This is a genomic window from Pseudomonas sp. NPDC089392 (genome assembly GCF_044749595.1).
Classification (GTDB): Bacteria; Pseudomonadota; Gammaproteobacteria; order Pseudomonadales; family Pseudomonadaceae; genus Aquipseudomonas.
On record NZ_JBIVIF010000026.1, the window covers coordinates 1 to 93495 of the forward strand.

80 protein-coding genes, 2 pseudogenes and 2 riboswitches are annotated in these 93495 nt (G+C 62.5%); of the genes and pseudogenes, 34 read left to right on the plus strand and 48 right to left on the minus strand.

Annotation, left to right across the window (positions count from 1 at the left end; genetic code table 11):
• Nucleotides 1–110: 110 nt before the first annotated feature.
• The gene (locus tag ACIP1G_RS20530) at nucleotides 111–338 is read right to left on the minus strand and encodes a hypothetical protein (protein ID WP_336335802.1); all 228 of its coding nucleotides are present in this window, start codon (nucleotides 336–338) and stop codon (nucleotides 111–113) included.
• Between the two features lie 536 nt (nucleotides 339–874).
• Here ACIP1G_RS20530 and speD point away from each other — a divergent pair.
• Genes speD through dinB form a run of 5 tightly spaced genes read left to right on the plus strand, consistent with a single transcriptional unit; the run spans nucleotide 875 to nucleotide 7014 of the window.
• Complete coding sequence (gene speD / locus ACIP1G_RS20535; protein ID WP_400740294.1) at nucleotides 875–1264, plus strand: adenosylmethionine decarboxylase; 390 nt, start codon at nucleotides 875–877, stop codon at nucleotides 1262–1264.
• Nucleotides 1248–2654, plus strand: a complete 1407-nt coding sequence (locus ACIP1G_RS20540) for a coproporphyrinogen-III oxidase family protein (RefSeq protein WP_400740296.1) — start codon at nucleotides 1248–1250, stop codon at nucleotides 2652–2654. Before speD ends, ACIP1G_RS20540 begins: the two co-directional genes overlap by 17 nt.
• Before the next feature lie 14 nt (nucleotides 2655–2668).
• Nucleotides 2669–3886 (plus strand): MFS transporter, encoded by a 1218-nt coding sequence (locus tag ACIP1G_RS20545; protein WP_400740297.1) that lies wholly within the window; start codon nucleotides 2669–2671, stop codon nucleotides 3884–3886.
• Nucleotides 3864–5912, plus strand: a complete 2049-nt coding sequence (locus ACIP1G_RS20550) for an ornithine decarboxylase (RefSeq protein WP_400740299.1) — start codon at nucleotides 3864–3866, stop codon at nucleotides 5910–5912. The genes ACIP1G_RS20545 and ACIP1G_RS20550 overlap by 23 nt, the downstream gene beginning before the upstream one ends.
• Nucleotides 5905–7014, plus strand: a complete 1110-nt coding sequence (dinB, locus tag ACIP1G_RS20555; protein WP_400740301.1) for a DNA polymerase IV — start codon at nucleotides 5905–5907, stop codon at nucleotides 7012–7014. The genes ACIP1G_RS20550 and dinB overlap by 8 nt, the downstream gene beginning before the upstream one ends.
• Here the strand turns inward: dinB and ACIP1G_RS20560 are convergent.
• From ACIP1G_RS20560 to ACIP1G_RS20590, 7 genes are all read right to left on the minus strand, one after another.
• Nucleotides 6962–7864, minus strand: a complete 903-nt coding sequence (locus ACIP1G_RS20560) for an AraC family ligand binding domain-containing protein (RefSeq protein ID WP_400740303.1) — start codon at nucleotides 7862–7864, stop codon at nucleotides 6962–6964. The two genes, dinB and ACIP1G_RS20560, sit on opposite strands and share 53 nt — an antisense overlap.
• On the minus strand, nucleotides 7861–8175 hold the full coding sequence (locus tag ACIP1G_RS20565; protein ID WP_400740305.1) for an AzlD domain-containing protein: 315 nt from the start codon (nucleotides 8173–8175) through the stop codon (nucleotides 7861–7863). The genes ACIP1G_RS20560 and ACIP1G_RS20565 overlap by 4 nt, the downstream gene beginning before the upstream one ends.
• Entirely contained in the window at nucleotides 8172–8864 is a 693-nt protein-coding gene (locus ACIP1G_RS20570) for an AzlC family ABC transporter permease (RefSeq protein ID WP_400740307.1), read from the minus strand. The genes ACIP1G_RS20565 and ACIP1G_RS20570 overlap by 4 nt, the downstream gene beginning before the upstream one ends.
• Before the next feature lie 195 nt (nucleotides 8865–9059).
• Complete coding sequence (locus ACIP1G_RS20575) at nucleotides 9060–9713, minus strand: sel1 repeat family protein (protein WP_400740426.1); 654 nt, start codon at nucleotides 9711–9713, stop codon at nucleotides 9060–9062.
• Nucleotides 9714–9893: 180 nt separating this feature from the next.
• Nucleotides 9894–10976: a hypothetical protein gene (locus tag ACIP1G_RS20580; protein WP_400740309.1), complete on the minus strand. Its 1083-nt coding sequence runs from the start codon at nucleotides 10974–10976 to the stop codon at nucleotides 9894–9896.
• 39 nt (nucleotides 10977–11015) lie between these two features.
• Nucleotides 11016–11642: a LysE family translocator gene (locus tag ACIP1G_RS20585; protein WP_400740311.1), complete on the minus strand. Its 627-nt coding sequence runs from the start codon at nucleotides 11640–11642 to the stop codon at nucleotides 11016–11018.
• A 2-nt stretch (nucleotides 11643–11644) separates the two neighbouring features.
• Entirely contained in the window at nucleotides 11645–12433 is a 789-nt protein-coding gene (locus ACIP1G_RS20590) for a YqcI/YcgG family protein (protein ID WP_400740313.1), read from the minus strand.
• A gap of 160 nt (nucleotides 12434–12593) precedes the next feature.
• Between ACIP1G_RS20590 and ACIP1G_RS20595 the strand changes: the two genes are divergently transcribed.
• Complete coding sequence (locus ACIP1G_RS20595) at nucleotides 12594–13514, plus strand: LysR substrate-binding domain-containing protein (RefSeq protein ID WP_400740314.1); 921 nt, start codon at nucleotides 12594–12596, stop codon at nucleotides 13512–13514.
• Here the strand turns inward: ACIP1G_RS20595 and ACIP1G_RS20600 are convergent.
• On the minus strand, nucleotides 13495–14391 hold the full coding sequence (locus ACIP1G_RS20600; RefSeq protein WP_400740428.1) for a LysR family transcriptional regulator: 897 nt from the start codon (nucleotides 14389–14391) through the stop codon (nucleotides 13495–13497). The two genes, ACIP1G_RS20595 and ACIP1G_RS20600, sit on opposite strands and share 20 nt — an antisense overlap.
• Before the next feature lie 117 nt (nucleotides 14392–14508).
• Here ACIP1G_RS20600 and ACIP1G_RS20605 point away from each other — a divergent pair, with 117 nt between their 5' ends.
• The 5 genes from ACIP1G_RS20605 to ACIP1G_RS20625 all read left to right on the plus strand — a co-directional run bounded on the left by ACIP1G_RS20605 (nucleotide 14509) and on the right by ACIP1G_RS20625 (nucleotide 28469).
• Nucleotides 14509–15705 carry an MFS transporter gene (locus tag ACIP1G_RS20605; protein WP_400740316.1) on the plus strand — a complete coding sequence of 399 codons (1197 nt, stop codon included), beginning with the start codon at nucleotides 14509–14511 and terminating at the stop codon, nucleotides 15703–15705.
• Between the two features lie 453 nt (nucleotides 15706–16158).
• Nucleotides 16159–18519 carry a DNA polymerase II gene (locus ACIP1G_RS20610; protein ID WP_400740317.1) on the plus strand — a complete coding sequence of 787 codons (2361 nt, stop codon included), beginning with the start codon at nucleotides 16159–16161 and terminating at the stop codon, nucleotides 18517–18519.
• Nucleotides 18520–18596: 77 nt separating this feature from the next.
• Nucleotides 18597–23069, plus strand: coding sequence for an NEL-type E3 ubiquitin ligase domain-containing protein (locus ACIP1G_RS20615; protein ID WP_400740319.1), 4473 nt, complete (start codon nucleotides 18597–18599; stop codon nucleotides 23067–23069).
• Nucleotides 23070–23171: 102 nt separating this feature from the next.
• A complete protein-coding gene (locus ACIP1G_RS20620) occupies nucleotides 23172–27677 on the plus strand; it encodes an NEL-type E3 ubiquitin ligase domain-containing protein (RefSeq protein WP_400740321.1) in 4506 nt (1501 codons plus the stop codon).
• Between the two features lie 228 nt (nucleotides 27678–27905).
• Nucleotides 27906–28469, plus strand: coding sequence for a DUF4174 domain-containing protein (locus ACIP1G_RS20625; RefSeq protein WP_400740322.1), 564 nt, complete (start codon nucleotides 27906–27908; stop codon nucleotides 28467–28469).
• A gap of 151 nt (nucleotides 28470–28620) precedes the next feature.
• On the opposite strand, the gene ACIP1G_RS20630 is transcribed toward ACIP1G_RS20625, so the two are convergent.
• The 4 genes from ACIP1G_RS20630 to ACIP1G_RS20645 form a co-directional block, all read right to left on the minus strand.
• The gene (locus ACIP1G_RS20630) at nucleotides 28621–29109 is read right to left on the minus strand and encodes a DoxX family protein (protein WP_400740324.1); all 489 of its coding nucleotides are present in this window, start codon (nucleotides 29107–29109) and stop codon (nucleotides 28621–28623) included.
• A gap of 29 nt (nucleotides 29110–29138) precedes the next feature.
• Nucleotides 29139–29756 carry a ferric reductase-like transmembrane domain-containing protein gene (locus tag ACIP1G_RS20635; RefSeq protein WP_400740326.1) on the minus strand — a complete coding sequence of 206 codons (618 nt, stop codon included), beginning with the start codon at nucleotides 29754–29756 and terminating at the stop codon, nucleotides 29139–29141.
• A 249-nt stretch (nucleotides 29757–30005) separates the two neighbouring features.
• Nucleotides 30006–31292, minus strand: coding sequence for a sensor histidine kinase (locus tag ACIP1G_RS20640; protein ID WP_400740328.1), 1287 nt, complete (start codon nucleotides 31290–31292; stop codon nucleotides 30006–30008).
• Nucleotides 31289–32029, minus strand: a complete 741-nt coding sequence (locus ACIP1G_RS20645) for a response regulator (RefSeq protein ID WP_346644106.1) — start codon at nucleotides 32027–32029, stop codon at nucleotides 31289–31291. Before ACIP1G_RS20645 ends, ACIP1G_RS20640 begins: the two co-directional genes overlap by 4 nt.
• 221 nt (nucleotides 32030–32250) lie before the next feature.
• On the opposite strand from ACIP1G_RS20645, the gene ACIP1G_RS20650 reads away from it, so the two are divergent.
• Nucleotides 32251–32526: a DUF2790 domain-containing protein gene (locus tag ACIP1G_RS20650; RefSeq protein WP_400740330.1), complete on the plus strand. Its 276-nt coding sequence runs from the start codon at nucleotides 32251–32253 to the stop codon at nucleotides 32524–32526.
• Entirely contained in the window at nucleotides 32516–33052 is a 537-nt protein-coding gene (locus ACIP1G_RS20655) for a thioredoxin family protein (protein WP_400740332.1), read from the plus strand. The genes ACIP1G_RS20650 and ACIP1G_RS20655 overlap by 11 nt, the downstream gene beginning before the upstream one ends.
• A 117-nt stretch (nucleotides 33053–33169) precedes the next feature.
• Here ACIP1G_RS20655 and ACIP1G_RS20660 read toward each other — a convergent pair whose 3' ends face one another.
• The gene (locus ACIP1G_RS20660; RefSeq protein WP_400740333.1) at nucleotides 33170–34018 is read right to left on the minus strand and encodes a shikimate dehydrogenase; all 849 of its coding nucleotides are present in this window, start codon (nucleotides 34016–34018) and stop codon (nucleotides 33170–33172) included.
• Complete coding sequence (gene aroQ / locus ACIP1G_RS20665; RefSeq protein ID WP_400740335.1) at nucleotides 34015–34464, minus strand: type II 3-dehydroquinate dehydratase; 450 nt, start codon at nucleotides 34462–34464, stop codon at nucleotides 34015–34017. The genes ACIP1G_RS20660 and aroQ overlap by 4 nt, the downstream gene beginning before the upstream one ends.
• 298 nt (nucleotides 34465–34762) lie before the next feature.
• On the opposite strand from aroQ, the gene ACIP1G_RS20670 reads away from it, so the two are divergent.
• Genes ACIP1G_RS20670 through ACIP1G_RS20680 form a run of 3 tightly spaced genes read left to right on the plus strand, consistent with a single transcriptional unit; the run spans nucleotide 34763 to nucleotide 40386 of the window.
• Nucleotides 34763–36016 (plus strand): TolC family protein, encoded by a 1254-nt coding sequence (locus ACIP1G_RS20670; protein WP_400740337.1) that lies wholly within the window; start codon nucleotides 34763–34765, stop codon nucleotides 36014–36016.
• The gene (locus tag ACIP1G_RS20675) at nucleotides 36009–37223 is read left to right on the plus strand and encodes an efflux RND transporter periplasmic adaptor subunit (protein ID WP_400740339.1); all 1215 of its coding nucleotides are present in this window, start codon (nucleotides 36009–36011) and stop codon (nucleotides 37221–37223) included. The genes ACIP1G_RS20670 and ACIP1G_RS20675 overlap by 8 nt, the downstream gene beginning before the upstream one ends.
• A 16-nt stretch (nucleotides 37224–37239) precedes the next feature.
• A complete protein-coding gene (locus ACIP1G_RS20680) occupies nucleotides 37240–40386 on the plus strand; it encodes an efflux RND transporter permease subunit (RefSeq protein ID WP_400740341.1) in 3147 nt (1048 codons plus the stop codon).
• 132 nt (nucleotides 40387–40518) lie between these two features.
• Here ACIP1G_RS20680 and ACIP1G_RS20685 read toward each other — a convergent pair whose 3' ends face one another.
• From ACIP1G_RS20685 to ACIP1G_RS20715, 7 genes are all read right to left on the minus strand, one after another.
• Nucleotides 40519–41856: an MFS transporter gene (locus ACIP1G_RS20685; RefSeq protein ID WP_400740342.1), complete on the minus strand. Its 1338-nt coding sequence runs from the start codon at nucleotides 41854–41856 to the stop codon at nucleotides 40519–40521.
• Between the two features lie 151 nt (nucleotides 41857–42007).
• The gene (locus ACIP1G_RS20690; protein ID WP_400740344.1) at nucleotides 42008–42649 is read right to left on the minus strand and encodes a hypothetical protein; all 642 of its coding nucleotides are present in this window, start codon (nucleotides 42647–42649) and stop codon (nucleotides 42008–42010) included.
• Between the two features lie 418 nt (nucleotides 42650–43067).
• The gene (locus tag ACIP1G_RS20695) at nucleotides 43068–45218 is read right to left on the minus strand and encodes a TonB-dependent receptor (protein WP_400740346.1); all 2151 of its coding nucleotides are present in this window, start codon (nucleotides 45216–45218) and stop codon (nucleotides 43068–43070) included.
• Nucleotides 45219–45286: 68 nt separating this feature from the next.
• On the minus strand, nucleotides 45287–45697 hold the full coding sequence (locus ACIP1G_RS20700) for a DUF2946 family protein (protein ID WP_400740348.1): 411 nt from the start codon (nucleotides 45695–45697) through the stop codon (nucleotides 45287–45289).
• Between the two features lie 217 nt (nucleotides 45698–45914).
• The gene (locus tag ACIP1G_RS20705) at nucleotides 45915–46691 is read right to left on the minus strand and encodes a ParA family protein (protein ID WP_400740350.1); all 777 of its coding nucleotides are present in this window, start codon (nucleotides 46689–46691) and stop codon (nucleotides 45915–45917) included.
• 246 nt (nucleotides 46692–46937) lie between these two features.
• Nucleotides 46938–48509: a diguanylate cyclase gene (locus tag ACIP1G_RS20710; protein WP_400740352.1), complete on the minus strand. Its 1572-nt coding sequence runs from the start codon at nucleotides 48507–48509 to the stop codon at nucleotides 46938–46940.
• 59 nt (nucleotides 48510–48568) lie between these two features.
• Nucleotides 48569–49048, minus strand: coding sequence for a hypothetical protein (locus ACIP1G_RS20715; RefSeq protein WP_400740354.1), 480 nt, complete (start codon nucleotides 49046–49048; stop codon nucleotides 48569–48571).
• Nucleotides 49049–49179: 131 nt separating this feature from the next.
• Between ACIP1G_RS20715 and ACIP1G_RS20720 the strand changes: the two genes are divergently transcribed.
• Together ACIP1G_RS20720 and ACIP1G_RS20725 are read left to right on the plus strand one after the other, a co-directional pair.
• Entirely contained in the window at nucleotides 49180–49677 is a 498-nt protein-coding gene (locus tag ACIP1G_RS20720) for a GNAT family N-acetyltransferase (RefSeq protein ID WP_400740356.1), read from the plus strand.
• Between the two features lie 121 nt (nucleotides 49678–49798).
• A complete protein-coding gene (locus ACIP1G_RS20725; RefSeq protein WP_400740358.1) occupies nucleotides 49799–50122 on the plus strand; it encodes a hypothetical protein in 324 nt (107 codons plus the stop codon).
• Nucleotides 50123–50260: 138 nt separating this feature from the next.
• Here the strand turns inward: ACIP1G_RS20725 and ACIP1G_RS20730 are convergent, their stop codons facing one another.
• From ACIP1G_RS20730 to lpxO, 9 genes are all read right to left on the minus strand, one after another.
• Nucleotides 50261–51604: an OprD family porin gene (locus ACIP1G_RS20730; protein ID WP_400740359.1), complete on the minus strand. Its 1344-nt coding sequence runs from the start codon at nucleotides 51602–51604 to the stop codon at nucleotides 50261–50263.
• 17 nt (nucleotides 51605–51621) lie between these two features.
• Nucleotides 51622–52410 carry an ABC transporter ATP-binding protein gene (locus ACIP1G_RS20735; RefSeq protein ID WP_400740361.1) on the minus strand — a complete coding sequence of 263 codons (789 nt, stop codon included), beginning with the start codon at nucleotides 52408–52410 and terminating at the stop codon, nucleotides 51622–51624.
• Nucleotides 52407–53423 (minus strand): FecCD family ABC transporter permease, encoded by a 1017-nt coding sequence (locus tag ACIP1G_RS20740; protein ID WP_400740363.1) that lies wholly within the window; start codon nucleotides 53421–53423, stop codon nucleotides 52407–52409. The genes ACIP1G_RS20735 and ACIP1G_RS20740 overlap by 4 nt, the downstream gene beginning before the upstream one ends.
• Nucleotides 53423–54433 (minus strand): ABC transporter substrate-binding protein, encoded by a 1011-nt coding sequence (locus tag ACIP1G_RS20745; RefSeq protein WP_400740365.1) that lies wholly within the window; start codon nucleotides 54431–54433, stop codon nucleotides 53423–53425. Before ACIP1G_RS20745 ends, ACIP1G_RS20740 begins: the two co-directional genes overlap by 1 nt.
• A gap of 110 nt (nucleotides 54434–54543) precedes the next feature.
• A riboswitch (cobalamin riboswitch) is annotated at nucleotides 54544–54743 on the minus strand.
• A 28-nt stretch (nucleotides 54744–54771) separates the two neighbouring features.
• Complete coding sequence (locus ACIP1G_RS20750; RefSeq protein ID WP_400740367.1) at nucleotides 54772–55938, minus strand: DUF1624 domain-containing protein; 1167 nt, start codon at nucleotides 55936–55938, stop codon at nucleotides 54772–54774.
• Between the two features lie 208 nt (nucleotides 55939–56146).
• A complete protein-coding gene (locus ACIP1G_RS20755) occupies nucleotides 56147–58273 on the minus strand; it encodes a TonB-dependent receptor (protein ID WP_400740368.1) in 2127 nt (708 codons plus the stop codon).
• Nucleotides 58274–58384: 111 nt separating this feature from the next.
• A riboswitch (cobalamin riboswitch) is annotated at nucleotides 58385–58593 on the minus strand.
• A gap of 159 nt (nucleotides 58594–58752) precedes the next feature.
• Nucleotides 58753–59322 (minus strand): GNAT family N-acetyltransferase, encoded by a 570-nt coding sequence (locus ACIP1G_RS20760; RefSeq protein ID WP_400740370.1) that lies wholly within the window; start codon nucleotides 59320–59322, stop codon nucleotides 58753–58755.
• Between the two features lie 78 nt (nucleotides 59323–59400).
• On the minus strand, nucleotides 59401–59745 hold the full coding sequence (locus ACIP1G_RS20765) for a carboxymuconolactone decarboxylase family protein (RefSeq protein WP_013973174.1): 345 nt from the start codon (nucleotides 59743–59745) through the stop codon (nucleotides 59401–59403).
• Between the two features lie 237 nt (nucleotides 59746–59982).
• Entirely contained in the window at nucleotides 59983–60882 is a 900-nt protein-coding gene (gene lpxO, locus ACIP1G_RS20770; RefSeq protein ID WP_346646535.1) for a lipid A hydroxylase LpxO, read from the minus strand.
• Nucleotides 60883–61040: 158 nt separating this feature from the next.
• On the opposite strand from lpxO, the gene thpR reads away from it, so the two are divergent.
• Nucleotides 61041–61586 (plus strand): RNA 2',3'-cyclic phosphodiesterase, encoded by a 546-nt coding sequence (thpR, locus tag ACIP1G_RS20775; RefSeq protein WP_400740371.1) that lies wholly within the window; start codon nucleotides 61041–61043, stop codon nucleotides 61584–61586.
• A 128-nt stretch (nucleotides 61587–61714) separates the two neighbouring features.
• Here the strand turns inward: thpR and ACIP1G_RS20780 are convergent, their stop codons facing one another.
• Complete coding sequence (locus ACIP1G_RS20780; protein ID WP_400740373.1) at nucleotides 61715–62620, minus strand: AraC family transcriptional regulator N-terminal domain-containing protein; 906 nt, start codon at nucleotides 62618–62620, stop codon at nucleotides 61715–61717.
• Nucleotides 62621–62802: 182 nt separating this feature from the next.
• Between ACIP1G_RS20780 and calA the strand changes: the two genes are divergently transcribed.
• Nucleotides 62803–63855, plus strand: a complete 1053-nt coding sequence (calA, locus tag ACIP1G_RS20785; protein WP_400740375.1) for a vanillin reductase — start codon at nucleotides 62803–62805, stop codon at nucleotides 63853–63855.
• Between the two features lie 142 nt (nucleotides 63856–63997).
• Here calA and ACIP1G_RS20790 read toward each other — a convergent pair whose 3' ends face one another.
• Nucleotides 63998–65314, minus strand: coding sequence for a hypothetical protein (locus tag ACIP1G_RS20790; protein ID WP_400740377.1), 1317 nt, complete (start codon nucleotides 65312–65314; stop codon nucleotides 63998–64000).
• 205 nt (nucleotides 65315–65519) lie between these two features.
• Here ACIP1G_RS20790 and ACIP1G_RS20795 point away from each other — a divergent pair, with 205 nt between their 5' ends.
• Nucleotides 65520–66719: a sugar transporter gene (locus ACIP1G_RS20795; protein WP_400740379.1), complete on the plus strand. Its 1200-nt coding sequence runs from the start codon at nucleotides 65520–65522 to the stop codon at nucleotides 66717–66719.
• A 138-nt stretch (nucleotides 66720–66857) separates the two neighbouring features.
• Here the strand turns inward: ACIP1G_RS20795 and ACIP1G_RS20800 are convergent, their stop codons facing one another.
• From ACIP1G_RS20800 to ACIP1G_RS20810, 3 genes are read right to left on the minus strand one after another with little or no spacing between them, the layout of a single operon-like run.
• Entirely contained in the window at nucleotides 66858–67442 is a 585-nt protein-coding gene (locus ACIP1G_RS20800) for a LysE family translocator (protein ID WP_400740381.1), read from the minus strand.
• A 47-nt stretch (nucleotides 67443–67489) separates the two neighbouring features.
• Entirely contained in the window at nucleotides 67490–68323 is an 834-nt protein-coding gene (locus ACIP1G_RS20805; RefSeq protein ID WP_400740382.1) for an AraC family ligand binding domain-containing protein, read from the minus strand.
• A gap of 47 nt (nucleotides 68324–68370) precedes the next feature.
• Complete coding sequence (locus ACIP1G_RS20810) at nucleotides 68371–69294, minus strand: LysR family transcriptional regulator (protein ID WP_400740384.1); 924 nt, start codon at nucleotides 69292–69294, stop codon at nucleotides 68371–68373.
• A 104-nt stretch (nucleotides 69295–69398) separates the two neighbouring features.
• Between ACIP1G_RS20810 and nfsB the strand changes: the two genes are divergently transcribed.
• The 3 genes from nfsB (at nucleotide 69399) to ACIP1G_RS20825 (ending at nucleotide 71095) form a co-directional block, all read left to right on the plus strand.
• The gene (gene nfsB / locus ACIP1G_RS20815; protein WP_400740386.1) at nucleotides 69399–70052 is read left to right on the plus strand and encodes an oxygen-insensitive NAD(P)H nitroreductase; all 654 of its coding nucleotides are present in this window, start codon (nucleotides 69399–69401) and stop codon (nucleotides 70050–70052) included.
• Between the two features lie 159 nt (nucleotides 70053–70211).
• Nucleotides 70212–70661 (plus strand): antitoxin Xre/MbcA/ParS toxin-binding domain-containing protein, encoded by a 450-nt coding sequence (locus ACIP1G_RS20820; protein ID WP_400740388.1) that lies wholly within the window; start codon nucleotides 70212–70214, stop codon nucleotides 70659–70661.
• Nucleotides 70658–71095: an RES family NAD+ phosphorylase gene (locus tag ACIP1G_RS20825; protein ID WP_400740390.1), complete on the plus strand. Its 438-nt coding sequence runs from the start codon at nucleotides 70658–70660 to the stop codon at nucleotides 71093–71095. Before ACIP1G_RS20820 ends, ACIP1G_RS20825 begins: the two co-directional genes overlap by 4 nt.
• A gap of 7 nt (nucleotides 71096–71102) precedes the next feature.
• On the opposite strand, the gene ACIP1G_RS20830 is transcribed toward ACIP1G_RS20825, so the two are convergent.
• Together ACIP1G_RS20830 and ACIP1G_RS20835 are read right to left on the minus strand one after the other, a co-directional pair.
• The gene (locus tag ACIP1G_RS20830; RefSeq protein ID WP_400740392.1) at nucleotides 71103–72257 is read right to left on the minus strand and encodes a cysteine desulfurase family protein; all 1155 of its coding nucleotides are present in this window, start codon (nucleotides 72255–72257) and stop codon (nucleotides 71103–71105) included.
• Nucleotides 72258–72450: 193 nt separating this feature from the next.
• A complete protein-coding gene (locus ACIP1G_RS20835) occupies nucleotides 72451–73377 on the minus strand; it encodes a LysR family transcriptional regulator (RefSeq protein ID WP_060497224.1) in 927 nt (308 codons plus the stop codon).
• A 141-nt stretch (nucleotides 73378–73518) separates the two neighbouring features.
• Between ACIP1G_RS20835 and ACIP1G_RS20840 the strand changes: the two genes are divergently transcribed.
• A complete protein-coding gene (locus tag ACIP1G_RS20840; protein WP_400740394.1) occupies nucleotides 73519–74748 on the plus strand; it encodes an acyl-CoA dehydrogenase in 1230 nt (409 codons plus the stop codon).
• Between the two features lie 120 nt (nucleotides 74749–74868).
• On the opposite strand, the gene ACIP1G_RS20845 is transcribed toward ACIP1G_RS20840, so the two are convergent.
• Nucleotides 74869–76221: an SPFH domain-containing protein gene (locus ACIP1G_RS20845; protein WP_400740396.1), complete on the minus strand. Its 1353-nt coding sequence runs from the start codon at nucleotides 76219–76221 to the stop codon at nucleotides 74869–74871.
• Nucleotides 76222–76461: 240 nt separating this feature from the next.
• Here ACIP1G_RS20845 and ACIP1G_RS20850 point away from each other — a divergent pair, with 240 nt between their 5' ends.
• From ACIP1G_RS20850 to ACIP1G_RS20870, 5 genes and pseudogenes are all read left to right on the plus strand, one after another.
• Entirely contained in the window at nucleotides 76462–77862 is a 1401-nt protein-coding gene (locus tag ACIP1G_RS20850; protein ID WP_400740398.1) for a PAAR domain-containing protein, read from the plus strand.
• Nucleotides 77843–78244, plus strand: a complete 402-nt coding sequence (locus ACIP1G_RS20855; protein ID WP_400740400.1) for a hypothetical protein — start codon at nucleotides 77843–77845, stop codon at nucleotides 78242–78244. The genes ACIP1G_RS20850 and ACIP1G_RS20855 overlap by 20 nt, the downstream gene beginning before the upstream one ends.
• A 162-nt stretch (nucleotides 78245–78406) precedes the next feature.
• Nucleotides 78407–78579 (plus strand): annotated as a pseudogene (locus tag ACIP1G_RS20860) (acyl-CoA dehydrogenase); the annotation flags it as partial.
• A 318-nt stretch (nucleotides 78580–78897) separates the two neighbouring features.
• Nucleotides 78898–79728 (plus strand): annotated as a pseudogene (locus ACIP1G_RS20865) (PAAR domain-containing protein); the annotation flags it as partial.
• A complete protein-coding gene (locus ACIP1G_RS20870) occupies nucleotides 79721–80122 on the plus strand; it encodes a hypothetical protein (RefSeq protein ID WP_400740402.1) in 402 nt (133 codons plus the stop codon). The pseudogene ACIP1G_RS20865 and the gene ACIP1G_RS20870, both read left to right, overlap by 8 nt.
• A 13-nt stretch (nucleotides 80123–80135) precedes the next feature.
• Here ACIP1G_RS20870 and ACIP1G_RS20875 read toward each other — a convergent pair whose 3' ends face one another.
• The 7 genes from ACIP1G_RS20875 to ribBA all read right to left on the minus strand — a co-directional run bounded on the left by ACIP1G_RS20875 (nucleotide 80136) and on the right by ribBA (nucleotide 88355).
• A complete protein-coding gene (locus tag ACIP1G_RS20875) occupies nucleotides 80136–81200 on the minus strand; it encodes a TerC family protein (protein ID WP_400740404.1) in 1065 nt (354 codons plus the stop codon).
• 323 nt (nucleotides 81201–81523) lie between these two features.
• On the minus strand, nucleotides 81524–82831 hold the full coding sequence (locus ACIP1G_RS20880; protein WP_400740406.1) for a substrate-binding domain-containing protein: 1308 nt from the start codon (nucleotides 82829–82831) through the stop codon (nucleotides 81524–81526).
• A 184-nt stretch (nucleotides 82832–83015) separates the two neighbouring features.
• Nucleotides 83016–84164, minus strand: coding sequence for an ABC transporter ATP-binding protein (locus ACIP1G_RS20885; RefSeq protein ID WP_400740408.1), 1149 nt, complete (start codon nucleotides 84162–84164; stop codon nucleotides 83016–83018).
• Between the two features lie 19 nt (nucleotides 84165–84183).
• A complete protein-coding gene (locus ACIP1G_RS20890) occupies nucleotides 84184–84990 on the minus strand; it encodes an ABC transporter permease (RefSeq protein ID WP_400740409.1) in 807 nt (268 codons plus the stop codon).
• Nucleotides 84991–84996: 6 nt separating this feature from the next.
• A complete protein-coding gene (locus ACIP1G_RS20895; RefSeq protein ID WP_201207091.1) occupies nucleotides 84997–85914 on the minus strand; it encodes an ABC transporter permease in 918 nt (305 codons plus the stop codon).
• Entirely contained in the window at nucleotides 85911–86936 is a 1026-nt protein-coding gene (locus ACIP1G_RS20900) for an ABC transporter substrate-binding protein (protein ID WP_400740411.1), read from the minus strand. Before ACIP1G_RS20900 ends, ACIP1G_RS20895 begins: the two co-directional genes overlap by 4 nt.
• A gap of 297 nt (nucleotides 86937–87233) precedes the next feature.
• On the minus strand, nucleotides 87234–88355 hold the full coding sequence (gene ribBA / locus ACIP1G_RS20905) for a bifunctional 3,4-dihydroxy-2-butanone-4-phosphate synthase/GTP cyclohydrolase II (RefSeq protein ID WP_400740413.1): 1122 nt from the start codon (nucleotides 88353–88355) through the stop codon (nucleotides 87234–87236).
• Between the two features lie 78 nt (nucleotides 88356–88433).
• Between ribBA and ACIP1G_RS20910 the strand changes: the two genes are divergently transcribed.
• Nucleotides 88434–88727: a DUF1330 domain-containing protein gene (locus ACIP1G_RS20910; protein ID WP_400740415.1), complete on the plus strand. Its 294-nt coding sequence runs from the start codon at nucleotides 88434–88436 to the stop codon at nucleotides 88725–88727.
• Between the two features lie 117 nt (nucleotides 88728–88844).
• Here ACIP1G_RS20910 and ACIP1G_RS20915 read toward each other — a convergent pair whose 3' ends face one another.
• On the minus strand, nucleotides 88845–89567 hold the full coding sequence (locus tag ACIP1G_RS20915) for a pirin family protein (RefSeq protein WP_400740417.1): 723 nt from the start codon (nucleotides 89565–89567) through the stop codon (nucleotides 88845–88847).
• A gap of 224 nt (nucleotides 89568–89791) precedes the next feature.
• Here ACIP1G_RS20915 and ACIP1G_RS20920 point away from each other — a divergent pair, with 224 nt between their 5' ends.
• Together ACIP1G_RS20920 and ACIP1G_RS20925 are read left to right on the plus strand one after the other, a co-directional pair.
• Nucleotides 89792–90856 (plus strand): polymorphic toxin type 44 domain-containing protein, encoded by a 1065-nt coding sequence (locus ACIP1G_RS20920; RefSeq protein ID WP_400740419.1) that lies wholly within the window; start codon nucleotides 89792–89794, stop codon nucleotides 90854–90856.
• On the plus strand, nucleotides 90837–91229 hold the full coding sequence (locus ACIP1G_RS20925; RefSeq protein WP_400740421.1) for a hypothetical protein: 393 nt from the start codon (nucleotides 90837–90839) through the stop codon (nucleotides 91227–91229). The genes ACIP1G_RS20920 and ACIP1G_RS20925 overlap by 20 nt, the downstream gene beginning before the upstream one ends.
• 40 nt (nucleotides 91230–91269) lie before the next feature.
• Here the strand turns inward: ACIP1G_RS20925 and ACIP1G_RS20930 are convergent, their stop codons facing one another.
• Nucleotides 91270–92289, minus strand: coding sequence for an alpha/beta hydrolase (locus ACIP1G_RS20930; RefSeq protein WP_400740422.1), 1020 nt, complete (start codon nucleotides 92287–92289; stop codon nucleotides 91270–91272).
• A gap of 146 nt (nucleotides 92290–92435) precedes the next feature.
• Here ACIP1G_RS20930 and ACIP1G_RS20935 point away from each other — a divergent pair, with 146 nt between their 5' ends.
• A complete protein-coding gene (locus ACIP1G_RS20935) occupies nucleotides 92436–93320 on the plus strand; it encodes a LysR family transcriptional regulator (protein ID WP_400740424.1) in 885 nt (294 codons plus the stop codon).
• The last annotated feature ends 175 nt before the right edge of the window (nucleotides 93321–93495 follow it).

The following is a 93495-nucleotide window of genomic DNA, read 5'->3' on the forward strand; positions in this document are numbered from 1 at the left end:
TATCCGAGGGTCGTCAAACCCAAGCCTGCCAAATATCCGAAAAAGAAACCTGGGGAGCTTAACTGACTGGCATTAGGGCATGCCCGCTCCCACAACGGCCCCAGTCTCAATCAGCTGCGAAACTTGGGCAGCGGCCTGTCGAGCGTCAGCGAGGTCAAGGTCTTGCGGACCTGGGCTTCGTCGGCCTCCAGGGCCTTGAGACTTGCGCGGATCTTGCCGGCGGCGGGCACATCGCCCTGCCGGTCGATCCAGTCGGCAATCTCCTTGCAGGCACTGCTCAGGCAGGCCTGGCGCTGGGTCATCAGCGACAGGAGGGTGGTGAGCTCTCTTTCGGACATGGCAGGATCCTCCATTCAGCCCTGTCAGTGTAGCAGAGGGTTAGCGCCGCACTGCTGCCTTTGCAGCAGGCGCAGGGGCAGCGACAAATGGCCGCTTCAGAGGCGCTGCAACAACTCGTTACTTATAAACAACGTGTTTAAAGTCGGTGCCGCTGCGATGTATGCGGTATGCCATTCGTAACTTGAAGGCGACGAGCTGAAGAGCTCTGTTTCGCAGGGTTGCACATTCCAAGATGTCTCGCCTCCACATTGTGTACTTGTAGGAATCTTCCTGGGTCGTGGTTCGAGCCACCTCGCAGGCTGTGCCGTTGTTACAACTTGGAAGTTGAGTGTGATGCTGGATTGGCCTTAGGTTGTAGTTGCCCAAGCGATGCAAGGGTAATTCAAAAAAACTTAAAGGAGTTCACACATGAAATCTGCAATCGAGCTGTTCAAGACCGATGTAACTGGCGTCACCACCAAAGGTGTGTGCATGTGGTAAGCAAGGGGGCGGCTTCGTGCCGCCCCTTTATTTTCCTTGAGCAGGAGCACGCTTTATGGACGATCGTGGCTACCACACCATTTGGGATATCACGGGTGCCAGCGCAAAGTTGCTGAGCAATGACAAGAGATTGCATCGCTTTTTTCTGACTGCGTTGCAGGCGTCCGGATTCAACATCATAAGCGATATGATCCACAAGTTTTCCTCAGGCGGCGAGGGTGTCACCGGGCTTTTTCTGTTATCGGAGTCTCACCTTTCCTACCATACCTACCCTGAGCGCGAATACATCAGTATCGATGTATATACGTGTGGAAAAAACAATCATTTGATCAATGATCGAATTTCGGAATTTTTTGGTGCGGGCGTACAGGTCAACAGACGAACGCTGCTGCGCGGCAGTGCAGTAACTGACCGACTGGGAGGGGAACATGCAGCTGCTCGATAGGGGGTTGTTGAAGTTTGATTATCAGTTTCCGCTGTATAATTTTTTCTATCCGACGCAAGCATGCAATGTTTACCAGCCGGCCCCGCATCAGTTCGCTGAGATGATGTCTGCTGCCAATCAGGCCTCGCGTTCTCGCGCCTTGTACTTTCACATCCCTTTTTGTGAGGCCATTTGTTCGTTCTGCCCGTTTACCCGGGGGCTGTACAAGAGTGCCAGCGACATAGACCGCTATACCCAGGCGCTGATCAGCGAAATCGAGTACAAGTCGCAAGCGATGGACTTGAAGGCAGTTCCGGTCAGGGCGATATTTTTTGGCGGTGGGACACCGTCACTGCTGTCACCGCGAAATATCCACGACATTGGCGAGGCGCTGCATCGTCATTTCGATATGCGTGATGTGCAAGAATTTTCATTCGAGTTCAGTATCACCAGTGTCACCGAGGAGCGCGTTCGCGCTCTGGCTGCCATGGGTGTGACCCATGCGCGATTCGGCTTGCAAACGACGGACCGTGAGTGGCGGCAACTGTTCAACCTTGACCCGGACATAGGCAAGATTGAGCGCGCTGCCGAGCTGTTGAACAACCAATTTGAGCATGTGCTTTGCGACATCCTTTATGGCATGAACGGCAGTAACGAACAGCAGACGCTCGTCGACATTGACAAGGCGGTGGCGATGGGGGTCAGCAATATCGACATCTATCCAATCAACAATGCTGCAACATCCGTCAAGTTACACAGGCAGATCAAGGCCCGCTTCGCTGACGTAATGCCTGCCATGCGCAAGCTCAATATGAAGTTCATGCTCGATGAGCACCTGCGCCATTATGGCTATGTTCCCTACAACGGCCATGGCTATGTGCACAGGCCGGGGGCTGGCAGTACGCTATTTGCCGAAGATTATTCCTTCATCTACCACGAGCACGTTTACGGCTATGCCGACCATGACCTGCTGGGTTTCGGTGTAGGGGCTATCTCGTCGGTGGCGGGGCACGTCATTACCAACATTTCATCTCGCGAGAAATACACCCGAGGCATGGCGCAAGGGGAACACTTGTGCCAAGTGAGCAGGCATGACCCGCTGCTGGATGTGGTCAAGCCGCTGGTAGTTCGCCTGGCCTATCACGGTTCAGTCGACAAGCGCCTGGTTGAACTGGGCCGCGTGCCTGAAGCGCTGATGCGGCGGCTTGATGCACTGATCCAGGCAGGTCTGGTGCTTGAGGACTCACAATCCTATCGGCTGACGCGGCTTGGTTGGCTCTGGTACAGCAACATCATGTTCTACCTGATGCCGGCAAGTGAACAGGACATTCTCAGGAAGCTGGTTTTCGAGCGGCTCGATGTGCCCGGGCGGGATATCACCGAGCACGAGTTGATCTATGCCGCTGGCTGAGGAGAGTATGAATTATGCAAGCGATGAATTTTAACTACGCAACGCGATCGCTGGCGTTTGGCTATGGATTTTCCAAATGTGGTGAATTTGCTTTTGAAGCCGCGTTTGCTGTGGCAATCGTGTCCCTCACCGATGCTGATCTGCTTTTGATCGGCATCGCCTATTTTTTTCGTTACTTGCCAAGCGTCGTATTTTCTCCTTTGGGTGGTTGGTTGGCAGATAACGCCGATAAAAAGAAAACCCTGTTGGCAGTCGAGGTTGCCAAGGGCCTTTTAGCACTTGCCTTCTTTGCCTTGTTCAGCCTGTTCACACCGACATTGCCCGTATTGGTTGGTCTTGCGATGGTCATGACGGCGCTCGAATGCCTCTACGTGCCGACATTTCGCGCGTACTTTCCGGACATCGTCGCCAGGGACCAGTTGGCCTCGGTCAACAGCGGTGTCCAGGTGGTAGAGGATGCTGCCTCGATTATCGGCCCGCTAGTCTTTTCGGTCTGCGTGATAGTGCTTTCTCGCGAAGCAACGTTCTTGTTTTTTGCGACATGTCTGGTGCTGTCGGCCATCTCCATCGCCACCTTGGGGCCAGGTAGGCAAAATGCCAGGCAGGCCTTCGATGGGCGTGCCATCGTCCGCGATGCTGCGCGCAGTGTAAGCCAGCTAAGGGGCAGCAATGCGCCGTTGTTTGCCGTTATTGGTTGCACCACGCTCTGCGCGATGTTTGCCACGTCGGTGATTCGCTTCATCCTTCCGGCTTCGGTGCTGGAGCATTTCGCTTCTGAAGCAGCGGTAGGTTACGTACTTTCATTGCTTGCAGCGGGCACTGTTCTGGGGGGCGTGCTCTACACACGTTTCAATCCTCGCACAACCGCACGATTGGTGTTGCGTTATTGGCTGCTATACGGCGCATTGTTTTTGGCTGCAGCAGTGGCGCTGCAGTTCAACAGCTGGCTGTTTCTGTCGGTCTTGTTTCTGGTCGGCTTTATCGGCGCATTTGTCGATATCGCTATCGTGACCAACATCCAGTGCTTGTCGAGTGAGCATGAGGTGGGCAGGAATTTTTCCCTTTATTACTTCACGGCCGTCATTGGTGATGCCGTTTCAGGCCTGGTTGCCAGTTTGGTGTTTGTGCTTGCGGGGCCGGCAACCTTCATCTGGATGACGCTGATGCTGTTCATCGCGCCTGTGCGCTGGAACCTGAAAGGAAATGCCGATGACACCGACAATCGTATTTAGCGTGGCGCTCGATGTTGACGCATGGGACGGCGTGCTAACTGCGCCGTTTCATTCGTCAGCTAGTCTCGCACTCGCTTCTGCCTTGTTCTTGACGCCGGAGGATGCGCAGCAATCGTTTGTACTTGAGGCGGTTACGCGCTGGCGTTTACCACTCTTCATTGCCTCGGAAGGTGTGAGTGGCCTGGCAGACGGCGATGAGCGAAGGCTGAGCGTGCCGCTGTCGGGGCCTGACAGGGCCCGGCTGATGGCGGCTGCACTCACCTTTGAACACCAGGTATTGCCTCCCTTCACACGTGCGGTTGCGTCTTTTGTCGACATGCGCCGGCCAACCTTTGCCTGCCCAGGTCACCAGGGAGGAGCCTGTTTGCAGCAGCACCCCGCCGGAGCCCGTTTCAGGCAGTTGCTGGGGCCTGAAGTGTTCCACGTGGATGTACCCCATGCAGCGCCTGAGCTGGGTGATGTATTAGGCCACGAAGGCCCGGTCCAGGAGGCCGAGCAATTGGCTGCAAGGGTTTTTGGTGCTGACGACACCTGGTTCGTGCTCAATGGCACGTCCACTGCCAACAAGGTCGTTGCCAGTGCGCTGTTGGCAGCTGGCGACCTGGTTCTGATGGATCGCAACAACCACAAGTCGGTGTTTCTCGGTGCCTTGGTCCAGTGCGGCGCTTTACCGGTGTACCTGGACAATGTGCGAGATGAGCGGGGGCTGCTGGGTGGCTACCGATCAGGTGCCCTGGATGAGGGCCACTTGCGCAGCCGGGTGGGGCAGATCTGTGAGCGCCGGGCGGGCGAACCCAGGCCCTTTCGTCTGGCGGTAATCCAGCAGGCGACTTGTGATGGGGTGGTGGTCGATGCTGCGGCAGTGTTGGCGCGAATTGGGCATCTATGTGAGTACGTGCTGTTCGATGGCGCCTGGGCTGGATATGAACCTTTCGTACCCGCACTGGCCGAGTTATCGCCGCTGAGCGTGCAATTGACTGGCAGCTCTCCCGGCATTGTTGTGACGCAATCGGTGCACAAGCAGATGTCAGGGCTTTCCCAGACTTCACAGATTCACAAGAAAGACCAGCATATCAGCCACCTGCGCCGTTATTGCACACGGCCAGTGTTCAACGCAGCATTCATGCAGCACGCTTCGACCAGCCCGTCGTATCCCTTGTTCATGTCGCTGGAAGTGAATGCTGCCATGCTCGCCGACGGTGAGGGTGAGCGCCACTGGCGGCAAGCGCTGGCCGCTGCGCAGGCGTTGCGCGATCAGGTCGTACAGCGTTGTCGGTTGATTCAGCCACTGATGCCGCCTGTTTCGCAGACTTCGCTCGAATACCAGGCGCAGGGTGTGTTGGCTATAGAGCCTGGCTTGCACTATGTCGACCCATGCAAAGCCATCTTCACCACCCGAGGGCAGTTAGAGATCCCGGCATGTATTGTTGCCCAGTATTTGCGAGATTGCGGATTCACTCCGGAGAAAACAGACTTCTTCACATTTACCCTGCTGATGACACCGTCCAGCGATAGTGCCACCTTGAGCAGGTTGGTGGACGCTCTGGAGGGTTTCGAAGCGCATTGGTTCAAGGGCACTGCGGTGCTGCAACTGCTGCCCTCGCTGCGTGCGGCTTCGGCACCCTATCAGGGCCTGTCCATCGCCGAGCTAGGGGAGTGCATAAAAACGGTCTATCGCACACATCAGGTTGAGCGGCGGCAGAGTGAGATTTTCAGTGCCATGGGCGCGGTACAGGCAAGTTGCTCCCCTTATCAGGCCAACCAACGGTTCGTGCGTGGAGAGGCCAGCTTGCAGAGGATCGGGGAGGTTGCAGGCAGGGTTGCGGCCGAAGGTGTTATTCCTTACCCACCCGGAATCATGTGCATCGCTCCCGGTGAGTGCTGGACAGCTACGTTGGTTGGCTACCTGCAAGCAGTGGAGGATCTGTCTGCGCAGTACCCCGAATTTGCGCCGCACATTCAGGGTGTGCACAGGATTAGCGATGCCGATGGTTCGGTCTCGTTCGGAGTGTTCGTGCTTGACTGAGCGCTCTCAACCACTGGGTGGCGCACTCACGCAACTGCAAGGTCAAGGACGTAAGTTCATTCACGTCGACATGGACTCCTACTTCGTCGCCGTCGAGCTGCTGGATGCCCCATGGCTGCGTGAGCGGCCGGTCGCTGTCGGTGGCAAGGCGATAGACAGGGGGGTGATCAGTACTTCCAATTATGTTGCCAGGCGGTTTGGTGTCAGAAGTGGAATGGCAACAGCCACCGCGCTACGACTATGCCCGGATTTGGTGCTATTGCCTGTGCGGTTCGAGCGCTATGAGGCAGTGACTCGCAGGCTGGACGATATTTTTCGGCGTTATACCCCAGGCGTCGAGTTTCTCTCGCTGGATGAGGCCACGCTGGATGTGACAGGGCAGATGCACTGCAACGGTTCGGCAACGCATATGGCAAGCCGCATCCGGGCTACGATCGAGCAGGAACTGCAGTTAACAGCCTCCGCGGGTGTCGCGCCTTTGAAATACCTGGCGAAAATGGCTTCGGAGGTGAACAAACCCAATGGCCAGTTTGTCATCGCGCCAGATCAGGTGCAGGCCTTTCTCGCCAATCTGGATGTTCGCAAGATCCCTGGGGTGGGGCCCCGGACATGGGCCGTGTTGCAGGCTTTGGGGTGTCTGAAATGTGCTGATGTTACTGACGACATGATACCGGCACTGTTACGGCACCTTGGTGCGCACGGTTTCTATGTGTGGGAGCGTTGCCGAGGCCTGGAAGGCTATGAAGGGAAGCCCGGAGGTGTCCAGTCCTTGGGTGTCGAGCATACGCTGCCCAGCGACTGTGATGACTTTGCCGGTTGTGCCAGAGAGCTGGATCTATTGCTGGCGGCTTTGACTACCCGTCTGGAAGCGCTTGGCCATACGCCGGCCATTGTCAGGAACCTAGTCAAACTCAAGTTTTCCGACTTTTCCATTGCCAGCGCCGAGGCACCTGCTCTGTCTTTGCAGCCGCAGGTTATGCAGGGGCTATGTCGCATGCTTTGGGATACCAAACGGCAAGGGCGAGCGGTACGTCTGGTAGGTGTTGCCGTCAGGATTCGAAGGAGTCTGCCGGACCCCTTGCAGCTTGAGCTGGCGTTTTGAGTCGTTTGGTTGGCACGATCGAATGAACACATGCTTGCCGATAGGCCCCCGGCGACACCCCGTAAGCCTGCTTGAACTGCCTGCTCAAATGGCTCTGGTCGGCAAAGCCCAGGTCGAATGCTACTTCTGACGCCACCAGGCCGCTCTTCAGCATTTCCCGCGCGCGGGCTAGACGGCGCTGCTTCAACCAGGCATGCGGCGGCAGGCCGGTGGCCTGGCGGAACACCCGGGCGAAGTGGAACGGCGACAGGTTGACCGCCGCCGCCAGGGTTTCGAGCGAGGGCGGGTCGGCCAGCTGGCTTTCCAGCAGTTCGCGAGCGCGGGCCACGGCCAGCGGTTCGTTGCCGGGGGCCGAGGGTTCGGCGCATTGCCCGTGCCGTTGCACCAGGGCCAGCACCGCCTGGCGCCAGGCGGTTTGTTGCTGCAGGGCGCTGGCGCCGGCTTCGGACAGCTGGTGCAGCTGGCTGAAGGCGATGGCCAGGGCCGGGTCGTGGATCACGCTGTCCTTGAAGCTGGGCATGCCGTGGCGGCCAAGCTCCAGTTCGTCGAGCACGCCGGTGACCCGCTCATGCTCAGGGTAGAAACCGCGGTAGCGCCAACCCGCTTCGTGGGCTGTGGCACCTGTGTGCAGCTCGTCGGGGTTGATCAGCACCATGCTGCCGACCGGCGCCAGGTGCTCGCTGCCGCGGTGCCAGAAACGCTGGGCCCCCGACTCGATCACGGTGAACACATAGCCTTCGTGCACATGCGGGGCAAAGCGCTGCTGGAAATAGCGCGCGTGCAGCATCTCGACGTCGCCCAGGGCCGGCGCCTGCCAGAGGTGTGTCTGCTCGCGAAGGGGCGTGCTCATGCCAGCCAGCTGCGCAGGAAAAAGAAGATCAACATGCTCCCCAGCATGCTCAGCAACACGCTGCGGGTCAACAGCACCAGGGCGATGGCCACCAGCGAACCCAGCAGGTAGGGGTTGAGCAAGCTGAGGTTGAGCTGGTGCTCGGGCATGAAAATGATCGGGCCACAGATAGCGGTGAGCATGCCCGGTACGGCAAAACCCAGGAACTGCCGGGCGTTGGAGCTCAGGCGCAAGGGCAGGCGCGGCTCCAGGAACGCATAGCGGTTGAGGAACACGATCGCGCCCATGGCGAAAATCAGGATCCAGGTCATGGGCGGGCTCCGGCGAATTTCTGGCAGACGAAACCGGCGCTCATGCCCAACAGTCCGGCGGCCACCAGGGCGGTTTCCCAGTGCCAGTGGCTGAACAGCACCGAGCAGAACAACGATACTGCCACGCACACCAGGGTGGCCAGGTTGCGCACCAGCGGTGCGATCAGGGCGACGAAGGTGGCGACGATGGAAAAGTCGAGGCCGTATTGGTCCAGGTGCGGAATGTTCTGCCCCAGCAGGATGCCGGCCAGGGTGAACAGGTTCCAGGCAACGTAGAAGGTCAGGCCCACGCCCAGGGCATACCAGCGGTTGAACTGCTGCTGGTCATACTGGCTGGTCAGGGCGAAGAACTCGTCGGTCAGCAGAAAGCCCAGGCCCAGCCGCCAGCGCAGCGGTTGGCTGGACAGTACCGGGCGCATCGACAGGCCGTACAGCAGGTGCTGTGAGGTCAGTAGCAGGGTAGTCAGCAGGATCGACGCCAGGTTGGCACCGCCCTTGATCATGCCAATCGCCACCAGTTGCGCAGCACCGGCAAAAACGATGGCCGACAGCCCTTGCCCCTGCCAGGCGCTGAGGTTGGCTTCGATGGCCATGGAACCGGCCAACAGGCCCCAGGGCGCGACGGCCAGGGATAACGGGAGAATGGCGATGGCGCCGTGGAGGAAGGCTTGGCGGGCTATGTGGGGCATGATGGCTGCAGTGCGTGACGTGGTAGGCCAGCATGCCAGACGGGGTGGGCAGATGGCTTGAACGATCTTGCTGGTTGACGCGGTTCCTTGTGGGAGCGGGCGCGCCCGCGAAGAATCCAACGCGGTGCATGGCACCGGCTTTGCCGGTGTTCGCGGCTAAAGCCGCTCCTGCAATGGACAGCGCCCGTTCAAGGGTCAGGGACGTCTGGTCAGATGCTGCTGCGCCGTTACACATCCATTGATGTCCACGGCCCGCTGCAGCAGGCTCTGGCGGTGCTGCGGGTCGAGGTCGCCGAGCAGGCGGAACACCTCGGCCTGGTAGTCACGCTGGCGACCCCACAGCATTTGCAGGCCTTGCGGCCGGCTGCGGCTGCAGGCCAGGCGGGTGGCCGGTTGCGGGTAGTAGGGGGCGTACACGGTGGCCATGTTGGGGATGGCTTCCAGCGCGGCGCGGTACTCGCTGCTTGCATTGTATGGCCGGCACCAGGTGGCGATGGCTGGCGCGGGGGCGGCAAAACCCTGCTTGAGGCTGGCTTCGAGCAACGGGCAGGCGGCATCGGGAATTTGCGCCGCAGGCAGGTAAGTCATGTAGTAAAGCGCCAGGCGGTACTGCGCGACAGGGTGGCCCAGCTCCACGGACTTTTTCAGCAAGGCGACCGCCGTCGGCAAGGTGTGGGCCATGGCCTGACCCTGGCGACTGAGCTCGGGGTCGCCGCCCACGGCGGTGCGCAGCGCGCCGCTATCGTCGTCCTGGCGATCAGCTTGTTCCAACAGGGGCAAGGCCTGGCGGTAGAGCAGGTCGGCATGCGGGTCGATGCGCACCTCCAGCGCGTGCACGGCCAGCGGCATCAGTGCGAGCAGCAGTGGGGGCAGGCGAAGCAGGCGGATCACTGGCAAACCCTACGGTATGCCAGGTAATGATGGACGGCTTCGATGTTCATGGCGGTCAAGCGTGCGCCTCGGGCATATCTGAACGACGACGTATTCTAGCCACCCAAGGGGGCTGGCCGGAAGACCATCCGATGATTGTCAGACGAGCTTGATAGGCGTGACCTTGCGCTGTGCGTGTTTTTCCTGAGCCAGGCCAAGCTTGGCCGTGATGACCTTGGCCAGGGCATTGTTGCCCAGATCGTTCAGGTGCAGGCGGTCGATGAACAGGTCGGCAGCGAACACCGGCGAGCTGCTGAGCATGCAGTTCATGTCGTAGCAGGGAACCGGATCGGCCTGGTTCTTGATACGGCGGAAAAAGGCCGAGTGCAGTTGGCTGTCGAAAGCGCCGTCCAGCAGCCGGTCGAAGTTGGCCGGTTGTTGCTCCAGCGCGGCCAGCATGGCCTGCTCGCCAGCAGGCAGGGTATCGCGGCACCAGGGCAGCAACGGCTGCAGGATGAAGGTGAGGGTAGCATGGCTGTTAGCTAGCAGGCGGTCCCATTGGCGCAGGGTACGGCCAATGTTATCGGCAGCGCGCGCCAGGCGCTTCTCGGGGGGCGATAGCGGCCAGGCCACAGGCGCCTCGACAGGAGGGCCGGCCAAGACCTGGCTGATGCGCCGCCACAGCGACTGCCGGCGAGGGGGCGCGGTAGGCTGCATGCCTTCGCTGAAACTGTTGAGAAAACCTTGGTAGGCCTGGGCGTGCTGCGGGTCGTGAGGGCTGGCGAGGACTTCGCAAAGGGCTTCGTGGGCCAGGCTGTTGAGGCCACTGAGCACAACCACATGGCCCAGCTGGCCAAGGCGGTGCTGGTGGGTCAGGAACATCAGCAGCTCCTGGCTGGCATTGAGCCCACAACCGGCCAGGCTCAGCCAGACTTCGCCGGTGAGCATGGACAGGTGCGATGCTACGGTGTGTTCGTCAGAGCTGGCGCCGATGCCCAGGGCGGTAGAGCCGCCGACCAGCAAATTGATGCGCGACGCACCGCCACGCTCGGCTGCGGAAAAGCGCTTGCCGGCGCAATGGCTGTAGCGCAGGCCGAGGGCATCGGTGTTGATGGTGCCGGAGCGGTAGCCGGTTTCGTGCACCTGTACGGTGTGCGGTGCACGGCGGCTGCCTAGCAGCAGAAAGCGCTGGTAATCCTGTTGCAACGGCGAAGGAGGCAGGCGCGTGTCAGTCGCTTTCATGGGCTGTCCTTCTGTTGCACTGGGCACTTCGCATCACATTCAGGCCGCCAGTTCTTTCAGGTTGTACAGCAGGCCGCCGGCCGCGATCAGCAGCAGGGCGACGCCCGAGGCCAGGCTGATCAGGCGGCTGCTGCGCTGCGAGGCGATCTTGCCGATGGCGAAGATGTACAGGCTGAGCACGGCGAAATCGATGGCCACCCACAGCAGCGACAGCACCACCATGCTTTTGCCGAATGACTCGGTGATCTGGATGAACTGCGGGAAGAAGGCGATGAAGAAGATGATGTCCTTGGGGTTGGAGATACCCACCATGAAGCCTTGCAACAGGCCTCCACGCGCAGGTTTGGCAGCCTCGCTCGCCGCCTCTGCCGCGGGCGCCTGCAAGGCGTCTTTCAGCGTACCGATGGCGATGTAGCCGATGAACATGCAGCCCATCAGGCTCATGGCGCTGAGCCAGGCCTTGTCGATGGCAGCGCTGGTGAGGATGATCCAGGCCGCAGCACCGATCAGTACCAGTGATGCCCAGTTGGTACCGACGGCGGTGAACATGGCCTTGCGCGAGCCGGAGGCGGCTGCGGTATTGACGATCAGTGCCACCACCGGGCCGGGGGTGGCGATCAGCAACAGGACGGTGAGGGCATAGGTAGCAGTGAGTGCAGTATTCACGGTCAGTTCTCGATCAATGTGTCTGGTGTTGCCTGCGGTACGGCATGGGCGTGGAACGGGCAGCGTGACGGATTGAGTGACCCTGCCTCCTGCAGTTGGTACTGCTTCCACTCATAGTTGTCGGCGTCGCCGAAGAAGCCCAGTGTGTCGGGCATGACACCGTCGTTGTAGTGGCGCACGCGCTCGCGAATGCGCTCGCGGATGCGTTGGCCACTTTCGGTGCTGGCGTTGGCCACTTCGTCGAAGTTTTCCCGCGGGTTGATGACGAAGGTGATGTGCTGCCCCAGGTTGCGGCTTTTCATTTGCTGGTGGCCAGGGAAGTTCATGTTGAAGAACAACGGCATGCCGGCATAGCAGAATGACCAGCCGTTGTCGTCGGGGTCGGTTGGAATGCCTTGCGGCCAGGGCTGAGGGTCGCGCGCATGTACGCCGCGCAATACCTTCCAGGCCAGGGCTTGTTGTTCGGCCAGGGTGCTGCCAGCTGCGGTTTCGAGAAACACCACCAGCGGGCTGCCGATACGCTGCTTGGGTTTGATCGGGGCCATGCTGCCCACATAGTCGGCAAGGCCCTGGGCGATATCATCGGCCAGTTGCTCGGCACGGGCGAAGAGAATGTGACAGGTTTCACCATTTACCGCTTTTCGCCCGAACAGGCAGGGGAAATCGGGGTTGGCGAGAACACTGCGAAAATGTTTTATGGTCTGATACGTCCAATGCTGTGAGTTAGCAACATGTTCAGCGGCCAGCTCTAGCGCGTCCAGGCGATAGCAATTTCCATAACCCGTAAACATGATTTCCCCAGGCGTTTAGTTAAAGTAACGTTCCAGTCATATGCAGGCAGGATCTTGGTTATGTTTATTGTTTACCTGCATTTTCTGAGACGGACTTCACGTTGTAAAACGCGTGGAACTATGACCTACTATTAGTCTTACTCATGCTCGGGGCGTCTACATGTCGGAACGGATTCAGGCCTTGCACGCCTTGCGTGCCTTTGAGGTGGCATCTCGCTATGGTTCATTCACCCGCGCGGCGGAGGAACTGGCGCTGACCCAGGGCGCCGTCAGCCACCACATCAAAACGCTTGAAGCCATGTTTGGCTGCGATCTTTTCGAACGTCGCGGCCCGAAACTGAGCCTGACCGAGCACGGCCGTTTGCTGTCACAAGAGCTCAAGGTTGGCTTCAAGATCATCGAAAATGCCTGTGCGTTGCTGCGCCAGGACCGCTACGGCCTGCGCCTGAAAGCGCCTTCCACGCTCACCATGCGCTGGCTGCTGCGAGCGCTGGATGCGTTCAAGAAGGACGACGACAACTGCAGTGTGCAGTTGTCCAGCGTGTGGATGGACATCGACACTGTGGACTTCTATTCCGAGCCCTACGATTGCGCCATCCTGTTGGCCAACGGGCGTTTCCCCGCCGATGTCGAAAGTTTCAAGCTGTTCGATGAATGGTTGATCCCGGTGTGCCACCCGGACTACATGGCGGCGCAGCAACCGGACCTGGCCGACCTGCGCCAATGCGAACTCTTGCACCCGTCCCCCGACCGTCGTGACTGGCGGCGCTGGCTGGCGCGCATGGACGCGCTGGACATCAGCCTCGACCAAGGCCAGGTGTTCGACACCCTCGACCAAGGCATCTCGGCCGCCCAGCAAGGCCTGGGTATTTCCGTGGTCGACCTGGTGCTGGCCACCGCCGACCTGGCGGCCGGGCGCCTGGTCACGCCGTTCAAGCACGCGGTGGCCACGGGTGACGGGTATTACATGACCTGGCTCAAGGCCAGCCCCAAGGCCCGGCAAATGCACAAGCTGCGCGACTTCTTGCTCGGCCAGGTACCGCCGCTGGCCTACAAGGACATCAACTACCTTTACGGTTGAACACGCGCTCTAGCATGAAGTCGATGAACACCCGCAATTTTGGCGGCATCTGCCGCCCGGACGGCCATAGCAGGTAGAAGCTGCCGCGCCGCTCCATGAAGTCGTCGAGCACGCTGACCAGTGAGCCGTTACCCAGTTCGCGACCCACGTTGAAGTCCGGCAGGCAGGTGATGCCGCGGTGGTTGACGGCGAAGCAGACGCGTGTCTCGACGTGATTGCAGACCATCGAGATGGGGATGTTGTAGCCCTGCTCAGGGTGCTCCTGACGCAGCGGCCAGGTTTCCAGCTTGCCATTGCTGGGGAACCGGTAATGCAGGCAGGTGTGTGCCGCCAGGTCGCGCGGGTGCAGGGGCGTACCGCGTTCGCGCAGGTACTCGGGGGAAGCCACCAGGCAGTGCTGGAAGTGCCCCAGGAACTTGGCATTGAGCCGTGAATCCACCGGCTGCCCGCCACGCATCACCACATCGAAGCCTTCGCCGACGATATCCACCATGCGGTCGGAAAAGTCCAGGTCCAGCTCCACCTGCGGGTACAGCGCCATGAACTCGGCCAGCGCCGGCATCACCAGCCCGGTGACCTGCGGCATGCTTACCCGCAGGCGGCCACGCGGGGTCTCGCTGGCCTGCGACAGTTCCTGTTCGGTGGCCTCGATCTCGGCCAGGATGCGCCGGCTGCGCTCAAGGAACAGCGTGCCCTCGGCGGTGAGGGTGATGCTGCGCGTGCTGCGGTGGAACAGGCGAACGCCCAGGCGGCTTTCCAGGCGTGCCACGCGTTTGCCCACGGCTGAAGCGCTGATACCCAGCGACTGGCCTGCGGCGACGAAACTGCGGGTTTCGGCCACTCGATTGAAAACCACGAAGCCACTGAGGCTGTCCATCTTGCATGCCTGATTACGGACATTGGTGTCCTGGGTGAGCGGCATTGTAAGCGTCTTTTTCCGTAATGCCCTTGCCTTGCAGACTGTCCGCCTCGTTTTCCTCTCAAGGCATTTGCAATGTCCCAGACATCCTCCGAAGCGCTGCAGACCGCCAGCGCCGAACGCTTGCCCTTCAGCGGGCTGCTGGCGCTGGCCATGACCGGCTTCATCGCCATCCTCAGTGAAACCCTGCCAGCCGGCCTGCTCGACCAGATCGCCAACGGCATGCACATCAGCCAGGCCATGGCTGGGCAGTGGGTCACGGCCTATGCCCTGGGCTCGTTGCTGACCGCCATCCCGCTGGTGACCTTGACCCAAGGCTGGTATCGCCGCCGGGCACTGTTGCTGGCGATCATCGGCTTTGTGTTGTTCAACGGGCTGACCGCCTTGTCGACCTCCAACAACCTGACCCTGGTGCTGCGTTTTCTCACCGGCGCTGCGGCCGGGCTTGCCTGGGGGCTGATTGCTGGCCATGCACGGCGCATGGTGCCAGTGGACCAGCAGGGCAGGGCCATGGCGCTGGCCATGCTGGGCCAACCGATTGCATTGTCGCTCGGCCTGCCGATTGCCACCTGGTTGGGCGCGGGGCTGGGCTGGCGGGCAACCTTCGTGGTGGTCACCCTGGTGGCGCTGTTGCTGGTGGTGTGGGTGTTGCGCGCGGTGCCGGACTACCCGGGGCACGCTGCCGGCAAGCGCCCGGCGGCAATGCAGGTGCTGCGTACGCCAGGGGTGTTGCTGGTGCTGCTGGTGATCCTCAGCTGGATCCTTGGCCACAACATTCTTTACACCTACATCGTGCCGTTGCTGGCGGCGGCCGGCATGGCGGCGGACATTGGCCCGGTGCTGATGGTGTTTGGCCTGTCGGCGCTGGCCGGGATCGGCCTGGTGGGGTTGCTGGTCGACCGCCACCTGCGCACGCTGGTGCTGTTGAGCCTGGCCGGTTTTGCCCTGGCGACGCTGGCATTGGGGCAGGCCTCGTCGTGGCTGATGTACCTGAGCATCGCCTTGTGGGGCGTGACCTACGGTGGCGCACCGGCCCTGTTGCAAACCGCCTGCGCCGATGCGGCGGGCGAGGGCGGTGACGTGGCGCAGTCGATGCTGGTGACGGTGTGGAACAGTGCCATTGCCCTGGGCGGGATCATTGGTGGGTTGTTGCTGAGCGGGGTTGGCGTGGAAGGGTTTGGTGGGGTTGTGCTAGGGCTGACGGCACTGGCCTGGCTGTTGGCCTGGGCCGGGAGGGGTAATGGTTTTGTGGCTGGGAGACGTTTGGCTTAGGGGCTCCAGCGCCTGTGAGATCGAGCGCCGAAGCGTTCGCCTTGACACATTCAGCGCCTGCGAGATCGAGCGCCGCCCGCGCGGCGCTTCGCGGCTAAAGCCGCTCCTACGTTTGTTTCTGGCCAGTTATGCCTGTGGCATTTGCGCGCGAACGCCTTGGCGCATGTCTTAATATCGCGTCGTACAAACAAGGCGGTCGCGCGCGCCTGGTACAGGATGGACTGGCCCGAAACAAACGTAGGAGCGGCTTTAGCCGCGAAGCGCCGCGCGGGCGGCGCTCGATCTCACAGGCGCTGAATGTGTCAAGGCGAACGCTGCGGCGCTCGTTCTCACCGGCGCTGAAAATGTTTCGGTGAACACCTGCGGCGCTCGATCTCGCAGGCGCTAAATCTCTCACGGCAGGCACTTCGAAGGTAGAATCTCCCCTGAACAGACGATTCAGAGGTCGACGCAGTGGAGTTGCAGCAGGGCTTTGTCCTGACCCGGCATTGGCATGACACGCCCGAAGGCACCTGCGTGGAGTTCTGGCTGGCTACCGACCAGGGGCCACGGCAGTTGCGCCTGGCACCACAGGAGTCGGTGGCCTTTATCCCGCAGGCGCAGGCCGAGCATGCCCGTGTGTTGCTGGCCAAGGAGCACGGGGTAAAGCTCAAGCCACTGCGCCTGAAGGATTTCGACCAGCGTCCGGTACTAGGCCTGTATTGCCGCCAGCATCGCCAGCTGATGCAACTGGAGCAACGCCTGCGCAGTGCCGGCATCGAGGTGTTCGAAGCCGATATCCGCCCGCCGGAGCGCTACCTGATGGAACGCTTCATCACTGCCCCGGTGCAATTCACCGGCAAACCCGATGCCCAGGGCGTGCTCTGCGACGCCCAGCTCAAGCCGTTCCCAGGTTATCGCCCACCCTTGCGCCTGGTATCGCTGGATATCGAAACCAGCGAACGCGGTGAGTTGTACAGCATTGCCCTGGAGGGTTGCGGCCAGCGCCAGGTCTACATGCTTGGCTCGCCCAACGGCAACCCTGCTGACGTCGACTTCGACCTGCACTATTGCGAAGACCGCGCCGAGATGCTGGCCTGCCTGAATCAGTGGATGGCCGTGCACGACCCGGACGCAATCATTGGCTGGAACCTGATCCAGTTCGACCTGCGCTTGCTGCATGAGCATGCCAAACAGTTGCAAGTGCCGTTGGCACTGGGCCGCAACGGTGCTCCCATGACCCTGCGTAGCCATGCCGGCGGCGGCCATGTGTTTGCCGATACCCCGGGGCGGCTGCTGATCGACGGTATCGAAGCGCTGCGCTCGGCAACCTGGAGCTTCCCATCGTTTAGCCTTGAGAGCGTCGCCCAGACCTTGCTCGGCGAAGGCAAGGCCATCGATACACCCTACCAGCGCATGGATGAAATCAACCGCCGCTTCGCCGAGGACAAACCGGCACTGGCGCGCTACAACCTAAAGGACTGCGAGCTGGTCACGCGCATTTTCGCGCATACCCGTCTGCTCGAATTCCTGCTGGAGCGGTCGTCGGTCACCGGCCTTGCCGTGGACCGCAGCGGGGGTTCGGTGGCCGCTTTCTGCCATTTGTACATTCCGCAGATGCACCGCCTGGGCTTTGTTGCCCCCAGCCTGGGCAGCCGCCCGGACGAAGCCAGCCCGGGTGGTTTCGTGATGGATTCGCGGCCTGGCCTGTACGACTCGGTGCTGGTGCTGGACTACAAAAGCCTGTACCCGTCGATCATTCGCACGTTCCTGATCGACCCGGTGGGGTTGGTCGAAGGCTTGCGCCTGCCTGATGATGAACACTCGGTGGAGGGGTTCCGGGGCGGTCGCTTTTCGCGTAGCCAGCATTGCCTGCCGGCAATTGTCGAGCGGGTGTGGCAGGGACGCGAAGCGGCCAAGCGCGAAGGCAACGCGCCGCTTTCGCAGGCCTTGAAGATCATCATGAATGCCTTCTACGGCGTGCTCGGTTCAAGCGGTTGCCGCTTCTTCGACCCGCGCCTGGCCTCGTCGATTACCATGCGCGGTCACCAGATCATGCGCCAGACCCGGGCGTTGATCGAAGCCGAAGGGTATGAGGTCATCTACGGGGATACCGACTCCACGTTCGTCTGGCTCAAGGGTGCCCATGGCGAGGAGGCCGCGGCGCGTATTGGCCGCATGCTGGTGGCCTTGGTCAACCAATGGTGGCGTGAGTACCTGCGCACGACCATGAACCTGGAAAGCGCGCTGGAACTGCAGTTCGAAGTGCATTACCGGCGTTTCCTGATGCCGACCATTCGCGGTACGGACGAGGGTAGCAAGAAGCGCTATGCCGGCCTGGTGCAGCGGGCCGATGGCAGTGAAGAGATGGTCTACAAGGGCCTGGAGTCGGTACGTACAGACTGGTCGCCGCTGGCCCGGCAGTTCCAGCAAGAGCTGTACGGGCGCATCTTCCGTGGCCAGCCGTACCGTGACTACGTACGCCAGTACGTGCAACAGACACTGGCTGGTGAACTCGATGAGCTGCTGGTGTACCGCAAGCGCCTGCGCCGGCCGCTGGCCGACTACCAGCGCAACGTACCGCCGCATGTGCGTGCCGCGCGCCTGGCGGATGACTACAATCGCCACATGGGCCGGCCTCAGCAGTACCAGCGAGGTGGCTGGATCAGCTACCTGATTACTACCGCCGGCCCCGAGCCGTTGGAAAACCTGCAGGCGCCGATCGACTATGAGCACTACCTGAGCCGCCAGTTGCAGCCCGTGGCCGATGCGATCCTGCCGTTCGTTGGCGATGACTTCTGTGCCCTCACAGACCGTCAGCTGATGTTGTTCTGAAACCGTGGTATCTATCTGGCACTTGCAGCCTGACGCGCAAGACTAGCTTCGCTCCTTTTGATTGATCAGGGGGCGAAATGCAACACAATGAAGGTCGAGTGCCTGCGGCCGACGCCGATCTGGCGGCCGAGCAAGGCTATCAGGACGGCATGATTGCCCGACGTTTGCCGGCATGGTTACGTAACCTGCGCGTCGCCGAAAGCCTGCCTGGGCGGGCTTTGCTGACGCGCGAGCAGCTGGGCAAAGTGCTGGAGGCGCTGAAACGCAGTTTTGCCTGCCGCCAGCGCCTGGACCGTGAGATGGGCCGTATCCAGGGCATTGAGCAGTATTGCAAGCCGCTGCTGCAACGAGCGTTGCAACAAGACTTGTATGCTTCACTGGATGTTGATGCGCTGTTTTTGCGCCATTTCTATTTCACCCTTTCGCCAGCGCCGGAGTTGGCCACAGGGCGCATGCCCCAGCAGGAAAAAAACAGCTACGACATACCCTTGCTCGATGCAGCGCTGGCCAACTTTACCGAGATCCAGGCGCACGCGGATGGCTTTCCACATGGTGATTGTGTGGTAGGGCATGATGGCAGCCAGTTTACCCAGATGTCTGCCACGGCGTTCGCCAAAGGTTGTCGACAACTGAACCTGGGCAAGCGTTACCAGGAACACCTTGCCTCGATACTCGACGCCCCAGCCAGTCCGGCGCTGGATGGCCATAGCGTCAAGTCCTCCCTGAAAGAGCTGCAGGTATCGTCGATGCTGCTCGACGCCTGCAAGGCCAGGAGTGAGGGTGTACTGACGGCGGATGAGCTGGCATTGGTCTTTGACCTTTGCCGTGCAGGAAGCCCCGGTACGTTGGAGGGCTGCCCAGTGGTCGCCAGACAGTTGACGGTATATGGCTGCAAGGTTGAGCAAGTGGTTGTGCTCGACCAGATCACGACGACCCTTGGAGTTACGTCGAGCAAGCGCGTGCTGGTGCATATACCTGGCGACCCGGTCAGCCCCTGGAGTGCCACCGCAGATCTGGATACGTTCATCCGGCGCACCTTGGGCAAGCGTCTGGGCGATGCGTCGTATCAGCGCTTTTTCGCCCGTTTCATTCGTCGCCGTGACAGCTCGGCATTCTTTACCCAGGTTGCCGATCAGCTGATGGATGTTGCCACATGGGCCTCGCGAGACATGGGCCAGCACACCGCGGCTTACCCGCTGCCGTTGTTCGATCATCTGGCGCAGGCGCGCATTGACCAGATCAAGGATGATGCAGCGGTTGTTGCGGTGCCTGTGCAGGCAATCGATGGCAAAGCCAGCAGTGAACGGCAAGATCGCTTGATCTCCGCTGCCTGGACGGTAGCCAACGTTGCAGGCCTGTTCGTGCCTGGCATTGGTGCCTTTCTGGGGGCCGTCATGGTTTGGGGCATGCTCAAGGATGTCTACCATGCCGTCGAGGACTGGGGCGAAGGCGATACCCAGGCGGCGCTTGACCACTTGATGAACATTGCCGAAACGGTGGCCATGGTCGGACTCACTGCGGCGGTGTTTGGCGCGGTGGCGCGGCAGTGGCATCTGGTCGACGAACTGGCGACCGCACGGCTTGAAGATGGCAGTGAAAAACTCTGGCGGTTCGACCTTGCGCCGTTTCGCAGTGCTTCACCGCCCCTGCAGGCCCAGGCCGATGCCGAAGGGGTTTACCGCTTGCAAGGCCGTAGCTGGGTCAAAATGGATGGCTACTTCTATGAAGTGATACAGCGTTCTGACGAGCAATGGCAAATCGTGCCAATGCAGGGGCATGGCCCGCAGCTGCGGCATAACGGGGCCGGTGCCTGGCGGGCCTGGTGCGAGCAGCCGATCGAATGGGATGAGCCGCGTAGCCTGTTTCGACGCCTTGGCAATGAATTCAGCCTGCTGGAAGATGAACAAGTTGACCAGGTGCTGGCCATTCATGGTCTGGATGCCAGTCATTTGCGGGGTCTGCATGTTTGCGGCCAGCCACCCGAGGCCTGCCTGATCGATACGGTCAGCCGCATTGTACTGGTCAACCGTATCCGGGCGTTGGTCAGTCAGTTGCGAGTGGGCGGTCAGGTGGTCGACATCGCGTTGTTTGCCCGGGTGCGGCAGTGGGGAGTTGCCGCGTCGATGACGCATGCCCGGCTGGCTGACCGGGTATGGCTCAGGCGCCGGTCTTTGCTGGGGCAGTTGTACTACGAAAAATACCCGGTAACAGCAGACACGCAAGTGCTGCAGCGTGACTTTGCGAGCCTGCATCGCCTGGCGGCCGAGGCACTGTTGAACAGCGCAGGTCAAGGTGACCTGAACCCGTCGGCAGCGGCGCTTGTCAGGCGTATTCGCTGTGTGCGGGTATACGAGGCACTGTTGTTCGACACGCCTCAGTGTCTGGACCTTGCCCGGGTCGCCCTCAAATTGCTTGAGCGCTTGCCGGGGGCTGCCAATGGTCCGTGCTGGCGCTTGTTCGACGGCGAATTGGCAGAACCATTATGGCGCGGCCAGGGCCTGGGCCGAGACTTGAACCTTCATTTCAAAGGTGGCGAGTTTTACCTCAGCGATGAGCGAGGGGCGGCCCTGGGTGGCCCAGGCGAGCTGTTCCAGCAGTTGGCAAAGGGGTATAGCCACGAACAACGTGAGACGCTGGGCATTGGCGAGCCATTTGCGTTGCATTTACGTTCGGACATGGCACGCCGAGTGGCGCAGCGGCGCCAGCTGATCGCCGAATTGCTCGACATCAGGCAGCCAGCTGATACTTTCAAGCCGCCACAACGCCTGGCCAACGGCCGAATTGGCTACCCCTTGAGTGGTTGGCGCCAGCGTGCTCAAGGCGGGGTGAGAAACCTGGCGGCGGAGCTGAGGGACCTGTACCCAGGCTTTGATGATGCAGAGGTCCACCATTGGTTGGCGCGGCTTCGTGCAGCGCAGCGTGACCCCGCAACTGAACTGCTTGTCCTGAAAGGACAGCTCAACGCCCTGCGCAAGTCGTTAGGGACCTGGAAAATCGCCACGGTCAAAGCCTGGCACTGGAAAGCGCGTCGCGAGTTCGCTCGGGGCCTGATCGACTGTTGGCGCTACCTGATACCCAAGCAATTGGGAGCCGTGGAGGAGGGCGCCGGGTTCCTGCTGAGTACCTACAACAGTGACCTCGATGAGTTGCCCGGCATTCCGGCAAATGTCAGTTTTTCCCACGTGTCGGAAATGGCGCTGCGATCATTGCAGATACGCCATGTACCGGAGCGCTTTCTTCGCGCATTTTCCACGCTGAGCACGTTGAGCATTACCAACTGCCGCCTGGGTAGTTTGCCACTGACGGCGGAAATCGCGCAGCGCCTGTGCGTGCTGGACGTATCGGGTAACCAGATTCGCCTGGAGGCCGGAGCGGCCAACCTGCTTGCCAGCTGCCGGCGCCTGATTTATCTGAACCTGTCGCATAACCCGCTGCAGCATGCGTTTTCGATTACCGAGATGCCTGGCCTGAATGCCTTGATGTTGCGTAATGCACAACTGACGGACGTGCCCGGTGGCATCCTGCATTCCAGTAGCCTGCATACGCTGGATATCAGTGAAAACGGTATCCGCACGTTGCCATTCGGATTCTATCGCTCGACCCTGTGGCGCACCGGCCGGGTCAGGCTTTCGGGTAATCCGCTGTTGGGGGCCAGGGATGTGTGGAACGAGGCGCTTGACGATCAGGTGCCGACCAAGCAGCGCTGGCTGGACCTTGTGGTGCAGGAACAGCGCGATCACATGGCCAATGTCTGGGGCAAGCTCTATGGCAACAGAGCCTCGAAAGACTTCTTCCATCTGCTGGATCGGCTCACCACTTCGGCGGACTTCCAGAATGAAATCCTGTCCCGTTATCTGGCGATGCGTGTACTGCGGATGCTGGACTACATGCACGAGCGACCAGCGCTGCAGCGCGAATTGTATGAACATGCACTGACTGAGCACTGCCAGGACAATGCCACGCTGCGCTTCAGTGATCTGGAAGTGCGTGCAAGGATATGGAAAGCCTTGAACCGCGATCTGCCGGGCGATCAGGAGCGAGCCTTGTTGCATCTGGGCGGGCAGTGCTGGCGTCTGGACGTGCTCGATGAGGTGGCAGGGTTGCATGCCATACGGGTGGGCAGGCCTGACGAGTCGCTTGAGTTTGCCTTGGCCTACCGCCTGCAACTTGCGGATATGCTTGACCTGCCGATCGAGCATGACGAGATGCTCAACGCGGGTGTAGCGAGTCTTTCGCGGGAAGACCTGCGTGCGGGTGAAAACTTCGTCAGGCATGCCCAGTCCAGGGATGCGTTGGTGGACTACCTGGCGACTACGCGCTTTTGGAAAGACTACCTGGCGCAGAAGTTTCCCGGCCGGCTTCGCGTTCCGCAATCCTTGCATGATGAACGGGAAGCACTGGAAGAGCGCGACGCCCCGGAAGCCGAATTCAATCGCTTGCAGGACCGTGTGCAACAGCGAGAGCTGAATGTGTACCGGCAGCTCACCCGGCAGGCACTGGATGGGCATTTGACGGCGGTGATGATCGCCCCCGCAACACCGTGGTATTGAGCCCCCCGTTTGGCCCAGGGGCAAAGGTAGTAGCCTGTTAGGCGCTGTTGCCTTTGGCCCGGCGCTAGCCTCGTGCGTTTCCGCACGCAAAGGCCCCAAGCCATGAGTAGAGCGCAGCATCCACACGAGCTGCTGGAGCAGGCAGCCCAGGACCAGATCATCGCCAGACGCTTGCCCGACTGGCTACAGTCGGGCAGCCCCGAACAGTTGGCTGTTTTGCGTCAGGCATTGAACGGCGGTTTGCACTGCCGCTACCGCATTGCCGAGTTGCTGGCGGGCATCGACAGTATCGAGCACTTTGCCGCAGTGGCCTTGCAGCAGGCGTTGCGCGAACGATTCAAGGTAAGCCAACCGCTCAGCCAACTGTGGTTCCGCGCAGCGTCTGAACGGCCGTTGAGCACCTATGCACCGATACGCGTACCCTTGAGCGAGACGGTGTACTACCAGACGCCATTGCTTGAAGCGGCGTTGCGAAACTTCACCGCTATACAAGCCCAGGCCAATGGCCAGGCACCCGGAAACGGGGTTCGTCACACCAATGACTCCGCGACTGGCCTGCCCAGTGCCGTACAGTTCGCCAGATTGGTGCGCGAACTGGACTTGGGCCAGCGATACCAACGCCATCTGGATGAGCAACTGAAAGCGCCGTACGCCCAGGCATTGCTGGCCGACGGCATACGCCATGGCATGCTGGTCGATGCGTTCAAGGCGCGTCATCAAGGTGTGCTGAGCAATGCCGAGCTGGAGTTGGTGATGGGGCTGTGGCGTCAAGGTTGGCTTCCCCCGCTCAACGACGCGCGGGTTGTGGGCAAGCGTCTGGAGCTGCTGGGCTGCCCGCTGCAGCAAATTGTGGTGTTCGATGTGCGTGATGAGACCTTCGCGCCTATCTATACCTCTACTCGGCGTGTGCTGGTCTATGTTCCCGGTGATCCGCATGGGCCCTGGAGTGCATACGACACTTTGCAGCAGTTCGCCCGCAAGGTCCTGGGCCAACGCTTGCGCAACGTCGAATATCGGCAGTTCTTCACGCGCTTCATACGCCATCGTGACCGCCAGACATTTTTTACCAAGGTAGTTGCTGGTTATGACGACCTGCCTATCTGGGCAAACATCGACCTGGGTGAGCACACGGTGCCGTTGGGTGGCTACCTGTTCAAGGATCTGGCCGCCATGCGCGCTGCCCAGGTCAAGGATGACGCGGCTGTGGTGGCCACGCCTGTGGCCAGGCTGGACCGCGAGCTTCAGCAGGCCCATGAGCGGCACCTGGCAACCTTGGGGCTGTCACTGCTCACTGCCGCCAGTCTCTACATGCCAGCCCTGGGCGTCGCATTGCTGGCCCTTAGTGCATGGCGGTGGCTGGGTGAAGTGTTTCTCGCCATCGAGGCCTGGCAGGAGGGCGATACCCGCGAAGCCCTGGAGCACGTCACCCAGGTTGCGACCGACCTTGCCGTGATCGCTGCCACCGCTGCAGGGGCCACGGCGGTACAGCGGTTGTGGAACCGATCGGTACTGGTAGATGGCCTGCAGACGGCGCACCTGGAGGACGGAAGCCAGCGCCTTTGGAATGGCGATCTTGCCGCGTTTCGCAGCACAACCCCGCCTGCCGAGGCCATATGCGATGAAGCCGGGGTTTGGCGACTCGATGAACAAGCCTGGATTGCCATGGAGGGTCATTACTACAAGGTGACCCAACGGGCTGTTGACGACCATTGGCAATTGCAACCGCGTGACGGTCATGGCCCATTGTTGATACACAATGGTGCAGGGGCCTGGCGGCTGTGGAGTGAGCAACCCACGCAGTGGCGTGGTAGTCGTTACCTGTGCAGACGCCTGGGTGGGCAGCTGGCCCAGCTCGATGACGAACAGCTCGATCAGTTGCTGGCCGTGCATGACGTGCACGAGGACCACTTGCGTGCGTTGCATGTCCTGGGGCGCGCTGCGGAACCTGGTTTGCTCGACAGTGCCCGGCGCGCACTGCTTGAGCGGCGGGTTCGTGTGCTGGTAGGCCAGTTGCGCTCGGAGCAGACGGTTGAAGACAGCGTGGCGCTTGAGCAGTTGCGCGGCCTGCCTGGTGCGCAGGGGCTTTCCGAACGGGCCTTGGCAGAACTGGGCTGGAAGCAGCGGCGGCTGTTGCAGCATCGCCTCTATACCTGGCTGGAGCCGCGGCCTGATGATGCACAGGCCGCATTGCAGCGTGCGTTTCCGTCACTGCACGGTCCGGCTGCCAAGGCGTTGCTGGCGCAGGCCAGTGTTGCGGATCGCGAGCGACTGCTGGCAACCGGACGGGTGCCGTTGCGCCTGGCCGAGCATGCAAGGCGCATGCTGTTGCCCATCCGCATGGCGCGTGTTTATGAGGCGTTGTACTGGGACACGCCGCAGGGCCTGGACCTGGCACGGGTTACGCTACGCATGCTCGGGTATTTGCCAGCGGCCCCCAGAGGCATACGCTGGCGATTGTTCAACGAGGCTGTCAGCGATTCGCCATTGCTAGTCATGGACACAGGTGCACAGGTATGTGACCTGGTTTACCAGGCGGGCGCTTTCCGGCGCTTTGATACGCAGGGCCGGCCTGCAGGCAACGCGGGTGAGTTGTTCGAGGTCATGGGGGCAGCGTATGACGCTGAACTGCAGACCGCCTATGAACTGGGGGAACCCTTTACCGAGCGGTTGCGAAGACAGGTCACCCTACTGGCCCAGGCCCGTCGCCAGGAGGTCGAACAGATACTGAGCCCTGTGCTACCCGGCACTGCGCGCTTGCCGGCACGGCTGGCCGATGGCCGAGTCGGCTACCCCTTGAGTGGCCGTGGTCCAAGGCATTGGTTGCTCGGTAATCGACCCGGCCCATTCATGCGTCGGGTGCGTTACTTGTACCCCTCGTTCACGGATGAGCAGGTATTTGCCTGGATAGAACAGGCTCGTGCCAGCGTTATTGGCCTGGAGGCTACACTGCGCCAGTACGAGCAGGCCTATACGGCGCTCAATACCGAGTTGCGTTCGTGGGTCTATGAGGGGGACACCCCAGAGGAGCGGGAGAACCGGCGCAGGTTGAGGCGGGCGCTGCGCAATTGCTGGCAGCAGCTGCTGGCAATCAGCGAAAACGGCGAGCCGTTGCAGGGTAACCACCGTTGGGAACTGGCCTACACGCGCACAAGCACCTTGCCTGAGCTTTCCAGCCAGGTGCAGTTTGAGCTTGTCAATGTGCTCACGTTGCAGAACATGCAGCTTGAGCACGTGCCAGACAGCTTCCTGCGCGCATTTCCGAACATCTTCGGCCTTGAGTTGCCACACAATCGCCTCACGCGTGTACCGCAATTACTCCTGAGCATGCCTAATCTCCGGTTCCTCAACCTGAGCAACAACCACATCAGCCTGGACTCAGGCCAGGCGACGATTCTTGCCAGTTGCCCAGGGCTGGTCTCGATCAACTTGTCTCACAACCCCCTGGGGCGACCGTTCTCGTTAAGCGGCCTGCCGGCTCTCAGGGAGCTGAGGCTCGCTGACGCAGGTTTACGGTACCTGCCCTACTACTTGATGCAGAGTCCATTACTGAGAACGCTTGACCTGCGTGACAACCTGCTTACAGGCGTTGCGCCGCGATTTTATGAGTCCCGCCTGTGGATCGAGGGCGATGTGCAACTGCAGGGTAACCCGTTCACCGCAGCTGAAGCGCTGCGCTTTCAAGAGGCTTTGCGTTCTGCTGTTCCCACCACAGAGGAGAACGCCACGCTGAGAGCGGCGCGCCTGCATTGGATGGACGCTGCTGGTGTCGAATTGCGCACTGAGCTCGGCGCGCACTGGCTGAGGCTACAGTCGCCGCCAGCTTCCGCAGAATTCTTCCACCTGCTTGAGCGGTTGATGGAAACCGCTGACTTCCAGAGCCATACCGGGGCACGCTACCTCGCCAGCCGGGTGCTGGAAATGTTGCGAGCCATGGCGACGTCGACAGAACTGTGTGAGTCGATGTTCAGCAATGCCGCACGGTTGACCTGCCAGGACAGCGTAGCGCTGCGTTTCAGTGACCTTGAGCTGCGCATGATGGTGTGGCGTGCTGAAACCGACGCTACGGCGGGTAATCAGGAGCCGGCCTTGTTACGTCTGGGGCGCCAGTTGTGGCGGCTGGATGAACTTGACAGGGTTGCGCTTCAGGATATCCAGGCGCGTCAGCTTGATGGCGGCGACCCGGATCAAGTGGAGGTTGCGCTGGCCTACCGCCTGGCGTTGCGTAACGACCTCGACCTGCCTGTGCGTACCAATGGCATGGCGTTTCGGCCCGTGGCGGGTGTTGATGCGGCACGTATCGCCCATGCCCGCCATCTGGTGTTGAGCAGCGAAAACGGTGAGCGGCTGGCCAGCTCACTGATCGAGCGGGACTTTTGGCAAACCCACCTGCGCAGCGCCCACCGTGAAAGTTTCGACGCCCTTGATGCCCCCTTCCACCAGCGCCTGGAGGCGTTGCAGGCGGACTCGAGGGCGCCTGAGGGAGAACGCCTGGTGGCAATCAACCGCGTCGCCAGCCAGCGCCGGCTCGCCGAGCGGGAGCTGATGCACGAGCTCACACTCAATGCATTGGATGTGCACAGCGAGCTGGATGTGATCTACCTGCGCTAAGTGGCCGCACGGCGGTCAGGCAGCCGTTATCTAGTCGCCAAGCGGCGGCCCCCTGATGGACTATGCTCTGGTTCGAGGGCGGCGTTATTGCGGGGGCCGTCCTGGGGCGGGACACGCCAAGTTACTTTTGTGCGCGCCATCCGCCCGGCGAGTTGGTTTAGGCTCGCACGTCGGATCTTTCTCCATGATCTGTAGTCTTTGGTTTATCGAGAGAATAAGGAGATACACATGCTCGTCCGGTCACTGACCCTCGCCACCTTGCTTGCTGTTGCTGGCCCCTTGTTAGCCGCAGACAGTGACGCGCCGTTGGCCAAGGAACTGGGCAAGGCCAGGCCATTGGTTGTGATTGCCCCGAGCAGCGCCGACCCGACCTTGCGCGGGCTGAACAAGGCCCTTGAGGACCCGGCCACCCAGGCGAAGTTCAAGGAGCGCAACCTGGTGCTGTACAGCGTGGCGCAAATGATGGGTAAGCGCGAGGACAAGAACCTTGAGCAGCAGACCACCATGGCCCTGATCCGTGAGCTGAAGCTGGGCGCGAGCAAGGGCACCAAGGTGATTCTGGTGGGCAAGGACGGTGAGCGGCATGTCCTCAAGGACGACGAAGACAACACTGCCCTCGATCCAGAGGTGATCTTCAAGGCTGTCGATGAACTCCCCGCCAGCGAAAAGGCGGTCATGGCACCTGAGCCTGTGGCGGCTGCGCCGGCAGCGGATGCCAAGGCCAAAACCAAGGACAGCAAACCGGCCAAGCCTGCCAAGCCGGCGGCACCTCCCAAGCCGCTGGAAGACTGAGCATCGGGCTCGCTTGTTCAGGCTGCCTCATGCCCCTGTAGGAGAAGCCTTGTGCTGCGAAGAGGCCGGTAAGGCAAAAGATCCTCTTTGATGCAATTGGCCTCATCGCCGGCAAGCCAGCTCCCACAGCTGCAGGGCAGCCCCAGCGATATCACCTGCCGAACCGCGCCCTGAGCCAATGATCCAGGCTCAGGCGCCCAGCCCCTCTCAGCAAAAGTGGCAGCAATGCTACCAGGTAGATCAGCGGCAGCTTGTAGTTGCCAAAGCCCTGGTCGGTAATCGCATACCCCTGCGCCAGCTCGGCCAGGCTCGACCAGTGCGCTGGCCAATGCACCGCGGCAATCGCCACCATGGTCACCACCATCAACCCTGCTGATGCCAGCCGGGTACCTAAACCCAGCAGCAGTAGCAACGGCAGGATCAGCTCTGCCCACATCGACAGCTGCCAGTTCAGCTCGGCGGGCAGGTGGTTGAAGGGGAACGGGAAGCTGGACTGCAGGTCAGCAAACCAGTTGCTGCCATTGAGTTTTTCCAGGCCGGATTCGAAAAACTCCCAGGCCAGGAACAGCCGCAATGGCAGGTCGGCGCTCCAGGTGCCAACGCGGTCGAAGGAGGTCAGGGTGCGGGTCAAAGTGGTCATGTCGGTATGCTCTCTTGAGGGCGGGCTATTCAGGAAAGGGCGCGAGCGCTGCGGCGTTGCTGGCGGGCCAGCTTGGCGGTGAGCTTGATGGCAATGGCACTGAACATCAGGGCGAACGCCAGCGGGTACCAGCCACCCAGGGGGATGCGTTTGTAGAACGACAGGCAGAACACCGCAGCCAGCAGCCACATGCCATTGCTGTGCAGGGCCTGCCAAGCACGGCCGCCCAACAGGCGCATGGGGGCCTTGAACGAGGTGACGGTGAGCAGCAGCAGGAACAGGTAGCCAAGGCTGCCAGGCAGGCTGGAGGTGAGCGTGCGGCCAGCCCAGAACAGTTCCGGGAATTGCTGGGCGTAGCGGTAGATCAGCAGGCCATGCACGGTATGCGAGAAGGCGAATGCCAGGCCTATGTGGCGCCTTTCCTGGAGGATACGGCGGCTGATGCTGCCGGGTAGCAAGGTCACCAGCGACGAGGCCAGGAATGCCAGCAGGAACAGCGCGAACGAGCTGCGTGCGGTAGCGCGTATGGCGCTGCGCAGGCCGTCCGGGTCAGCTTGGCTGACCAGCACCACGGCGGTCATGGCCAAGGTCAGGCCGGCGAGGGCGGCGAACAGCTTCCAGCCGGAGGGCAGAGTGAGGGGCTTCATCAGGGGGGACTTCCGGGTTTGGTTGTGTGACCGGGAGTGTGCGGGGGTGGGGTATCTGCAGTGTGTCGGGGGGCTGGGGTTGTGTATCGGTTTGTAGAAACGATGCCCGCTTTTTGTAGGAGCGGCCTTGTGTCGCGATAGGGCCGCGAAGCGGCCCCGGCAATTCATGCTGCGAAGCTGAAAACCTGGGGCCGCTTCGCGGCCCTATCGCGACACAAGGCCGCTCCTACAAGGGACCGCGCCTGCCTTTCAATGCAGTTCGATCTGTGCGCACAAACCACCGCTTTTGCGGTTGCTCAAGGTCAGCCGGCCGCCCATGGCCTGGATCAGCTGGTGGGCAATCGCCAGCCCCAGCCCGGTGCCGCCGGTGCTGCGGTTGCGTGAGCCTTCCACGCGGTAGAACGGCTTGAGCACTTCGTCCAGCTCGCTACCGGGTATACCTGGCCCGTTGTCGAGCACGCGGATTACCGTCATGGCGCCCTCGTGGCCCACCTCCAGCTCGGCGGCACCGGCAAACTTGAGGGCGTTGTCGATTAGGTTCACCAGCACCCGGCGCAGCGCATGTGGGCGGGTCTCCAGCAGGCTGCCAGTGCTGCCGTGGCGTTCGACCTGCGCGCCGCTGTCCTGGTAGTCGAACACCAGGCTGTCGAGGAAGGCGTCGAGGTTGACCCGGCACGGGGCTTCGGTGCTGGTGTCCATGCTACGGGCATAGGCCACGCCTTCGCGTACCAGGTGCTCCATTTCGCCCAGGTCGCTCCACAACTTGTCTTTCTCGACCCCTTCGTCCATTACTTCGACGCGCAGCTTCATACGCGTGATCGGCGTTTGCAGGTCGTGGGAAATGGCCGCCAGCAACTGCATGCGCTCCTTGAGGTGGGTGGCAATGCGCGCTTGCAGGGCATTGAAGGCCACGGCGGCGTAGCGCACCTCGCGCGGGCCGCTTTCATCCAGTTGCACGCCGGGCTGGTCCGGGTCGAGGTTGTCCACCGCTTGAGCCAGGCGGGTCAGCGGGCCGATGGCCAGGCGCACTGCCAGCCAGGTGCACAACAACAGCAAGGCCAGCTGGATCAGCAACACCACGGGCAGCCAGCGGGCCACCGGGACCGGGGATGGGGTGACGTCGATGGTCAGTGGTGTGCCGTCGGCCAGGGTCAGGTGGGCCTGGAAGTGCGCATTTGGCCCGGGGATTTCCTGGAAGGTCAGGTGGTAGTCGCTGCCGAGGGCCTTGACGATCGACTCGGCGGCCATGGGTGGGTCGCTGCTGGGCATCGCTTCGCCCGCCAGGCCCTGGTCCAGGCGGTAGCGGTAGGTACGCCGTTCCAGGCGCGGCAGCCAGGCGGCACGTTCGGCCGCGGGCAGGCGGTTGAGGATGGCCACTGAAGTGGCCACGTCCTGCTCCAGGTTGCTGAGCATCATCGAGCGGCTGCTGGTGTAGCGCTCGTAAGCCTGCAGGCCAAACGACAGGCCATAGGCCAGCACCAGGCCGGTGAAGAAGATCAGCGCCAGGCGTGAGGCCAGGGTGCGTGGCCACTTCATGACGGCGACTCGAGCAATTGCACCGGCAGCGAGAACACATAGCCTTCACTGCGCACGGTCTTGATGCAGCTGGCCTCGCGGGCGTCGTCGCCCAGGCGCTGGCGCAGGCGGCTGACCAGCAGGTCGATGGAGCGGTCGAAAATGTCGGCCTCGCGTCCCTGGGTCAGGTTTAGCAGCTGTTCCCGGCTGAGCACGCGCTGCGGGTGGTCGAGGAATACCCGCAGCAGGCGGTATTCGGCGCCGCTCAGGGCCACCAGGGTGCCTTCGCTGTCAAGCAGGTGGCGCGCGGTGGTGTCCAGGCGCCACTGGCCGAAGCCGAGCAGGCGGCTGCTTTCGCTGATGGTCAGGTTGGGCGGCAGCATGCGCGTGCGGCGCAACACCGCGTTGATGCGGGCGAGCAGTTCGCGGGCAGAGAATGGCTTGGTCAGGTAATCGTCGGCACCCATTTCCAGGCCGATGATGCGGTCGGTTTCGTCGTTGCGGGCGGTCAGCATCAGTACCGGGGTGTTGCGATGTTTGCCGGCGCGCAGCTCACGGCACAGCAGCAGGCCGTCGTCGCCGGGCATCATGATGTCGAGCACGATCAGGTCGACGCTGTTGGCTTCGAGGAAGGCGCGCATCTGCCGGCCGTCGGCGACGATGCTGGTGCGCAGGCCGTTCTTCTTCAGGTAGTTGCCGACCAGTTCGCGGATCTCGCGGTCGTCGTCGACGACCAGGATGTGATCGACGTGTTCCATGCGCAGCGTTCCTGTGTAAAGGGGAGTTCGGCGCAGTGTACCGAGCGCGTTCGCGCTTGCCTGCGGGGTTTTGTATTGCAGTGTATCTGGTGCAGGCACAGATACAGCAGGAAGCACATCACAGCTTTGGGCGACACATATGGGATACCTGGCAGGCGTGAAATGGCTCTCGACCGGGGAGCATCACTCCCCACCGCCAAGTGATACACAGGAGAGATGCCATGAACGTCAAGACCCTCGCCAGCGCCAGCCTGTTCGCCGTGCTCAGCTTCGGCGCCATCGCCGCCCAGGCCACCACTGCCCCGATGCACGATGCCGGGGCTATGCAGTACCACTACGGCGACCATCTGGACGTGAAGAAAGTGCTGTCGGTGCAGGATAACCAGAGCAACGCTTGCGGCCCGGTGAACACCCGCATGGACTATCTCGACTCCAAAGGCCAGCAGCAGAGTGTGGAATACCGCACCTACGCCACCGGCGGCTGCCATGAGAATTGATCGGCGCTTGCTGTTGAAAGTGGGTGGTATTGCCCTGGCCCTGACCGGTTTGGGCCTTGCCGGGCACTTGATGGCGCGCGACAGCTACGGCGCCATGCCGTCGCTGTCGGGCGCCAGCCAGTGGCTGAACTCGGCGCCACTGGATGCCCCGGGGCTCAAGGGCAAGGTGGTGCTGGTGGATTTCTGGACCTGGGACTGCATCAACTGCCAGCGCAGCCTGCCGCATGTGAACGACTGGGCGCGGCGCTATGCCGATCAGGGGCTGGTGGTAGTCGGGGTGCACACGCCGGAGTACGACTACGAGCACGATGTCGGCACTTTGCGCGACAAGGTCGCCAGGTTGGGGATCGCTTACCCGGTGGCGGTGGATAACGACCACAAGGTGTGGAATGACTGGGGCAACCAGTTCTGGCCGGCGCATTACTTTGTCGACCGCAAGGGGCAGGTACGCCACGTGCACTTTGGCGAGGGGGACTATGGTGGGCAGGAGCAGGTGGTACAGGCATTGCTGGATGAGAAGGGGTGATTACCTGTGCTGGCCTCTTCGCGGCGGTTCGACGACTCGATGAACCCGTTCCTGCAAGGGCTCCGTTAACCCTTGTGGGAGCGGGCAAGCCCGCGAAGAAGCCAGCACCGATCTCTATCAGGTGAAGCTGGCGAAGTGCGCCTGCATCCGCTCTGCATCCGCCTGGCGCCCGCTGAATAGCTCGAACGCCTTTACTGCCTGGAACACCGCCATGTTGCTGCCATCCAGCGTGCGGCAACCCAGTGCCCGAGCTGCGCGCAGCAGCTCGGTTTCCAGCGGGAAGTAGATGATTTCCGCTACCCACAAGCGCGCATGCAGCAGTTCCACCGGCAGGGGGGTGCCCGGCAGTTTGGCCATGCCCACCGGGGTGGTGTTGACCAGCCCGTCGGCCTCGGCCAATGCCGTGGCCAGGTCGCTGCCGACCACGGCGCGGCCAGCACCGAAATGGGCGTTCAGGTTGTCCACCAGTGCCTGCGCACGGGCCGCATCCACTTCGAACAGCACCAACCGCTCGACCCCTTCACCCAGCAGGGCATGGGCCACTGCGGAACCGGCACCACCGGCACCCATCTGTACCACCTGGCGGCGTGCCACGTCAGGCAGGCCGCGGCGCAAGCCTTCGGCAAAGCCCAGGCAGTCGGTGTTGTGGCCGACCCGCTTGCCGTCCTTGAGCACCACGGTATTCACCGCGCCGATACCGCGGGCTTCGTCTGACAGTTCGTCGAGCAGCGGCAGGATTGCCTGCTTGAACGGGTAGGTAATGTTGAGCCCGGTGAAACCGGTGTGCTGCGCGGCATCGAGCAGGCCGGGCAGGGCGCTGTCGTCCAGTTGCAGCTGGTCGGCGTCGATCAGCCGGTACAGGTAGCGCAGGGCTTGGGCGTCACCTTCGTGTTCGTGCAGGGCAGGGGTGCGCGACAGCTGGATGCCGCGGCCGATCAAGCCGGCGAGGATGGCTTGCTGGTTCATGCCGTGCGCTCCTGGAACATTTCGGCGAAGTGGCTGATGGCCATGCGGTAGCCGTGGCTGCCCAGGCCGCAGATCACACCTACAGCAATGGACGATACGAACGACAGGTGGCGGAACGGCTCGCGCTTGTGCACGTTGGACAGGTGCACTTCGATGACCGGCAGTTCGCTGGCCACCAGGGCATCGCGGATGGCTACCGAGGTGTGGGTCCAGGCGCCGGGGTTGATCACGATACCGGCGCAGCGGCCACGGGCGGCGTGGATCCAGTCGATCAGTTCGCCTTCGTGGTTGGTTTGCCGGAATTCGATTTCCAGGCCGTGGGCACGGGCAGTATCGGCACAGCCCTGGCCTACGTCGGCAAGGGTTTCGTGGCCATATTGGGCAGGCTCGCGGGTGCCCAGCATGTTCAGGTTGGGGCCGTTGAGCACAAGAATGAGAGGCTTCATGACGGGCATCGCTTTGTTGTTGTTGAATGCATCTAGTTTTGTACTGACTGGTTAGTTTCGTCAATTGGACTAGATCGCCGAGCCGGGAAAGTGGGCGATTATCGAACCGTGTACGCCGTTACAATTGCAGTGCCTGGTAGATCGAGCGCCGCGCGGGCGGCGCTCGATCTACCAGGCACTGCAATTGTCGTGGCGAACATCCTGCCTGATTACAAAATTGTAATTTTCCCGCCACCGCCCCGATAACCACGGCTTTCTACAGTCCCTCGCCAACGCTTCGCCGACGAGGACCTGTTCCGTGCCCATCCCCCGCAAGATCGCCTTGCTCTGCCTGTTGCTGGCTGGCGCCACCAGCGCCCAGGCCAGCCAGAGCCTGAGCCTGCCCCAGGCGCTTGCCGCCGCCTTTGCCCAGAACCCGGAGCTGGCTGCTGCCGGCCGCGAAATCGGTATCGCCGATGGCGAGCGGCGCCAGGCCGGGTTGATCCCCAACCCGGAGCTGTCCTGGGAGGTCGAGGACACCCGCCGCGATACCAGCACCACCACCGTCACCCTCGGTCAACCACTGGAGCTGGGCGGCAAGCGCGGCGCACGCATCGCCGTGGCCGGTGCCGGCCAGGCCATTGCCCAGCTGGACCTGGAGCGCCAGCGCAATGGCCTGCGTGCCGATGTGGTGCAAGCCTTCCATACCGCCTTGCGCGCACAAACCGCGCTGGAGCTGGCGCAGCAGTCGCAGGCGTTGACCGAACGTGGGCTGCGGGTGGTGCAGGGGCGGGTCACTGCCGGCCAGTCGTCGCCCGTGGAAGCCACCCGTGCCCAGGTGCAACTGGCCCAGGCCCAGGCCGAAGTGCGCCGTGCACAAACCCAGCGCAGCGTGGCCTACCAGGCCCTGGCCCGGTTGACCGGCAGCCCGCTGGCAAGCTTCGACCAATTGCGGGCCGCCAACCTTTCGCCAGGTGTTGCGCCCAACACCGACATCTTGCTCGACCAGGTCGAAAAGACCGTCGAATGGCGCTTGGCCGCTGCCCAGGTCGAGCGTGGCGATGCGTCCTTGGGGGCGGAAAAGGCCCTGCGGATACCCAACCTCACCGTCAGCCTCGGTAGCCAGTACAGCCGTGAGGACCGCGAGCGGGTGAATGTGGTTGGCCTGTCCATGCCGTTGCCGCTGTTCGACCGTAACCAGGGCAACGTGCTGGCAGCCGCACGCCGCGCCGACCAGGCGCGTGACCTGCGCAACGCCGTGGAACTGCGCCTGCGCAGTGAAACCCGTAGCGCAGTCAGCCAGTGGGATACGGCGATGCAGGAGGTGGACGCCTATGACCGCACCATCCTGCCAGCTGCGCAGCAGGCCGTGGACACTGCCACCCGCGGTTTCGAAATGGGCAAGTTCGCCTTCCTCGATGTACTCGACGCCCAGCGCACGCTGATCGAGGCCCGCGGGCTTTACCTCGAGGCCCTGGCCTCGGCCACCGACGCGCGAGCGCAAGTCGAGCGCATCTACGGCGACCTCGATGGCCTTGGCAACAAACCGAATAGCAGGAGCAACAATGACTAACCCACGCAAGTTAGCCCTTCTGGTCGCTGCCATTGCCGCGCTCGGCCTTGGTGGCCTGGCCTGGACCGGCAACCTCAGCCAGGCGAGCAAGGCTGAAGCCCGCCACGACGACCATGGCGAAGACAGCCACGGCCATGGTGAAGAGCAGGCCGCTGAAGGCCATGCAGAGGAAGGGCACGCTGAAGAAGAGGGCCAGCTGCACCTGTCCATCGCCCAGATCGAAGCTGCCGGCGTGCAACTGGCCGCCGCGGGTCCCCGTGAGTTGGGCACCGCCATCAGCTTCCCGGGGGAAATCCGCTTTGACGAGGACCGTACTGCCCACGTCGTACCGCGTGTGCCTGGCGTGGTCGAGGCGGTGCAAGCCGAGCTGGGCCAGGCGGTCAAGCGCGGGCAGGTGCTGGCAGTGATCGCCAGCCAGCAGATCTCCGACCTGCGCAGCGAGCAACAGGCCGCCCAGCGTCGCTTGGAGCTGGCGCGCCTGACTTTCCAGCGCGAACAGCAGCTGTGGCAGGAGCGTATCAGCGCCGAGCAGGATTACCTGCAGGCGCGCCAGGTGCTGCAAGAGGCCGAGATCGCCTTGGCCAATGCCCGGCAGAAGGTCGCCGCCGTGGGCCCCGCCGGCGCCGGCAACCGCTATGAGTTGCGGGCACCGTTCGATGCGGTAGTGGTGGAGAAGCACCTGACCGTGGGCGAGGTGGTGGATGAGACCAGCAACGCCTTCACCCTGTCCGACCTGAGCCGGGTATGGGCCACCTTCGCCGTGGCCCCACGCGACCTGGACAAGGTGGTGAGCGGCCGCCATGTCACGGTCAGCGCGCCGGACCTGGGCGCCCAGGTCGAGGGCAAGGTCAACTACGTCGGCAGCCTGCTCGGCGAGCAGAACCGCGCCGCCACGGTCCGTGCCACCCTGGCCAACCCCAACGGCGCCTGGCGCCCTGGGCTGTTCGTCAACATCGCGGTCAGCGTCGAACGCTTCAATGCCGCCGTAGTGGTACCGGAAAGCGCCTTGCAAACCTGGGAAGAGCAGACCGTGGTGTTTGCCCGCACCGAGCAAGGCTTCGAAGCCCGCCCGGTAACGACCGGTCGCCGCGATGCCGGCCAGGTGGAAATTACCACGGGCCTTGCCGCCGGAACCCAGGTGGCGGCTGCTGGCAGCTTTGTCCTCAAGTCCGAGCTGGGCAAAGGCTCGGCCGAACACAGTCATTGATCACAGGGACACCTGCATGTTCGAACGCCTGATCCAATTTGCCATCGAGCAGCGCCTGGTGGTGATGCTGGCCGTGGTCCTGATGGCCGCGGTGGGTATCCACAGCTACCAGAAACTGCCGATCGACGCTGTACCGGACATCACCAACGTCCAGGTGCAGATCAACACTGCCGCCCCCGGTTATTCGCCGTTGGAGACCGAGCAGCGCATCACTTTCGCCATCGAGACCGCCATGGCCGGCTTGCCCGGGCTCAAGCAGACCCGCTCGCTGTCGCGCTCGGGCCTGTCGCAGGTCACGGTCATTTTCGACGATGGCACCGACCTGTTCTTTGCCCGCCAGTTGGTCAACGAGCGCCTGCAGGTGGCCCGCGAGCAGTTGCCCGACGGCATCGAGGCGGGCATGGGGCCGATTTCCACCGGGCTGGGCGAGATTTTCCTGTGGACCGTGGAGGCCGAAGAGGGCGCACTGAAAGAAGACGGCACGCCCTACACCCCGACCGACCTGCGGGTGATCCAGGACTGGATCATCAAGCCGCAGCTGCGCAATGTGCCGGGGGTGGCCGAGGTGAACAGCATTGGCGGCCATGCCAAGCAGTACCTGATCGCGCCGGAGCCCAAGCGCCTGGCGGCCTATAAGCTCACCCTCAACGACCTGATCGCGGCGCTGGAGCGCAACAATGCCAACGTCGGCGCCGGTTACATCGAGCGCAATGGCGAGCAGTTGCTGATCCGTGCGCCCGGCCAGGTGGCCTCGGCCGAGGACATCGCCAACATCGTCATTTCCAGCGTCGACGGCACGCCGATCCGTGTCAGCCATGTCGCCCAGGTGGGCCTGGGCGAAGAGCTGCGCTCGGGTGCAGCCACCGAGAACGGCCGGGAAGTGGTGCTGGGCACGGTGTTCATGCTGATTGGCGAGAACAGCCGCACGGTGTCGCAGGCGGTTGCCGCCAAGCTGGTCGACATCAACCGCAACCTGCCCAAGGGCGTGGTCGCTGTGACGGTGTACGACCGCACCAACCTGGTGGAAAAAGCCATTGCCACGGTGAAGAAGAACCTGGTCGAAGGCGCGATCCTGGTGATTGCCGTGCTGTTCCTGTTCCTGGGCAATATCCGCGCCGCGCTGATCACCGCCATGGTCATCCCGTTGTCGATGCTGTTCACCTTCACAGGCATGTTCAGCAACAAGGTCAGTGCCAACCTGATGAGCCTGGGCGCGCTGGACTTCGGCATCATCGTCGACGGTGCGGTGGTGATCGTGGAAAACGCCATCCGCCGCCTGGCCCATGCCCAGCAACGCCACGGCCGCATGCTGACCCGCGCCGAGCGCTTTCATGAAGTGTTCGCCGCCGCCCGCGAGGCACGTCGGCCGCTGATTTACGGTCAGTTGATCATCATGGTGGTGTACCTGCCGATCTTTGCCCTGACCGGGGTCGAGGGCAAGATGTTCCACCCCATGGCCTTTACCGTGGTCATGGCCTTGCTCGGCGCGATGATTCTCTCGGTCACCTTCGTGCCGGCAGCCATTGCCCTGTTCGTCACCGGCAAGGTCAAGGAAGAGGAAGGCCTGGTGATGCGCACGGCGCGCCAGCGCTATGCCCCGGTACTGGCCTGGGTACTGGGCCGGCGCAAGCTGGCATTTAGCGCCGCAGCCCTGCTGGTACTGTTGTCCGGGGTGATGGCCAGCCGCATGGGCAGCGAGTTCATCCCCAGCCTCAGCGAGGGCGACTTCGCCCTGCAGGCCCTGCGCGTGCCGGGCACCAGCCTGTCGCAGTCGGTGGACATGCAGCAGCGCCTGGAGCAGGCGATCATCGCCCAGGTGCCGGAAGTGGAGCGGGTGTTCGCCCGTACCGGCACCGCCGAGATCGCTTCTGACCCTATGCCACCAAACATTTCCGACGCCTACGTGATGTTGCGCCCGCGCGAGCAATGGGTGGACCCGGGCAAGCCACGAGATGAGCTGATCGCCGAGGTACAACGCGCGGCGGCCAGCGTACCGGGCAGCAACTACGAGTTGTCACAGCCTATCCAGCTGCGCTTCAACGAGCTGATTTCCGGGGTGCGCAGCGATGTGGCGGTTAAGCTGTTCGGTGATGACATGGATGTGCTCAACCGCACCGCCGCACAAATCGCCAGCAGTTTGCAGGGCGTGCCCGGTGCCTCCGAGGTGAAGGTTGAACAGACCACCGGCCTGCCGGTGCTGACCATCGACATCGACCGCGACAAGGCCGCCCGCCATGGCCTGAACGTGGGTGATGTGCAGGATGCCATCGCCATTGCCGTGGGCGGGCGCACGGCTGGCACGTTGTATGAAGGCGACCGCCGCTTCGACATGGTGGTGCGGCTGTCCGAAACCTTGCGCACCGATGTCGACGGGCTGGCCAGCTTGCTGATTCCGGTGCCGGCCAGTGCCGCCGCAGGTGCTGCGCAAATCGGCTTCATCCCGCTGTCGCAGGTGGCCACGCTGAACCTGCAACTGGGGCCGAACCAGGTTAGCCGCGAGGATGGCAAGCGGGTGGTGGTGGTCAGTGCCAACGTGCGTGGTCGCGACCTGGGTTCGTTCGTCGAGGAAGCCGAACAGGCCTTGATTGGTCAGGTGCAAATTCCGCCCGGTTACTGGACACGCTGGGGTGGGCAGTTCGAGCAGTTGCAGTCGGCGGCCGAGCGCCTGCAGGTGGTGGTGCCGGTGGCCTTGCTGTTGGTCATGGCACTGTTGCTGATGATGTTCAACAACCTCAGGGATGGCTTGCTGGTATTCACCGGCATTCCGTTTGCCCTGACCGGTGGAGTGCTGGCGCTGTGGCTGCGGGATATTCCGTTGTCCATTTCTGCGGGGGTGGGGTTTATTGCCCTGTCGGGGGTGGCGGTGCTCAACGGGTTGGTGATGATTGCCTTTATCCGTGGCCTGCGTGAGGAAGGGCGCACGTTGCGCGCGGCTGTCGAGGAGGGTGCACTGACCCGTTTGCGGCCGGTGCTGATGACGGCGCTGGTGGCGTCGCTGGGGTTCATACCGATGGCCCTGGCGACCGGGACCGGGGCTGAAGTGCAGCGACCGCTGGCGACGGTGGTGATTGGTGGGATTCTGTCTTCTACGGCGCTGACCTTGTTGGTTTTGCCGGCTTTGTATCAGTGGGCGTATCGGCGGGAAGAGGTGCAGGAGGGCTGAGATCCTGGGGCCGCTTTGCGGCCCATCGCGACACAAGGCCGCTCCTACAGGGAATCGCGTCAGCCGAAACTGATGCGGTCCCCTGTAGGAGCGGCCTTGTGTCGCGATGGGCTGCGCAGCAGCCCCAAAATTTCAGACCGAGCGATGAACGCTCTGGCGGACACCATCCCCCCCAACCTTATCATGCAACGAAATCCGCGAGGTCTCCGGCAACGCCAACCCTCCGATCAACGCCACCAGCGCAATCACCACCAGGTAAAACGCCGGTGCCAGGCTGCTGCCGGTCTGCCCGATCAGCCAGGTCGCCACTAGCGGCGCGGTCCCACCAAACAGCGTATACGCCACGTTGTAGGCAATCGCCGAAGCGGTATAGCGGGTGCGGGTAGGGAAGCTCTCGGACAGCAACGCCGCCGTGACCACGCCACTGCACAATGCCCCCACCGCCAGCAAAATCACCCCCAGCAGCGCGCCCGACATCGAACCCGAGCTGGCCAGCCAGTACGCCGGGAACACGCACAGCATCACCCACAAGCAGGTGAAACCGATGGTCTTGCGCCGCCCGACGCGGTCCGAGAACGCCCCGGCCAGCGGGCAGCCAACGGCGGCGAACAGCAATGCCACGGTGGTTACCAGCAGCGACTGCGCACGGGTCAGGTTGCCGACCAGTTGCAGGTAGGTGGCGAAGTAGGTGGTGAACATGTAGAACGACAGCGCGGTCAGCGAAATGAACGCCCCCAGGTTACGAATCGCCCGGCCATGGTGGCGCAGGGTTTCCTTGAGTGGCGAGTGTTCGTGCTCCTTGCCTTGGGCCACGGCTTCACGGAACGCCGGGGTTTCCTCCATGCGCCAGCGCAAGTACAGGCCGACCAGCCCCAGCGGCGCGGCAATCAGGAACGGAATGCGCCAGCCCCAGGCATTCATTGCTTCGGTCGACAGGCTGGCCTCCAGGCCATAGGCGATGACTGCTGCACAGGCAAAGGCGGAAAAGGTCGAGACCGGTACGAAGCTGCCATAGAACGCCCGCTTGTCGTCAGGCGCGTGTTCCATCAGGTAGGCGCAGGCCCCGGCATACTCGCCGCCGGCAGAAAAGCCCTGCAGGCAGCGCGCCAAGGTCAACAGCGCCGGTGCGGCGAGGCCGATGCTGGCATAGGTCGGCAACAGGCCGATCAGGGTGGTGGAGCCGGCCATCAGCAGGATGGTCAGCGACAGGATGCGCTTGCGCCCCAGGCGGTCGCCCAGGGCGCCGAACACGATGCCGCCCAAGGGGCGCAAGGCGAAGGCCACGGCGAATACGGCAAAGGTCTTGAGCAAGGCCACGCTGGCGTCTTCGCTGGCAAAGAACTGGCTGGCGATCAGCGTGGCGAGAAAGCCGTAGACGGCGAAATCGAACCACTCGACGAAGTTGCCGATGGCCGAGGCGGCGATCACCCTGCGCAGGGTGGCGGGGGATACCTCATGAGGTGCTGACATGCGGGTGCTCTCCGGTTCCATTGGCAGGCATGATTGAAGTGGCGCGGTCGGGCCGCGCCATCATTGTTGTGCTTGCCAGTAGATAGCCGGGCGCTGCAAGGCGCTTTGTCGAGGGCGACCTCGGGATACCTGAATCAACCGCTGCAGCGGTTTACAGCCGGCCTACTTTCCAGGGGGCGTACTCGAGCTCGCTGTAACCCTTGGCTACACCATCGGTATCGGCTTTGAAACCCGGCAGGCTGAACAGGTCAAGCGCCATGCAGCGGCGGTTGAGTTCGGCCTGCAGTTGGCCATCGAGGCGAAAATCATCGGGTCGGTTCGGGTGGGGATAAATCTGCACCAGGCAACCTTGGACCTTGCCCTGAGCATTCGCCTCGTAGTACAGCGAGGCCCTGCCGATGCTGTTTACCGGCTGATCGCGGAAAAGCTGTTGCCAGAAGAACTCCCGCTGGGCATTGGCCTGGCGCCGTGCGGTGTCAGGCGCCTGGGCGGCACCGGGCAGCACGACGAACAGGGGGGCGCGTACTTGCGCCGTACCGTTCGCCTCGCGAAGCGCCTTGGGCACTACGGGATAGATGCTTTTCCAGCATTGCGCCTCGACCATGCCGGCCAGTGCCTTGAAGTCCGAGCGGACCAGCTCTGCAGGCAGCGCTATTTCGTATTTCTTTGGCGCTTTGCTGGCTTTGCAGCTGATGGGCGCGGAGTGCTGGTCGAGGGTGACGTCGAGCATGACCACGCCGATTTGCTTTCCGGTATCGGCCGTGACGATGCCCAGTTTCAAGACTTGTTGCATGTCGCTGACGAATGCCTGGCGCGCCAGCTGGTCTGGCTCGGAGGTAGACCGGCTTTGGCAGCCAGCCAAAGCGATTAGCGCAACAGCTGCGACTGTTGGAAAAAACCATCTGAACACAGAAACTTCCTTGCGGTGAGCGCCGGCTTCGTGCCGGGCGAAATGAGCGTGAATATTATCATTCAGCCTGTCCGGGGTTTTGTGTGGTTTGTGTGGAGAATTGTGCGGGCAACTGTCTTACAAATCTCTTTTGACCAGCACTGGCCCTTGTAGGAGCGGCCTTGTGTCGCGATAGGGCCGCAACCCGGCCCCGGCGATGTCAGCGTCAAAGCGAAAACCGAGGGGCTGCTTCGCAGCCCTTTCGCGACGCAAGGCCGCTCCTACAAGTATCAATGCTGGCAGGGATTCTTATGCAGGACCGTCAGAACCGCATGTCCAGCGCCAGCTCGAAGGTACGTGGCGGCCCCATGTAGTACTGGCTGTTGTAGGCCTGCTTGGCATACACCTCGTCGGTCAGGTTGCGCACCCGGCCGGTCAGTGTGGTGTGCGCATCCAGGCGGTAGCGGGCGAACGCGCCAAACAGGGTGTAGGCCGGGGCCTTGAGGCTGTTGGCGTTGTCGGCATACACCGAACCCACGTAGCGCCCGTCGGCACCCACCGTCCAGGCCGGCGACAGGCTGTAGGTCAGCCACAGGTTGGCGACATTGGCCGGCACGTTCACCGGGGCATTGCCCTTGCGCGAAACCGACACGCCGTTGACCGCTTCGTTGAACTCATCGTACTGCGCATCGACGTAGGCATAGTTGGCCTCGGCCAGCAGCTTCGGCGTTACCTGCAGGCGCCCGGACAACTCGACACCGCGTGAGGTCTGCTGCCCCGCCTGGACCGTGAGATTGGCGTCGTTGGAGTCGCGCACGGCAAAGTCCTTGCGCACGATCTGGTACAGCGCCAGCGTGGCCGCACCGCGCCCGTCGAGAAAATCGAACTTGCTGCCCACTTCCCACTGCTCGCCCTTGGACAGGTCGAACAGCCCGACGTTGGAGTAGGTCGCCGCTGCCAGCGAGCCGGCCGGCAAATCGGCGGAAGAGCTGTACTGTACGTAGACGCTGGCCGAAGGTGTCAGCGCATAAGTCAGGCCGATGCGACCGGACAGCGGTTCCCAGCGCCGTTCGAAATACGCCGGCGAGGTTGGCGTCACCGCGCCGTAGTTGGTCACCTGCATGTCCAGGTAGTCGTAGCGCAGGGCGGTCAGCAGGGCCAGGCGCTCGGTGAGTTGCAGGCGGTTTTCGGCAAACACCGCGCGGTTGGTTACCTCGTGGCGGCGCTGCTTGGTCAAGCCGGCATTTACCCCCGGGATGTCATCGAAACTGCCGGGGTCGAAGTGATCGGCATCGACAATATCGCTCCAGCTGCTGGAGGTGGGGTAGAGGGTCTGGCGCATGCGCGAATAATCCAGCCCCAACGACCACTGGCTGTCCAGGCCGAACAGCTGGTTGTCGTGACGCAGCTCGATGCGGTCGCCCAGCAGGTTCTGGTCGTGGCGCTGCAGGTAGGGGCTGCTGCGCTGTACCTGGCCATCGCTGCTATAGGCGTAGCGTTCAAGGTTGCGGTAATCGCGCTGGGCGTTGTAGTGGTACAGCGTGTTCTGCACGCTGGTGCTGTCGCTGAGCTGGTAATCGAGGATCGAGCGCAGCCAGCGCACCCGCTGCTCGTAGCGGCCGTCGCCGACGTTGTAGTTTTCGAAGCGGCGGCTGTTGTCGATTTTCATCGTGCTGCGCCCGGGCAGGATCGGCGAGCCCCAGTAAGGGCTGTCTTCGCGGTCCTCCTGGTACTCCAGCGCCAGGGTGTGGGTAAGGTTGGGCGCCAGGTCGCTGAGCAGCGAGAAGGCCAGGCTGTCGGTGTTGCGCTCGTTGCGGTCGACATAGCCGTTGCCGTGCCCGCGGCTGAAATCCAGGCGCATGAAGTGGCGGGCATCGGCGGGCTTGCTGGCCAGCGCCTGGTTGATGCCGAACGCCACCTCGCTGTCGTCGAAACTGCCATAGCGGATACGCCCGTCAATGATCTGCTGGTCGCGGCTGGCAAGCTTGGTGATGTAGTTGATCGAGCCACCCACTGCGCCTGCGCCATGCAGGAACGACGACGGCCCGCCGATTAGCTCGACGCGGTCGAGCACCCAGGCATCCACCGGACGGGTGGCGCTGCTGTAGCCCAGGTTGATGCCGTTGTACAACTGGGTGACCTGGTTCTGGGTGAAGCCGCGGTAGGAAACGAAGCCGCCAAAGCCGGGGTTGGCCGAGGCATTGACGCCGGTCATGGCGTTGATCACGTCCTGGCTGTCCTTGGCGCCCCGTTCTTCGATCAGGCGGCGGTCGGCGACGCTGACCGATGCGGGGGTTTCCCGCGCGGTGAGGCCCAGGCGTGAACCGGTGCGGATCGGCACGTCCAGTTGCACGCCGCTGGCGGCGTCGCGCTCACCGTCGATGGTGGTGGCGCTGAGTTCCACAGGGGCGCCGTCCGCCCAGGCATAGCTGCAGGTGCCCATGAGGAGCACCAGGGAGGTATTGCGAAGCATGTTGGTGTGTCTTCCACGCAAAGGTCATGGCTGACCGCGAGCGCGCAGCCAGGCGCGCCCGGTTGAGGTCAGGCGAAATGAGGTACGGCTGCGGGGATGACGGCGGGGGAGGCGCGGGGGTTGAGGGCAGGGCGTTGATAGCGCGGCGGCGGTTGCGCCCAGCTGCGCACGACGATGGGCGAGGTGGCCACGGCTTGCGCCGGGGTGAATGACCAGCCGCCGCTGCCAAGCGGCACGGCCAGGCCGAACGAGGAGCACACCGGGCAGTCGAGCTGGGCCATGTGCTGGTCGCCGCCGGCGCTATCGAGGTCGATGGCCACGCCGTGCTCGCTGTTGACCGAGCAAAAGCCACCTTCCAGGCCGGCCAGGCGCAGGCCGCCCATCTGGCCATGGTGCAGGCCACACAGCAACAGGCTGAACAGGACGCTGGCATAGAGCGTCCAGGCCGTCAGCGTGCGAGTGTGCCGGGTGGTTTTCATGGTGGCGAATCTACCATCACCGATGAACGGTCGGGTAGCGCTTTGGCTTCAGAATTTTGGGGCTGCTTTGCAGCCCATCGCGACGCAAGGCCGCTCCTACAGGAGATCACGGTTTCTTGTGGGAGCGGCTTTAGCCGCGAACACCGGCGCAGCCGGTGCCATGTACCGAGTTGGCTTCTTCGCGGGTGAACCCGCTCCCACAGGTACTCTGCAGCTCTCAGGCTGCCCGCTCTAGCACATCCAGCAAGTCGACAAACTCCATCGCCAGCTTGTGCCGCGGCGCCATGTGCACCAACGGCACCGAGGCCTGGTGCGATTCACGCATCTTGATCGAACTGCTCAGGTACACCGGCAGCACCGGCATGCCTTCGCTGCGCAACTGCTCGACCAGGGTCTGGTGCAACGCAGTGCGCCCGGCGAACTGGTTGACCACCACGCCTTCCACCTGCAACGCCGGGTTGTGGTCCTGACGCAGTTCTTCGACTTCGGCCATGACGCTGAGCAGGGCCTGGCGCGAGAAGCTGTCGCAGTCGAACGGGATCAGCAGGCGCTCGGCCGCCACCAGCGCGCTGAAAGTGTAGAAGTTGAGCGCGGGCGGGGTGTCGATGTAGATCCGCTCGTAGTCCTCGCCCAGCTCCACCAGCAGCTTGCGCAGCTTGTTGATCTTGAATTTGCTCTCCAGCTTGCTCTGCAGGTCGCTGAGGTCGGGGCTGGCGGTGACCAGGTGCAGGTTGCTGTAGCGGGTTTCGGTGATCGCCACGCGGTGCTTCTTGCCGGCAGCGGTGACCGGCGACAAGGTCTGGCGGAAGAAGTCGGCGATGCCGGCAGGATTAGCGTCATTGACCAGGCCGGTCAGGTAGTAGGTGGCATTGGCCTGCGGGTCGAGGTCGACCAGCAAGGTCCGGTAGTCCTCGGCGGCACTGGCAGCAGCGAGGTTGCAGGCGATGCTGGATTTGCCGACGCCACCTTTCTGATTGAAAACCACACGACGCATGAGACGCTCTTCCATGAAGTGAAAATGTCAGGTTGGGGTCAATCCTATGACTAGAACACGACAGTTTTATGACAAGGATTGTTACAACCAGTTAAGTTCATATTCTTCATGTGGCAATGAGTTTGCCTTGAGCTATGCGGTGTCTGTTCCGGCCTCTTCGCGGGTGAACCCGCTCCTACGGGGCAGCGCTGTCGATGTAGGAGCGGGTTTACCCGCGAATAGGCCGGCTCAGGCGAAACAAAGCGATCAGGCAACAGCTACCCGATTACGCCCCGCCTGCTTGGCCCGGTAAAGCGCCCGGTCAGCCTCACTCAATACCTCCCCAGGCTCGCTCCCAACCTCGCCATCCCAGCGCGCCACCCCCAGCGAAACCGTCACCGCCCCCACCGGCTCCACCGGCGTATCCTGCACCGTCACCCGCAGCCGCTCGGCCACCGCCGCCGCCACCTCCAGGCTGGCCCCCGGCAGCAGCATCAGGAACTCTTCACCCCCAGTACGGCACAGCAGGTCACCCTCGCGGCAACAGCGGCGCATCAGGTCTGCCAGCCGGCGCAGGACTTGGTCGCCCACCTCGTGCCCATAGCTGTCATTGACCCGTTTGAAATGGTCGATATCCAGTACGATGGCCGAAAATGCCCGCCCTTCGGCTTCCAGCAACGACAGGCTGAAATCCAGGCTGCGGCGGTTGCCGAGGCCGGTCAACGGGTCGGTCTGGGCATCACGGTTGAGCCGGCCAATGCGCTCCTGCAGCAAATTCAGACCAAACAACAAAGCGCGCTTGAGTTCTGCCGCCTCGAAGTACCAGGCCCGCACCCGACGCAGGCGCTCGGCGGTGCCGACCCGGTCCATCGAGCGGGCGCCGGCGGCCAGTTGCCAGAGTGGCCGGGCGATGGTCATCGCCAGCCACCAGAGCAGCAGGCAGCCTACCAGTGCCAAGGGGGCGGAAGTGCCCACCACGTTCAGGATCAGCGGGCTCAGTGGCATGATCGTCTGCGCCAACGGCTGCTGTGCCACGATGCCCCAGCCGGCACTGGGGACGGTGGCGTAACCTGCAAGCACTTCCACGCCCTGGCTGTTGGTCAGTTGTCGGGTGCCGCTGGTCAGTGTCGCCAACTGGTCAATCAGCGCGTTGCCCTCAACAACCGTTCCCACCCGCTGGCTGTTGGGGTGGTACAGCAAACGGCGGTTGCGATCGACCACATACAGGTACGAGCCGTCCTGGTGGAAATGCTCGCCCAGCAGGCTGTTGAGGATGTTGCGTTCACGCAGGTAGAGGCTGCCGCCGACATACCCCAGGTAGCGGCCGTTGCTGTCGAAAATGGGTTGTGACAGTGCCACCACCAGGTTGTTGGCTGCCGACAAGAAGGGTGTGGAAACCAACGGGCGCCGCTCGTGCAGTGCCTGCTGAGCGCCGGGCGATTGCATGTGGGTGCCGACCAGGTGGCGTAGCGGGGTGGGGGATATCGCCAGCAGCGTGCCGTTGGCATCGACTACGAATGTGGAATTGAAGGCCATGCTCTGGCCCAGCACGCGGTCGGTCTCCTCCTGCAGTGCAGCGGCGTCGCTCAGCTGTCGGCCCTGGACCCTGGCGCTGAAGGCCAGTTGCTGCAAGGCACTGGCGATGAAGGACTCGGTGATGCTGGCCAGCTTGGTCGCATACACCCGGTTGGTTTCCAGGGCGTTGTCTATCAGCAATTGGCGCTGTACCCGGTAGCTGGCGAAATAGCTGGCGCACAGCATGACCACGGCGGTAAGGGCGCACAGCACCAGAATGAGTGTACGTAGATCCAGGCGCAATCCGTGCTTGGCGTGTGGCAATCCTGACCTCGGGTGATCGAAAGAGGGCTACGAAATGGGAGTGACCTTGCTGGCCACGTTCAAGAGCCTGCCTTATCCAGCGCGTCAAGCTCGTCTTCCACCTGCTGCATGCGCTGCTCGACCAGGGCCTGCACCTTCACGTCGCGGGCAGTCTCGCGCATCAGGGCAGTGAGCTTTTCGCTCAGGCGCTTGCCGTCCTCCGTGTCTTCCAGGGCGCGGGCCTTGGCCGGGTCCTGGGTGGCGGCGACGATGGTGGCGAACTCGGCGTCGCTGAAGTTCTTTTCGCTGTACAGGCGGAACAGGTCCTGGCGCTGGTCCTCGACCGTCAGGTGCTTGCGCAGCACATTCTGGATGGTGGCTTGCGACAGCTGCGGGTGCGTGCGGCCGAGCAGCTCGGCCATGCGTTCGATGTTGTGCGTGTAGGCATCCTGCAGCGGCAGCTGGGCGAGGATCTGTTCTTCACGGGAGGGTTTCTGGTCGCAGGCGGTGAGGGCGGCAATCAGCAACAGCGGTAACAGCAACTTCTGGAAGCGAGGCATGGCGTGGCCTGGTCGGGCAGTGACGACTGCCGATTATACCGATGTACGCCAGGCCACGACGAGCCCCGTGATTTGCCTTGAGCGGCCCGCTGCGGTAGAACCTTGGCCTCCCAACCATTGCCAACTGCCTGATGCCGAACTGGACTCTGCAACCTGTGACACGCGATGCCACTGCCGAAGTGCTGGCGTTTGTCGACAGCGCCCGTCGCCAGCTGTTCCCGATGCTCGCCAACGCGCCGTTGCCGCGTGACCTGGCACAATTCGCCGAAACCTACCTGGAGGGTGAGGGCTGCTTCCTGGAGGCCCGCGATGGCGGGCGACTGGTCGCGGTGATCGGTTACCTGCCCTATGACCACCGTTTTTCCCAACTTGATTATCACGCTGAGCAGGTGGTCGAAGTGGTGCGCCTGTTCGTGCTGCCGGCCTACCGCAGGCATGGCCTGGCAGCGGCGTTGTTCAGTGCATTGCGCGAGCGCGCGGTGCAGGCGGGCATCGGCTGCCTGTACCTGCATACGCATCCGTTTCTGCCGGGTGCGATTGCGTTCTGGGAACGGCAAGGGTTTGCGGTGGTGGATGTGGAACCGGACCCGCTCTGGCAGACCACGCACATGCAGTTACGATTGCGCTGACCTGTAGGAAAGCGCCTACAACGATAGTTCTGGCGTGATCGACGTGTTCATTTAAAACCCCGGCCAGCTTGCATACCTTTGACCGTGCACGGATTTTCAATGCACCCAAGGGAGGCTCACGATGCCATACATGGCCCTGTACAAACTCAAACTGCTGGATGAATTCGAAGACCGCACTGACCTGTGGACCTTTGCTGATTTTGAAAAAAGGTTGATAGAACTGTGGCGTGGGGCGACCTACCATGACGCCAAAGGCATCATCAATGCGGCGCACAAGGAACGCCGTTGGCCGAGGGCGGTGAAGCGCTATTTGCTGACCAATTACAGGGTATTTGGCAATGTCAGCTCAGAGCTGGATCGCACGTTTGCCCAGGTGGTGGCGGCGATGAGTGCGCAGGAGCGGATCGAGTGGGGGTTGCTGCCTGCTGGCAGCTCGGTTGCCTGACAGACCATGGGGCCGCTATGCGGCCCATTCGCGACGCAAGGCCGCTCCCACAGGGTCAGTGTAAGCGGGTCTCTTGTGGGAGCGGCCTTGTGCCGCGAATGGGCTGCAAAGCAGCCCCAACCCCGGCAACGCGGTCTATCAGAACCCACCCGATAACGGCCAATCCACCGCCAACCGAATCTGGTCCCCATCCAGCTCCGCCTGCGCTGTGTTGCCGCGATGCACGTTATGCCTCAGCGAGAACGTGGTGCCCCTGGCCTTGCCACTCTGCACCACATAGCGTGCCTCCAGGTCGCGTTCCCAGTGCTTGCCCCCCTTGCCATAGCCCAGATACGCATACCCGCCATCAGGGTCGACATGCGTGCCATCGATATCGAACCCGCGCACATACAACGCCGTCAGGTTCAACCCCGGTACCCCGTAGGCGCCCATGTTCAGGTCATAACGTGCCTGCCACGACTTTTCGTTCGGTGCGTTGAAGTCCGACATCTGCACCGCGTTGGCAATGTAAATCGCCCCCCGCGTCACGTAGTCGAATGGCGTGTTGCCGTGCACTTGCTGCCAGCCCAGGCTGAAGCCGTGTGGCCCCTGGTTGTAGCGCGAGACCAGGCTCCAGGTGGTGTTATCGATACGCCCGGACAGCGCCTTGCCGGTGTCGCTGGTGCGGTACAGGTTGAGGTCCAGGCTTACGCTGCGCTGGTCATCCAGCGCATGGCTGAGGGTGCTGCCCAGGTAGTGCTGGTTCCAGCTGTCCTCGTAGCGTGAGGTATACAGGCTGCCGCTGAAGGCGGCGCTTGGGTTCCACACTGCACCGGCCAGGTCGAAGCTGTTGCCCTGGCGGCCGTTGGAGTAGTTCACCACAAAGCCCTGGTCATGGCTGGAGGCGTTGCGGTCGGTGCTTTCGTTGAAGTGCCCGGCCACCAGCTTGAGCGTGTCGAATTCGTTGCTGGTGAGGAAAAAGCCGGTGGCGGTCTCGGGCAGCAGGCGGCTGTCGGAGGAGCTGAACACCGGGGTCTTGACCCGTTGTTCACCGTAGGACAGCACGGTATTGGACATGCGCAGTTTCAGCGCCGCGCCGGCGCGGCTGTATTCGTTTTTCGGGTGCCCGTCATTATCGACCCCGAGCAGGCGCGCTTTGCCTGCGCGCCCACCGCCACTGTCGAGTTGCACGCCCTGATAGGCGTGGGCATCAACCCCGACACCGATCAGCCCTTGGGTGAAACCGGACTGGAAGGTGCCCATCAAGCCATAAGCCCATTCTTCGGCCATGCCATTACGCTCGCTGCGCGGCTTGTAGGCATTGCGCGCAGCGCTGTTGCGCCCGCCGTGCTTGTAGTCGCGCTGGTCGAACACGCTGCGATTGAGGATGCTCCAGCTGCCATCTTCGATAAAACCGTTGCTGTGCGACTGGGCAGCGTCGGCCAGCGCAGCCGGGGCATGCAGGGCGCTGGCAAGCAGCAGGGCGGCAGGGCGCAACAGCATGGGCAGAACTTCCTGGTTCAGGGGGCGCGGAAACGCAGGATGCGCGCGCCGTCGAATGGGTCGGTGAGATAGCGGGCGTGGACGCCGAAGGTGCTCAGCAGGCGCTCGGGGGTAAGCACCTCGCACGGTTTGCCGAGGGCGACCAGGCGGCCTTTGTCGAGCACCGCGACGCGGTCGCAGGTCAGCGCCTGGTTGAGGTCGTGCAGGGCCACCAGGGTGGTCACCGGCAAGGCCTGCACTTGTTGCAACAGGCTCAGCTGGTGCTGGATGTCCAGGTGGTTGGTCGGCTCGTCCAGCAGCAGCACCTGCGGCCGCTGCGCCAGGGCGCGGGCGATGTGCACGCGCTGGCGCTCGCCACCGGACAGCGAGCCCCACAGGCGCGTGCGCAGGTGCAAGGCATCGAGGTCGGCCAGGGCTTGCTCGACGATTTCGCGGTCTTCCTTGGCGAACGGTGCCAGCGCCGAGAGCCACGGCGTGCGGCCCAAGGCAACGGCGTCGAACACGCTGATCGCATCGAGGGTGTCGGCCTGCTGCTCCACCAGCGCCAAGGCCTGGGCAACACGGCGGCGGGGCATTTGTGCCAGTGGTTCGCCCAGCAGCTGCACGCTACCGCAGGCTGGCTTGCGTAGGCCCGCCAGCAACTTCAGCAGTGAGGATTTGCCAGAACCGTTGGGGCCGACGATGCCGAGGGTTTCACCGGCAACAACGCTGAGGTCGATATCGCTGAGCACGCTATTGCCGGCCAGTTGCAGGCTCAGGCCCTGGCAGCTCAATGGCGGAATCTGTACTGCGGTCATGACCGTCATGGGCGCCCCCGACGGCTGACCAGAATCAGCGCGAAGACCGGTGCGCCGATCAGCGCGGTAACCACCCCTACCGGGATCACCTGGCCGGTGATCAGCGTGCGCGAAAGGATGTCAGCGGCAATCAGGAACAGCGCCCCACCCAGCGCGCTGGCGGGTAGCAGGCGGCTGTGCCCGGAGCCGAGTAGCAGGCGCAGGGCATGCGGGATCACCAGCCCGACAAAACCGATGGCGCCGACGATGGACACCATCACTGCCGTCACCAGCGCCGCGCAACTGATCAGCAGTAACTGGGTGCGCCGCACCGGGATGCCCAGCGAGGCCGCCGAATCGGTGCCGAAGGTGAACGCATCCAGCGCGCGGCGATACCACAGGCACACCAGCAAGCCGAACAGCACCACCGGCACGGCCAGCCACACCGAAGGCCAGCGCACGCCGCTAAGGTTGCCCAGCAGCCAGAACAGGATACCGCGCGCCTGCTCGGCGGTGGCCGACTTGGTGATCAGGAACGCGGTCAAGGCGTTGAACAATTGCGAGCCAGCGATACCGGCGAGGATCACCTGGGCGTTGTTGCTGCTGGGCCCAGCCGCGCGGGCCAGCACCAGCACCAGAGCGAATGCGGCCACGGCGCCGATGAAGGCCCCGGCGGACATGCTCAAGGCCAGGCTGCCCACGCCCAGCAGGCCAACCAGTACCGCGCCGGTCGAGGCGCCGGCAGACAAGCCCAGCAGGTAAGGCTCGGCCAAGGGGTTGCGCAACAGCGCCTGAAGGATCACGCCGCAGGTGGCCAGGCCAGCACCGCAGGCCGCTGCGACCAGGGTGCGGGTCAGGCGGTAGTTCCAGACGATGCCGGCGTCGATCGGGTCGACCGGGTAGCCGGCCTGCCACAGGTGGTTGGCCAGCACCTGGCCGACCACGCTGGGCGACAGGTTGGTTTCGCCGATGGCGGTACCGGCCAGCAGGGCGGCCAACAGGGCTGCCAGGGCAAGCGCAATGCAGGGTAACAGGCGAATCATCACTGGGCTGCTTTACCACTGGCGAAGGCGGCTGACAGTGTCTGCACGCCGCGGAACAGGCGGATGCCGGCCTGCATGGCGTCGGCGTCGAGGATGATGATACGGTCGTGCTTCACCGCGTCCATGTTGCGCGTGACCGGGTCGCTGCGCAGAAATTCCAGCTTCTTCTGGTAGTCGTCGGCGGGGAAGCGGCGGCGGTCCATGCGGGCGATGATCAGCCAGGTCGGGTTGGCCTTGGCCAGAGTTTCCCAGCCTACGGTTGGCCACTCTTCGCTGGACTCGACCACATTGCGCACGCCGAGGGTGCGCAGCATGAAATCGGCGACACCCTGGCGGCCCGCCACATACGGGTCGATGTCGAGGTCGGCGCTGGAGAACCAGAACAGTGCCGAAGTGGCCGACAGGTCCTTGCCGGCCAGTTGCGCCTTGGCGCTGTCCAGGCGGCCTTTGAGCTCGGCGTTCAGCGCCGTGCCGCGCGCCTGCACGTCGAAGATTTCGGCCAGCTGGCTGACGCTTTTGTAGATGCTGCCTACCTGGAACGCCTGCAGCCGGGTGCCGTCGGCACCGACCAGGTTGTCCTTGCCTTCGCAGTCCGAGGGCAGCAGGTAGGTGGGGATCTTCAGCTCATCGAACTGCTCGCGGGTGCCGACCACGCCTTGGGCGCCGACCATCCATTCGAACTGTACGGTCACCAGTTGCGGACGCTTGCCCACTACAGCCTCAAAGCTTGGGTCATTGTCGGCCAGGCGCGGTACCTTGGCGTTTACTGCCCGGTACTCGGGCAACACGTTGTTGAACCACAGCGAGGTGCCCGACAGCTTGTCGCCCAGGCCCAGTGCATAGAGCATCTCGGTACCGGCCTGGCCGATGGTGACGGCGCGCTGCGGCGCCTGGGCGAAGGTCTGCGGTTTGCCGCAGTTGTCGACCGTGAGCGGGTATTGGGTAGCGGCGGCCTGGGCCAGGCCGGTGAGGCCGAGGCCGGCGAGCAGGGTGGCGAAGCGGGGTAGCATGCGGGGCGATCTCCTATCGGACAGTTCTGGTGAGGAACGCACGGACAGGCATCGCCGAGCCCCCGCTGGCTGCAGGGGCAACACTGATGGCCAATCCCGGACACCCCGCCGGTTGGTGAATGTAGGCCGGCAGGTCTCCTGACTGGTGCGTCACGGCCCGGCTCCGGCCTTCCCGGGCAGTTACACCCAGTGGCATTGATGGAGCAGGCTCGGCACCTACAGTTGCGGGGGCAGTTCCGATTGGCCCGAAAGGACGGGCCCGGGATTCCCTATTAATTCCGTGGTGGAAACCGGCGGCCCGCATGGTAGACCATCGCGCCGCCGGGTGAAAACGCTTTTCAGAAGTACTTCAGCCAGCCGATGTCGCGGCGGCGCTGCTTCAGTTGGGCGAACCAGCGCACTGGCAGGTACAGCGACACCGCCAGCAGCACGGCGCCCAGCCACACTGCAGCAATGCCATCGAAGCCGAAGTAGTCGCCATGGTTGCGGCCGAACAGCGCCACGCAGGCCAGGTACAGCAGCTTCAGTACATACAGGTGCAGCAGGTAGAAGAACATCGGTGCCGCACCGAATACTGCCAGGGCGCTGATCCAGCGCGCCTGGCCGGCACGCTCGAAGGCGCGCAGTAACAGCAGGCCACAGCCCAGGGTCAGCGCCAGGAACAGCAGCGAAGGTGGGTATTTGGTGATGTTGAAGAAACTCATCAGGGTTTGCGTGAAGGTTGGGTAACCGCTCCACGGCGCTTCACCGTAGCCGTTGAGCATGCGCAGTACGACAAAGCCCAACAGCGCGAGCAGCCCCGCCAGTAGCAGGCGGTGCTGGCGTTGGTCGGCCTCGCTGCCACGGGTGAACCAGGGGCCCAGGCCGTAACCCAGGGCGATGACACCGATCCACGGCAGCACCGGGTAGGACGTGCGCAGCCGCAGGTTTTCGGAGAACGCCAGCCAGCCTCGGTCATGCAGGATCGCCCACGGTACGTGCAGCGCCGATTCCACACCAAAGTGCAGGCCATCGAGCAGGTTGTGACCAGCGATGATGACCGCCCCCAGGGCCAGGAGCGCGGCGCGTGGCAGCCATACCAGCAGCGACAGGGCGATCATGCTGACGCCGATGGCCCAGATCACTTGCAGGTAGATCACGCTGGGCGGCAACTGGAAGGTCCAGGCGAAGTTGACCAGGGTGAACTCCAGCACCACCAGGAACAGCCCGCGCTTGAACAGGAACGCCGAAACATCGCCACGGCCTTGGTGTTTCTCGCCGTAAAGCCAGGCCGACAGGCCGGTCAGCAGGACGAACACCGGCGCACACAGGTGGGCCAGGGTGCGGCTGACGAATAGCGCCGGCTCGGTGGTGTCGATGGCCATCGGGTCGCTGACCTGGCGGTGCAGGAAGAAGGTCTCGCGGACGTGGTCCAGGAGCATGAACAGGATTACCAGGCCGCGCAGGGCATCGATGCTCTGCAGGCGCTGGGTAAGCAGGGTAGGGGTGGCGCTGGCGCTTGTCATGGAGGGTCGCTGATGGGAATTGATGTCAAGTGAAACGTTATCTTATAACTAAATGGTGAGGGGTTGGTAGCGGTTTTTGTGTTTGCCTGTGCCGGCCCTTTCGCGGGTAAACCCGCTCCTACACAGGTACAGCACAGGCATTGAGATAGACGCTGTCCTTTGTAGGAGCGGGTTTACCCGCGAAGAGGCCGGCACAGGCCGGCTCAGGTCAGAAGCTGTAATCCACCGTCGCAAAGTACGACCGTGGCATCCCCATCAGCCACTGCTGCCCGCTGAACGCCGACTGCACATACTCACGGTCGAACAGGTTGTTCAATTGCAACCCCAGCCGCACATCCGGTAACACCTGCCAGCCGATGTTGGCATCTACCACGGTGTATCCGGGGGCGCTCTGGGTATTGGCGGTATCGGCATAGCGCTCATCCACATAGCGCGCGCCAATGCCGGCCTCTACTTGCTGCCCGAAGCCTTTGCTCAGCCACAGGTTGGCGGTACGCCGCGGCACGTTGACCGGCCGGTTGCCCGCGCGGTCCTGCGCAACACCGCCGACCATTTCGGCGAAGTCGTCATACCTGGCGCGCACCAGCGATGCGTTGGCCGACACCTGCCACTGGTGAGCCAGCGCCAGCTCCAGGGTTGCCTCCAGGCCGTCGGAGGTCTGCTGGCCGGCCTGTTGCGGCTCGTGGGTGATCGGGTCGGCCACCAGCAGCTTCTTCTTGACGATGTGGTAGGCCGCCAAGGTCCATTCGCCACGGCCCTCCCAGAAGCGCTGCTTGAGTCCGACCTCGGTCTGCTTCGCTTCTGTCAGGTCATAGTGCATCTGGCTCGGGCTGAGGCTGATCAGATTGTCGACCCCGTCCTCGCTGGTGGAGTACTGGCCATACAGCGACAGGTCGTCGGTAACCGCAAACACCAGCCCGACGCGCCAGTTGCCACCTTGCAGGCTGCGGTCGCTGCGGCTGTCGTCGGTCAGGTTGTCGCGGTCGATGTGGTGCTGGTCGCGGCGCACGCCGGTTACCAGTGACAGCCGCTCGCTCAACTGCAGACGGTTTTCGGCGAACAGGGCAAAGCTGTGGGTGGTGGACAGGGTTTGCGGGCGCAACGGCGAGGCACTGTGGAACCCGCCCGGCTGTGGTTGCCACGGGTCGATGTAGTCGCCGCCGACATCATCGTAGGGGGCGTTGCTGTCGACGTTGAAACGCACCTTGTTGTACTCCGTGCCGAGCACGGTCTTGCTGGCCAGGCCGAACAGCGTGTGGTCGAAAGTGAACGTCTGGCGGTCGCCGAACTGCTCCTGGTTGTGCTTGATTTCCAGGTAGCTGCCGCGCTGTAGCTGCTGGTGTTCGGCATCCCAGTCGTAGTTCTCGGCATTGCGCCAGTGGCGGCGGCTCTTGATGTAGTACAGCTGGTTGCTGGCGCTGACGTGGTCGTTCAGCGCCCAGTCGGTGGTCAGCCTGGTCCACTCGTCGTCGTAACGCTGTACGTCGTTCTGCACGTTATAGTTTTTCTTGTGCAGGCTGCTGCGGTAGTGGCCGTCGATCAGCGGGGTGCCGTAGTAGTTGGCAGGCTGTGCCTCACCGCGGTCATGGGCCAGGGTGAAACTGAGGTCGTCACTGGCATCGAAGCGCAGCGCGGCACTCAGGGCCAGGCTACGCGAGGTGGTGCGGTCTACCCAGCCGTTGCCGGCCTGCTGGTTCAGTGTCAGGCGGTAGCTGAGGCGTTCACTGAGGCTGCCGCCGCTGTCCAGCCCCAGCTGCTGGCGGTCCCACGAGCCGTAGCCCAGGCGCAGGTGGTTGCGCACCTCGCCGGCAAACGGCTTTTTCGGGATCACATTGATTACCGCGCCGGTGGCACCTTCACCGTACAGCACCGAGGCCGGGCCGCGAATCACGTCGATGCGCTCGACCATCCACGGGTCGACCGGGAACGTCTGGGTGCCGGCACCGGTGAACAGGCGGGCGCCGTCGAACAGTGTCATCACCGAGCTGTGGCCGGCAAAGCCGCGAGCGGACAAGCCTGTACCGCCATCGCCCGGGGAGCCGACAAAGGTGATGCCCGGCGAACGGGTCACCGCGTCCTGCACGGTGAGGTTGTTGCGCTGCTGGATCTGCTCGGCGCTGATGCTGCTGGTGCTGGCCGGTGTTTCCAAGGCACTGAGGCCAAGGCGCGAGCCGGCCTGGGTCGGCGTGGCCAGATTGATGTCGCGGCTGTCGAAGGTATCGGTGATGGCCGTGGAAGGCAGGGCCAGGGGCTGTGGATCACGGTCATCGGCCAAGGCCGGCAGGGCGACGGCCAGGCAGGCCGCCAGGGGGTGAAGCTTGAACATACGGGACATGTCGTTCCACTGCTGCAGGAATGATTGGATCCCGGTGGAAAACACGCAAAGGAGGCGTTCCGTACAGGCAGGCGCGCGCACGGATACCGGCCTGCGCCCGCCCACCGCGGGTTGCCAAGTGACGCTTCAGGCCGGTCTCCGGGCTTGCGAGGGGCATGAAACCTTCACCTTCCCATGCGTGTGCACAGTGGTATCTCGAAGGGCTCGCTCGCTTACCGTTGCGGGGGCAGCGCCGGACTTGTCGTGGGTAACACGACGCACCGGCTTCCCGTTTCACCCTGCGCGCGGCGGCGCAGGACACCTGAAACTGGCGCGCATCTGACCATTGAAATGCGGGTGGGTCAAATTTGCAGGGGTGATGGGGGAGTAGTAGGCAGGCCTGGCCACTTCGCGGGCTCGCCCGCTCCCACAGGAATATCAAAGGCCTCTGGGTGTAGGAGCGGGTTTACCCGCGAATAGGCCGGGCCTGCCTCAGAAAATCAGCGCCCGCGCCGCCGCGAAACCCGCGCCTCGATGTTCTTGCGCCCAATCAGCAGCGGCGGCTTCTCCACCACCGGCTCATCCGCCAGCCACTTGTACATCACCAGGCAGTCCACCAGCCCCAGGCGGGCATGGCGATAGGCCTTGGGCAAGCGGCCGACGGTTTCGAAGCCCAGCTTGTGCCACAGCGCCACTGCCACTTCATTGCTGGCTACCACCGAATTGAACTGCAGGGCCAGAAAGCCCTCCTGGCGTGCCAGCTTCTGCGAATGCTCGCACATCAAGCGCGCCACGCCCCGGCCACGCGCCTGTTCGCAGACCATGTAGCCGCAATTACCCACGTGCGCGCCCGGCCCGGCGGCATTGGCCTTGAGGTAATACGAACCCAGCAGCTCGCCATCCTCTTCTGCCAGCAGCGTGTGCAATGGCAGCTCCAGCCACAGCTGGCGGGCCTGTTCAAAGCTCAGGGCCGGGTCGAAAGCGTAGGTTTCACGGGCCTGGACAACGGCCTGGAAGGTAGGCCAGAAGCGTTCGAAGTCTTCGGGCGTCATGGGGCGAATGTGGATCATGCGGGTTCCTGCGCGTGCTAAGCCGCCCAGTCTGGGTGGCGCGGCGCCGTCGCGCAAGGGCGGCGACGCCGTTTGTGCTCAGCCGTTGGCCTTGCCTACTGCATCCATGGCCCGCGCCGAGTAGACCAGCGCGGCACCGGCGTTCATCGCCACGGCCACGCCGAGGGCCTCGGCAATTTCCTCGCGGCTGGCGCCATGCTTGACCGCCTGCTGCGAATGCACGGCAATGCAGCCGTCGCAGCGGGTGGTCACGGCCACGGCCAGGGAGATCAGCTCGCGGGTCTTGGCGTCCAGGTGGTTGGTCTTGGCCCCGGCACCGCTGGCGGTCATGTAGCCGGCCACGGTGTCGGGTGACAGTTGCTTGAGATCGCCGATGCCGGCCATCAACTGCTTACGGTAGGCGTCCCAGTCCATCATGCTCATCGTCTTCACCTTGGGGTGGTTGCGAGTGGAGCTTTCAGGCTAGTCGAAGAGTGGCAGGTGTGAGGCTTGTACTTTGGTGGGTGTGCACAGGGTACTGCGTGAACTCGAAGCCAGCGCAGTACCTGTGGGAGCGGGTTTACCCGCGAAGCGGGCGACGCGGTGGATGGCACCGGCTGCGCCGGTGTTCGCGGCTAAAGCCGCTCCTACAGCCGCTCCTGCATGGATTGCGTACAGCCATCAGATGTAGATGAACACCAGCACCAACGCCGCAACCACTGCCCACTTCTCCAGGTAGTAGCGCATGCGGTTGCGCTTCTTCAGCGCCTTGCCGCGTTCGCGGATCTTGTAGATGCGGGTGAACAGCCGGTTGATGCCTCCGGTCTTGTCGCTGGCATCATTGGGCGCGGCGGCGGCGGCCATTACATTGCGGCTGAACCAGCGGTTGAACGCGGTTGCCCAGCGGTACTTGAGCGGGCGTTCGACGTCGCAGAACAGGATGATGCGGTTGTGCTCGGTGGTGTTGGCTGCGTAGTGGATGTAGGTTTCATCGAAGACCACGCCCTCGCCATCGCGCCACGAGTACTTCTCGCCGTCCACGTCGATATAGCAACCGTCGTCGTTCGGTGTGTCCAGGCCCAGGTGGTAGCGGTACGAACCGGCATACGGGTCACGGTGGCGCACCAGCTTGGCGCCTGGCGGCAGGGTGGCGAACATGGCCGCCTTGACCGTGCCGATGCCTTGCAGCAACTCGGTGGTGCGTGGGCACAGGGCCATCGCCGATGGGTGGCTTTCGCCGTACCACTTCAGGTAAAAGCGCTTCCAGCCGGTCTTGAAGAACGAGTTGAAACCGACGTCATCGTAGTTCTCGGACTTCTTGATTTCGCCCACGTGCAGCAGCTGGCGGCCTTCCTCGCGGATCTCCTGCCAATGGTCCTGCAGCGGCTTCAGTTCGGGGAAGGCCTCTACCGGCAGGTAAGGCTTGGCCGGGTGCTTGGAAAACAGATACAGAAAGCTGTTGATCGGTGCCAGGAAGCTTGAGTGGTCGCCCAGCTGGCGGGTCAGCTTGTGGCGCACCCGACCGCGCAGGTGAACATAGGCGATCGAGAGGACGAAGAGGAGTACGAGTGCAATTTTCATGGACGTTTACTTGTCGAAAAATGGCCATGCGCCATGGCATAAGCCCCCGAGCATAAACAATCATGGGCGCAGTTTGTACTTATTGTTACGAAACGGCGGGGCGACTTAGGTGTAATACCCTACAGACTTGCGCAAACGATTCACGCCCAGGAGTTCACATGGTTCAGGATCTGCACACCAGCGGTACGCCGTTCAAGCGGTTGTTCTTCGCCTTACCGGTCAGCGATGCCCAGCGCCGCGCTTTGGCCCAGTGGCGGCGCGACCTGAACCTGCGCAACGGCAAACCGGTGCCGGCGGCCAACTTTCATGTGACGTTGCTGTTCCTCGGCGATGTGGATGCTGCCCAGGTGCCAGCAATATGCGCGGCTGTCGACCAACTGGCGCTGCCGGCCACGGCACCGCGGCTGTTGCTCGACCGTTTGCAGGTGTGGCGGCGCGCCAGTGCCCTGGTACTGGAGGCGCGGCAGACACCGCAGCCCCTGTTGCAACTGGTGTACGGCTTGCAGCAGGCGCTGCTGCCGTTGGGAGTGGAAGCGGCCAACCGTGAGTATCGCCCGCACTTGACGCTGTCCAGGGATTACCGTGGCCAGCCGCCAGAAGCCAGCAGCGCGCCGGAGTTTTACCTCGCTGCCCGCCACTTCACGTTGTACGAGTCGCGCAAGGGTGCATATTGGCCGTTGGCACAGTGGCCGCTTTTGCATTGACTCTGACCCTGTGTGGGCTTTAGCCGCGAACACCGGCAAAGCCGGTGCCATCCACCGTGTTGGATTCTTCGCGGGTGAACCCGCTCCCACAGGGCTGCTCCTGCAAAATCGCACGCGGCCTTAAGGGGCTAAACCGGTAAGCTTTGATATGGCAACTCATCCCCCGGGCTGCGCTCGAACTGGCGTTTGTACTCGCGGCTGAACTGCGATGTGCTCTGGTACCCCACCCGGTGCGCGGCCTGGGCCACTCCCAGGCCTTCGCCAATCAGCATCTGTTGCGCCTTCAGCAACCGCAGGCGCTTGAGGTACTGCATCGGCGCCATGTCGGTGCAGCGCTTGAAGTGTTCATGGAAGGTCGAAACGCTCATGTTGGCCCGTGCGGCCAGTGCTTCAACGCTCAGCGGCTCGGTGTAGTGCTCGCGCAGGTGGGCGAGGGCGGCGCCAATGCGAGCGAAATGCCCCTGTTGCTCTACCAACGCTCGCAACACACCGGCCTGCGGGCCGCGCAGTGCGGTATACAGCACCTCACGTACCCGCGCTGGGCCCAGTACCCTGGCGTCCAGCGGGTCCTGCAGGCAGCGCAGCAGCCGCTCCACGCTTTCCCGCATCGGCGCATCCAGCGCCGCCGAGGTCATCGACTGCGGTGTTTGTGCCTGCACTGCAACGTCTGGCGCCAGGTCCATGCTCTGTACCAGTTCACCCAGCACAGCACGGTCGATGTCCACCGCCACGCCGAGCAAGGGCGCTTCAGGGGTGGCGAAGGTTTCGCACATGAACGGCACCGACAACGCCTGCACCAGGTAATGCCCGGCACCGTACTCCAAGGTACGCGGCCCCAGGCGCGCGAGCTTGCTGCCCTGGGCCAGGATCATCAGGCTGGGTTCGTAGATTTGCGGGCTGCTGGCCACATAGTGGTCCCAGCTCAGCACCTGCACCTGGGGTAGGTGCGTGGGCACAAAGCCGGGGCGCGTGGCGAGGCTGCGGATCAGCGCGCAAAGCGGTGCATTGGCGTCGACGTGGCGGGTCAGTTGCATGGTGAACCAGGGGCAGAGAATCAGACAGCTTAATCATCGCAGATTGGAGGTGCGGCGCCAGATGCTGGATGGCATGTTCGGAGAATCAGGCATGCATGCCGGAGGATCAGCCGTGGGCGAGGGGCGCGATGGCGCGCAGAATGCGCCGCCTGAATCGTTTCACTTCCACTACGAGGCCCTGCATGTACACCGCCATTGGTTACGCCGCCCAAACCCCCACCAGCCCCCTGGCCCCCATGACCTTCGAGCGCCGCAGCCCACGTGCGGACGACGTCGCCATCGAGATCCTGTACTGCGGCGTGTGCCACTCCGACATCCATCAGGCGCGCAACGAGTGGGGCATTGCCGTGTACCCACTGATGCCTGGCCACGAGATCATCGGCCGGGTTACGGCGGTGGGCGCCCAGGTAACCGCCCACAAGGTCGGTGACCTGGTTGGCGTCGGCTGCATGGTCGACTCCTGCCGTCACTGCGAGGCCTGTGCCAAGGACCTGGAGCAATACTGCCTGGAAGGCCCGACCATGACCTACGCCACCCCGGACCGGGTTGACGGCAGCAACACCATGGGTGGCTACTCCAGCAGCATCGTGGTCAGCGAGCACTTCGTGGTACGCATCCCGGCCGGCATGGACCTGGCCAGCGCCGCGCCGATCCTGTGCGCCGGTATCACCACCTATTCGCCACTCAAGCACCACGGCGTCGGCCCGGGCCACAAGGTTGGCATTCTCGGCATGGGTGGCCTGGGCCACATGGGTATCAAGCTGGCCAAGGCCCTGGGTGCCGAAGTGACCTTGTTCACCCGTTCGCAGGCCAAGGCCGAAGAAGCCCGCCGCCAGGGTGCCGACCATGTGATCGTGTCCACCGATGCCGAGCAGATGCGCGCAGCAGCCGGGCGTTTCGATTTCCTGCTCGACACCATTCCGGTGCAGCACGACCTCAACCCGTACCTGGAAACGCTGAAGTTCGATGGTGTGCATATTCTGGTCGGCCTGATCGAGCCGATCGACCCGGCGGTGCATGCGGCCAACCTGGTGCTGAAGCGCCGGGTGCTGGCGGGGTCGTTGATTGGTGGTATTGCCGAGACCCAGGAGGTGCTGGACTTCTGTGCCGAGCACGATATCCGTTGCGATATCGAGATGCTCGATATCCGCAATATCAACCAGGCGTATGAGCGGATGATTGCCGGTGATGTGAAGTACCGGTTCGTGATCGACATGGCCACTTTGCAGGGCTGATTGATCGGTTGCCTGTACCGGCCTCTTCGCGGGTAAACCCGCTCCTACAAGGACAGCACAGATTCTGAAATTTGTTGCGTCCCCTGTAGGAGCGGGTTTACCCGCGAAGAGGCCAGATCAGGCAACAAAGATGCTGGACCGGTTACCAGGCCATCGCCCTGTCCCAGCCTTTCCAGAACAACCACCGCCGCACCTCGCCATGTGCCCCGGTCCCGATCTGCCATGCAGGCCGCCCGCTGTCCAGGGCAATCACCGACACTATCCCCGCATGGCTCGCCGCCACCAGCGTACGCCCGTCGGCACTGATATCCATCGCACTGATGGTCGACCCCAGGTAATGCTGCCAATGCTCCGTGCCATCCTCGCCAAACGCGCGCAGGTAGCCATAGGCATCCCCGACGATATACTCGCCAGCACGCGCCACCCCGGCATACACCCGCGCGCCATCCTGTACCAGCGGTGTACGCGGGTCCTGGCTGTAGAAATCGGTATCCAACCCCGGCAAGTCGGCCACCCTTACCGCCAGCGTGGCGCCACTGTAGAAATGGCAGGCATTGAGGATCAGCTGGTCCCCCGCACGGTTGAACAGCGCAAAGTGCGGGTACTCGCTGCCCGGGCCGATTTCTGCCAGCGGCCTGAGCTGGTCGTCCAGCACCCGATGCCGGCTGCCTTGCTCACCCACCACGATCAATTGGCCATCTGGCGACACTGCGCCATGTTCCATGCTCAGCCCCAGGTTGATGTCGTCCGGGTCGGTGCCTTCGGCCAACTCGTCGAGCACCCGAGCCTGGTGCGGCAGCAGGCGGGTTGCGCATTGAGCAGTCAGCAGGAAGATACCCTCGGCACTCACCAGCAGCACCCGCTGGCCATCCGGGAAAGGGATCAGCGTGGTCGGCGTGGGCGGTAGGTCGAACGGCTCGAACGGGTAGCCTGGCGGCAATCCCTCCAACCCGGTCGGCCAGGCCAGGCGCTGCACCTGCGGGCCGCCCCAGCCATCGGTCACGCGCACGCCCTCGGCATTGGCCAGGGCGAAGTAGCGGCGCGCCGGGCAGCGGCCAAAGTGGTCGATGCCGATCACCGGGGTCACTCCGTGGCGGTCGATGCGCACCACCTGGCCTTTATCACATGGCATGCCGATGCGGGCCAGCAGGCTGCCGTCATCCAGCAGCAGGACGTTGCTGATCCCTTGGCCGTGTTCTTCAAGCAAAGGTATCAAGGGTTGATGTGCAGGCGGCCAGGCCTCGCGAAAGGCCTGGCGCTGCTGCTCGTCGACGCCCGGGCGGTTGGCCAGCTGCAAGGCGGTCAGCCAGGCGTCGAGCAGGTGCCCGGTGGCCGGTGCCTGCGGCGCTTCGAGGTCATCCCAGCCTTGCGCACGGCCCTGCGCGACATAGTCGTTGACGGCCTGGGCATAGGTGGTAACCGCCTGCTGCCATTGCTGCTGGGGGTGCTGCTTGTCCATGAGCGGATCGGGCTCCTTGTTGCACACGCGTTTCTTACAAAGCGCGCATGGTACTCCTTCTGCCTGCCTCGCGGTTGTGAGGCCCCGGCTTGACGCGTACCATGCCGGGCATTCCTATCAATAACAAAGCGTGCGTCGACACCCCTGCAAGCGGGTGGCTGGCGTGCGACCTGTTGCCTTGTCTGCGGAGAAGCGGTTTCCACCCATGAACGGACCCACACCCACCCACATGCCGCCCACGGCGGGCAGCGGCAGCTGGCTGAGCGTCATTGCCCTGGCCCTGGCGGCCTTCATCTTCAACACCACCGAGTTCGTCCCGGTGGCGTTGCTTAGCGACATTGGCCGCAGCTTCGACATGAGCACTGCCCAGGTGGGCCTGATGCTGACCATCTACGCCTGGGTGGTGGCGCTGGCCTCGTTGCCGATGATGCTGCTGACCCGCAACATCGAGCGGCGGCGCCTGCTGCTGTTCGTGTTCCTGGTGTTCATTGTCAGCCACTTGCTGTCGTGGTTGTCGCAGAGCTTTGCCATGTTGCTGGTCAGCCGTATCGGCATTGCCCTGGCGCATGCGGTGTTCTGGGCCATCACTGCCTCGCTGGCGGTACGGGTGGCGCCGCCAGGCCAACAGGCCAAGGCGCTGGGCCTGCTGGCCACCGGCACCACCCTGGCCATGGTCCTGGGTATCCCGCTGGGCCGCGTGGTGGGTGAAGCGCTGGGTTGGCGCATCACCTTCCTCTGCATTGCCGGGGTGGCGCTGGCCACCATGCTGTGCCTGATGAAGTCGCTGCCGCTGCTGCCCAGCCAGAACTCCGGTTCGCTGCGCAGCCTGCCGATCCTGTTCAAGCGCCCGGCACTGGTCATTACCTATCTGCTGGTGACGCTGGTGATTACCGCGCAGTTCACCGCCTACAGCTACATCGAACCGTTCGCCCTGCATGTGGCGCAGATTGGCGGTGAGCGCACCACGCTGTTGCTGCTGCTGTTCGGCGGCGCCGGGGTGTTTGGCTCGTTGCTGTTCAGCCGTTACAGCGAGCGCTTCCCGCATGGCTTCCTGGTGGGCTCGATTGGCGTGCTCGCGGCATGCCTGCTGTTGCTGTTGCCGCTGTCGGGCAATTTTTATGTGTTCGCTGTGCTGAGCATGTTCTGGGGTGTGGCGATCCTCAGCTTCAGCCTGGCGTTGCAGTCCAAGACCCTGAAGCTGGCCTCCGATGCCACCGACGTGGCCATGGCGCTGTTCTCGGGTATCTACAACATCGGGATTGGTGGTGGCGCGTTGCTGGGCAGTATCGTCAGCAGCCAGATGGATGTGGCGGATATCGGCCTGGTGGGCGGTAGTGTGGCGGTGGTCGGGTTGTTGTTGGCGGTGGCCAGTACCCGGCGCTTCCGAGAGGCGCTGACGCACTGACCGGTCACTCTTGAGTGGCTGTACCGGCCTCTTCGCGGGTGAACCCGCTCCCACAGGATCTGCATCGTTGCAGAGACAGATGCAGTGCCTGTGGGAGCGGGTTCACCCGCGAAGATGCCGGCAGCAACTGTGGAGGGCTCAAGCCAGAACGGCAGCCCAAGCAGAAACCAGCAAAACAACTGCCAACACCTGGTTGAACACCCGCAACCGCTGCGGCGCCTGCAACCAGCGTGCACTCCCCACCCCCAACACCGCCCACGCCGCCATGCACGGCAGGGCAATCAGCAGGAACACCAGCGCCAGTTGCCACACCGGCAGCGACGGCGCGGCAAACACCCCGACCACCGCCACGGCCATCAGCCACACCTTGGGGTTCACCACCTGCAACGAGGCGGCGCTCAATGCGCTGAAGCCTTGCGCCGAGCCCGCCTGCAGCGGCGCGGCGGCACTGCGCAGCATCTTCCACGCCAGCCAGCTCAGCCACAGCACACCAGCCCAGCTCATCAGTTGTTGGGCCAGTGGGTGTCGCAGCAACAGTTCACCCAGCCCCAGGCCAACCAATAGCACAATCGCCGCCGCCGCGCCGCAGGCCGCCACAATTGGCGCAACACTGGCGCGCAGGCCGAGGCGGGCGCCATGGGCAAGCACCAACAGGTTGGTCGGCCCCGGGCTGATGCTGGACACCAGGGCAAACAGGATGAAGGGCAACAACGACTGCGACATGGTCAAACGCTCCGGAAAATCGAAGCACAATGCTCGCCGCGCGCAGGCTAGCAGTCTGGAAGGTTTGAGCAACGCCTGCGATAGTCGGCCGGGGTCAGCTGATAGGCGCGGCGGAACCAGCGGCCCAGGTGGCTCTGGTCGGCAAAGCCCAAAGCCATGGCCACTTCGGCAGGCGTCTGGCCTTGGGCGAGCAGGCGCCGCGCGCGGGCCAGACGCAGCTGGATCAGGTAGGCGTGCGGTGCAATGCCGAACGCGGCCTTGAACGCGCGGGTGAGACGGAAACGGTCAATGCCGCAAGCCTCGGCCAGGTCTTCCAGGCCAATGTCGCGTTCCAGGTTGGCGTGCAGGTAGTCACGCGCGCGCTGCGCGGTCAGCGGCAGGCGCGGGTCAGGGTTTATGCGCCGGCGCCAATGCAGGTGGCGGGTCAGGCAGGCGAGCAAGTCGTCCATCGCCGTTTGCCGGACAATGCGCAAGTCCTGGTCATGCACGGCGCGGAAGGCGAGGGCAGTAGCCCGCGCCAGGCGCTCGTCGTGGCACAGGGTATCGGCAAAGCTGGGCAGGCTGTCGCCCGGTGCGTGTTCGAACAGCGCCCGCAGTTGCTGGTCGAGCCAGGCGGGCTCCAGGTACAGCGTCGAATAGGTGAAGCCTTCTTCGGTGGGCGCCAGGCCATCGTGGATGTCGCCAGGTTCGAGCAGAAACACCTGCCCAGGCGTACTGCGGTGGCGCACCCGGCGGCAGTTGAACTGCTGCACGCCCTGTTCGGTAACGCCGACCAGGAAGCTGTCGTGCCAGTGCGGGTCGTAGGCATGCCCGACAAAATGCGCACGGACCGACTCGATGCCGGTGTCGGCGTCTTGTTTGAAGTCGATCCAGTTGCTCATGAACGTATGCCGTGGGGTAAATGGCTACCTTAGCGCAACGCCCCGGCTCAGTCTGGAACGATTGTGCAGCCGTTGGTCAGTGCCCGGCTGCGCAGGGCCTCGAAGCGTTCGCGTAGCCACAGGTGCAATTGCGCCACCGCTGGGGTGAGCTGCTTGCGATGCGGGCAGACCAAGGTGACCGGGGTAGGCTCACCGAGGAATTCGGGCAGGACGATCTGCAGTTCACCGGCCGCAATGTTGGCGCTGACATCCAGCCACGATTTATAGACGATGCCTTCGCCTTGAATGGCCAGGCGCCGGATGACATCGGCGTCGTCGCTGACCAGCGGCCCGTGCACCTGCACGGTGTGGTTGCCCACCCGCCACTTGTCGTACACACGGTTGTGCTGCATGTACAGCAGGCAGGCGTGCTGCTGCAGGGCGTCGGGGCTGAGCGGGCGGCCGTGGCGGGCCAGGTAGTCGGGCGAGGCAACCAGCACCCGGCGGTTCCAGTCGGCCAGGGGCAGGGCGATGTAGTTGGCGTCCTGGTTGAGGCCATAGCGGATGGCCACGTCCACCGGGTCGCGGTTGAGGTCGGCGATCTGGTCGGACAGGAAGAAGCGCAGGTGCAGTGCCGGGTGCTGGCGACGGAAAGCGCTCAGCCACGGCAGCAGCATGTTGCGGCCAAGGTCCGAAGGTGCCGACACCTGCAGGGTGCCGCGCAGGGTGCTGGGGTTGCCATGCAGGTCTTCATGGCCCTGGCGCAGGCTTTCCAGCACATTCAGCGCGGTGGGCAGGTAGCGCTCGCCCTCGGCGGTAAGCCGCAGGCTGCGGGTGGTGCGGGCGAACAGGCGCACATCCAGGTCGCGCTCCAGGCGCTTGATCGCGGCGGCCACCTGGCCCGGCAGCAGGCCGGCTTCATGGGCCGCAGCGGTGAAGCTGCCCAACACGCTGCTGCGGGCGAACAGTTCGAGATCGGCGATGCGCAGCATTTTCACTCCAGTGATGAAAGTGTTGCTGCATTGTGCCGGTTTTTCTTTTTTGCAGGAAAGATAAGATGCGCGGCAAATCTACTGTTCATTCCCGGAGTTGTTGCATGGATACCGTCTCGCTGGCCAAGCGCCGCTACACCACCAAAGCCTACGATGCTTCACGCCGTATTCCCCAGGCCACTGTCGATGCCCTGCTGGAACAACTGCGCCACAGCCCGTCTTCGGTCAATTCGCAACCCTGGCACTTCATCGTCGCCGACAGCGCCGAAGGCAAGGCCCGCCTGGCCAAGAGCACCTCGCAGGGTTATGCCTACAACACGCCGAAGATTCTTGATGCCTCGCACGTGATCGTGTTCTGCACCCGTACCGAGATGACCGAGGCACACCTGAACGGCGTACTCGACCAGGAGGCTGCCGACGGGCGTTTCCGTGACGAGCAGGCGCGTGCGGCGCAGAACCAGAGCCGCCGTCACTACGTCGACCTGCACCGCTTTGACCAGAAGGATGTGCAGCACTGGATGGAGAAGCAAACCTACCTGGCATTGGGTACGGCGTTGCTGGGCGCGGCGGCGCATGGGCTGGATGCCACCCCGATCGAGGGCTTTGACAGCAAGCTGCTGGATGCCGAGCTGGGGCTGCGTGAGCGTGGGTTTACCAGCGTGGTGATTCTTAGCCTGGGGTATCGCAGTGAGACTGACTTTAATGCCGGGCTGAACAAGTCGCGGTTGCCGGCTGCGCAGGTGTTCACTTTCCTGTGAGATTGCCGGGGCCGCTTTGCGGCCCATCGCGACACAAGGCCGCTCCCACAGGTCCGCGCCGCCTTCAAAAAACCTGTACCGTCCTGTGGGTGCCGACTGGTTTGCAAATTCCGGCATATGCCGCATACTTGTCGGTAAACGCCGAATGAGGGGCATGCCATGCTTGCCGAAGTGCTTCGCGACAACGGTTACCACGAGTACCGGGCCCGCCTGCAGGCGCTGCTGGAAATCCCGGAACGCGCCAGTGACTTTGAAATCCACACCCGTATCACCCATGGCTTTGCCGCCACCTGGCTGGTGAAACTGACCGAGCGCGGTGTGTTCACGCCGGTGGAGCGCGATCAGATCATTCCCCTGCGCACCCTGAAAACCCGCATCGAGCGTGACCAGCCGCTGACTGTGGAAGAAAGTGATCGGCTGTTCCGCTCGGCCCACATCACCGCCATGGCCGAAGCCGTGTTTGGCGAAGCGGACAAGGCCAAGCGCTGGCTGTCCAAGCCCAAGGAGCGTTTCTCGGGGCTGACCCCGATGCAGATGCTGACCACTCAGCAAGGCACCACCCAAGTCGAAGAGATGTTGTTGCAGATCGCCGAGGGCTTTGGCCTGTGATTCTATGGCGCATCAGCGCTTATGCAGACTTGAGCGGTACCGGCGGCTTGCGTGTCAGCGGCCGCTGGCACCAGGCGGGGCGGCCGGTGGTGTATGCCGCCACCAGCCCATCGGGGGCCATGCTCGAAGTGCTGGTGCATCTGGAGATCGACCCCGAGGATTTCCCCACCACCATGCGCCTGATCCGCATCGAATTGCCCGACACGGTTTCGCAAGCGCAGTTGCCCGCCTTGCAGCCCGGCTGGTCCGCGCAGACCGAGCTTACCCGGGGCCTGGGCAACCGCTTTCTGGATGACTGCTCGGCATTGCTGCTGCCGGTGCCGAGCGCAATCATGCCCAGCACCACCAATTACCTGTTCAACCCACGGCACCCGCAGGCGCAGAGGGCGAAGATCGAGGTCGAGGACTTCACCCCGGACAGCCGCTTGTTCTAGGGCCGGTTTACCACAGCGCTGCCGACGCCGTCGCCAGCACCCGGCCAAACACTTCAAGTGCCTTGTCCACTTCGGCCTCAGTGCTGAAGCGCCCGATGCTCAAGCGCACGCTGTTGCGTGCCTGGTGCTCAGCCAGCCCCAGCGCCAGCAGCACATGCGAGGCAGCATTGCTCGCAGAGTTGCAGGCAGAGGTGGTCGACAGCGCCAGTTCGTTGGCCAGCGCCGCACTGTTGAAGCCTTTGCTGTCGATGCACAGGTTCAAGGTGTGGGGAATACGTTGCTTGGCACAGCCGTTGAGGGTGACCCCAGGCAAGGCCAGCAGGCCATCGCGCAGACGTCCCGCCAGCTGCTCCAGGCGCTGGTGCTCGTTGTCGCCAGGTTGCCCGGCCAAGGCAAAGGCGCTGCCCATGCCCGCGATCTGGTGGGTCGCCAGGGTGCCGGAACGCAGGCCTTGCTCATGACCACCGCCGTGTATCTGCGCACGCATCAGTGTTCGGGCGCGAGGCCCGACATACAATGCGCCGATGCCTTTTGGCCCGTAAACCTTGTGCGCCGAGAATGACATCAGGTCCACGGCCATGGCGTTCAGGTCGATGGCCAGTTTGCCCACGGCCTGCGCCGCATCCACGTGCAACAGGGCACCGTGAGCGCGTACATGTTCGCCAATCGTGGCAGAATCGGTAACGGTGCCCAACTCGTTGTTAACCGCCATTAGCGAGACCAGGCGGGTATCGGCGCGTAACGCCGCCTGTACGGTAGCGGGCTGGATCAGTCCGGTAGCATCCGGCGCCAGGCGGGTAACGGCCCAGCCCTGGCGCTCCAGCTCGGCCACCGTGTCGAGCACGGCCTTGTGCTCCAGCTGGCTGGTGATCAGGTGCCCAGGCTGGCCGATACCGTGGGCGATGCCTTTGAGCGCCAGGTTGTTCGACTCGGTCGCACCCGAGGTCCAGACCAGTGTCTCGGCTTGCGCGCCGACGCGTTCGGCCACTTGCTGGCGGGCTTGCTCGACGGCTTGGCGAGCGGCCTGGCCAAAGGCATGGCCACTTGACGCGGGGTTGCCGAAGTTGGCTTGGCGGCCAAGGCAGGCGAGCATGGTTTCGATGACCCGGTCGTCGACTGGGGTGGTGGCGGCATAATCGAAATAGAGCGGGGCGCTAGGCATTGGGGCGGGTCCATGTCTGTCGCCGTGAAATCGGCGATCGTTGGAGTAAGCGTACCCGCCATCTGCGAGATATTTTTCGCTTCCCAGAGCCTTGTGATCAATTTTTGTGGGAAAAAATTCTCTGTATCTGGCTGATTGCAGGATTTTTTTATTTTTCTGAAAGAGACCATCAACGGCCCCATTGGCAGTGCCTTCAGGCTGGCTCCAGCGCTCGTTCTTCCTCGGCCACCACGCGTTCGCACAATTCTGTGATCTGCTCCCGCATCCAGCGGTTGGCCGGGTCCTGGTCGGTGCTTTCATGCCAGTACAGGTGCGTTTCCAGCGCGGGCACCTCCACCGGCAGTGGGTGGTAACGTAGCTGATGGCGACGGGCGAAGCGCTCGGGAACGGTCATTGCCATGTCGGTCTGCTGCAACACCTGCGAGGCCATCAGGTAATGCTGCGAGCGCAGGGCGACCTTGCGCTGCACGCCCATCTTGCCCAGCGCCAAGTCAACGTAGCCCAGGCCGTTGCGGCGGCTGGAGATATGGATGTGGGTCATGCCCAGGTAACTGTCGAGGGTCAGCTTGCTGTCCGCCAGCGGGTGGCCCTGGCGCAAGGCGCAGACGTAGCGGTCCTGCATCAGCTTGACGTGGCGCACCTGCGGGTCGGTGTTCAGCGGCGCGTCGATGGCAAAGTCCAGGCGGCCGGCGGCGAGTTCCTTGGTGGTCTCGCGGCGCTTGCACAGGAAGCTTTCGATCAGCACGGCGGGCGCCAGGCGGCGCAGGCGCTGGAACAGCGGCGGCAGGATCACCGCCTCGGTCAGGTCGGTCATGCTGATGCGGAAGGTCTTGTTGGCCTGTTGCGGGTTGAAGATGCGGCTTTCCTGCACCGAGGTGCGCAGCAGCGCCAAGGCGTTGCGCACCGGGCCGATGATGTTTTGCGCCATGGGCGTGGGCACCATGCCTTGTGCGGTGCGCACGAACAGCGGGTCGTTGAAGGTTTCGCGCAGCCGCGACAGGGCGTTGGACACCGCCGGCTGGGTAATGCCGACGATCTGCCCGGCGCGGGTCAGGTTGGCTTCGGTGTAGATCGCATCGAACACGATGAACAGGTTGAGGTCGACCTTGCTGAGGTTCATGGGCGCCGCTCTTTGTTGGAATTATTGGTCGATCATATATCGGTTATGAATGTTTATACACGCGGAAAATAGACTAGGTGGATGGGACCATGCTGCTCTAGGCTCTGCCCCATGTACTCCGAACCGTGAAGGTAGCCCCCGATGGATTTCGCCTATTCGCCCAAGGTCCAGGCACTGCGCGAGCGCGTCACAGCGTTCATGGACGCCTATGTCTACCCCGCCGAGGCGGTGTTCGAGCGCCAGGTTGCCGAGGGCGACCGCTGGCAGCCCACCGCAATCATGGAAGAACTCAAGGCCAAGGCCCGGGCCGAAGGGCTGTGGAACCTGTTTCTGCCCGAGTCGGAATACGGCGCCGGCCTGAGCAACCTGGAATATGCCCCGCTGGCAGAAATCATGGGCCGCTCGTTGCTCGGCCCGGAGCCGTTCAACTGCTCGGCACCAGACACCGGCAACATGGAAGTGCTGGTGCGCTACGGCAGCGAAGCGCAGAAGCGCCAGTGGCTGGAGCCGCTGCTGCGCGGCGAGATTCGTTCGGCGTTTGCCATGACCGAGCCGGATGTAGCCTCTTCGGACGCCACCAACATGGCTGCCACCGCCGTGCGTGACGGTGACCAATGGGTGATCAATGGCCGCAAGTGGTGGACCTCTGGCGCCTGCGACCCGCGCTGCAAGGTAATGATCTTCATGGGCCTGTCCGACCCTGAGGGGCCACGCCACCAACAGCACTCGATGGTGCTGGTGCCCACTGATACACCCGGGGTGAAGATCGTCCGGCCGCTGCCGGTGTTTGGTTATGACGATGCGCCGCATGGGCACGCCGAAGTCCTCTTCGAGAACGTGCGGGTGCCATATGAGAACGTGATTCTCGGCGACGGCCGTGGCTTCGAAATCGCTCAGGGGCGGCTGGGCCCGGGGCGTATCCACCACTGCATGCGCTCAGTCGGCATGGCCGAGCGTGCGCTGGAATTGATGTGCAAGCGCTCGGTCGAGCGCACGGCGTTCGGCCGGCCACTGGCGCGCCTGGGCGGCAACGTCGACAAGATCGCCGACTCGCGCATGGAAATCGACATGGCCCGGCTGCTGACGCTGAAGGCGGCGTACATGATGGACACCGTCGGCAACAAGGTGGCGCGCAGCGAAATTGCGCAGATCAAGGTGGTGGCGCCGAATGTGGCGTTGAAGGTGATTGACCGGGCGATCCAGATTCATGGTGGGGCAGGGGTAAGTGGCGACTTCCCGCTGGCCTACATGTACGCCATGCAGCGTACCCTGCGCCTGGCCGACGGGCCGGATGAAGTACACCGGGCGGCGATTGGCAAGTATGAAATAGGCAAGTACGTGCCGGCGGAGATGTTGCGTAGCGGGCGGTAATTTCGTCAGCCTTCAAGGTCCCTTTCGCGGGCTTGCCCGCTCCCACAGGATCACCGCAGCCTGATAGGCTCGTGCAATACCTGTGGGAGCGGGCAAGCCCGCGAAGAGGCCCTTCCAGGTTCACTGCGTCTTCAGGTCCACCACCAGATCCTTTGCAGCCTTCGTCGCCAACACACTCATGAGCCTGCTCATTTCATCCTGCCGCCCTATACCGCCTTCAGCACCCCCCATCATCACACTGGGCACCGGCGCCCGTGCCGCGGCCTCTGCCCAGGCCCGGTTGATCTTCACCAGGGCATCAAGCTTGGTCTGCAGGGCACCATCGGCCTTGAGCGAGGCCTCGCGGGCGTGGGCTTCGGCATCGGCGGTAATCTTTGTCGCTTCTGCATTCACACGTGCCTTGTCGCGCAGTAGCTCGGCCGTTTGCTTGTCGATCTCGGCGCGCCGTTTTTCCCGCTCGGCATTGATCAGCGTGAGCTGTTTCTCTGTTTCGGCCTCGGTAGTACGTTCGATTTGCTGGCGCAGGCTCTCCTGGCGTTTGGCCTCGACATCCTTGGCACCGCGGGCAGAAACCAGCTCTTTCTCCTCTTCTTCCTTCAGCCGGTTCTGCCGCGCCACGGCCAGCTCCGCCAATGCCTGCTGCACACGCACCATGCGTTGCTGGTACTGCGGATTGGGGTCGATATGGGTGACGCGGGCGTCGACAACTTCTACGCCAAACAGGCGGAATTGCTGCTGCTTGCGCAGCTCCTGGCCGTTCTTGTCGAGCTTCTTTTCAATGACGAAACGCGTTGCGCTGTTGTCGCCAAAACTGCCCTGTTCGGTACCGGCCTGCAGAATGGCAGTCTGTGCCGGATAGTTGTCGCGCTGCACGCGGATTTCCTTGCGGCTGGTCAGGTACAGGCCGTTGCGCAGCTGGTTTTCAAACTCGGCACCAAAGTGGCTGCGGTTGCCCGCGTAGTAGTCGTCGGCACTCATCAGCGAGGCTGTTGCCTGTAGCGTCTCTTTTACCGCTGGCAGCAATGCACGCTGCAGGAAGTTTTCGGGGGTGCGGTACTCCTGGGCAATTTTCAGAAAGGCCTCGCCTGAAGGCAGACGAAACTGGGTGCTGAACTCAGCCTTGGCGTCGACGTTGCCGAGAAACACGATGGGCAGGTTTTCCAGCGTGACCGAAGGGTGCCCGCCGCGGGTGTCCTCCGGGTTGTCCATACGCAATGAGGACTGCACGCCGATGGTCCGGCGCCAGGCTGTACTGCGGCCGAACCACTGGGTTGCGTAGCCCACGTCCTCGACCACTTTCTCCTCGCCGAAGATCGTGCGTACGTGGGTCATCTGGCCGGCTTCGTTGTAGAAGAACACGTTGTTGAAAATGGCCGCCAGGGCACCGATAGTGACAATCGGGATTGCAATGGCGGTAACTAACTTGCGGTTGATACGTAGCTTAGGGAATTCGGGAATTGAAAACTTTTGCATGGTGCACTCCTTGTGCGGAAAGCATGCATGCTGACGAAGCGTGCTGAGGGATTGCAATCAGGAAAGTTGAATTCCGAGTGTGGGAAAATTCGCTGGCGGCGGTAAGTAAAATATCTCGGTGATCCCTGAGATGTAAGTTTGGTAATTTTGTAGGAAAGTTCTGAATTTCGACACAAGCCACCTGGGTGCCCCGTGCTGATGCTAGGTTTCTAACTTCAATCATGCACAGGGAGTTTGTATATGCGCGCCAGTCTAGGGGGAAGAGGTCAGGCAGTTGATGGCGATGTCACGACAACGGGTGCTGTCTGTATTGCCACTGGGGCAAGCTATCTCGACGAGGGCCGCATGGTGCTGCGCGAAGGTGACCCCACCACGTCATGCCCGCTTTGTGGGCAGGAAGGCATCGTCGCTGAAGGGGTGGACTTCTTCATTTCCGATGGCCGGCGGGTCGCCACGGATGGTGCGCTGGTGCTCTGTGGCTGTTCGCCGGGCAGCAATCGGGTGGTCGCCCCGTTGAGTGAAGCATTTCCGCCCATGCGCTCTGCTGCAGGGCGTGCGGATACTCATTTTGCCGAACCATCAACCGCTGTTTACCCCGAACGTTTCTCCCAACCTGCTGCAGTTGCGATGCCCGGTACCCTGGAGCCGGGTTTCTATGTGATTCCGCGGCGTATGTCGTTCGCACAAGTGCTGCTGGAGTTGGCCGGGCACGATGCCACGTTGCCAATCTCCCGGCTGCAACGGCTCAACCCGACGTTCGAACAGGGCTTCAAGGCGGGGGAAATCTTCGTTATCGGTGACCCTGACAATGGCGATGCCTGCACCCGCGAGGAAGGCCAGCTGATGGCCGCAGCGCAGCACGCCCGCCGTGCGCTGGCGGTGCTGGATCTCGCCGAAGCGGACTTCATGATGCAGCACCAGGCGGAAATCGCCGGTTTGCTGGGTAACGCCAGCCAGTCCATGGGCGTGGGCACGGACATGCTGAAACAAGGGCTGAATCAGGTCAGTAATACGTTGAGCAGCATTGAGCAACTGCATCAGCGTGAGTTCATGCGCCATGGCCATTTGAACAGCCCAGGGTTCTTCGCCGAGCGGCGAAAGCTGCTGCAGCAGCTGGATGGACAGTTGAAAGTGGCATTGCTTAACAAGCAGCTGAACCTGGGGAACTATGAGCGGTTGAGGAAGAGCTTGAATATTTCGACCAAGAGCCTTGTGCACCACTGGTCGAAGGCCGGCGGGCCGGGGCAGATTCCAGGGTATGCGACGCATCTGGACAAGGTGGCGCGGCTCAGCAAGTTTCTTGAGTACGGTGGCTATGCTGCGATTGGGTTGGGTGGGACTTCTTCGTACCTTAAAGTGCAAGAAGTTTGTCGAGCGGGGGAGACAGAGGCTTGTAAGGCCGTGCGTCTGAAAGAAGCAGGGAGTTTCAGTGGAGGGCTTGTTGGCGGGACGGCAGGAGGCTTCATCGCAGGCTTGGCAGTTCCTGCGGTCTGTGCTGTTTTCACCGTTGGAACAGCAGGTGTGGGAGCTCCAGTGTGTGGTATAGCTCTTGTTGGAGCCGGATCTCTGGCCGGAAGCTTGGCAGGCGGGGATGTAGGAGAGATGCTGGGAGAAAAGATCTATGACTCCATCGCTGATTGATGTGAATAGCTGGCCGCTGAAAATTCAATTGTTTTTTCTGGCTATGCCATTTCTCTTAAGTGCTATTGGCTTGGCAGTTTGCGGTTATGTCGCCTGGTCTCGCGAGTTTGAGATCGTCAATAGTTCCATGCGAAGCAATGCCTACTTGGAAAAGATGAAGCGTTTTTTTGGTTGCACTACCTACCGTGCACGATGGATGGTGGTCTGTGTTGTCTGCGGTTTACTGACTTTTCCTATCTTTCACTCAAGAATAGGTGTTGTTGATGCAGGTGAGTTAAAGGCTTTTCCGTTCAAGTTAAAGCGCAAGCTGGTTTTTTCGAGTTGGCTGATAATAATAGGATCAGTATGGCTAGCGATTGCCTATGCGACGGTGAGACTTTAGAGCCTTGCGTGGTCAGACCCGCATTGCGGGTCTTCCTCTTTTCGTAGGGGCTTATCTTTCCCTGTCGAAGCCTGCTCCGTTGAGTCATCCACTAATGATCAACACCAGCGCCAACGCATACTTGAGTTACTCAAACCCATGGCGTTGAGGGTAGTCTACCAGGCGACCCAGTTGCACGGCGGGGCCGTGGTGAGCGATGACCGCTGGCGTACATGTTCGCCATGCAGCGCACCCTGCGCCTGGCCGAGGGCCCGGATGAAGTGCACCGGGCGGCGATTGGTAAGTATGAGATAGGCAAGTATGTGCCGGTGCAGATGTTGGGTAGCGGGCGGTGACTTCGTCAGCCTGTACCGGCCTCTTCGCGGGTAAACCCGCTCCTACAACGGTCAGCGCAGGTCGTTATAGGAGCGGGTTTACCCGCGAAGAGGCCGGGAAGGCTTACTGCGTTTTCAGGCCCACCACCAACCCTTTGGCACCTTTGGTCGCCCATTCACTCATGAGCCTGCTCAGGTTCGACCATTTTGTAGGAAACAACTGAATTTCGACCCAAACCACTTGAGCCTCTGGTGCCGATGTTAGGTTTCTAACCTCGATTATGCGCAGGGAGTTTGCGTATGCGCGCCAATCTAGGGGGAAAAGGTCAGGCAGTAGATGGCGATGCCTGCACCCGCGAGGAAGGCCAGCTGATGGCCGCGGCGCAGCACGCCCGCCGTGCGCTGACGGTGCTCGATTTCGCCGAAGCGGACTTCATGATGCAGCACCAGGCGGAAATCGCCGGTTTGCTGGGTAACGCCAGCCAGTCCATGGGCGTGGGTACGGACATGCTGAAACAAGGGCTGAATCAGGTCAGTAATACGTTGAGCAGCATTGAGCAACTGCATCAACGTGAGTTCATGCGCCATGGCAATTTGAACAGCCCAGGCTTCTTTGCCGAGAGGCGAAAGCTGCTGCAGCAGCTGGATGGACAGTTGAAAGTGGCATTGCTTAGCAAGCAGCTGAACTTGGGGAGCTATGAGCGGTTGAGGAAGAGCTTGAATATTTCGACCAAGAGCCTTGTGCACCACTGGTCGAAGGCCGGCAGGCCGGGGCAGATTCCGGGGTATGCGACGCATCTGGACAAGGTGGCGCGGCTTAGTAAGTTCCTCGAATATGGAGGGTACGCTGCGATTGGGTTGGGTGGGACTTCTTCGTATCTGAAAGTGCAAGAGGTTTGTCGCGCTGGTGAGACTGAAGATTGTAAAAAGGTCAGACTGACCGAGACGGGAGGTTTTGTAGGTAGTGTTGGGTTGGGAACACTAGCCTCCACTGGGGCTGGCTTAGCCGCTGGTACGATGTGCGCGGCTTTTGCCGTTGGGACTGCGGGAATAGGCGTTTCAGTGTGCGGGATTGTACTGGTCGGCGCTGGAGGGCTCGCTGGTGGACTCGCGGGCGGAAAGATTGGCGAATCGGCTGGTGAGTTTATCTATGAGGCTACGAGTGATTGACATCAACGATTGGCCGATTTTAGCGAGGCTGATATTGGTAATCGGGCCATTCATCATTGGATTGCCTGGTCTGGTGATTTTTACCTGGCTTACACTGAGCAAAGACTATGGTATCGCATGTTCAGCTATTCAGAGCAATCCCTACCTTGAGTCGATGAAGCGAATGTGGGGTGGGCGAAGGTTCAAGTGGCGCTTGATGTTGATTTGTATGGTCGCTGGATTGATAACATTTCCGCAGTTGGCATTGCACAAAGGTACGGTAGAACCTGAGGAATTAAAGCGCTTTCCTCAAAAGTTGAAATTCAAGTTGGCTCTTGCAGCGTGGCTAACTCTGCTTGGCTGTGTTTGGATGATTGTTGCTTATGTCCTTATTTGGCTCTCAGAAGGGAAATAGACTTCTTTTCAGCTCAGACCCGCAATTGCGGGTCTTCCTTATTTTTCCCAGCCTTGCCCTTCCCATTCGAAGCATGTGGCTCTTGGCCCTTTTCGACCACCACCTTCTCCCCCCGCGTCTTGATCAACGAAACCACCACCCCACCCAGCAACAACCCGAACGTCACCCCCAACGACAACAACGCCGGCACCTTGCCGACCATGCCATGGTAGAAAATCTTGCAGCCAATAAAGATCAACACCAGCGCCAGCGCGTACTTGAGGTACACAAACCGGTGCATCAACGCCGACAGCGCAAAGTACAGCGAGCGCAGCCCAAGAATGGCGAAGATGTTGGAGGTGTAGACAATGAACGGGTCCTGGGTAATGGCGAAGATCGCCGGCACGCTGTCGACGGCGAACACCAGGTCGGCCAGTTCGATCAGCACCAGCGCCAGGAACAACGGTGTCGCATAACGCAGCGCCTTGCTGTGCCCAGGCGGGGTCTGGCGGATGAAGAAGTGCGAGCCGTGGATTTGGTCGGTAACCCGCATGTGCCGGCGCACGAACTTGAGGATCGGGTTGTTGGCCAGGTCCGGGTGGCTGTCTTCTTTCGACAGCGCCATCTTCACCCCGGTAAACAGCAGGAAGGCGCCGAAGAGGTACAGCACCCAGGCAAAGTTCTGCACCAGCGCGGCACCAACGCCGATCATGATCGCCCGCAGGAACACCACCCCGAGGATGCCCCAGAACAATACACGGTGCTGGTAGCGGCGGGGGATGGCGAAGTAGCTGAAGATCATCGCCATGACGAACACGTTGTCCATCGACAGCGACTGCTCGACCAGGAAGCCGGTGTAGAACTCCAGCGCCGATTGCGCGCCCAGTTGGTACCAGACCCCGGCACCGAACAGCACGCCGACGCTGAAGTAGCCTGAATACAGCAGCAGGCTTTCGCGCATTTCGATTTCCCGGTCATGGCGGTGCAGCACGCCCAGGTCGAGCACCAGCAAACCGATGACGATTGCCATGAACACCAGCCACAACCAAGCGCTGGTACCGAGGAACGGGGTGGTGAGAAATGCCTGCAGAGCTGTCATGAGCCCCTCCTTGAATGTCGACGTTGCATGGCAACAGTGATCCGACATGGCGGCCTGGCAGCCGTCAGAGGGGCCCGGTATCACATGGGCTTGAGCCTAGACCCGTTTGCCCGTGATGCCGAATGGGGAGCTGTTACATTTCTTTGCCAGGGTCGACCCAGGTCATTTGGCAATGCGGTCACCTGTAGGAGCGGCCTTGTGTCGCGAAAGGGGTGCGAAGCGCCCCCAGGATTTTCGAGTCGCCGCAGAATTGCCGGGGCTGCTTCGCACCCCTTTCGCGACACAAGGCCGCTCCTACACAGGGATGTGCGCAGGTTTGTAGATCAATACACCCACACTTCCACCCGCCGGTTACGCAGCCGCCCTTGCTCCAGCTCATTCCCGGCCACCGGCAATTCATCACCCATCCCGGTCACCTCCAGCACCTCCACACCATCGCGCGCCAGCTCGCGGCGCACCGCCTGGGCGCGCAGGCGCGACAGCAGGGCGGCGCGCCCAGGTGTTTCCTTGGGGTCGCCAAAACCTACCAGCACCACCTTGCTCTGCAACTTGCCGGCCTGACGCAGGTACTCGGCCACCCGCTGCACATCGCGCAGGGCCTTGTTGTCGAGGCTGGCACTGCCTTCCTGGAAGCGGAAGTTCACGCTCAGCCTTTGTGCCTGTTGGGCCAGGGTGCGATAGCGCGGTGGCATGTCGGCCTGGGGCGGGACGGGCTGGGCTTTGATCTGCTGCGAAACGAAACCCTGCTGGGCAACGATCGCCTGGCCTGCCGGGCTCTGGGCGAAATCGGCCAGGGCCTTGGCTTCGGGCTTGGGGTTGGCTGGCAGGTAGAAGTACAGGCGCCGCGACAGCGGGTAGTCCTCGCTGGCCACCAAGGCGCGCTCGGGCAGCATGGCCGGCGCGTCGCCCTCGGCAACTGCCAGCACCTTGGCCCCGTGGACTGCGGCCAGGCTGCTGAAACCGATGGCCTGGCGGTCGGCGCCCACCCGCGCGGCCAGCTCGTCACTGGATTCGAAGCGGCGGGCCTTGATCGACAGATCGGCGTGCTGCGGCTCCAGTACCAGTGCCTTGAAGGTCTCAAAGGTGCCGGAGCGGTCATCACGGGCGTACAGATGAATGGCCCCGCCGGACACACCCAACTGCTCCCAACGCTGGATCTGCCCGGAGAAAATCTGCGCCAGTTGCCCTGTGCTGAGCTGCGGCAGCGGGTTGTCGGGGTGGACGATGACCGCGACGCCATCCAGGCCGATGACTTGTTCGGCGCTGGCGGCGCGCAGGTCGCCCAAGGCCCGAAGTTGGCGCACTTCGCTGTCGTTGATGGGCCGAGACGCGGCGGCCAGGTCGGCCTCGCCACTGCCCAGGGCAACGAAGCCGGTGCTGGAGCCATGGGCGGCGATGTCGACGCGCACGGCTTGCCCATGCGTGTCGCGCGCGGTAATCACGGTCTCGTTGGCCCGCTTGCCGGGTTGCTGTTCGATGGCGGTGGCTTGCTGCGCGCGCAATTGCCCCTGGACCAGTGCTGGCAGCAAGCCCGCGCCGATGGTGTTGGAGCCTTGCGCGCGCAAGTGCGATGGCTCGGCCAGGGTCGCTATTGGTAGCAGGGAGAGCAGCAAGACAAGCAGGCGGGGCATGCCGGGTGGCCCTATGGCATAGAGTTGGCCGGCAGATTACGACAGTGGCGTGATGATAATGTGACAGTCCGTAGGGAGGGCTTTGCCCTCCATTCGCGGCACTAGGCTGCTCCCACAGGCGACCGCGATCCCTTGTAGGAGCGGCCTTGTGTCGCGACAGGGCCGCAAAGCGGCCCCGGCGATCTCAATGTGCTCCGGCGGATTTGCTCAGGTCACTTTCGGCCCACTCGGTATAGATGCAGGCATCAGCCACCGCCCAACGCACCTTTACAGTATCGCCCGGCTGCATCGGCATGCCCGCTGCAGACAGCGCCTTCACCGTCAGCTCGGTGCCGCCCGCGGTCACCACATGGCAAGTCTGGCTCTCACCCAGGAACAGCACTTCACCCACCTTGGCGCTGACCTCGTTCCAGCCCGCCGGCAGCGGCTCGCGTGCGGCCTGTTCGGCCGTCAGGGCCAGGGCCTTTTCCGGGCGCACCATGATCAGCGCATCCTGCGAGGCGGCCAGGCCTGGGGTCAGGCGAATGGCAACTGGCTGGCCCTCGAAGCTGCCCGCGCCATTGCTGTTGGCCTTGATCCGCAGGAAGTTGGAATTGCCCAGGAACGAGGCGACAAAGGCATTCGGCGGGTTCTGGTACAGGTCGTAACCGGTGCCCAGGCCAACGATCTTGCCATGGCTGAAGATGGCGATGCGCTGCGACAGGCGCATGGCTTCTTCCTGGTCGTGGGTCACGTAGACGATGGTGATGCCCAGGCGGCGGTGCAGCTGGCGCAGCTCATCCTGCAGGTCTTCACGCAGCTTCTTGTCCAGCGCGCCGAGCGGTTCGTCCATCAGCAGGATGCGTGGCTCGTATACCAGCGCGCGGGCAATCGCCACGCGCTGCTGCTGGCCACCGGACATCTGCGACGGCTTGCGGTGGGCGAACTTTTCCAGCTGCACCAGTTTGAGCATGGCGTCGACGCGCTTGCTGGTCTCGGCGCCACTCAGTTTGCGAATGGCCAGCGGGAAGGCAATGTTGTCGCGCACGTTCAGGTGCGGGAACAGCGAATAACGCTGGAACACCATGCCGATATCCCGCTTGTGCGGCGGCACATTGACCAGCGACTGGCCATCCACAAGGATCTCGCCGCTGCTCGGTGTTTCGAAGCCGGCCAGCATCGACAGGGTAGTGGACTTGCCCGAGCCGCTGGAGCCGAGGAAGGTCAGGAACTCGCCGTCCTGGATTTCCAGGTCGAGGTTGTCCACGGCGGTGAAGTCGCCGTAGTGCTTGTTCAGGCCGCGCAGGCTGACCAGGGTCTTGCCTGGCGCGTTGTCTTTGATCACTGCACTCATTGTTGTTTTCTCCGCGCGCTCAGGCGTTTTCGGTGCGCCGGCGCATGGCGGCGGCAATGAACATGACAAACAGCGACAGGCCGATCAGCAGGGTCGAGGCCACGGCGATGACCGGGCTGAGGTCCTGGCGCAGGGTGGTCCACATCTTCACCGGCAAGGTCTGCAGGTCGGGGCTGGCCATCATCACGCTCAGCACCACTTCATCCCACGACACCAGGAAGGCGAACAGGCCACCGGCGATCATGCCCGGGCGAATCGCCGGGAAGGTCACCTTGAAGATCGCCTGCAGGCGCGAAGCACCGCAGATTACCGCGGCATCCTCGATCGACTGGTCGAACAGCTTCAGCGAGTTGATGATCGAGATGATGGTGAAGGGCAGGGCGACGATCACGTGGCTGACCACAAAGGCGAACAGCGTGCCGGTGTAGCCCAGCTTGAGGAACAGCGCATACACCGCCACGGCAATGATCACCAGCGGCACGATCATCGGCATGGTGAACAGCCCATACAGCAGCTCGCGGCCCGGGAAGCGGCCACGCACCAGGGCGAACGCGCTGGGCAAGCCCAGCAGCACGGCAGCGATGGTGGTCAGCACGGCCACCTTCAGGCTGGCCAGCGCGGCGTCCATCCACTCCGGGTTGGAGAAGAACTGGCCGTACCATTTGAAGGTCCAGCCCGGCGGCGGAAACACCAGCCACTGCGACGAGCCGAACGACAGCAACACGATGAACACCACCGGCAGCAGCAGGAAGGCCGCGATCACTCCAGTGGTCAGATACAGGCCGGTACGCAGCGGGCGGCCCATGGCATTGGGGGACAGGAGCATGGCGGTTTACCTCGCGTTGCCAACCGGGGATTCCGGCTGCAGCTTCAGGTACAGGTAGAAGAGCACCAGGGTGATCACCACCAGCAGTGCGGCGGCGGCGCTGGCCAGGCCCCAGTTAAGGAACGACTGCACCTGCTGGATGATGAATTCGGGCAGCATCATGTTCTGCGCACCACCCAGCAGGGCCGGGGTGACGTAGTAACCGAGCGACATCACGAACACCATCAGCGCCCCGGAGAACAGCCCCGAGCGGCACAGCGGCAGGAACACCTTCCAGAAGTTGGTCCACGGGCTGGCGCCGCAGATCGAGCCGGCCTGCAGCACCATCGGGTCGATGGCATGCATGGTCGCCTGCAGCGGCAGCACGATGAACGGGATCATGATGTAGCTCATGCCGATCACCACGCCGGTGAGGTTGTGCACCATTTCCAGCGGGGCATCGATGATACCCATGGCCATCAACGCCTTGTTGATCACCCCCGAGCTTTGCAGCAACACCAGCCACGAGTAGGTGCGCGCCAGCAGGCTGGTCCACATCGACAGCAGCACGATGTTCAGCAGCCAGCGGCCCCAGCCCTTGGGTACCAGGGTGATCGCCCAGGCCAGCGGAAAGCCCAGCAGCACGCTGATCAGGGTGACTACGCCGGCCACCGAGAAGGTGTTGAACAGCACCCGTGCGTAGGCCGAGTTGGCGAACAACTGTTCGTAGTTGCCCAGGCCCGGCGTTGGCTCCAGCACCCCGCGAAGCAACAGGCCGACCAGCGGGGCAAAGAAGAACAGGCCAAGGAACAGCAGGGCCGGCAGCAGGTTGCGGCTGCCCTTCCAGCGTTGGCTCAGGCTGACGCGGCGGGGGGCCGTTCCCGGGGCGCCGGCGCCCGTGGGGGCACCTTGCGCGTTATGCAGGGCGTTGATGGCGACTTTCATTTGACCAACCACTCATTCCAGCGGGCTGCGATGGCCTGGCCGTTTTTGGCCCAGTAGGCAAAGTCGAGGGTGACCTGGTCCTGGGCGTAGGCGGTCGGCAGGTTCGGTGCAAGGTCTTTGTCCAGTTTGGCCACGCTGTCGACGTTCACCGGCGCGTAGGCGGTCTTGTTGGCGAACTCGGCCTGGCCTTCGGCGCTGCTGGCGTTGGCCAGAAACTTCATGGCCGCGTCCTTGTTCTTGGCGCCTTTTGGGATGACCAGGAAGTCGGCCATGACCAGGTTCTGCTTCCAGCTCACGCCAACCGGTGCGCCATCTTGTTGCAGGGCATAGACGCGGCCATTCCAGAACTGGCCAAGCGAGGCTTCACCGGAGGCCAGCAGTTGCTGCGACTGGGCGCCACCGCCCCACCAGACGATGTCTTGCTTGATGGTGTCGAGCTTCTTGAAGGCGCGGTCCAGGTCCAGCGGGTAGAGCTTGTCGGGGGCTACACCGTCGGCCAGCAGGGCCAGTTCCAGCACGCCGGGGCTCGGCCATTTGTACAGGGCGCGTTTGCCGGGGTAAGTCTTGGTATCGAACAGCGCAGACCAGTCGACCGGCTTGTTGGCGCCGAGCTTGCCTTCGTTGTAGCCCAGCACGAAGGAGAAGAAGAACGAGCCGACGCCGTGGTCGGAGACGAAGCGCGGGTCGATCTTGTCGCGCTTGATCTGGTTGAAGTCGAGGGGTTCCAGCAGGCCTTCGCTGGCGGCACGCAGGGCAAAGTCGGCTTCGACATCGACCACGTCCCACTGCACGTTGCCGCTCTCGACCATGGCCTTGAGCTTGCCGTAGTCGGTAGGGCCGTCCTGGACGACCTTGATGTCGGTGGCTTTGCTGAAGGGGACGGCCCACGCTTCTTTCTGGGCGTCCTGGGTGGTACCGCCCCAGCTGACGAAGTTCAGGCTGTCAGCGGCCTGGGCGGCCTGACACGCCAGGGTCAGCAGGCTGGCGGACAGCACTGCGGTTACACGTTTGCTCAACAGCATGGTTACGCCCTCGTTGCTTTTGTTATTCGAGGCGGGGCTTTTGGTGCGCCCGCCAACAGTGTTCGGGGAGCAGCTAAAACAAAGTGTCTTGTGGCCGTTTGTAATTGTAGGTGCCGGCCTGGAGATTCAAGGTCTACGGGATATCATATTATGGTATTCCAAACTTTTGGCAAGAGGTATGAGGCGACCGGCCATCACTCCGCCCCATGTAGGAGCGGGTTTACCCGCGAATGCGTCGGTGGCATCACCATCGCATTCGCGGGTAAACCCGCTCCTACATCAATTGCTTATGTGTTATCAGCCCACCATCCCGGGCTCGAAGGGAATGCTCTGCACCACCTCCAGCTCATACCCCGCCAGCCCCGCATATTTCAGCGGCGGCCCCAGGTGACGCAGCTTGCCCACGCCCAAGTCCTGCAGAATCTGCGCTCCGGTGCCCACTTCCGAGTACACCTTCGACTGCCCACGCTGGTAAGGCCGCAACGGCTGGGTCAGTTGCGGCACCCGCTCAAGCAAGGCCTGCGAGGATTCATGGTTGGCCAGGATCACCACCACGCCAGCGCCTTCCTCGGCTACTTTCTGCAGCGCCGCCCACAGCGTCCAGTTGGCCGGGCCGGCGTATTCGGCACCGACCAGGTCACGCAGCGGATCGATCACATGCACGCGCACCAGGGTCGGCTGTTCGCGGCGGATATCGCCCATCACCATGGCCATGTGCACGCCACCTTCGATGCGGTCTTCGTAGGTGACCAGGCGGAAGGTGCCATGCACGGTCGGCAGCTCGCGCTCGCCGATGCGCTTGATGGTCTGCTCGGTGCTCAGGCGGTAGTGGATCAGGTCGGCGATGGTGCCGATCTTGATGCCATGCTGGGCGGCGAACACTTCCAGGTCGGGGCGGCGGGCCATGGTGCCGTCGTCGTTGAGCACTTCGACAATCACCGAAGCCGGGCTGAAGCCGGCCAGGCGCGCCAGGTCGCAACCGGCTTCGGTGTGCCCGGCACGGGTCAGCACGCCGCCTTCGCGAGCACGCAGCGGGAAGATATGGCCAGGTTGCACCAGGTCTTCGGGGCGGGCATTGGGGGCCATGGCTGCGGCCACCGTACGCGCCCGGTCGGCGGCGGAGATGCCGGTCGTCACGCCGGTAGCCGCTTCGATCGACACGGTGAACGCGGTGCTGAACACGCTGCCGTTGGCCGGCACCATCTGCTCCAGGCCCAGGCGCTGGCAGTGATCGTCGGTCAGGGTCAGGCAGATCAGCCCACGTGCTTCACGGGCCATGAAGTTGATGGCCTGGGCGTCGCAACGCTCGGCGGCGATCAGCAGGTCGCCTTCGTTTTCGCGGTCCTCGTCATCCACCAGCAGGACCATCTTGCCTTGCCGGTAGTCCTCGAGAAGTTCCTCGATGGTGTTGAAAGCCATGTTGCACGCTCACTGTGGTGGGGTGATTTTTATGGTATACCATCATACACAAATATCGCCGTGACAGGAGAGCAGCGCATGAAGGCCTATTGGATCGCCCATGTGGACGTGACCGACCCCGAGCAATACCAGCAGTACACCCAGCGCGCCCCGGCTGCCTTCAAGGCGTTCGGCGGCCGCTTCCTGGCCCGTGGCGGGCGCAGTGAGGCGATGGAAGGGCGGCCTACTCCTCAGCGTAGCGTGGTGATCGAGTTTGATTCGTACGAGCAGGCGGTGGCGTGTTACCGGTCCGAGCTGTATCAGGAGGCATGCAGCCATCGCCAGGGTGTGGCGAAGGCTGAGGTGATCATTGTCGAAGGGTTTGAGACCTGAGCTGGATTTGCCGGCCTCTTCGCGGGTAAACCCGCTCCTACACAGGTCACCACCGAATTCGAAATCTGTGGTGACCTGTGTAGGAGCGGGTTTACCCGCGAAAGGGCCGGACCTGCCTTACGGCATACCAGGCAATTCATGCGGCCGCAGGTCAAACACCAGCACCTCGGCATCCGCCCCGTTACCCAGCTCCAGCAGCTGTTCCTGCCGCACCCGCACCCCATCCCCTTCATTCAGCACCTGCCCATTGAGCTCAATGCTGCCCCGGGCCACATGCACATAGGCATGGCGGTTTTCCGGCAAGGTAAGGCTGGCACGCTCGTCACCGTCGAATAAACCGGCATACACCCGCGCATTCTGCCGCACCTGCAACGAGCCCTCGGCGCCATCCGGCGAGATGATCAAACGCAGCTTGCCGCGTTTTTCTTCGGCGCTGAAATGCTGTTGCTGGTAACGCGGCGTGGCGCCTTGCACGTTCGGCACGATCCAGATCTGCAGGAAGTGCACCGGCTGTGCCTGGCTGTGGTTGAACTCGCTATGAGCCACGCCATGGCCGGCGCTCATCAGCTGCACATCGCCTGGGCGGATCACTGAGCCAGTGCCCAGCGTGTCCTTGTGCTCCAGCGCGCCTTCCAGCACGTAGGAGAAAATCTCCATGTCGCGGTGCGGGTGCTGGCCAAAGCCTTTGCCTGGTATGACCCGGTCGTCGTTGATCACCAGCAGGTCGGAGAAGCCTTGCTCGTCCGGGTTGCGGTAGTGGCCGAACGAGAAGGTGTGGAAGGACTTCAGCCAGCCATGGAAGGCCAGGCCGCGGTCTTGGGCGTTGCGGATGGTGAGCATGGTGATTCTCCTTGAATGCCGGGGCCGGGAGGGCTGCCGTGCTGTCGATGGAGATAACTTTACTGTCACCAATATCTTAAAAAAATAGTCTCTGAGTGGAATGACTGTCTTGTCATGAGTGACAGTTATCCGGTTTTTTGTAGGGCAAATCTGAATTTTCCGCCGCTCGGTCTCTGTCCGTTTTGCCGGTGATAGCGTCGGGGTTTTCATACAGGGATTTGCTCATGACACGGATATCGATACATGGCAAAGGACAGGCGCTCGATGGCGACCTCACTACCACCGGGGCGGTGTGCATAGCCAGCAGTACCCACTATCGGGGGAACAACCAGCGTGCGCTGCGCCTTGGGGATGCCACGACAGAGTGCCCGGAATGCAAGAAGCCCGGCGTAATCGCTGAAGGACAGCCTTTCTTCAAAATCGAAGGCAAACCAGCCGTGGTAGATGGGGCGCTGGTTAAGTGTGGTTGTCCAGAGGGCAGTAACCGTGTCATGGCCACTGGGGGACCTAGATTAGCGACAAGCCCCGCGGCGGCACAGCAGGCAAGCCAGGCGGCAACCTCAGGTCAAGCCGGCTCCACTTCACCCATCAAAACTTCGCTAGCAGGAAATAGGCCGCAGCCTGTGATCTGCGAAGATCCTGACATGATGGAACAGGTGGCCAGATATATCGCTGGGGAAATGAATCGCAACATCACACACCCATCCGTAGTGAAAATGAAGAAGCTGACCAGCTTTGACGCCGCAGAGGAACATGCAAAATTCAAGAAGCTCCCTTGGTATGCCCGTCTATTACCGCCTGACTTTCAAGCAATGATGGTGGGTAACACTGCTGCCGCGATGGCGCTATGGACAGAGCGGGTTGGTCAGAATAGGCCATGGGACCATAAGGTGGCGATTGCGCAACGATTTGGCGGGGTTTGGCAGAAGCAAGGTGAAGTCGACTACTTCTACGACATCTGGTCGAACATCCACTACGGCTATGTAGGACGGGCAGGTGGCCTTTCAGAAAGTGTTCTTCTGGATGGTGCTGGACTTGAGCAGATTGCATCAGACTCTATTCGGAAAGTTCAAAAGTGGGCTGATCGCAAAGGCCCCCATCGCTCCGCTGATATAGAAGGGCTGCGGGCCTGGGATGACATAGGTGATCGTGTCGCCATCAGCATTGGCGTCAAACTGCACCAGCTGCACCCAAATGGTGGGATTACGGCAAAGATACTCATGGCCGAAGTGTTAGCATTGCCACGCTCAAGCTGGGGAGGTGCCATAGTTGATCACGCCTGCAAATAAACCAAAACGGTATATCTGGCGCTGGGTCGTGGTGATAATGCTTGCGCCTATTATCTTTTGGTATGTCGCCACACCTCAGGTGAGTTTTCATTTTTCTGACAAAGGCCAGGGGCGTCTCGGCTACATCCTGAACGTCCAGCACGATATATCAAAAGGTGAGATATACCCGGGTGAAGCCACAGGAGGCGCAGGGCATATCTTCCCGAACGACCAGTTTTTCATGGAGTTGTATTGGAACAACCGTGGGAAATCGCACTGCATCCGGGCCAAACCTAGATGGCCTAGTATTGATATCTACATCGGGGCGGACGGTGCCATAGATAGCCGCACCGATGGCAGATTCATTGAAGCCTGCGGGCCACTTCCACAATAGAAGCAAAAGACCCGTCTAGGCGGGTCCTTTGCTTATCGACTCACTGCAGATGCACTTTGAGTTCGGTGCCCGCCTGCCGCATTGCCGCCTTTACAGCCGGCACCTGGCTCAACGGGTTGAGCAGCCCATAGTCATGAATCATCCCGTTGTAGCGTACTGAAGTGACAGTCACCCCCGCCGCATTCAACTTGCGAGCATACGCTTCACCTTCATCGCGCAGCACATCGAACTCAGCCGTTTGCACCAGCGCTGGCGGCAGCCCTTTCAATTGTTCACTGCTGGCTCGCAGCGGGGAAGCATAGGTCTGTGCCCGGGCCTTGGCATCGGTGGTGTAGTTGTCCCAGAACCATTTCATCATTCCGGTAGTCAGGAAGTGCCCTTCGGCAAACTGCTTGTACGACGCAGTCTCGAAGCTGGCATCGGTCACCGGCCACAGCAGCAGCTGGAAGCGCAGGGCAGGGGTGCCGGCCTCTTTGGCCTTCAGCGCCACTACCGCCGCCATGTTGCCGCCGACACTGTTGCCGGCCACGGCCAGGCGCTTGCCGTCCACGCCGATTTCCTTGCCGTGCTCGGCCACCCACTGGGTCGCGGCGTAGGCCTGGCTGATCGCCGTCGGGTAGTGCGCTTCCGGCGACGGGGTGTAGTCGACATAGACCGCCACCGCACCGGAGCCGACCACCAGGTCGCGGATCAGCCGCTGGTGGGTCGGGAAGTCGCCCAGCACCCAGCCGCCACCGTGGAAGAACATGAACACGGGCAACTCACCCTTCACATTGGCCGGGCGTACCACTTGCAGCTTGATCGACTCGCCGTTGGCCTGGATGGTGTGTTCCTTTACCTCGATACCGGAGAGGTCGACCTTGACCGAAGCCTGGGCGCCGGTCAGCACCGCGCGGGCGTCTTTCGGGCTGAGTTGCTCCAGTGGCTTGCCGCCGCCTTGTTCCAGGGCTTCAAGGAAGGCCTGAGTGTGCTGCTCGACGCCTGGGCTGCCAGCGGCAAAGGCGCTGGAGACAGACAGGGCGAGAAGGGAGGCAGTGAGGGTTTTGTGGACAATGTTCATGAGCGAATCCTTTTCTGTGCAAGTGTTGGTAATGGGCGTCTTGCCTGGCCTGCTGGGCCATCGCTGCGACTTGTGTGTAGATTAAGGAGATGCAGTGGTGGGAAAAAGCCGCTATAAAGCGTTTGACTGTCACCAAGAGCGAGACAATGAACCCTTACGAAGACATGCGGATCTTTGCCCAGGTTATGGAGGCCGGCAGTTTCACGGCTGCCGCCGACCGCCTGGGTATGTCCAAGCAATCGGTCAGCCGGCGCCTGATGCAGCTTGAAGAGCGCCTGGGCGTGCGCCTGCTCAACCGCTCCACACGGCGCCTGGACGCCACGCCGCTGGGCCAGCATTACTACCAGTCGGCGCTGCGCCTGCTGGGCGAGGTGCAGCAGGTGGAACACGACATCAGCGGCCAGGCCCAGGCCTTGCGCGGCACCTTGCGGCTGAGTGCGCCGCTGTCGTTTGCCATGACGCACCTGGGCTGCTTGCTGACCGAATTCCTGCAGTTGCACCCGCAGGTGGATGTGGAGGTGGACCTCAGTGACCGCGCGGTGGACCTGATTGGTGAGGGCTATGACCTGGCGCTGCGCATTGGTGCGCTGGAGGATTCCAGCCTGATTGCCCGGCGCATTGCCGATGTCGAGCGGGTGTATTGCGCGAGCCCGGCGTACCTTGATGCACGGGGAGTGCCGGCCAAGCCGGAAGAGCTGGCCGGGCATGATTGCCTGCCTTATGGGCATTCGCGGCAGGTGCAATGGCAGTTCCGGCAGGGTGGCAAGGCACAGGCGATCCAGGTGACCGGGCGGATGCGGGCGAACAACGGCGAAATGCTGAGGGACGCGGCGATTGCCGGGATGGGGGTGACCTATTTGCCTACCTTTATCGTTGGGCAGGCGCTGGCGGATGGGCGCCTGGTGACGGTGCTGGATGAGTGGGTGACGCCGGCGTTGCAGCTGTCGGCGGTGTACCCGCAGCACCGGCAGGTGGCGCGGCCGGTGCAGGGGTTTGTGAGTTTCCTGCGTGAGCGGTTGGTGCAGCTCTGACCTTCAACACCGGGCGGGCCTCTTCGCGGGTAAACCCGCTCCCACAGGGAAATCACAAGCCCTGAGTACTGTGGAGTACCTGTGGGAGATTCTATGGTTTTCAGCAAGCCGGTTTGATGCCTTTGGTGGTGTATTCGTCCTGATTTTTCATCAGGGCGAATGCCACCCTTGCTAG

Bases quoted from the DNA above. Each gene is read 5' to 3' on its own strand.
- ACIP1G_RS20530 (WP_336335802.1), bottom strand. From the start codon at position 338: ATGTCCGAAAGAGAGCTCACCACCCTCCTGTCGCTGATGACCCAGCGC.
- speD (WP_400740294.1), top strand. From the start codon at position 875: ATGGACGATCGTGGCTACCACACCATTTGGGATATCACGGGTGCCAGC.
- ACIP1G_RS20540 (WP_400740296.1), top strand. From the start codon at position 1,248: ATGCAGCTGCTCGATAGGGGGTTGTTGAAGTTTGATTATCAGTTTCCG.
- ACIP1G_RS20545 (WP_400740297.1), top strand. From the start codon at position 2,669: ATGCAAGCGATGAATTTTAACTACGCAACGCGATCGCTGGCGTTTGGC.
- ACIP1G_RS20550 (WP_400740299.1), top strand. From the start codon at position 3,864: ATGACACCGACAATCGTATTTAGCGTGGCGCTCGATGTTGACGCATGG.
- ACIP1G_RS20560 (WP_400740303.1), bottom strand. From the start codon at position 7,864: ATGAGCACGCCCCTTCGCGAGCAGACACACCTCTGGCAGGCGCCGGCC.
- ACIP1G_RS20565 (WP_400740305.1), bottom strand. From the start codon at position 8,175: ATGACCTGGATCCTGATTTTCGCCATGGGCGCGATCGTGTTCCTCAAC.
- ACIP1G_RS20570 (WP_400740307.1), bottom strand. From the start codon at position 8,864: ATGCCCCACATAGCCCGCCAAGCCTTCCTCCACGGCGCCATCGCCATT.
- ACIP1G_RS20575 (WP_400740426.1), bottom strand. From the start codon at position 9,713: ATGCCGCTGGCCGTGCACGCGCTGGAGGTGCGCATCGACCCGCATGCC.
- ACIP1G_RS20580 (WP_400740309.1), bottom strand. From the start codon at position 10,976: ATGAAAGCGACTGACACGCGCCTGCCTCCTTCGCCGTTGCAACAGGAT.
- ACIP1G_RS20590 (WP_400740313.1), bottom strand. From the start codon at position 12,433: ATGTTTACGGGTTATGGAAATTGCTATCGCCTGGACGCGCTAGAGCTG.
- ACIP1G_RS20595 (WP_400740314.1), top strand. From the start codon at position 12,594: ATGTCGGAACGGATTCAGGCCTTGCACGCCTTGCGTGCCTTTGAGGTG.
- ACIP1G_RS20600 (WP_400740428.1), bottom strand. From the start codon at position 14,391: ATGGACAGCCTCAGTGGCTTCGTGGTTTTCAATCGAGTGGCCGAAACC.
- ACIP1G_RS20605 (WP_400740316.1), top strand. From the start codon at position 14,509: ATGTCCCAGACATCCTCCGAAGCGCTGCAGACCGCCAGCGCCGAACGC.
- ACIP1G_RS20615 (WP_400740319.1), top strand. From the start codon at position 18,597: ATGCAACACAATGAAGGTCGAGTGCCTGCGGCCGACGCCGATCTGGCG.
- ACIP1G_RS20620 (WP_400740321.1), top strand. From the start codon at position 23,172: ATGAGTAGAGCGCAGCATCCACACGAGCTGCTGGAGCAGGCAGCCCAG.
- ACIP1G_RS20625 (WP_400740322.1), top strand. From the start codon at position 27,906: ATGCTCGTCCGGTCACTGACCCTCGCCACCTTGCTTGCTGTTGCTGGC.
- ACIP1G_RS20630 (WP_400740324.1), bottom strand. From the start codon at position 29,109: ATGACCACTTTGACCCGCACCCTGACCTCCTTCGACCGCGTTGGCACC.
- ACIP1G_RS20635 (WP_400740326.1), bottom strand. From the start codon at position 29,756: ATGAAGCCCCTCACTCTGCCCTCCGGCTGGAAGCTGTTCGCCGCCCTC.
- ACIP1G_RS20640 (WP_400740328.1), bottom strand. From the start codon at position 31,292: ATGAAGTGGCCACGCACCCTGGCCTCACGCCTGGCGCTGATCTTCTTC.
- ACIP1G_RS20645 (WP_346644106.1), bottom strand. From the start codon at position 32,029: ATGGAACACGTCGATCACATCCTGGTCGTCGACGACGACCGCGAGATC.
- ACIP1G_RS20650 (WP_400740330.1), top strand. From the start codon at position 32,251: ATGAACGTCAAGACCCTCGCCAGCGCCAGCCTGTTCGCCGTGCTCAGC.
- ACIP1G_RS20655 (WP_400740332.1), top strand. From the start codon at position 32,516: ATGAGAATTGATCGGCGCTTGCTGTTGAAAGTGGGTGGTATTGCCCTG.
- ACIP1G_RS20660 (WP_400740333.1), bottom strand. From the start codon at position 34,018: ATGAACCAGCAAGCCATCCTCGCCGGCTTGATCGGCCGCGGCATCCAG.
- aroQ (WP_400740335.1), bottom strand. From the start codon at position 34,464: ATGAAGCCTCTCATTCTTGTGCTCAACGGCCCCAACCTGAACATGCTG.
- ACIP1G_RS20675 (WP_400740339.1), top strand. From the start codon at position 36,009: ATGACTAACCCACGCAAGTTAGCCCTTCTGGTCGCTGCCATTGCCGCG.
- ACIP1G_RS20680 (WP_400740341.1), top strand. From the start codon at position 37,240: ATGTTCGAACGCCTGATCCAATTTGCCATCGAGCAGCGCCTGGTGGTG.
- ACIP1G_RS20685 (WP_400740342.1), bottom strand. From the start codon at position 41,856: ATGTCAGCACCTCATGAGGTATCCCCCGCCACCCTGCGCAGGGTGATC.
- ACIP1G_RS20690 (WP_400740344.1), bottom strand. From the start codon at position 42,649: ATGCAACAAGTCTTGAAACTGGGCATCGTCACGGCCGATACCGGAAAG.
- ACIP1G_RS20695 (WP_400740346.1), bottom strand. From the start codon at position 45,218: ATGCTTCGCAATACCTCCCTGGTGCTCCTCATGGGCACCTGCAGCTAT.
- ACIP1G_RS20700 (WP_400740348.1), bottom strand. From the start codon at position 45,697: ATGAAAACCACCCGGCACACTCGCACGCTGACGGCCTGGACGCTCTAT.
- ACIP1G_RS20705 (WP_400740350.1), bottom strand. From the start codon at position 46,691: ATGCGTCGTGTGGTTTTCAATCAGAAAGGTGGCGTCGGCAAATCCAGC.
- ACIP1G_RS20715 (WP_400740354.1), bottom strand. From the start codon at position 49,048: ATGCCTCGCTTCCAGAAGTTGCTGTTACCGCTGTTGCTGATTGCCGCC.
- ACIP1G_RS20720 (WP_400740356.1), top strand. From the start codon at position 49,180: ATGCCGAACTGGACTCTGCAACCTGTGACACGCGATGCCACTGCCGAA.
- ACIP1G_RS20725 (WP_400740358.1), top strand. From the start codon at position 49,799: ATGCCATACATGGCCCTGTACAAACTCAAACTGCTGGATGAATTCGAA.
- ACIP1G_RS20730 (WP_400740359.1), bottom strand. From the start codon at position 51,604: ATGCTGTTGCGCCCTGCCGCCCTGCTGCTTGCCAGCGCCCTGCATGCC.
- ACIP1G_RS20735 (WP_400740361.1), bottom strand. From the start codon at position 52,410: ATGACGGTCATGACCGCAGTACAGATTCCGCCATTGAGCTGCCAGGGC.
- ACIP1G_RS20740 (WP_400740363.1), bottom strand. From the start codon at position 53,423: ATGATTCGCCTGTTACCCTGCATTGCGCTTGCCCTGGCAGCCCTGTTG.
- ACIP1G_RS20745 (WP_400740365.1), bottom strand. From the start codon at position 54,433: ATGCTACCCCGCTTCGCCACCCTGCTCGCCGGCCTCGGCCTCACCGGC.
- ACIP1G_RS20750 (WP_400740367.1), bottom strand. From the start codon at position 55,938: ATGACAAGCGCCAGCGCCACCCCTACCCTGCTTACCCAGCGCCTGCAG.
- ACIP1G_RS20755 (WP_400740368.1), bottom strand. From the start codon at position 58,273: ATGTCCCGTATGTTCAAGCTTCACCCCCTGGCGGCCTGCCTGGCCGTC.
- ACIP1G_RS20760 (WP_400740370.1), bottom strand. From the start codon at position 59,322: ATGATCCACATTCGCCCCATGACGCCCGAAGACTTCGAACGCTTCTGG.
- ACIP1G_RS20765 (WP_013973174.1), bottom strand. From the start codon at position 59,745: ATGAGCATGATGGACTGGGACGCCTACCGTAAGCAGTTGATGGCCGGC.
- lpxO (WP_346646535.1), bottom strand. From the start codon at position 60,882: ATGAAAATTGCACTCGTACTCCTCTTCGTCCTCTCGATCGCCTATGTT.
- thpR (WP_400740371.1), top strand. From the start codon at position 61,041: ATGGTTCAGGATCTGCACACCAGCGGTACGCCGTTCAAGCGGTTGTTC.
- ACIP1G_RS20780 (WP_400740373.1), bottom strand. From the start codon at position 62,620: ATGCAACTGACCCGCCACGTCGACGCCAATGCACCGCTTTGCGCGCTG.
- calA (WP_400740375.1), top strand. From the start codon at position 62,803: ATGTACACCGCCATTGGTTACGCCGCCCAAACCCCCACCAGCCCCCTG.
- ACIP1G_RS20790 (WP_400740377.1), bottom strand. From the start codon at position 65,314: ATGGACAAGCAGCACCCCCAGCAGCAATGGCAGCAGGCGGTTACCACC.
- ACIP1G_RS20795 (WP_400740379.1), top strand. From the start codon at position 65,520: ATGAACGGACCCACACCCACCCACATGCCGCCCACGGCGGGCAGCGGC.
- ACIP1G_RS20800 (WP_400740381.1), bottom strand. From the start codon at position 67,442: ATGTCGCAGTCGTTGTTGCCCTTCATCCTGTTTGCCCTGGTGTCCAGC.
- ACIP1G_RS20805 (WP_400740382.1), bottom strand. From the start codon at position 68,323: ATGAGCAACTGGATCGACTTCAAACAAGACGCCGACACCGGCATCGAG.
- ACIP1G_RS20810 (WP_400740384.1), bottom strand. From the start codon at position 69,294: ATGCTGCGCATCGCCGATCTCGAACTGTTCGCCCGCAGCAGCGTGTTG.
- nfsB (WP_400740386.1), top strand. From the start codon at position 69,399: ATGGATACCGTCTCGCTGGCCAAGCGCCGCTACACCACCAAAGCCTAC.
- ACIP1G_RS20820 (WP_400740388.1), top strand. From the start codon at position 70,212: ATGCTTGCCGAAGTGCTTCGCGACAACGGTTACCACGAGTACCGGGCC.
- ACIP1G_RS20830 (WP_400740392.1), bottom strand. From the start codon at position 72,257: ATGCCTAGCGCCCCGCTCTATTTCGATTATGCCGCCACCACCCCAGTC.
- ACIP1G_RS20835 (WP_060497224.1), bottom strand. From the start codon at position 73,377: ATGAACCTCAGCAAGGTCGACCTCAACCTGTTCATCGTGTTCGATGCG.
- ACIP1G_RS20840 (WP_400740394.1), top strand. From the start codon at position 73,519: ATGGATTTCGCCTATTCGCCCAAGGTCCAGGCACTGCGCGAGCGCGTC.
- ACIP1G_RS20845 (WP_400740396.1), bottom strand. From the start codon at position 76,221: ATGCAAAAGTTTTCAATTCCCGAATTCCCTAAGCTACGTATCAACCGC.
- ACIP1G_RS20850 (WP_400740398.1), top strand. From the start codon at position 76,462: ATGCGCGCCAGTCTAGGGGGAAGAGGTCAGGCAGTTGATGGCGATGTC.
- ACIP1G_RS20855 (WP_400740400.1), top strand. From the start codon at position 77,843: ATGACTCCATCGCTGATTGATGTGAATAGCTGGCCGCTGAAAATTCAA.
- ACIP1G_RS20875 (WP_400740404.1), bottom strand. From the start codon at position 81,200: ATGACAGCTCTGCAGGCATTTCTCACCACCCCGTTCCTCGGTACCAGC.
- ACIP1G_RS20880 (WP_400740406.1), bottom strand. From the start codon at position 82,831: ATGCCCCGCCTGCTTGTCTTGCTGCTCTCCCTGCTACCAATAGCGACC.
- ACIP1G_RS20885 (WP_400740408.1), bottom strand. From the start codon at position 84,164: ATGAGTGCAGTGATCAAAGACAACGCGCCAGGCAAGACCCTGGTCAGC.
- ACIP1G_RS20890 (WP_400740409.1), bottom strand. From the start codon at position 84,990: ATGCTCCTGTCCCCCAATGCCATGGGCCGCCCGCTGCGTACCGGCCTG.
- ACIP1G_RS20895 (WP_201207091.1), bottom strand. From the start codon at position 85,914: ATGAAAGTCGCCATCAACGCCCTGCATAACGCGCAAGGTGCCCCCACG.
- ACIP1G_RS20900 (WP_400740411.1), bottom strand. From the start codon at position 86,936: ATGCTGTTGAGCAAACGTGTAACCGCAGTGCTGTCCGCCAGCCTGCTG.
- ribBA (WP_400740413.1), bottom strand. From the start codon at position 88,355: ATGGCTTTCAACACCATCGAGGAACTTCTCGAGGACTACCGGCAAGGC.
- ACIP1G_RS20910 (WP_400740415.1), top strand. From the start codon at position 88,434: ATGAAGGCCTATTGGATCGCCCATGTGGACGTGACCGACCCCGAGCAA.
- ACIP1G_RS20915 (WP_400740417.1), bottom strand. From the start codon at position 89,567: ATGCTCACCATCCGCAACGCCCAAGACCGCGGCCTGGCCTTCCATGGC.
- ACIP1G_RS20920 (WP_400740419.1), top strand. From the start codon at position 89,792: ATGACACGGATATCGATACATGGCAAAGGACAGGCGCTCGATGGCGAC.
- ACIP1G_RS20930 (WP_400740422.1), bottom strand. From the start codon at position 92,289: ATGAACATTGTCCACAAAACCCTCACTGCCTCCCTTCTCGCCCTGTCT.
- ACIP1G_RS20935 (WP_400740424.1), top strand. From the start codon at position 92,436: ATGAACCCTTACGAAGACATGCGGATCTTTGCCCAGGTTATGGAGGCC.